This window comes from Pseudomonas sp. GM_Psu_1 (assembly GCF_026544185.1).
Lineage (GTDB): Bacteria > Pseudomonadota > Gammaproteobacteria > Pseudomonadales > Pseudomonadaceae > Chryseomonas > Chryseomonas oryzihabitans.
Genome location: NZ_JALNUX010000002.1, coordinates 168,085 through 280,233, shown reverse-complemented (window position 1 = coordinate 280,233; position 112,149 = coordinate 168,085). Strand labels below are relative to the sequence as shown.

The following is a 112,149-nucleotide window of genomic DNA, read 5'->3' as shown; positions in this document are numbered from 1 at the left end:
CCGGCGGCTGCTCGAACGGGGTAGCCAGGCCAAGCGCCAGCATCAGCGCTATTTCCTCAACTTCCTGACCCTGCGTCAGGAGGCCTCACTCCTCAGCCAGCAGTCCTATCGTCTGAGTTGCTCGCTGGACGCCTTTTCCACCCAGCGCTCACGCCAGTTGCCCCCGGTGCTGACCCTGGTAAAGGCAGACCGGGACGAATGCCAGTAAGGCCAAAGGCGTAGCCGTAGGTATTCGTGGAGCTTTTCCGCTGACCCCGGGGTCAAAACCTCGAATGCAGAGGAGAAACACCCCCATGATCAAGCAATCGCTGCTCTCTCTGGCCCTGGGTACCGTCGTCCTGACCGGCGCCCTGCAGGCCCAGGCCGCGCCCGAGGCCATGACCCCGGTCAAGCCCGCTGCCGACAAGGCGGCTTCGGAGCCCACCAGCTCGCAGTACCAGAACAAGGTCAACAAAAAGGATGCCAATCAGAGCGATGATGCCGTCACTCATGACCCTGATCATCCTACCTTTGAACTCGAAGAGGGTGGCCGGGCGCCGCGCAAGTACATCCGCGACGAGTACGTGATCAAGGACTTCAAGAAGCACGGCCTGGAGCAGCCGGGCGAAGACAGCCAATGGGTCAAGATCGGCTCCGACTATGTGCTGATCAAGCGCAGCAATGCGGTGATCGACAAGATCGTCAAAGCCAAGCAGTAATCCACCATGGCCGGGGCCGATTCTCGACCCCGGTGGTATTCGGGGTGTCCAGGCGGCATGCTGAGGCACCCTTTTCGGAGTTTTTTGCATGACCAGTGAAATTCGCGTCGTCGCCATCCTGCAGGCCAAGCCCGGCCAGGCCGCAGCCGTCGAGAACGCCCTACGCGCCATCGTCGCCCCTTCCCGCGCCGAGGCCGCCTGCCATTTCTATACCCCGCACCGCGATCCGAGCCACGAGGGTCGCTATGTCTTCATCGAGCGCTGGGCCAGCCGCGAGGCCCTGGCCGAGCACGAGGAGACCGCGCACTTCAAGCAGCTGCTGAGCGATCTCGACGGCCTGCTCACCGAGGCGCCCCAGGTGATGATCCTGGAAGAATTGCCGCTGGCCTGAGCCGGGCGACATAGCGCTGTCATTTGCCTGAGTCACCCTGGCCTCTTTTCGTGGAGGCCTGGATGAACCCCTCTCGACGTCAAGCGCTGGGTCTGCTCGGTCTGGGTCTGAGCGCGCCCTGGTTCGCCGGGTGCAGCGCGCGTGAACCGCAACTGGATCCCTTCACCCTGGGCGTCGCCAGTGGCGATCCCGCTGCCGATGGCTTCGTCATCTGGACCCGTCTGGCGCCGGATCCCCTGGCCGAGGATGGCCTGGGCGGTCTGCGTACCCCTGTCGAGGTGCAATGGGAGGTCGCCTCGGATCCGGGGCTGCGCCAGGTGGTGCAGAGCGGTACGGTCCAGGCGCAGCCCCGGGCGGCCTTCAGCGTGTCCATCACCCTGGTGGGTCTGCTACCGGGGCGACCCTATTGGTACCGCTTCACCGCCCTGGGGCATCAGAGTCGCATCGGTCGCGCCCTCACGCTGCCGCCGCCGGCCAGCGCGCCGCAGCGACTCAAGCTGGTGGCTGCCTCCTGCTCCCACTATGAGAAGGGCTTCTTCAGTGCCTATCGGCACATGGCCGAGGAGCAGCCGGACCTGGCGCTGTTCCTCGGCGACTACATCTATGAGTCCAATGTGCCGCTGCTGCTGCCAGCGATCCGCCGCCACGGCCTGCCGGAAGCCCGCGACCTGGCCAGCTATCGGCGGCGCCATGCCCTGTACCGCACCGATCCCGATCTGCAGTACCTGCATGCCAATGTCACCAGCCTGCTGACCTGGGATGACCACGAGGTGCAGAACGACTATTCCGGTCCCTGGTCGGCGGATCCCCGGGTCAGTCTGGCGGCCTTCGCCGCGCGACGGCGGGCGGCCTACCAGGCCTTTCGCGAACACGCCCCGCTGCGCGCCTGGCGGACCCAGGGCAACACGCTGCGCCTCTATGACCGGTGGCGCTTTGGCGACCTGGCGGAGATCCACCTGCTCGATGGCCGGCAATACCGCAGCGAACCGGCCTGCGCGACGACCAGGACCCGCGGTGGCCATCTGGTCGCGCCGGATTGCCCGGGCCTGCGTGATACCACGCGCAGCATGTTGGGGCGGGCGCAGGAGGATTGGCTGCTGGACGGCTTTCGTCATAACGGTACGCAGTGGAACCTCATTGCCCAGGACCTGCTGCTGGCACCCCTGCGGCAGCGCCTGCCGGATGGCGATCCGGCGCGCTGGACCGATGGCTGGGACGGCTATCCGGCCACCCGCGAGCGCCTGCTGGCGGCCATGGCCGCGAGTCGCCTGGCCAATCCGGTGACCCTGGGCGGGGACATCCATTCCTTCTGGGTGACGGATCTGCACCGCGATCCGGAGGACGAGCGGAGCCCGGTGGTGGCGAGCGAGTTCGTCGGCACTTCCATCACCTCGGACGGACCGGATTACCGACGCTTCCAGGCGCTGTTGCCGGAGAATCCCCAGGTGCGTTTCTTCGACAGCCGGGAGCGTGGCTATCTGGTCCTGGAGCTGACGCGGGAGCGGCTGCAGGTGGATCTGCGCACCATTAGTGACCGAACGCGCCCGGATGCCAGGCGCGGCACCCGGGCGAGCTTCGTGGTGGAGGCGGGACGGCCAGGGGCCGTCCCGGTCTAGCGGATCAGACGAACAGCGACAGCAGCATGATGAAGGCCAGGGCCACCACCGAGAGGATGGTTTCCATCATCGACCAGGTCTTGAAGGTCTCGGCCACGGTCATGTTGAAGTACTGCTTCACCAGCCAGAAGCCGGCGTCGTTGACGTGGGAGAGGATCACCGAACCGGCGCCGGCGGCCAGCACCAGCAACTCCTTGTTCACCCCGGGGATCAGCGCCACCACGGGGGCGACGATGCCGGCGCCGGTGATGGTCGCCACGGTGGCGGAACCGGTGGCCACGCGGATCACCGCTGCCACCAGCCAGGTCAGCAGGATCGGCGAGATCTGCGTCTGCACCGCCAGGTTGCCGATCACCTCACCCACGCCGCTGGCCACCAGCATCTGCTTGAAGCCACCGCCAGCGCCAACGATCAGCACGATGGCCGCCACCGGCGCCAGGCTCTGGTCGAGCAGCTTGACGATCTTCTCGCGGGAGAAGCCGCAGGCGGTGCCGAAGCTGTAGAAGCTCAGCAGCAGGGCGGCGAGCAGGGCGGTGATGGGGTGGCCGATGAAGTCCATCCAGATGCGGAAATGGTTGTCGGCGGCAAAGAAGATATCGGCGAAGGCCTTGAGCAACATCAGGATCACCGGCAGCAGCACGGTGAAGACGGTGATGCCGAAGCCCGGCAGGTTGCGGTTGTCGGTTTCCTGGGCGATCTGGGCGACCAGCTCGGGATTGGCCGAGCCGGGGATGCGCTTGGAGATCCAGGCGCCGAAGATGGGACCGGCGATCATGGCGGTGGGCAGGCCGACGATCAGGCCGTAGAAGATGGTCTTGCCGATGTCGGCACCGAACACCCCGACCGCCAGCAGCGGACCCGGGTGCGGCGGCACCAGGCCGTGCACGGCGGACAGGCCGGCCAGCAGCGGGATGCCCAGCTTGACCAGCGACAAGCCGGTACGGCGGGCGACGATGAACACCAGGGGCGCCAGCAGCACGAAGCCGATCTCGAAGAACAGCGGGATGCCCACCAGGAAGGCGGCGAACATCATCGCCCAGTGCACGCGCTTGATGCCGAAGGCGCGGATCAGCGTCTGGGCGATCTGGTCGGCGCCGCCGGAATCGGCCATCAGCTTGCCGAGCATGGTGCCGAGGCCCAGCAGGATGCCGACGAAGCCGAGCACGCCGCCGAAGCCGTCCTGGAAAGATTTCATGACCTTTTCCACCGGCATGCCGGAGGTCAGGCCGAGAAAGCCCGAGGCGATGGTCAGGGCGATGAAGGGATGGACCTTGAACTTGGTGATCAGGAGCACCAGGCCGACGATGGTGACCGCGGCGTCGAGCAGAAGGAAGCTGTTGTGGTCCATGCCGAACATGGCGCCTCTCCTATTGTTGTTGTGGGCGTTGCGGGTGGTTGGATTGGGTAGCGCTGTCTCGTCAGGCCGGCTGGGCCAGGCGAATCGAGGTGTTCCACCAGGCCGACACCTGGGTGCCGATGGCGGGCAGGCTGTCGCGTGCGTCCACTACCAGCGTAGCCGGTTCACCGTGGGGTGCTTCGAGGGCGGCGAACTGGCTGTCGATCAGGCTGGCGGGCATGAAGTGCCCCGGGCGATTGGCCACGCGCTGGGCGGCGGTCTCGCGGGTCAGTTCGAGAAAGACGAAGCCGAGACCGGGCACGGCCTGGCGCAGCTGGTCGCGATAGCGGCGCTTGAGTGCGGAACAGGTGAGTACCGGGCGTTCGCCCGCGGCCACGGCAGCGGCCAGTTCTTCACCGAGGCGGGTCAGCCAGCCGGCGCGATCCCCGTCGTCGAGGGGGATGCCGGCACTCATCTTGGCGATGTTGGCGGCGGGGTGGAAGGCGTCGCCTTCGATCAGGCGGCCACCGTCCTGCTCGGCGATGGCCGCGCCGACGCTGCTCTTGCCGCAGCCTGCGACGCCCATGACCACCAGCGCGGGAATGGGAGTGTTCATCGTCACCTCCGGTCTGGAGACAGCGCTACCCCGAAAAGCGGAAAAGGCAGCGGCTTCCAGTTCTTGTCGATCTTGTTAGGCCGAATGCCGACGCGGTGCGGAAGGCCACGTCAGGCTTGTAGTGTCTGCTGAGACAGCGCTACCTTAGGCGCGTTCTCCGTCTCTGACAAGCCTGAAACCATAACAATGAATCGAACGGGTTCTCGTAGTTCCGGTCGGCCCACCCTCACCGAGGTGGCGCTGCAGGCCGGTGTTTCCCCCATCACGGCCTCGCGTGCCCTGCGCGGTGTCGCTACCGTGGCGCCCGAACTGGTCACCCGCGTGCAGGAGGCCGCCGCGCGCCTTGGCTATGTCACCAATCCGGCCGCCCGTGCCCTGGCCTCGGCCCAGGGGCATTCGGTGGTGGTGCTGGTGCCCTCGCTGTCCAACCACCTGTTCATCGAGCCCCTCGAGGCCATCCACGAGGTCCTGCGTCCCCGTGGCCTGGAGGTGCTGATCGGCAACTACCACTACGATCCCGAGGAAGAGGAAAAGCTGATCCGCAACTACCTGGCCTATCAGCCCCGGGGACTGCTGCTGACCGGCTTCGACCGCACCGACGCCGCGCGCCAGCTGCTGGCGGCCAGCGGGGTGCCGCGGGTGCACATGATGGAGCTGGATCCGGCGGGGACGGTGCCCAGCGTCGGCTTTTCCCAGCGCGCCGCCGGGGCCGCCGCGGCGCGGCATCTGCTGGCGGCCGGACGCACCTGCCTGGGCTATGTGGCCGCCCAGCTCGACCCGCGGGCGCTGGCCCGAGGGGAGGGCTTTCGCGAGGTGCTGCGCGAGGCGGGCTGCTATGACCCGAGTCTGGATGTGCTGGATCCGCAGCCGTCGTCCGTGGGCCTGGGCGCCCGACAGTTTCGCGAACTGCTGGCCCGCCGCCCGGATGTCGACGGCCTGTTCTTTTGCAACGACGACCTGGCCCAGGGCGCGCTGTTCGAAGCCCAGCGGCTGGGCATCGCCATCCCCGAACGGATCTCGGTGCTGGGCTTCAACGACCTGCCCGGCTCGGCGCACACGGTCCCCCGACTGACCTCCATCCAGACCCCCCGCGCCGCGGTAGGGCGCCAGGCCGCGACCCTCCTGCTGGGGCTGCTGGACGGCCGCAGCCAACCGACCTGCGTGGATCTGGGATTCGAGTTGGTGAGCAGGGAGAGTGTGTAGGGCTTTGGCTTGGGTCGATCGTGACCACGGCGGTCCGTCGATGCAGCCAGAACGGTATGACTTTGCTTATCGCGGCCATGGGCCGCTCCTACGAGGATTGACGCTTCTGTAGGAGCGGCCCATGGCCGCGATAAGGTTTTGCTCCGACAACGAATAATCCATCTTCTGGCATCCATCAGCTCCGCGGACCGTCATAACCGCGATCGCGGTGCAGCAGGTCTTACCGCAACGCCTTGGCCAATATCCGCGACTGCCCCCGGAAATCCTGGCGGGCATAGAAGGCCTGGGCGTCCTCGTTGAATTCCATGACCTCCAGGCGCAATTCGTCGACGTCGTTGTCCCGCGCCCAGGCTTCCACGGCGTCCAACAGCCGGGCACCCACGCCCAGCCGTCGGTGGCAGGCCGACACTACCAGGGTGCCGATCCGGCAGAGGATCAGCGGCTGCAGAAAGGAAATCGAGCGGGTGTCGGACAGGCGCGCGGTAACGAAGCCGACCAGTTCGTCACCGGCTTCGGCGACGAACAGCACCCCGTCTTCCGGCTCCAGCTGGGCGGCCCAGTAGTCCTGGTCGCGCCAGCCGCCGGAGGGTTCGGCGAAGGTCGCCGGGGCCTGCCGGTGATGCTGCTCGGCGAGTTGCTCGGCCAGCCGGCAGACGGCGGCGAGATCGGTGACGAAGGCGGGACGGATGCGCAAGAGCGGTGCTCGCAAGAGGAGTCGGCCGTTCACCTTACGCCGCACGGAGCGGGTCAGGAAGCCTCGGCATCCAGCTGCCGGTACCAGTCGGCATAGGGGGTGTTCCTGGCCATCCGCCGGTTGTAGTCGGGCGCGCCATCGGTCCACCAGACCGGTCCGCGCTCGCCCAGGGCGTGCTTGGCGGCGTCCACCGCGGCGCGTGCGCTGCGCAGGGCGGCTTCGTCACCCTGACGCTTGGCCACGCCCACCTGGCGGCGGGCATCCATCAATTCACGGGTCAGCAGGTCGCGGCGGTCGGCGGGCAGGCTGGGGTCGGTGCAGCGCCAGAGTCGGCCCCTGACCACGAAGTAGCGTCCGTCCGGGGTGGTGGGATAGCGCATGGCAGGGGCCCCTTGGTCAGTCGTCGATGTCGAGCAGGCCGCGGCAATCCGGATAGTTCGAGCAGGCCCAGAATTCCCGGCCCTGGTGGCGACCGCTGCGCGCGCGGCGGCGGACCATGGGCGCCTGGCATTCCGGGCATTCCGGCGCCAGGGGCTGGCTGGGCGCTGCGGTTCGCTGGCGCGGACGGCGCCCGCCGAACACGGCGTCGCGTACGGCATTGGCGGAATAGCGCGCCGCCGCCGGGATCTCTACCAGGCGCAACTGGGCGGCCTCGCACACCGCGCGGACGAAGCGGTCGCGCTGCTGGCGATGGCGCTGCAGGTGCGACCTGTCGTTGAGTTCGACCACGGCGTGCACGGCGAGGTCATCGCGGCGGCAGATGGCGAAGTCGAAGTGCTTGCAGTTGATGCGATTCTGCGCGATCAGATAGCGGCGGCGATCGCGCAGCGGCAGGGTCTGGACCACATCGGCGATGCGCACCTTGCCGAACACCCGGTAGTCGTCGCCCACGGCTTCGTCGAGCACCGCGAGAAAGGCCTGTTCGGCGGGGGTGAAGAGGGCTTCGACCTGGCGATAGGGAAAGGCGGCCTGGCGCCGGCGCTGCCACCACCACAAGGCCCCCAGAAGCAGCAGTCCGGCCGGGACCAGCAGGGGCAGGTAACGCTCGTACATCTCGAACTCCAACAGCGGGGCGCCATGATAGTGAGTTCCGGCGCCGGACAGCAGCGGTGGCGACGAAGCGTCAGTCGCGCCGCGGGAGTTGCCGTTGCAGATCGTCCAGCCGCAGCAGGGTCACCGACTTCAGACAACTCAGATACTGCAGCTGCTGCATGGCGCCCTGGAATCCGCGCGTCGCGTCAGCGCAGCGGGGGGCGCGGTCGCTTTGCCAGAGCTGCTGCAGACGTTCGAAGGCGGGTCGTTGCGCAGCGGAGAGCGCGGCCAGGCGGCGGCCGTAGATGTCGGCCAGCCGGGCTTCGGCCAGGGCCAGATCCCCGGCGGCGCAGGCCGCCAGCTGCGCCTCGCTGCCCTGGCGATCGCAGTCGGCCGGGGGCTGCTCGGCGGCCAGGGCGGCGGTCGAGAGCAGCAGGGCGAGCAGGGCGGACAGGCGACAGGTGTTCATGCAGGCTGACTATTGCAGGGGCGGACCGCCTAGACTGCCGTAAAAGCGCGGCTCTCACCAGGCGCCGCCGGTCTCCTGCGGCTCGCCCTGGGTCTCGCGGAATTGGCGGATCTGCACCAGCAGCCAGTCGATCCAGCGCTGTACCGGCGCGTCCACCGGGCCCTTGGGCAACACCAGGAAGTAGGCCTGGGTCGACAGCTGGTTGAACCGATCCGGCAGCGGGCGGACCAGGGCGCCGCTGGCCAGCAGGCGCTGGGCCAGCACGCAGCCGCCGAGGGCCACGCCCTTGCCGGCCGCGGCCTGTTGCAGGGCCATGCCACTCAGCGAATAGCGCGGACCGCGCAGACTCTCGCCCAGGGGTACCTGCTGGCTGGCGAACCAGTCCTGCCAGGCGTTGAAACGGCTGCTGGGCCGGCCCGAACGCCAGCCGCCGGGCCATTCGGCATGCAGCAGCGGATAGGCCAGCAAGGCGGCGGGTTCTGCCAGTGGCGCCGGGATCAGCGTCGGGCTGCACACCGGAAAGATCCATTCGCGCAGCAGCAGGCGCGTCTCGCCGTCCTGCCAGTCGCCCCGGCCATAGCGGATCGCCGCCTGGGCACCGCCCTCGGTACCCAGCGGCACGATGGCGGAGGAGGCATCGAGAAAGACCTCGATATCCGGATGCTGGCGCTGGAAGTCTTCCAGGCGCGGCAGCAGCCATTCCTGGCCAAAGGTGGGCGGCGCACTGACGGTCAGGACGCTGCTCTTGACCCGCGCCCGGGCGACGGCGCGGGTCAGGCCGTCGAGGTGTGGCGCGATCTCCGCCGCCAGGGCGCGCCCCTGGACGGTGAGGCGCACCCCTTGGGCCAGGCGCTCGAACAGCGGCTGCCCCAGCTCTTCCTCGAGCAGGCGGATCTGCCGGCTGATGGCGCCCGCGGTGACGTGCAGCTCGTCCGCGGCCTTGGCGAAGTGCTGGTGTCGCGCGGCGGCGGCAAAGGCACGCAGGGCATTGAGGGGGAGGGCGGTGGTCACACTGAGCCTTACTTTTCCTGAGCCTGACGCCCATTAAACATCGTTTGTCTGACCTGTTCAGCCACCTTCACCATGCAGGCTCACTTTTTCCTGGAGCGACGCTCATGCGCAAGGAGCTGGATCTCCCCGCCGTGCTGGTCATGCTGGTGCTCTGCCTGGTCTGGGGCCTGCAGCAGACGGCGATCAAGGCCATCGCCGAGCAGGTGGATCCGCTGCTGCAGATCGGCTGGCGCTCGCTGCTGGCGGCCGGGCTGCTCTATGGCCTGGCGCGCTGGCGCGGCATCCGCTGCCTGGGCCGCGACCAGACGCTGCTTCCCGGGCTGCTCGCCGGGTCGCTGTTCGCCCTGGAATTCCTCTGCATGGCGGTCGGCCTGAAATACACCAGCGCCGCGCACATGGTGGTGTTCATCTACACGGCGCCGCTGTTCGCCGCCTGCGGTCTGCACTGGCTGGTGCCCGGGGAGCGGCTGTCGGGGCGGCAGTGGCTGGGCATGCTGCTGGCGGCCAGCGGGGTGGTCTGCGCCTTCCTGATCGGCAAGCCGAGCGGCGGCACCAGCTGGCTGGGCGATCTGATCGGCCTGGCCGGCGGCGCCGCCTGGGGCGCCACCACGGTGCTGATCCGCCGCAGCGCCCTGGCCGAGGCGCCGCCGCTGCGCACCCTGTTCTATCAACTCGGGGTGACCGGCGTGGTGCTGCTGGCGCTGGCCCTGCCGCTCGGCAAGCGCCTGGATCTAGCCGGGCTGGATTCCCTGGCCTGGTCGAGCCTGGCCTTCCAGGTGTTCATCGTCGCCGGCATCAGCCTGCTGGGCTGGTTCGTGCTGCTCAGTCGCTATCGCGCGGCGCCCCTGGGCGTGCTGACCCTGCTGACGCCGCTGTTCGGTGTGCTGATGGGCGTCTGGCTGCTGGGCGAGACCCCGGGACCGGGATTTCTCGCCGGCGCGGCCCTGGTGCTCAGCGGTCTGCTGATCGTCAGCTATCCTTCCCGCTCGCGAGTCGCGTCCCGCTGACTCGCTTGGCCTTGAGCATCCGATGTCGTCCACCTCGCTGAATCCCTGGTTGCTGCGCCTCATCCCCCTGGTGTTCCTGTCCCTGTGGTCCGCCGGCTTCGCCGTGTCCAAGGTGGGTCTGGCCTATGCGCCGCCCTTCACCCTGCTGGCGATGCGCTATGCGCTGGCCTTCAGCGTGCTGCTGGTGGCTTTCCTGATCCTGCGTCCGCCGCTGCCACGCACCCGGCGGGAATGGGCGAATCTGGCCGTGGTGGGCTTTCTGATCCAGGGCGTCTATTTCGGCATGAGCTATGGCGCCCTGGTGCTGGGCGCCTCGGCCAACGTGGTGGCCATGGTCGCCTCGCTGCAGCCGATCCTGGTGGCCCTGGGCGCACCCCTGCTGGTGGGCGAGCGGGTAGCGCCGCTGCAGTGGCTGGGACTGGCCCTGGGGCTGCTCGGCGCCATCGGGGTGATCCTGGCGCGGGCCAGCGTGGCCGTGGAGTCCGTCCCGGGCATCTGCCTGGCGGTCGGCGCGCTGCTGGGCATGACCAGCGCCGTGCTCTACGAAAAGCGCCTGGGCGTGGCCCAGCATCCGGTCACCAACAACCTGGTGCAGTACAGCGTTGGCCTGGTGTGTTGCGCCCCCCTGGCGCTGCTGTTCGAGCACAGCCCGGTGCACTGGGCACCGGCCTTCATCGGTGCCCTGGCCTATCTGGTGCTGGCCAACTCGCTCTTGGCCATCAGCCTGCTGGTGTGGATGATCCGCGCCGGCGAGGCGGCGCGGGTCAGTGCGCTGTTCTTCTGCGTGCCGCCGGGCGCCGCCCTGAGCGCCTGGCTGCTGCTGGGCGAGACCCTGCCGCCACTGGCCTGGGTGGCCATGGTGATCGCCATCGGTGGGGTGCTGCTGGCGACCCGGGCAGGGGACAAGGCGGCGCGCTGAACCGCGCCGCCCGCCGTCAGGCCGTCTTCAGGCCCGCCAGCACCTTGTCCACCGTCAGCGGATAGTCGCGAATGCGCACCCCGCAGGCGTTATAGACGGCGTTGGTGAGCGCGGCCCCGGCGCCGCAGATCCCCAGTTCGCCGACGCCCTTGATCTTCAGCGGATTGGCCTTGTCGTCCACTTCCGGCAGGAAATGGGCTTCGATGGCGGGAATGTCCAGGTGGCAGGGGTAGTGGTAGTCGGCCAGGTCATGGTTGACGAAGTGCCCGTGGCGAACGTCGATCACCCCGTCTTCGTGCAGGGCGCTGCCCACGCCCCAGATCATCCCGCCAAGCATCTGCGAATGGGCGGTCTTCTCGTTGAGGATACGCCCGGCGGCGAACACCCCGAGCATGCGTCTAAGGCGGATCTCGCCGGTGAGGGCGTGCACCCCCACCTCGGCGAAGAAGGCGCCATAGCCCTGCTGGGAATAGTCCTTGAGCGTCTGGCCCGGCTTGATCTCGCCGATGGCCTGGAGATCGTGCTGGCGCGCCAGTTCGGCGAGGTCGCGACTGCCGTTGTCGGCGATCAGCCGGCCGCCGACGAAACGGGCACTGGCCGGATCCAGACCTGCCGCCTCTGCTGCCTTCAGCCGCAGATTCTCGCAGGCGACATAGACCGAGGAACCGGAACTGGCGGCGCCAAAGGAACCGCCGGAGCCGGCCCCGGCCGGGTCGTCGCTGTCGCCCAGCAGCACCTTGACCCGCTCCACCGGCAAGCCGAGCGACTCGCCGGCGATCTGCGCCAGGATGGTGTAGGTCCCGGTGCCGATGTCGGTCATGGAGGTCTTGACCGTGGCCGAGCCATCGGCTTCCAGACGCACCCCGGCCTGGGACGGCCTGAGCATGTTGGCGCGACTGGCTGCCGCCATACCCATGCCGATCAGCCAGTCGCCCTCGCGCACCTGGCCGGGCGTGGCCTTGCGCTGGCTCCAGCCAAAGCGGCGGGCGCCGTCCTGCATGCACTCCACCAGTTTGCGGGAAGAGAAGGGGATGTGCTTTTCCGGATCCTGGCTGGGCTCGTTGCGGATGCGCAGCTCGATGGGATCGAGACCGAGCATGACCGCCAGCTCGTCCATGGCGCTTTCGCTGGCGAGCATGCCCACGGCTTCGCCGGGCGCCCGGCAGGAGCCGGACTCGGGCAGATCCAGCTCGACCATGCGGTGCGCCACCAGGCGGTCGTCGCCAGCATAGAGGGTGCGCGAAGACAGGCCGGTGGGTTCGTAGTAGGTGAGGCCGCGGGCGGAATGGGACCAGCCTTCATGGGCCATCGCCTGGATACGGCCCTCGCGGTCGGCGCCCAGGCGGATGCGCTGGATGGTGGCCGAGCGATGGTCGGTGATCTGGAACATCTGCTGGCGGGTAAGGGTGACCTTGACCGGCCGGCCGATGGCGCGAGCGGCCATGGCGCCGATCAGGGCGTCGGCATAGATCGGCAACTTGCCACCGAAGCCACCACCGATATAGCGCGCCACGATGCGCACGTTTTCCTTGGGCAGCTGCAGGGTATTGGCCACGCAACTCTGCGCCTGCTCGACGAACTGGGTGGAGCAATAGATGGTCACCCGGTCGCCGTCCCACTGGGCGAGGCTGGCGTGGGGCTCCATCTGCGCATGGATGTGGTAGGGCGTGATATAGCGCTCGTCGAGCTTGATCGGCGCCCGGGCGAAGGCGGCGTCGACATCGCCCGAGGCGGTATCGGTGGGCTGATCGGCATCCGGCGGCTTGACCGCCTGGCCGAGGTTGGCGGCGAGATCGAAGACGCCCGGTTCGGCCGCGTAGTCGATCTCCACCAGAGCCGCCGCCAGGCGCGCCTCCTCGAAGGTCTCGGCCACCACGAAGGCCACCGGCTCGCCGAAATAGCGCACCTGGTCGCTGTCGAGGTAGGGCTTGGGCCGGGTGAAGCGACCGCTGTTGTCCGGCTCGCGGGCGGCCTGGCGCGGCGCGTTGCGATAGGTCAGCACGCTAAGCACGCCCGGCGCGCCCTCCGCGGCCGAGGTGTCCAGCCGGCTGATGCGGCCCTTGGCGATGGTGGCCCCGACGATGAAGCCGTAGGCCACGCGATCGTTGCGGAATTCGAAGCTGTAGGGCGCCTGGCCGGTGACCTTGAGCAGGCCGTCGACGCGGTCGATGGGCTTGCCGATCAGGCCGCCGCGATTCTCGTCGATCAGGTTGCGGCCGGCGGGTTCATTCATTTCCATGCTGCTGTCCTCAGGCCTGTTGGCGAGCGTCGGCCACTCCGGCGCGCAGGATGCGGCGGGTCAGCTCGAGCTTGAAGTCGTTGTGGCCATAGCCACGGGCACCGGCGAGCAGGGCATCGCCCACGGCCGCCAGATCGCTGTCCACGGCCTGGCCGGCAAAGGCCTGGTCGGCCGCCGCCACCCGCCAGGGCTTGTGCGCCAGGCCGCCGAAGGCCGCCCGACCGCTGCGGATGCGCGGGCCGTCCAGCTCGACGATGGCGGCCATGGACACCAGGGCGAAGGCATAGGAGGCACGGTCACGCACCTTGCGATAGACCTGGATGCCGGGCGGTGGTGGCGGCAGGGTCACGGCGGTGATGAGTTCGCCGGGTTGCAGCACCGTCTCGATCTGTGGGGTGTCCCCGGGCAGGCGATGGAAATCGGCAAGGGGGATGCGCCGGGTGCGGCCATTGGCTTCGCGGGTCTCCACCGTGGCGTCCAGCACCCGCATGGCCACCGCCATGTCGGAGGGATGCACGGCGATGCACTGGTCGCTGGCGCCGATGACGGCGTTCATCCGATTGAAGCCGCCCAGGGCCGCGCAACCACTGCCGGGCTGGCGTTTGTTGCAGGGCATGGCGGTGTTGTAGAAGTAGGAGCAGCGGGTGCGCTGCAGGAGATTGCCGCCGGTGGTGGCCTTGTTGCGCAACTGCGCCGAGGCACCGGCCAGCAGCGCGCGGGAGAGCACCGGATAGCGCTCGCGCACCCGGGCGTCGGCTGCCAGGGTGGAGTTGCGCACCAGGGTACCGATGCGCAGGCCGCCGTCCGCGGTGGCGCTGATCTGGTCCAGCTGCAGGCGATTGATGTCCAGCACCTGGCTGGGGGTCTCGATCTCCAGCTTCATCAGGTCCAGCAGATTGGTGCCGCCGGCGATGAAGCGACTGCCGGCCCGCGCACCCTGGCGACTGGCATCGGCTTCGGTCTGCACGCGCTGATAGTCGAAGACTCTCATGCCTGGCCCCCCGCCATCTGGATGGCCGCGACGATGTTGGGATAGGCACTGCAGCGACAGAGATTGCCGCTCATGCGCTCGCGGATCTCTTCCTCGCTCAGTCGCATCGGTCCGTCGAGGCGCTTCGAGACGTGACTGGGCATGCCGGCCTTGACCTCGTCCAGCAGGGCCACCGCCGAGCAGATCTGCCCCGGGGTGCAATAGCCGCACTGGAAACCGTCCTTGGCCAGGAAGGCCGCCTGCATGGGATGCAGGCGCTCGGCGTTGCCCAGGCCCTCGATGGTGGTGATGGTGTCGCCTTCGTGCATGGCCGCCAGGCTCAGGCAGCTGTTGATGCGCTGGCCGTTCACCAGCACCGTGCAGGCGCCGCACTGGCCATGGTCGCAGCCTTTCTTGGTGCCGGTGAGGTGCAGGTTCTCGCGCAGCGCATCGAGCAGGGTGGTGCGGCTGTCGACCCGGAGCCGGCGCGCCTCGCCATTGATCTGCAGGGTCAGCGGCAGCAGTTGCGGCAGGCGGGCGGCGATGGCCTGGGGCGTCAGGGGCGCGCCACCGCTGGCCTGGGCGAAGCCATAGCCGGGTATGGCGCTGGTCGCTACCAGCACCGCGGAGGTGCCGAGGAACTGACGCCGGGACAGGCGCCAGCGTGCATCGGAGTCGGAAGCCATGGTCGGATTCTCTTCGTTGGGGGCACATCACGGGAGTTCTGATGACTGCCCCAGAACCTATGGGGTTCAGGCCACTGGGCCGCTGGCGTAGCGAAGCGCCATACCAGATGTGTCCTGACCGGGGCGAAGCCCTCTGGAACGGGCTTTCCAACGCTTCGCTGAACAGCCTTCAACGTGACGTTGAATACCGCTGGGCAGGGGTGCTGAACCGCTTCCGGTCGGGCGCAGTCCCTTACCTGAGGTGGCCTTTCGCTGTCACCGCCTGATTCCGACCACGGGGGCAATCTGCACCCCGCGGCTTTAACCGTGAGGTCCGCCATGAACGCCACCCCCGCGCGCCAGTTCCAGCCCCTGGCCGAACCCGAGTCCCACACCATCGCCCTGACCCTCAACGGCAAGCAGCTGCAGCTGGCCGTGGAGCCCTGGACCACGCTGCTCGATCTCTTGCGCGACCACCTCGATCTGACCGGTACCAAGAAGGGCTGCGATCACGGGCAGTGCGGCGCCTGCACCGTGCTGGTCAACGGTACCCGCATCAACAGCTGCCTGGCCCTGGCGGTCATGCAGGACGGCGCCGAGGTCACCACCGTCGAGGGCCTGGCCCAGGGCGACCAGTTGCACCCCATGCAGGCCGCCTTCGTCGCCGAAGACGCCTTCCAGTGCGGCTATTGCACCCCGGGGCAGATCTGCTCGGCGATCGGCATGCTCAAGGAGGGCCATGCCCACAGCGAGGCCGAGGTGGCCGAGCAGATGAGCGGCAACCTCTGCCGCTGCGGCGCCTATCGCAACATCCGCGCCGCCATCGAGCGGGCGCGTCCGGATTGCCAGCAAGGGGAGGGCCGCGAATGAACCGCTTCGGCTATGCCAAGCCCAACGCCGTGCCCGACGCCATCCGCCAGCATGGCCCCCAGACCCATTTCATCGCCGGTGGCACCAACCTGCTGGATCTGATGAAGGAAAACGTCGAGCGCCCCGAGCAGCTGATCGACGTCAACGGCCTACCCCTGCGCGAGGTCGAGACCACCGCCGAAGGCGGTCTGCGCATCGGTGCCCTGGTCAAGAACGCCGAGGTCGCCTATCACCCCGAGGTACAGCGGCGCTATCCGCTGCTGGCCAAGGCCATCCTCGCCGGCGCCTCGCCGCAACTGCGCAACATGGCCTCCACCGGCGGCAACCTGCTGCAGCGTACCCGCTGCTACTACTTCTACGACGTGGGCACGCCCTGCAACAAGCGTGAGCCCGGCTCCGGCTGCGGCGCGCGCGAAGGGCAGAATCGCATCCACGCCATCCTCGGCCACAGCGAGCAGTGCATCGCCACCCATCCCTCGGACATGTGCGTGGCCCTGGCCGCGCTGGAAGCCCGGGTCGAGGTGAGCGGTCCGAACGGCGAGCGCGTCATCGACTTCGCCGACTTCCATCGCCTGCCCGGCGACACCCCCGAGCGCGATACCAACCTCGCCGCCGATGAACTCATCACCGCCGTGACCCTGCCGGCCGACAGCCTGGCGGCCAACAGCGCCTACCTGAAGATCCGCGACCGCGCCTCCTATGCCTTCGCCCTGGTCTCGGTGGCAGCCGCGCTGGAACTGGACGGCGAGCGCATCAAGCAGGTCCGCGTCGCCCTGGGCGGCGTGGCCCACAAACCCTGGCGCCTGCCAGAAGCCGAGCAGGCGCTGATCGGGCAGGTGGCGGACAAGGCGGCCTTTGGCCAGTTGGCCGATCGCCTGCTGCAAGGCGCCCAGGGCTTCGCCCACAACGCCTTCAAGATCGAACTGGCCCGGCGCGCCATCGTGCGTGCCCTCACCGAAGCCGCCGGAGGTACCCTGCAATGACCGTCGTCCATCTGCAAAAAGCCGTTCCCCGCGTCGACGGTCCGCTCAAGGTCACCGGTCAGGCGCTCTATGCCGGCGAATTCAGCGTCCCTGATCTGGCCTTCGGCTTCGTGGTCAACGCCACCATCACCAAGGGTCGCCTGCTCGACCTGGACGTCAGCGAGGCCCTGGCCCAGCCGGGTGTGCTCGAGGTGCTCAGCCATCTCAACCGACCCAAGATGGCCAGCTACGACGAGAGCTACACCGACATGGACGCGGCCGACGGCAAGCCCTTCCGGCCGCTGTACAACGATCGCATCCTCTACAGCGGCCAGCCCATCGCCCTGGTGGTGGCCGAGACCTTCGAGGCCGCGCGCCACGCCGCCTCGCTGATCCGTGCCCAGTACAGCGAGGAAGACCACGCCACCGACCTGGCCCAGGCCCGCGACCAGGCCCACGAAGCGCCCATGGAATTGCCGGACAACCGCGGCGACGCCCCGGCGGCCTGGGCCGCGGCGCCCGTCCGTATCGAGGCCGAGTACCACTCCGCGGCGGAATTCCACAATCCCATGGAGATGCATGCCTCCACCGTCATCTACCACAAGGACGGCAAGCTGACGGTGCACGACAAGACCCAGGGCGTGCAGAACAGCGCCCAGTTCGTCAGCAACATCTTCGGCCTGGGCGAGGGCGACGTGAAGGTCATCTCGCCCTTCGTTGGTGGGGCCTTCGGCTCCGGTCTGCGTCCCCAGTACCAGCTGGTGCTGGCGACCATGGCCGCGCTGCAGCTCAAGCGCTCGGTGCGAGTGACCCTGACGCGCCAGCAGATGTTCACCTTCGGCTATCGCCCCGAGACCTACCAGCAGCTCAAGCTGGCCTGCGACAGCGACGGCAAGCTGCAGGCCATCGATCACAGCGCCCTGGGCATCACCTCGCGCTTCGAGGACTTCACCGAGATGGTGCTGGTCTGGTCGGCGTCGCTCTATGCCTGCCCCAACGTCAAGCTGGCCTATCAACTGGCCGCGCTGGACGTCTACACACCGTTGGACATGCGCGCCCCGGGCGCGGTGCTGGGTGTCTATGCGCTGGAAAGCGCCATGGACGAACTGGCCTATGCTGCCGACATCGATCCGCTGGAATTGCGCATCCGCAATTTCACCGACACCGATCCGGCCAAGGGCAAGCCCTATTCCAGCAAGGAACTGCTGGCGTGCTATCACCAGGCCGCCGAGCGGTTCGGCTGGGAGCGGCGCAGCATGGCGCCACGCTCCATGCGCGACGGCAACCAGCTGGTGGGCTGGGGCATGGCCACCGGGGTCTGGGAAGCCATGCAGCAACCCGCCACCGCCAAGGCGGTGATGAACATCGACGGCAGCCTGGTGGTGGCCAGTGCCACCTCCGACATCGGCACCGGCACCTACACGGTGATGACCCAGATCGCCGCCGAAAACCTCGGCCTGCCGCTGGACAAGGTCACCTTCAAGCTGGGCGATTCCACCCTGCCCAAAGCGCCGCTGGAAGGTGGTTCCTTCACCGTCTCCTCGGTGGGCACCGCGGTGAAACTGGCCTGCGACCAGCTGCGCCAGCAACTGCTGGATGCGGCCAAGGAGATGGACGACTCGCCGCTGGCCAAGGCCGAACTGGACCAGGTGGTGTTCGCCGATGGCGGCATCAGCCTCAAGACCGACCCGGCCCAGCGCGTCGACTTCACCGCCATCCTCAAGGCCTCGGGTTCGCCGTCCATGGAAACCCTGGCCAGCGCCGAACCGGCGGAGGGGCGCGACGACTACGCCACCGGTACCCACTCGGCGGTGTTCGTCGAGGTCAAGGTCGACGAAGACTTCGGCAGCGTCCAAGTCAGTCGCGTGGTCACCGCGGTGGCCGCGGGTCGCATCCTCAACCTCAAGACCGGCGAGAACCAGGTGGCCGGCGGCATCGTCTGGGGTATCGGCATGGGCCTGCAGGAAGAGGGGATGATGGACACTTCCGAAGGTCGCTGGATGAACCACAGCCTGGCGGAATACCATTTCCCGGTGCAGGCCGACATCCAGCAGCTGGAGGTGATCTTCGTCGAGGAACACGACGAGATCGTCAATCCGCTCGGCGCCAAGGGCATCGGCGAAATCGGCATCGTCGGGGTGGCGGCAGCCGTTGCCAACGCCATCTTCCACGCCACCGGCAAGCGCGTACGCGATCTGCCCATCACCCTGGACAAGGTATTCGCCGACGAGTTGGTGCACTGACCGGAGATTGTAGGGCTTCGACGATGGAGCCGCCTCAGCCCAACATCCACGCCAGACCACCCCCTCTCCCTCTGGGAGAGGGCTGGGGTGAGGGATAGCAAGCACACCGTTGAGCCCGGTGACGCTGGACTTCACTCCGCTCAACCCAACCTACCGCACCCCCTCGCTCCTCCCTGAAACGAAAAAGGCCCGCCTCCAAGAGGCGGGCCTTTTTCAGGCAGTCGGTAAAAAGATCCTTCGACTCACTCGGCGTGCGACGCGCCTTCGTGTTCGATCTGCTCCTTGTATTCCAGGGCAGCGGCTTCGCTCTGGTAGACGCCGACCAGTTCCCCTTCCTGCTTCACGTCCCACAGATGCATGCCCAGGCCACGGGCTTCGCGGGACATATGGTCTTCGTCACGTTCGGTTACGGTAATGGTCATGCTGAATCTCCTTGGTCGAGCCCGCGCTACGGCAGGGCTTGAGAACCCATACTAGAGCGTTTCGCTTCCGGACCAAGGCGTATCTCGGCAACAAGTCGTTACAACTTCTGCGACAATCTGTCGCGCTTGCGGTTGTCGTCTCGCGGCGTTGGTATCGCGGCCATGGGCCGCTCCTACACCTTTACGGAATTTGTAGGAGCGGCCCATGGCCGCGATAGGAGAAGAGGCACACTGCCTGAAGAAGGCTGCTGGATACCCACTCGCCTGTCACCAGGGGCAGCCATCACACCTGCGTGGGCGCATAAAAGAAAACGCCCTCCGAGGAGGGCGTTTTTTGCCCGCAGACCAGATCAGTTGGCGCCCTTCACCGTGCGCCCATTGACCGTGCCTTCCTTGAGGCTGGTCTGGTATTCCTTGCCGTCGCTCTCCTGCTGGTAGAGACGCACCAGCAGATAGTCCCAGTCCTTGGCGAACCACAGCTCGGTCTTGCGGCTGCTCTTGGTGGGGTCGCGCACGCGCTCGACCTTGATGGTGTCGAGCAGGCCCAGCGGGGTGCGGATGCGCTCCGGGCCGATGACGCGGAAGTCATAGGTGTCGATGCTGTCGCCGTCGACGATCTGGTAGTTCATGCTCTTCTTGCCGTCGGCCACGTCCTGCTGCAGCTTGAGCTGGTAGGTGGACTTGTCCAGCAGACCGCGATCCAGGGTCAGGCTGACCGGATCATCCTTGTCCTTGCCGGTGACCTTCTTGCCGGCCCAGTCGAAGGTCAGCTCGCTCTCGCGGCTCTTGCCCAGGCCGCTGCGCTTGTACTGGTAGGTATCCGGCAGAAAGGCCTCGCCTTCGCGGCGGAAGGTGCTGGATTCGTTGAGGCCGGCGACCAGCATGGAGGCTTCGAACTTCAGCTCCCAGCGGCCATCGGCTTCCTTCTGCAACGAGCGCTCGGCCGAGCCGCTGACCGGCATCTGCTTCCAGTCGGCGGTGTAGCTGGCCGTGAACGGCTGCAGGTCGAAGGCGAAGGCCGAGGCGCTGCAGAGGGTGGCCAATAGGAACAACAGACGTCGCATCAGTTTCTCCTTGGATCAGGAAGGGGAGGCCGTGGCCGTCAGCGACGGCAACTCGGCCCCGGTAGGCGGCAGCGCCTCGCCGTCGAGCTCGGCACCCAGGGTACCCAGCCGCAGACGGCCTTCGGCGAACAACCGCACGGCCACAGGATAAAGGAGGTGCTCGGCGGCGTGTACCCGTGTCGCGAGGCTCTCCGCCGTATCTTCGGAACGTACCGGCACCCGCGACTGCAGCACGACCGGACCGCCATCCAGCTCTTCGGTGACGAAGTGCACGCTGCACCCGTGCCAGGCATCGCCGGCATCGAGGGCGCGCTGGTGGGTGTGCAAGCCCTTGTAGAGGGGCAGCAGCGAAGGATGGATATTGAGCAGGCGACCCTGGTAGCGCCGCACGAAGGCGGGCGTGAGGATGCGCATGAAGCCGGCCAGCACCACCAGATCGGCGCCCCGGGCGTCGATGGCGGCCGCCAGGGCCGCATCGAAGCCTTCGCGATCGGCATGCTCGCGGTGATCGATCACCTGGGTGGCGATCCCGGCCTGCCGGGCCCGCTCCAGGCCATAGGCCTCGGCGCGGTTGGCGATCACCGCCGCGATCCGCACGGGCGGCGTCGCGGCGTCGATCAGGGCTTGCAGGTTGCTGCCGTGGCCGGAGATGAGCACCACCACGGCGCAGTCGGCTTGACTCATCCGTGCTGTTTCAGATTGTTCAGCACGACCTGGTCGGCGCCGGCGGCGGCCTGTTCGATGCGGCCGATGACCCAGGGTTGCTCACCCTCGGCACGCAGCACCTGCAGGGCGGCTTCGACCTGCTCCTGGGCCACGCAGATGACCATGCCCACGCCGCAGTTCAGCACGCGGTGCATCTCGGTCTCGTCGACGTTGCCCTGCTGCTGCAGCCAGTCGAACACCGCCGGACGCTGCCAGCTGGCCACGTCGAGCACCGCCTGGGCGCCTTCGGGCAGCACGCGCGGGATGTTGTCCAGCAGACCGCCGCCGGTGATGTGGGCCATGGCCTTGACCGCGCCGGTGTCCTTGATCAGCTTGAGCAGCGGCTTGACGTAGATGCGGGTGGGCGCCATCAGCAGCTCGGTCAGCGGCTGGCCGTCGAGCTGGATGTTCTCGATGTCGGCACCGGCCACCTCGATGATCTTGCGGATCAGCGAATAGCCGTTGGAGTGCGGACCGGAGGAGGGCAGGGCGATCAGGGCGTCGCCGGTGGCCACCTTGGAGCCGTCGATGATCTCGGACTTCTCCACCACGCCGACGCAGAAGCCGGCCAGGTCGTAGTCTTCGCCTTCGTACATGCCGGGCATCTCGGCGGTCTCGCCGCCCACCAGGGAGCAGCCGGCCTGTTCGCAGCCGGTGCCGATGCCGGTCACCACCTGGGCGGCGACGTCGACGTTGAGCTTGCCGGTGGCGTAGTAGTCGAGGAAGAACAGCGGCTCGGCGCCGCAGACCACCAGGTCGTTGACGCACATGGCGACCAGGTCGATGCCGATGCTGTCGTGCTTGGCCAGGTTCATGGCCAGGCGCAGCTTGGTGCCGACACCGTCGGTGCCGGAGACCAGTACCGGCTGGCGATAGCCTGCCGGGATCTCGCACAGGGCACCGAAGCCCCCCAGGCCGCCCATGACCTCCGGGCGGGCGGTGCGCTTGGCGACGCCCTTGATGCGTTCTACCAGAGCCTCACCGGCGTCGATGTCTACACCGGCGTCCTTGTAGCTCAGCTGGGGTTGTTTGCTCATGAATCCTGGCCTTTGGCTAATGGCGAAACGAGCCGGCTGGCGCCAGCCGGCAATGAGGCGGGCGATTTTACCAGAAGCCGTGCCAAAGCACGCGGCCCGCCGCGGCCTCCGGTCCGGGCGGCGATGGCACCCGGCCAGCCTGCCGTGGTCTGAGCCAGATCGCCTGCCCGTTCGCCGGGCTGGCAGTCTCCACCGCTACCTTCTGCGCGGCCCGCGACCCAGTGCCCTTGCTCGCGGGTCAGGCGGCTTTTAAGGTATGCCCCTTGCCCCTTCTATGGAATCGCCATGCGCCGTCTCGTCCTTCCGTTGCTCGCTTCGCTGCTGGTCCTGAGTCCGCTCGCCCGCGCCGAGGTGGTGGACAACCTCTACCAGGTCCGCGAGCCGGTGACCTCGCAACAGCCGGACGAGCGCAATGCCGCCCTCAAGCGCGCCCTGCAGGTCCTGGCCGGGCGCCTGACCGGCAACCCCCAGGCCGGTCAGACCCCGGCGCTGGCCAGCGCCCTGGCGGCGCCCGAATCCCTGATCAGCCAGTACGGCTACGACGCCGGTCCGCCGGAGGTGCTGGTTGTCAACTTCGATCCGGCCGCCACCGAGCGGGCCCTGGGTCAGGCGGGTCTCTCGGTATGGGGCGCCAATCGTCCGGTGGTGATGATCTGGTGGCTCAACGACGCCGACAGCGGGGCGACCCTGGTCGGTGACGGCCAGCCCGCCAGCACCGGGGTCCAGCGCGGCGCCCAGCGCGCCGGTCTGCCGATCCGTCTGCCGCTGGCCGACCTCAACGAACAACTCGCCGGCACCGCCGCCAATATCGACGCCAGCGATCCGACCGCCCTGCGCCAGGCCTCCGAGCGCTACGGCGCCAATGCCCTGCTGGCCGTCCACGCCAAACCCCAGGGCAATGGCTGGCAGGCCCAGTGGCGCCTGTGGAACAGCGGTGCCGCCGAACAGGGCAGCAGCCAGGCCGCCGATCAGGATGCCCTGGCCGCTGCGGTGCTGCAGGATGTCGCCGCGCGCCTGTCGAAGAAATTCGTCTCCCGCCCGGGCACGACCCAGCCGCTGACCTTGGTGGCCGACAATTCCAACTTCGAACGCTATGCCCAGCTGCAGAAGGTGCTGGAGCCCCTGTCGAGCCGGCTGGTCAAGGTCGACGGCACCCAGCTGACCTACGACCTCACCGCCAATCCGGACCAGTTGCAGGCGCAACTCGGTCTTGCCGGTCTGCAGCCCGCTACGGCGCCGGCCGCTCCGGCACCGGCGACCCCGGCTGCACCCGTGGATGCAACGGCTGCTCCGACCCCGCCCGCGGCCCAGCCGGCGCCGGCCGCGCAACCGGCGCGGACCACCCTGTATTTCCGCTGGCCGTGAGGGCTGGCACCCAAGACTGAAGCGGCTGCTGCGAGGGGCCCGGGATTTGGTTAGACTTGGCGCCCTCGCGAAACTGCCAAGAGCCGTTCGAGCCGGCATGATGCCTTTACAGCTGCCCCTGGGCATTCGTCTGCGTGACGACGCCACCTTCGTCAACTACTACCCTGGCGCCAATGCCGCGGCGCTCGGCTATGTCGAGCGTCTCTGCGATGCCGATGCCGGCTGGACGGAAAGCCTGATCTATCTCTGGGGCGGCGCGGGTGCCGGTCGCAGCCACCTGATGCAGGCCGCCTGTCACCGCCTGGAAGAACTGGGCGAGCGCGCCATCTACCTGCCCATGGGCGAACTGGCCGACTACGGCGTCGAGCTGTTCGACAACCTCGAACAGTGCGAGCTGGTCTGCCTCGACGATCTCGACGCCCTGGCCGGGCAGCGGCGCTGGGAAGAGGCGCTCTTCCATCTGTTCAATCGCCTGCGCGATGCCGGCAAGCGACTGCTGATCTCCAGTACCGCCTCGCCGCGGCAATTGCCGGTGCAGCTGGCCGATCTCAAGTCGCGCCTGACCCTGGCGCTGGTCTTCCAGTTGCGCCCGCTGTCCGACGAAGACAAGCTGCGCGCCCTGCAACTGCGTGCCTCCCGCCGCGGCCTGCACCTGACCGACGAGGTCGGTCGCTTCATCCTCTCGCGCAACACCCGCAGCATGGACGCCCTGTTCGACATGCTCGAACGCCTGGATCAGGCGTCGCTGCAGGCGCGACGCAAGCTCACCATTCCCTTCGTCAAGGAAATCATGGGCTGGTAGCCGCGCCGGCTCCCGCTATTGCTGCAGGCGACCCGCCAGGGTCGCCAGGCGCTTGCCCAGGGCCCGGCACAGCGCCGTCTCCTGCTCGTCCAGCGCGCGCTTGCCATCCGCCCCGGCGAAATGACTCGGCCCATAGGGCGTACCGCCCCCCTTGGTTTCCAGCAGGGCGCTCTCGCTGTAGGGCAGGCCGGTGATGAGCATGCCGTGGTGCAGCAGCGGCAGGGCCATGGACAGCAGGGTGCTCTCCTGGCCGCCATGCAGACTGGCGGTGGAGGTGAAGACGCCAGCGGGCTTGTCCACCAGGGCGCCGGTCAGCCAGAGGCTGTTGGTGCCGTCGAGAAAGTACTTCATGGCGGCGGCCATGTTGCCGTAGCGCGTCGGACTGCCCAGGGCCAGGGCCGCGCAATCGCGCAGGTCGTCGAGGGTGGCGTAGACCGCGCCCTGCTCGGGTACCGCCGGGGCGACGGCGGCGCACTCGGCGGAGACCGCCGGCACGGTGCGCAGGCGCGCGGCCATGCCGCCCATCTCCACCCCGCGGGCAACCTGGCGGGCCATCTCGGCGGTGGCGCCATGGCGGCTGTAGTAGAGCACCAGGACATAGGCTTCGGGGGTCACTGCAGGATCTCCAGGACACGCTCGGGGGGACGACCGACGACGGCGCGTTCGCCGTGCACGGCGATGGGTCTTTCGATCAGCTTGGGATGGGCGGCCATGGCCGCGATCAGGGCTGCGTCGTCCAGCGCCGGATCGGCGAGGTTCAATTCGCGATAGGCGTCCTCGCCGGTGCGCAGCAACTGGCGCGCCTCCAGGCCCAGCTTGGCGAGCAGCGCGCGCAGGGTGGCGGCATCCGGCGGCGTTTCCAGGTAGGGCACGACGGACACGGCTAGCTCGCGGCTTTGCAGCAGCGCAAGGGCCGCCCGCGATTTCGAGCAGCGCGGATTGTGATAGAGGACGATTTCACTCATGGGCTGATCCATAGAAGGTAAGATGCCCATTGTAGCGGGTTGGCGAGGACTGCCGCGCCAGCCCTTGACCGTGCCTTTCGAGGAACCGCCAATGCCGGCCCGCTTGCGTGAACTGCTGTCCTTCGTTCGCTACCTCGCCGACCGCTTCATCGAAGACCGCGCCCCCAACAATGCCGCGGCCCTCACCTATACCACCCTGTTCGCGGTGGTCCCGGTGATGACCGTGACCTTCGCCATGCTCTCGGCGATACCCGCCTTCCAGGGCACGGAAGTGCAGATCCAGGCCTTCATCTTCCGCAATTTCGTGCCCTCCACCGGGGCGACCCTGGAAGAGTACCTGCGCAACTTCATCGAGCAGGCGCGGCACCTGACCTGGCTGGGCGTGGCGCTCCTGGCGGTGACCTCCTTCTTCATGCTGGTGACGGTGGAAAAGACCTTCAACGACATCTGGCGGGTACGCATTCCGCGGCGCGGGGTCTCCAGCTTCCTGCTCTACTGGGCGGTGCTCAGCCTGGGGCCACTGCTGCTGGGCGCCGGCTTCGCCATGAGCACCTACCTGGCCTCGGTGGCCCTGGTGTTCGGTTCCTACGGCATGTCGGGCGCCCAGGCGCTGCTCAAGGTCACGCCGCTGCTGTTCAGCATCGCCGCCTTCACCCTGATGTACGCCGCCGTGCCCAACACCCGGGTCCCGCTGCGCCACGCGCTGATCGGCGGAGCCCTGACCGGGGTGCTGTTCGAGGCGGCCAAGAGTCTGTTCGGCCTCTATGTCTTCTATTTCCCCGGCTACCAGCTGATCTATGGCGCCTTTGCCACGGTGCCGCTGTTCCTGGTGTGGATCTACGTCTGCTGGCTGATCGTGCTGCTCGGCGCGGAAGTGGTCTGCAGCCTGTCCACCACCCATCACTGGCGCCGCGCGCCGCTGCCGGCCTTCTTCATCCTGCTCGCCGTGTTGCGAGCTTTCCTGGAACGGCAGCAGAGCGGCTCCAGTCTGCACCTGGGGCGGCTGCACCAGGCGGGCTGGAAGCTGCCGGAGCATGAATGGCATGCGGTACTGGCGTTCCTGCAGCAGGAACGCCTGGTGTGCCAGAACGACAGCGGCCACTGGGTGCTCTGCCGCGACCTGCATGGCTATGCGCTGCTGGATCTGCTGGATCGGGCGCCCTGGGCACCGCCGGCGCCGGATTGCTGGCCGCCTGCCGAGCGCTTTCCCGGTGACTGGTATCCGCAGTTACAGGAGGCCTTCGCGCGGCTGCAGGCACAGCGTCATGAACTGCTAGCCGGGAGCGTGGCCCAGTGGCTCAAGGTTACGCCGGCGCTGGAAGAACGAGGAGCCCAACGATGATGGCAAAATCGGCACGTCATGGCCTGATCAGTGGCCGCGTCCAGGGCGTCTACTATCGCGAGAGCACGCGGCAGGAGGCGCAGCGACTGGGCGTCACCGGCTGGGTGCGGAATCTGGCGGATGGCCGGGTGGAATGCCACCTGGAAGGTTCGGTCGAGGCGCTCGCCCAAATGGAGCTCTGGCTCTGGCAGGGACCGGCAGCGGCCGAGGTGACCGGGATGGAGCTGGAGGAAGTGGCCTGCGCAGGCCTGACCGACTTCCAGGTCAGGCGCACGGACGCCTGACCTGGAGCGGTAGCCCTCAGCGGGCCTTGAGAAAGCCTACGATCTCGGCCAGGGCGACGTTCTGGCTGTCGCTGTCGGTACGGCCCTTGTATTCGACCAGGCCTTCGTTGAGACCGCGCTCACCCACCACCAGGCGATGGGGGATGCCGATCAGCTCCATGTCGGCGAACTTCACGCCAGGGCTGGTCTTCTTGTCACGGTCGTCCAGCAGCACATCGAAGCCGGCGGCCTTCAGCTCGCCGTAGAGGCGATCGGTCGCTTCCTTCACCGCGGCGTTCTCGTACTTCATCGGCACCAGAGCGATCTGGAAGGGCGCCAGGGCAGCCGGCCAGCGAATGCCGCGCTCGTCATGGTTCTGCTCGATGGCGGCGGCGACCACACGGGACACCCCGATGCCGTAGCAGCCCATGGTCAGGGTGGTGGGTTTGCCTTCCTCGCCCAGTACCGACAGCTTCATCGCCTCGCTGTACTTGGTGCCCAGCTGGAAGATATGGCCCACTTCGATGCCGCGCTTGATCACCAGGGTGCCCTGGCCATCGGGGCTCGGATCGCCGGCCACCACGTTGCGCAGATCGGCGACCTGGGGCAGCGGCAGATCACGCTCCCAGTTCACGCCGAAGTAGTGCTTGTCTTCCTGGTTGGCGCCGATGCCGAAATCGCTCATCAGGGCGACCGAGCGATCGACGATGCAGGGGATCGACAGATTCATCGGGCCCAGGGAACCGGGGCTGGCGCCGATGGCCGCGCGGATCTCCGGCTCGGTGGCGAACACCAGGGGGCTGGCGACTTCCGGCAGGTTGGCCGCCTTGATCTCGTTGAGTTCGTGATCGCCACGCACCACCAGCGCGACCAGGGTGCCTTCCTCGGCGCCACGCACGACCAGGGTCTTCACGGTCTTTTCGATGGCCAGACCGAATTTCTCCACCAGATCGGCGATGGTCTTGGTGTCGGGGGTATCGACCAGACGCAATTCCTCGGTGGCGGCGCCGCGCGCGGTTTCCCGCGGCAGGGCCTCGGCCTTCTCGATGTTGGCCGCGTAGTCGGAGCTGTCGCTGAAGGCGATGTCGTCTTCACCGGAGCCGGCCAGCACATGGAATTCGTGGGAACCGCTGCCGCCGATGGAGCCGTTGTCGGCCTGCACCGGACGGAAATTCAGACCCAGGCGACTGAAGACGTTGCAGTACGCCTGGTACATGGCGTCGTAGGTTTCCTGCAGCGACGCCTGGTTCAGGTGGAAGGAATAGGCATCCTTCATCACGAACTCGCGACCGCGCATCAGACCGAAACGCGGGCGGATCTCGTCGCGGAACTTGGTCTGGATCTGGTACAGGTTGATCGGCAGCTGCTTGTAGCTGTTCAACTCGTTGCGCATCAGGTCGGTGATGACTTCCTCATGGGTCGGGCCCACGCAGAAATCGCGCTGATGACGGTCCTTCAGGCGCAGCAGCTCGGGGCCGTACTGCTCCCAGCGACCGGATTCCTGCCACAGCTCGGCGGGCTGGATCGCCGGCATCAGCACCTCCAGGGCGCCGGTGGCGTTCATTTCCTCACGCACCACGGCTTCCACCTTGCGCAGCACGCGCAGGCCCAGCGGCAGCCAGGTATAGAGACCCGAGGCCAGCTTGCGGATCATGCCGGCACGCAGCAGCAGCTGGTGGCTGATCACCACGGCATCGGAAGGGGTTTCTTTGAGGGTGGACAGCAGGAACTGGCTGGTACGCATGGCTAGGCGGTCTGTCGGCATCGAGACGGGACCGGCATTGTACGGCGGGGTGGGGCAGGGCGTACAGGGACGCGGGTGGCGCCGACCGGAGGCCGGAAAAGAACAGCCCGGCGTATGCCGGGCTGCTGGATCGTGCGAGTGACGCTGGCCTCTATTAGAGGATGTTCAGCGGGTACTCGGTGATCAGACGGAACTCGTTGACGGTGCCGCCGGTGCTGGCGTCGCCACGGTGCCAGGCTTGACGGACGCGGAAGGACAGGTCCTTGGCCGGGCCGCTCTGCAGGACGTACTTGGCTTCGACGTTGGTCTCGCGCTCTTTGTCGCCATCCTGATACAGGCCGGCGTAGGCGGTGCTGCCCTTGGGCGCGTCGATGTCGTGACCGTAGATGTAGCGGGCCATGAAGCTCAGGCCGGGTACGCCCAGGGTCGCCATGTTCAGGTCGTAGCGCGCCTGCCAGGACTTCTCGCCGGAGGCGTTGAAGTCGGAGTACTGGATGGAGTTGGCCAGGAAGATACTGTCGCCACCGTTGCCGGTGGTAGCACCTTTGCCACCGACGCCGACGTAGTCGAACGGCGAGTCGCTGCTCACGCCCTGGTAGGCCAGGGTGAAGGTGTGGGCATCGATGCTGTAAGCGGCGGCCAGCGAGTAGGCGTTGTTGGTGAAGTCACCCAGCTTGGCGCTGCCAGCGTCCTTGGTGTAGTAGTAGTTGAAGTCGAAGGTCAGCGCCTGGTTGGCTGCCAACGGCTGCACGAAGTTGACGTTGGCGTAGTACTGGTTCCACAGATCTTCCATGCGGCCGTAGTACAGCGACGCATTCAGCTGATCGTTGATCTTGTACTTGCCACCCAGGTAATCGGCGGAGCTGGAGGTGATGCCGGTGTAGGCAGAACCCATGTTGCCGTCGTGGTAGGTGTTGGTGCGGTCACGTGCAGCGGTGATGTGGCCGGCTTCCAGGAACAGGTTCGCGATTTCTTCGCTGGTCAGCATGAAGCCGGTAGCGGTCTGCGGGAACAGACGGCTGCCACCCACGGCGAAGACCGGGGAGGTGGGCTGCACGTTGCCGTACTTCAGGACGGTGTTGGAGACGCGCAGTTTGACGGCGGCGCCAGCAGTGGAGTACTCGTCCTTGTTGCGACCGTCGCTGTCGATCTGCAGGTTGCCGGAACCGACGTGGCCGCGGCCGCCGTCCAGTTTCAGGCCCAGGTAGCCGAAGGCGTCCACACCGACACCCACGGTGCCCTGAGTGAAGCCCGATGCGTAGTTCATCAGGAAGCCATGGCTCCAATCTTTACGATCGTTGGCGCCGTTCTTGAGATCCCGGTTGAAGTAGTAGTTACGGTTCAGCAGGGTCAGCTTGCTGTCTTCGACAAAGCCCTTGGACTCGGACTGCTGGTCGGCGAAAGCCAGTTGAGTGGTCCCTGCGGCTACGGCCAGGGCGAGAATGCTCCACTTCATCGCTTGCATCAGAAATGCTCCTTTGGGTTGAAAGTCAGCCATCGTGTCAGCCGTGGCTGTTTGTTCTAATGGCGGCACATATAGCACCTCTCTCGGAGGGGCGATAGGCTTCATCAAAATTTTGCGTGTGATGAGCGGATTAACCGTGACTCTTAAGAAAGCTCTTTAAGAGTTCCCGTCCGATCGTCGTACCCGGATCGTGATAGCAAAAAGCGTGCACAAACGCTCAATCCCTGAGCCCGCCTGTCTATCGCTGCTCCGCTTCCCGAGCAATGGGCAGTTTCGGAAGGGTTGGTTGCACCTTTGTGACACCAAAGGTTTCACTTGCACAAAGCTGTGCACACTTTTAGTGCCGACAGGTGTTGGCAGGAGATGAGATGTTCCAAATAGACCCACGGCTGGCCGGAGATACCCTGGAAGTGGCGTCCTTGACGCTGTGCCAGGTATTGCTGCTGAACGACAGGCGCTATGACTGGCTGGTGCTGGTACCCCGGCGCGAAAGTGTTACCGAGATCCTCGACCTGTCACCCCAGGATCAGGCACAACTGTGGCGAGAGGTGACACTTGTTGCCCAGGTGTTGCGCCACGCGCAGCCGGATCTAAAATTGAACATCGGTGCTCTGGGCAACGTCGTCAGGCAATTGCACCTGCACGTCCTGTTGCGGCAGGAGGGCGATCCGGCCTGGCCCGGCCCGGTATGGGGGCACTCGCCACGCGAGCCCCATACCGCGGAAGCCGGCCATGCCGCAGCGGAACGCTGGCGGGTGCTGCTCGAAGAGGAGACACAGGCATGACCCTTGAAGACCGTATCGCCGACCTGGAAATGCGCCAGGCCTTCCAGGACGACACCATTCAGACCCTCAACGACATCATCGTCGAGCAGCAGCGGGCGCTGGATCGCTGCGCGGCCCAGATTCGCGTCCTGGCCGAGCGCCAGGCCGAGCTGCAGAGTTCGGGTGGCGGTGGTCTGCCGGACGAGGCGCCGCCACCGCACTATTGAGATCCGTTCCGCAGCTGAATCTTGTTGTCGCCCTGACGTACGTGCATAGCTGTCTTTGTTGGCTACTCTAGCCGCACTGCATCTTTGCACTTTTTTGGTGCAGTCCGGCCTCGTCCCCTGTGGAACTCGCTCCGGGAGAGGCCTGTCCTCTGCGGAGCGAAGCCCACAGCACCTTCAGGACGGAGTACGGTTATGGCGTTTTTCACCGCTGCCAGCCAAGCGGATTTCCAACAACAACTCAAGAATGCCCTCGCGGCCCATGTCGAAGGGGATACCCTCGAACAGCTGGAGCGCTTCACCGCCCAGTTCTTCGGCATCGTCCCGCTGGAAGAACTCACTCAGCGTCGGCTCTCCGATCTGGTCGGCTGCGTACTGTCGGCCTGGCGTCTGCTGGATGTCTTCGATCCGTCGGAGCCGCGGGTCCAGGTCTTCAATCCGGACTACGAACGACACGGCTGGCAATCGAGCCACACCGTGGTGGAGGTGCTGCACGCCGATTCGCCGTTCCTGGTCGACTCGGTGCGCATGGAGCTCAATCGCCAGGGCTACAGTGTCCATACTCTGCAGAACAGCGTCCTCAGCGTGCGCCGGGATGCCCAGGGTCGTCTGCTCGAGTTGCTGCCCAAGGGCCAGCAGGGCGAAGGGGTGACCCGCGAAGCCCTGATGTTCCTCGAGATCGACCGCTGTGCCACAACCAGCGAGTTGCGCACCCTGGAGGCGGCGCTGCAGGAGATCCTCGGCGAGGTGCGCCTGACCGTCGGCGACTATGCCGCCATGAAGACCAAGGTCGCCGACCTGCTGAGCTGGCTGGATCGGCGTCCGGCCGGCGTGGAGGAGGGCGAACTGGCCGAGGTCAAGGCCTTCCTCGACTGGCTGCGCGACGACAGATTCACCTTCCTCGGCTACGAGGAATTCACCGTCGAGGGCGACGGCGAGACCGCGGTGCAACGCTATGTGCCCGACTCCCTGCTCGGCCTGTCGCGGCGCCTGCGCGGTCGCCCCGAGACCGCCGAGATCACCCTGTCCGGTGAGCCGCTGCGCTATCTGCGCGAACCGGTGCTGCTGTCCTTCGCCAAGGCGGCCGACCCGAGCCGGGTGCATCGCCCGGCCTATCCCGATTTCGTTTCCCTGCGCGAAGTGGACGCCAGTGGCCGGGTGGTGCGCGAGCACCGCTTCATGGGTCTCTACACCTCCAGCGTCTACAACGACAGCGTGCGCGAGATTCCCTATATCCGCCGCAAGGTCGACGAGGTGCGTCGCCGCGCCGATTTCGACAGCAGCGCCCACCTGGGCAAGGAACTGGCCCAGGTCCTCGAAGGGTTGCCGCGGGACGATCTGTTCCAGACCCCGGTGGACGATCTGTTCAGCACCGCCATGGCCATCGTGCAGATCCAGGAGCGCAGCAAGGTGCGCGTCTTCCTGCGCCGCGATCCCTATGGCCAGTTCTTCTATTGCCTGGCCTATGTGCCGCGCGACATCTATTCCACCGAAGTGCGCCAGCGCATGCAGCAGATCCTCATGGATCGCCTGCATGGCACCGACTGCGAATTCTGGACCTTCTTCTCCGAGTCCGTGCTGGCGCGGGTGCAGTTCATCCTGCGCGTCGATCCCCTACAGCCGCAGGATGTCGATCCGGCGCGCCTGGAACAGGAAATGGTGCAGGCCTGCCGCAGCTGGAAGGACGACTTCGCCAGCCTGATGGTGGACAGCTTCGGCGAAGCCCAGGGCACCTCCATCCTCGCCGACTATCCGCTGGGCTTCCCGGCCGGCTATCGCGAGCGCTTCGCGCCGCACCTGGCCGTGGTAGACATGCGCCACCTGCTGGCGCTCAGCGACGAGCGCCGCCTGGCCATGGGCTTCTACCAGCCGCTGACCCAGACCGGCGACAACATCCTGCACTGCAAGCTCTATCACGCCGATACGCCCCTGGCGCTGTCGGACGTCCTGCCGATCCTGGAAAACCTCGGGCTGCGCGTGCTCGGCGAATTTCCCTACGAGCTGCGCCATCGCAATGGCCGCCGCTACTGGATCCATGACTTCGCCTTCACCACCGTGGCCGGCCTGGAGCTGGATCTGCAGCAACTCAATGACACCTTCCAGGACGCCTTCGTCCAGGTGGTGGATGGGCAGGCGGAAAACGACAGCTTCAACCGCCTGGTGCTGACCGCCGGGCTGCCCTGGCGGGACGTCGCGGTGCTGCGCGCCTATGCGCGCTACCTCAAGCAGATCCGCATCGGCTTCGACATCGGCTACATCGCCGCCACCCTCAACGCCCACGTCGACATCGCCCGGGAACTGGTGCGGCTGTTCCGCATGAAGTTCTACCTGGCGCGGCGCATGACCAGCGAAGACCTGGACGACAAGCAGCAGCGCCTGGAGCAGGCCATCCTCAGTGCCCTCGACGATGTCGCGGTGCTCAACGAGGACCGCATCCTGCGGCGCTACCTGGACCTGATCAAGGCGACCCTGAGAACCAACGTCTTCCAGACCGACGCCGCTGGCAAGCCCAAGGCCTATTTCAGCTTCAAGCTCGATCCCAAGGCCATTCCCGAGCTGCCGCGCCCGGTGCCGCGCTATGAGATCTTCGTCTACAGCCCGCGCGTGGAGGGTGTGCACCTGAGATTCGGCAATGTCGCCCGCGGCGGCCTGCGCTGGTCGGATCGCGAGGAAGACTACCGCACCGAGGTGCTGGGCCTGGTCAAGGCGCAGCAGGTCAAGAACTCGGTGATCGTCCCCGTGGGCGCCAAGGGCGGCTTCGTGCCACGGCGTCTGCCCACCGGCGGCTCCCGCGACGACATCCAGGCCGAGGCCATCGCCTGCTACCGCATCTTCATCAGCGGTCTGCTGGACATCACCGACAACCTGAAAGACGGTGAAGTGGTCCCGCCGGCTGCCGTGGTGCGCTACGACGGCGACGACCCCTATCTGGTGGTGGCCGCCGACAAGGGCACCGCGACCTTCTCCGACATCGCCAACGGCATCGCCCAGGACTATGGCTTCTGGCTCGACGACGCCTTCGCCTCCGGTGGTTCGGCGGGTTACGACCACAAGAAGATGGGCATCACCTCGCGGGGCGCCTGGGTCAGCGTGCAGCGCCACTTCCGGGAGCGCGGCATCGACGTCCAGACCGATCCGGTCACCGTGGTGGGCATCGGCGACATGGCCGGCGACGTCTTCGGCAACGGCCTGCTGCGTTCGCGCAGCCTGGAGCTGGTGGCAGCCTTCAACCACCTGCACATCTTCATCGATCCCAATCCGGACGCCGAGCGCAGCTATGTCGAGCGCGAACGGCTGTTCAACCTGCCGCGGTCGAGCTGGACCGACTATGACGCCAGCCTGATCTCCCAGGGTGGTGGCATCTTCCCGCGCAGTGCCAAGCGCATCGCCATCAGTCCCGAGATGAAGGCGCGCTTCGATCTGCAGGCCGATTACCTGACGCCCAACGAGCTGATCAACGCCCTGCTCAAGGCGCCGGTGGATCTGATCTGGAACGGCGGCATCGGCACCTACGTCAAGGCCAGCTTCGAAAGCCATGCCGACATCGGCGACAAGGCCAACGACGCGCTGCGCGTGGACGGCTGCGACCTGCGCGCCAAGGTCATTGGCGAGGGTGGCAACCTGGGCATGAGTCAGCTGGCGCGGGTGGAGTTCGGCCTGCACGGCGGCGCCTGCAACACCGACTTCATCGACAACGCCGGCGGCGTGGACTGCTCCGACCACGAGGTCAACATCAAGATCCTCCTGGGCGACGTGGTCTCCGCCGGCGACATGACCGTCAAGCAGCGCAACACGCTGATGGGCGAGATGACCGACGAGGTCGGCGAACTGGTGGTCGCCAACAACTACATGCAGACCGGTGCCCTGTCGCTGGCGGAATACCGGGCGCGGACGCACCTGGCCGAATACCAGCGGCTGATCGTCGACCTCGAAGGGCGTGGCAAGCTGGATCGCACCCTCGAATTCCTGCCCAGCGACGAGGTGCTCGCCGAGCGCGCGGCCAAGGAACAGGGACTGACCCGGGCCGAGCTGTCGGTGCTGATCTCCTACAGCAAGATCGACCTCAAGGAGCAATTGCTGGCCTCTTCGGTGCCGGACGACGAATACCTCGCCCGGGACATGCAGGGTGCCTTCCCGCAGCGCCTGACCGAGCAGTTCCCCGAGGCCATGGCGCGCCATCGCCTGAAACGCGAGATCGTCGCCAACCAGATCGCCAACGACCTGATCAACCACATGGGCATCACCTTTGTGCAGCGCCTGTGCGAATCCACCGGCATGAGCGCGGCCGATGTCGCCCGCGCCTATGTGGTGATGCGCGACGTCCTGCATCTGCCGCACTGGTGGCGTCAGGTGGAAGCCCTGGATCATCAGGTGCCGGCGGAGTTGCAGCTGCGCCTGATGAGCGAGTTGATGCGACTGGGCCGGCGGGCGACCCGCTGGTTCCTGCGCAGCCATCGCAGCGGCCTGGATGCCGGCGCCGTGGCGGCCTTCTTCGGGCCGCGCATCGCCGCCCTGGGGGTGCGTCTGGACGAACTGCTGCAGGGCGAGCCGCGCCAGGACTGGGAAGAGCGCTTCCGCGCCTATACCGAGGCGGGCGTGCCCGAGCTGCTGGCGCGGGTCGTCGCCGGGACCAACCACATCTATACCCTGCTGCCGGTGATCCAGGCGGCGGAGGTCACCGCCCAGGATCCGCTGGAAGTGGCGGCTACCTGGTTCGCCGCGGGCGATGTGCTGGACCTGGCCTGGTACCAGCAGCAGCTCAACCAGCTGCCGGTGGCCAATGCCTGGCAGGCCCTGGCGCGCGAAGCCTTCCGCGACGAGGTGGATGTGCAGCAGCGCACCATCACCATCGCCATGCTCAACCTGAGCGAGGCGCCGAGCGATCCGGAAGCGCGGCTCTCGCTATGGCTGGAGCGCCATCGGTCAGCCGTGGAGCGCTGGCGGGGTCTGCTGGTGGATCTGCGCAATGCCAGCGGTCAGGACTATGCGATGTACAGCGTCGCCAGTCGTGAACTGGCGGATCTGGCCAGCAGCAGCGCCTGAAGCAGGCGCTGCCCACGAATGGCGTTCGTGGGCAGCGTCGTCTGACAGGGCATGAAAAAAGGCGGCGTACTCGAGGGTGCGCCGCCTTTTTTTCATCGTCCGGATTCGATCAGGGCTGGGGCTGCGTCGAGGGTGCCTTGAGGGCGCTCAGCCCCTGCAGCAGGGCCTGGTGAAAGCGCTCCGGCGCCTGCATCTGGGGCGCGTGGCCCAGGTCCTCGAATTCCACCAGGGTCGCCCGGGGGATGCGTCGCGCCGCCGCCTTGCCCAGTTCGGGATAATGACCCAGCTGCGCCTTGATGGCGGCCGGCGCGGCGTCCTTGCCGATGGCGGTGGTATCTCGCTGGCCGATCATGAGCAGGGTGGGCATGCGCAGTCGGGCGAATTCGTAGACCACCGGTTGGCTGTAGATCATGTCGTAGATCAGGGCCGAGTTCCAGGCGACCCTTTCCTTGCCGGGGCCGTTGTTGAGACCGGCGAGCATCGTCACCCAGCGTTCGTAGGCCGGGGACCACTGGCCGGCGTAGTAGGTGCTGCGCTCGTAGTCGCGGATGCCGTCGGCGGAGGTCTTAAGCTCCCGGGCGTACCACTGGTCGACGCTGCGATAGGGTACGCCCAGGGCCTTCCAGTCCTCGAGGCCAATGGGGTTGACCAGCACCAGCTGTTCGGTGGCCTCGGGATAGAGCAGGGCGTAGCGGGTCGCGAGCATGCCGCCGGTCGAATGGCCGATCAGGGTCGCCCGGGCGATGCCCAGGTGGTCGAGCAGCGCCCGGGTATTGGCGGCCAGTTGCTGGAAGCTGTACTGATAGTGGGCTGGCTTGCTGGATTTGCAGAAACCGATCTGGTCCGGGGCCACGATCCGATAGCCGGCAGCGCTCAGCACCTGGATGCTCTGCGCCCAGGTGCCGGCGCAGAAGTTCTTGCCGTGCAACAGCACCAGGGTCCGGCCGTTCGGTTTTCCGCTCGGCGCGACGTCGAGATAGGCCATTTCCAGCGGTTGGCGCTGGGAGTCGAAGCTGAAGGTCTTGACCGGATAGTCGTAGTCGAAGCCTTCGAGACGTTCGCCGTAGAGGGGCTCGGCCTGACTGAGCGGACTCAGCAGCAGGGCGGCCAGGGGGAGGGCGCGGCGCAAGGACATGGGCAGGATCCTGAGGCTAAACCAGCTCCGACCGAAGGCCGGCGGAGAAGATTCCAACCCGCGGCGAGACAGTGTCGCCGCGCATGTCGCTCTCCAGGCTGCGCGCCGTTTCGCTTCGCCTCCTGCCCAGGGTCTGATAGTCTGAATGACCTTTGTTTCCGTTTCGGCGCACCGCTTTCCCTGCGCTTCTTTCCGATCACATGAGGTTCCCGGTTTGGCGCTCGAGTCACCCTCCAAGACGCAGCCCGACGCTCTGGCCGATTGCGCCAACGAGCCGATCCATATTCCCGGCAGTATCCAGGAACATGGCTTCCTGTTCGCCGTGGAAGAGCCGGCTCTGCGCATCGTCCAGGCCAGTGCCAACGTCCGCGAGTACCTCGGGGTCGCCGTGGAGGAGGTGCTGGGTCGCACCCTCGGCGAATTGCTGCCGGAACGGGATCTGCCGGCCATGCTTGGTGCCCTGACCCAGGAAGAGCAGAACCCCATCTATCAGGGTGATGTGACCCTGGGGCCGCGGCAGCAGACCTTCGCGCTGTTCATGCACCGTTTCGGCGGGGTGCTGATCGTCGAATTCGAGGCGCCGGTGGACAGCCGCCTTGGCCTCAATACCCTCTACCCCATGGTGCGGGTGTTCATCGAACAGCTGCACCAGGCCGAAACCGTCGACGCCATCGCCAAGCTCGCGGTGCGCGAAGCCAAGCGTATTTCCGGTTTCGACCACACCATGATCTATCGCTTCGACGAGGACGGTCATGGGCAGGTGCTGGCCGAGGAGTGCGATCCCGGGGTACCCAGCTATCTGGGCCTGAGATTTCCCGCTTCGGACATTCCCGCCCAGGCGCGTCGCCTGTACCTGGCCAACCGCATCCGGGTGATCGGCAACGCCTACTACCAGCCCTCGCCGTTGCAGCCGCAGACCAATCCGCTGACCGGGCAGCCGCTGGATCTCAGCTTCGCGCAGCTGCGCAGCGTGTCGCCGGTGCACCTGCAGTACATGAGGAACATGGGCACCCTGGCGTCCATGTCCATCTCCATCGTGGTCGGTGATCGCCTCTGGGGCCTGGTGCTCTGCCACGACCGTCAACCCCAGCGGGTGTCCTTCCAGACGCGTACCGCCTGCGAGCTGTTCGGCCGGGTGCTGTCGCTGCAGATCGATGCCGCCGAGACCCATGCGGAATCCGATCGCCGGCTGGCGCTGCGCCAATCCATGGTGCAGATGCTCTCGACCATGGCCGACCGCGACAGCGTCTGCCAGGGACTATTGGAGCTGCCGCAGGTCTTCCTGGATTTCGCCCGGGCGCAGGGCGCCGCCATCATCTCCTCCGACGGGACCGAGCTGATCGGCCAGGTACCACCGCGCGAGGTGGTGGACAGCCTGGTCGAGTGGCTGTCGGTCAACGTCAAGGACCACTTCGTCACCGACAACCTGGCCAAGGACATCGCCGAGCTCCCCCAACTGGCCCAGCATGCGGCCGGGGTGCTCGCCGTCCCCATTTCCGAATTGCATTCCCACTACCTGATCTGGTTCCGCAGCGAACTGGTGCAGGTGGTCAACTGGGCCGGCCGGCCGACCAAGCAGGAAGGCAGCGACGGGCGTCTGTCGCCCCGACAGAGCTTCGTGCTCTGGCAGGAGACGGTACGGGGACTGTCGCTACCCTGGTCGCCGCTGGAGCTGGAAAGCGCCATCGAATTGCGCAACGCGGTGCGCGGGATCGTCCTGCGCAAGGCCGAGGAGATGGCCGAGCTGGCCGAGGAGCTGCAGCGCAGCAACAAGGAACTGGCGGCCTTTTCCTACAGCGTGTCCCACGACCTGCGGGCGCCGCTGCGCCACATCGCCGGCTATGCCGAGCTGCTGGGCGACATCGAGGGTGGCAAGCTGTCGGACCGGGGGCGGCGTTTCCTGGAGAACATCGGTTCGTCGGCGCGCTTCGCCGGCAGCCTGGTGGACAACCTGCTGAGCTTCTCGCAGATGGGGCGGGCCGCGATCCGCTATTCCGACGTCAATCTCACCGCCCTGGTGGAAGCCATCCGCGAAGAGATGGCGCCGGACTATGCCGAGCGGCAGGTGGAGTGGCACATCGGCCCCCTGCCTGTCGTCATCGCCGATGCCGCCTTCGTCCATCTCGCCTTGCGTAATCTGCTGGCCAATGCCATCAAATACAGTCGCTACGAAGAGCCGGCGGTGATCGAGATCGGCACCTTGCCGAGCGATTCCGAGGACATCATCTTTGTCCGGGACAACGGCGTCGGTTTCAACATGGATTATGTGGGCAAGCTGTTTGGCGTCTTCCAGCGCCTGCACCATGCCGATGAGTTCGAAGGGGTCGGCATCGGTCTGGCCAGTGTCAGACGTATCATCGAGCGCCATGACGGTCGCGTCTGGGCCGAGGGTGCCATCGGCGAGGGCGCGACCTTCTATTTCGCCCTTCCCAAACAACGACCGTCGCCGGTACACAAAAGGTAGTTCTATTCATGCTCAAACCCATTGTGCTGGTCGAAGACAATCCGCACGATCTGGAGCTTACCCTGGTGGCTCTGGAGCGCAGCCAGTTGGCCAACGATGTCGTGGTCCTGCGTGACGGCGCCGAAGCGGTTGATTACCTGTTGCGCCGCGAGCCCTATGCCGATCGCGAGCCGGGCAATCCCGCCGTGATGCTGCTGGATCTCAAGCTGCCCAAGGTCGATGGCCTCGAGGTGCTGGACCTGGTGCGTGGTACCCCGGAGCTGTGCAGCATCCCCGTGGTCATGCTGACGTCGTCGCGGGAGGAGCCCGATCTGGAAAAGGCCTACGAACTGGGCGTGAACGCCTACGTGGTCAAGCCGGTCGAATTCCGTGATTTCGTTGCCGCGATCAGTGACCTCGGCGTGTTCTGGGCCGTACTCAACGAGCCGCCGCCAGGATCTCGCCGTGTCGCCAGGCGCATTGGCCGTTAGCGAGTGAAAATAAGTGCATCCGTATCCAGTCATCCGCGACCGGCAGATATGCGCGACCCGGCTCCCCTGAGCGAACAGATCCAAGGCCGACGTCCGTTTATGCCCCTCTCGAAACAGATCAAGATCCTCCTGGTAGAGGACAGCAAGCTCGACGCCGAGCTGATCCTGATCGAGCTGGAAAGGCACGGCTTCGAGCTGCAATCCAAGATCGTCTACGAGCGTACCGGTCTCACCCTGGCCCTGAGCCAGCAGACCTACGACATCATCCTTTCCGACATCATCCTGCCGGGCTTCTCCGGCGCCGAGGCGCTGCGCGTGGCGCGGGCGCTGGCACCGGAAACGCCCTTCATCTTCGTCTCGGGCATCTTCGGTGAGGTGCACGCCGTGGAGATGATGCGCCTGGGTGCCAACGACTATGTGCTCAAGCAGAGCATGGAGCTCCTGGCCAAGGCCGTCGAGCGGGCGCTGCTGGTGGTGCACGAGCGCCGCGAGCGGCGCCGCGCCGAAGAAGCCCTGCACAGCCTGGAGGTCAGGTCCCGCCTGGCGATGGACGCCTCCCGCCTGGGCATGTGGGAGTATTTGCCGGCCAGTCGTACCCTGGTCTGGGATGAGCGCTGCAAGGCCATGTTCGGGCTGCCGGCCGATGCGGTGGTCGATCTCGAGGTCTTCGAACGGCTGTGCGGCAGCGATGGCCTCGAGCGCTTTCTGCATACGGTCCGCCAGGCGAGCGCCGATGAGCGCGACGACGACTATCGCAGCGAATACCGCATTCGCCTGGACAACGGCGCCCAGCGCTGGGTCGAGACCCGCGGCCAGCCCTTCTTCGACGCCGGCGTCTGCACCCGCTTTCTGGGCGTGATGCTCGACATCACCCAGCAGCGCGATGCCGCGGAAAAGCTCGAGCGGCTCAACGTCAGTCTCGGCGAGCGCGTCGAAGAACGTACCCGGGAGCGCGATCGGACCTGGGACCTCACCCGCGATCTGCTGCTGGTGTGCAAGCCCGATGGCACCCTGGTGGCGCTCAACCCGGCCTGGGAAGAAAATCTGGGCTGGTCCCGAGTGGAGCTGCTGGATTCCTCGCTGCTGGCGCTGGTGCATCCCGACGAGCGCTTCATCACCGACAACGAACTCAAGCAGCTGGCCACCGGCGCGACCAGCCAGCGCTTCGTCAACCGCATCCGCCATCGTGACGGCAGCTATCGCTGGATTTCCTGGACGGCGGTACCGGATGCCGGCATGACCTATTGCTCCGGGCGCGACATCTCCTCGGAAGTCCTGGCGATGGAAGAGCTGGCGGCAGCGAACCGCCAGCTGCGCGAGCAGATCGACGAGCGCGAGCGGGTCGAGGCGACCCTGCAGCAGATGCAGCGGCTGGAAGCCGTGGGCCAGCTCACGGCGGGCGTGGCCCATGACTTCAACAACCTGCTCACCGTGGTGCTCAGCAGCGCCAGCTTCCTCGAGCGCGACCTGACGCGCCTGGCGGCCAGCGACAAGACCCAGGGGCGGGTGCAGAACATCCGCGAAGCGGGCGAGCGGGGCGCCAAGCTCACCGCCCAGCTGCTGGCCTTTTCCCGTCGCCAGCGACTGGCGCCCAAGCCGGTCAAGCTCAACGAAACCGTCGAGGGCATGCTGGAGCTGCTGCGCAGTACCATGGGCGGCAGCGTCTGGATCGAGACCCACCTGCGCGCCGATTGCTGGCACGCCCTGGTCGACCCGACCCAGATCGAACTCATCATCCTCAACCTGGCGATCAATGCTCGGGATGCCATGGCGGTCGGCGGCACCCTGCGCCTGAGTACCTCCAACCAGACCATCAGCGAGCCGCCCCAGCGTCCGGAAGAGCCCGAGCCGGGCGAATACGTGCTGCTGGCGGTGCAGGATTCCGGCACCGGGATGAGCGAAGAGGTGCTGGCCAAGGCCTTCGAACCCTTCTTCACCACCAAGGAGGTGGGCAAGGGCTCTGGTCTGGGCCTGGCCCAGGTGTTCGGCTTCGCCAAGCAGTCCGGTGGCGGGGTCCGCATCGAGACGCAGATGGGCAGTGGCACCACGGTGCTGGTCTATCTGCCGCGTACCGAGGCGGAGGATGCCCAGGATCCGATCGGGCTACCGGCCCTGGGTCGCGACGAGCAGGCCGCCGAGCGCCGCATCCTGCTGGTCGACGACGACCACGCGGTACGCAACGTGACCGCTGCCCTGCTGGCCGATCTCGGCTATCAGGTGGTGGAGGCCAGCAATGGCTTCGCCGCCCTGAGTGCGCTGGAGCGCGATCCGCAGATCGATCTGCTGCTGGCGGATTTCGCCATGCCCGGCATGAACGGTGCCGAGCTGGCCCGCCAGGTGCGCAAGCGGCTGCCGCAGTTGCCGGTGGTCTTCATCACCGGCTATGCCGAACTGGGCGAACTCGATCCCGAACAATCCTTCATCGTTCCCAAGCCCTTTCGCGAGGCCGACCTGGCAGCCCGGCTGCAGGCCGCCCTGCGCGGCGAGAAGCCCCAGCCTTCGCCGCTCTGAAGGCCGGCGCCAACTTGAGGTATTTGCGTGTCCTCCATCCGTGAAATGTTGCGCGCCGAGGGCGGTGCCCTGCACGAGCAGGTCGATGCGACCTTTGGCCGCTATGCGCTGCAGACCCGGCTGCATTACACCGCCTTTCTACAGGCCCATGCCCAGGCCCTGATCGGTCTGGAAGACCTGCTGGAGCGATCCGGCATCCAGCGCCTGCTGCCCGACTGGGCGGAGCGCCGCCGCACCGGGGTGCTGGCAGAGGATCTGCAGCGCCTGGCCGCCGAGCAGCCCGAACCCGTCGTCCTCGAGCGCCTGCTCGACGAAGGCGAGTGCTGGGGGGTGGCCTATGTCCTCGAAGGGTCTCGGCTGGGGTCGCGAATGCTGGATCGCCATGCCGGCGAGAGTCCCGACGAGGCGGTGCGCGACGCCCGGGCCTATCTGGGCCACGTGCCGCCCAAGGGCGCCTGGCCAGGCTTTCTGCAGCGTCTGGACGAGGCGGGCAGCGATGCGCGCCTGCATCCGGCGATGCTGGCCGGCCAGCGGCTGGCCTTCGAGGTCTTTCTGGCGGCGGGGCAGCGACATGCGCCGGCGGTAGCCGCCCCCTGAGCGGTCTCTAGAGCGCCTGCAGGTAGCCGATCACCTCGGCAGCGCCCAGGCGTTCGAGAATCTCGCTGAGGACCCGGGTGCTCGCCACCTCGCTGGGCAGCAGCAGCCACTCCAGATCCTGGCCCGGGGCGGGCAGTGGCAGGCGCGCATAGTCGAGCTTCAGGCCCAGCAGCACCTGAATGAAGTCGGGGTGGTTCCAGACCGCATTGGGCAGGGCATAGACTGCGAAAGCCTCCTGCAGGCGGTCGATGGCCGCCGGATCCAGGCGCAGGCACTGGATCTGCGCCGGCACCTCCACGGCGATCCCGCGGATGCGGGCGTAGGCGATGATGCTGGCGAAGGCGAGGGTGGTGGCCGTATCGTTTTCCAGGAACAGTCGGGTACCTCGCCAGCTGGCCTGGCGCAGACGCAGGGGCTGTTCCGCAGACAGATTCGGCAAGGTGCGATAGAGCGCCGCCTGGAAATCCCGATAGCCGATGATCCGCACCTGCTCGCGCGCCGCGGGCAGGGCGGCCAGTTCCTCCAGCTGTATCGCCGTATCGAGCGTGCTGTCGCCGAGGCGCTGGCAGAGGCCATCGATGGCGCGCAGGTCGAGGGCGGCGGCTTGCAGCGTATCGGCGACCACCAACTGACTGAGCAGGGCATGGGCGTGGCCCTTGATCTCCTGGGTCGGTCCGGACAGGGCGGCGCGGGGCAAGCCGAGCAACAGGTGCAGCGGATGGCCTTCATCCCACCAAAGGCTGTCGGTAGGCGCGGGCAAGGGGACGAAGGCGTCGGCCAGGCGTTCCAGGCAACGCTGGATCCGGCGGCTGGCCAGGGAGGGATGCAGATGCAAGGCCAGCGAAGACCAGGGGCTGCCCAGGAGGTTGGCACTGTTGCTCATGAGGTCTCCAGGGCGGATAGGAACTGCACGACCGAGTCTAGCGTGGCAAAGACCGCGCTATCGTCAAATGATTCCCGAAAGGTAGGATCTTTTGTGCGAGTGACCGTTCGCCTCCGGAGCGAGCGACGTATGGCCGGTGGCAAGCCTGTATAATGCGCGCTTTCCGAATCGCCTGTGAGTCCGCCATGTACGACGCGCTCCGTCCTCTGCTCTTCAAAATGTCTCCCGAAGGATCGCACGATCTGGCGCTGGACCTGATCGGTGCCGCGGGTCGTCTGGGCCTGACCGGGCTCGGCCGGCGGCCGGGTCGGCTACCGGTCCAGGTCATGGGCCTGGAGTTTCCCAATCCGGTGGGCCTGGCCGCCGGACTCGACAAGAACGGCGCCGCCATCGACGGCTTCGCCGGCCTGGGTTTCGGCTTCATCGAGATCGGTACCGTGACGCCGCGGCCGCAGCCGGGCAATCCCAAGCCGCGGCTGTTCCGCCTGGAGCAGGCCGACGCCATCATCAATCGCATGGGTTTCAACAATGCGGGCGTGGATGCGCTGATCGAGCGGGTCAAGGCCGCACGCTTCCGGGGCGTACTGGGGATCAACATCGGCAAGAATGCCACTACTCCGGTGGAGCGGGCGGTGGAGGACTACCTGATTGGCCTGGACCGGGTCTATGCCCATGCCAGCTACATCACGGTGAACGTCAGCTCGCCCAATACGCCCGGCCTGCGCAGCCTGCAATTCGGCGACGCGCTCAAGAGCCTGCTGGAAGCCCTGCGCCAGCGCCAGGAAGACCTGGCGGTCCAGCACGGCCGCCGCGTGCCCATCGCCATCAAGATCGCCCCGGACCTGACCGATGAAGAGATCGTGCTGACCGCCCAGGCGATTCGCGATGCCGGGATGGACGCCATCATCGCCACCAACACCACCCTGGGCCGGGAAGGGGTGGAGAATCTGCCCTATGCCGCCGAGGCCGGCGGCCTGTCGGGCGCCCCGGTACGCGAGAAGAGCACCCATGTGGTGCGGGTGCTGGCTGGTGAGCTGGGTGGTCGGCTGCCGATCATCGCGGCGGGCGGGATCCTGTCGGGCGAGGATGCGGCGGAGAAGATCGCGGCGGGTGCCAGTCTGGTGCAGCTCTACAGCGGCTTCATCTATCGCGGACCGGCCTTGATCCGCGAAGCCGTGGATGCCATTGCAGCAGCGCGCCCCTGAGGGGGAGGGGGCTCGCTGGGAGCCCCCGTGGGACCGGGTCCCTGATCCTGGGAGAGGATCTGACTGGAAAACAACCAGAACGCTATGGGAAGCCCTGGGCTTCCGCTAGTGAAATCGAATTAGCCTACGGCTTGAAGTTGATTCATGCGTTGAAGACCGGCGGTGCCTACGTAGCCGTCCCATTGGTCGCTACGGCCCTCACGCCAGCCATTGAGCCAGGCCTGCCGGACGGCGTCCTGGGTGAAGGGGCAGAGGTCCCGCGATTTGCCCACGATGCCGTGCTGATAACCACGCTGGAAAGCTCGTTCCATTGGATCACGCTTGAGTCTTCTCATAGGGTAGTGCCCTCGTAGGTTGACTTGCAGATTGTCCATGGCCCGTTGCAGGCCTGGATGCCAGAGCCGGCGTCCTGACATCCGCCCCGCACCTTCGCGCTGCGGGTGGTCAATTACTAACCAATGGCGCTTTGGCTGGGAACGACCTTTTAGCTATAAGCCGTAATCAAATCGAAATGAAATGGCGATAAACCGCCGCTGGAATGCCGTCACTGCGGCTTGTTGAGACGCAGTCAAACTTTCACGCAAGGGGCTGTCCTCATCGGTCAATCCGACCAAAGGCAGAAAGTTCCTTGCGCTAACCTATGGATTCAACGATGTCCGCGATGCAACAACTCATCCTCACCTGTCCCAAGGGACTCGAGACCCTGCTGCTGGAAGAGGCCCAGGGCCTCGGCTTGCAGGAGGCCCGCAGCCAGACCGCGGCGGTGCGCGGCGAGGCCAGTCTCGCGGATGCCTACCGCCTGTGCCTCTGGTCGCGCCTGGCCAACCGGGTGCTGCTGGTGCTGGCGCGCTTCCCGGTGGAAGACCCCCAGGGGCTGTACCTGGGCGTGCACGGGGTGGAATGGGAAGAACACCTGGCGCCCACCGGCACCCTGGCGGTGGGCTTCAGCGGCCAGGGCGCGGGCATCGACAACACCCATTTCGGTGCCCTCAAGGTCAAGGACGCCATCGTCGACCGCCTGCGCGAGCGCACCGGGCAGCGGCCCACGGTGGACAAGGTTGCTCCGGATCTGCGCGTCCACCTGCACCTGGAGCGCGGCCAGGCCATCCTCTCGCTGGATCTCTCCGGTCAGAGCCTGCACCAGCGCGGTTATCGCCTGCAGCAGGGCGCGGCGCCGCTCAAGGAAAACCTGGCGGCCGCGGTGCTGATCCGTGCGGGCTGGCCGGCCCTGGCCGCGGCCGGTGGCGCCCTGGCCGACCCCATGTGCGGGGTGGGCACCTTCCTGGTCGAAGCCGGCTTGATGGCGGCGGACATCGCCCCCAACCTGCGTCGCGAGCGCTGGGGCTTTTCCGGCTGGCTGGGCCATGTGCCCGCCCTCTGGCAGCAACTGCACCAGGAGGCTGAAGCGCGAGCCACTGCGGGCCTGGCCAGGACGCCGGCCTGGATTCGCGGCTACGAAGCCGATCCGCGGCTGATCCAGCCGGCGCGCAACAACATCGAGCGGGCAGGGCTGTCCGAGTGGATCAAGGTCTACCAGGGCGAGGTCGCCAGCTTCGAGCCGCGTCCGGACAAGGGCCAGACCGGCCTGGTGATCTGCAACCCGCCCTATGGCGAGCGCCTGGGCGACGAAGCCAGCCTGCTGTACCTCTACCAGAATCTTGGCGAGCGCCTGCGCCAGGCCTGCCTGGGCTGGCGCGCAGGGGTCTTTACCGGCGCGCCCGAGCTGGGCAAGCGCATGGGCATCCGCAGTCACAAGCAATACGCCTTCTGGAATGGCGCCTTGCCCTGCAAGCTGCTGATGTTCGAGGTGGAGACCCGCCAGTTCGTCACCGGCAGTCGCAGTGGCGAACGCCCGGCCAATGCCCAGGCGGCGGAGCCGGCCAAGCTCAGCGAAGGCGGGCAGATGTTCGCCAATCGGCTGCAGAAGAATCTCAAGCAGCTCGGCAAGTGGGCCCGCAGCCAGGGCGTGCAGTGCTATCGCCTGTATGACGCCGACATGCCCGAGTACGCGGTGGCGGTGGATCTCTATGGCGATCGCGTGCACGTGCAGGAATACGCACCGCCGCGCTCCATCGACCCGGACAAGGCCCAGGCGCGCCTGCTCGACGCCCTGGCCGCCATTCCCCAGGCGTTGAACATCGATCCGTCACTGGTGGTGGTCAAGCGCCGTGAGCGGCAGAGCGGCACCAAGCAGTACGAACGCCAGGCCGCCCAGGGTGAATTCCTGCAGGTGGAGGAAGCGGGCGCCAAGCTGCTGGTCAACCTCACCGACTACCTGGATACCGGGCTGTTCCTGGATCACCGTCCGCTGCGTCTGCGGCTGCGCCAGGAAGCCCAAGGCAAGCGTTTCCTCAATCTGTTCTGCTACACCGGCGCCGCCACGGTGCAGGCGGCAGTGGGCGGGGCACGCAGCACCACCAGCGTCGACCTCTCGCGCACCTACCTGGACTGGGCCCGGCGCAACCTGGCGCTCAACGGCTTTTCCGAGCGGCACCGCCTGGAACAGGGCGATGTCCTGCACTGGCTGGAAAACGATCGCGGCGAATACGATCTGATCTTCGTCGACCCGCCGACCTTCTCCAACTCCAAGCGCCTGGAAGGGGTGTTCGACGTCCAGCGCGATCACGTCGCCCTGCTCGACTCGGCCATGGCCCACCTGAGTCGCAACGGCGTGCTGTATTTCTCCAACAACTTCCGCAAGTTCGAACTGGATGCGAGTCTCGCCGAGCGCTATCGCGTCGAAGAGATCAGCGCCAGCACCCTGGATCCGGATTTCGCGCGCAATCCCAAGATCCATCGCGCCTGGCGGTTCAGCCTGCAATGAGGTCAGCCGCCTGAACTGCCGCTGAACGGGTCGGGCATCGAGCCGTTCAGCCTGTGAACCGGCGCAATCCAGCCTTTTCCCACGAACGCCCCAGCAGCCCGTGCCGTCCACAATGACGGCGCAGCGCTGGGTCTTGCCTGGCGGGACGAGGAGGGAAAGGTTCTACGATGCTGGTTTCACTGCAGGCTCTCAGGGCCCTGGCCGCCTGGCTGGTGGTCTTTCATCACTTCATGCAGGTGTTCTTCGATTTCCACGCCGACAGCCTCGGTGGCCATCTGCTCTCCACCCGGGGACAGGTCGGGGTCGATATCTTCTTCGTGCTCAGCGGCTTCGTGATCCACCTGTCCACCGCGGGCCGACCGCTCAGGCGCAGTACCTTCCTCTGGCATCGCATCGCCCGCATCGTCCCGGCCTACTGGCTGTACACCGCGGTGACGGCGCTGATCCTCTATCTCGCCAGCGACGTGATGCCCATCTATGGCGTCGCCGCGCGCGAACTGCTGCTTTCGCTGTTCTTCATTCCCAGCGAGAATCCGGCGGGCTTCGGCCACTATCCGATCCTGCCGGTGGGCTGGACGCTCAACTTCGAGATGCTGTTCTACCTGCTGTTCGCCCTGTCCTTCGGCGTGGCCGAGCGCTGGCGCATCGGGATGGTCAGCCTGCTGGTGATCCTGGTCAGCCTGGTGCTGGCCCGCGAGTCCTTTGTCAGCAGCTTCTATCGCAATCCGATCATCTTCGAATTCCTGCTGGGCGTGAGCCTGGCGGCGCTCTATCGCCGTGGCGCCCTGCGCGGCCCCAAACCCCTGGCCCTGGTGACGGCCCTGGCGGCACTGACCTGCCTGGTGGCTTTTCCCGCCGATCATCCCTGGCGCCTGCTGACCTGGGGCGTGCCCAGTGCGGTACTGGTCGGCGCCTGCGTGATCCTCGAACCCTGGTTCGCCGGCTCGCGGCTGTGCAAGGCGCTGGGGGACTGGTCCTATTCGGTCTATCTGGTGCACGTGATCGTGCTCTGGCTGGGCGACTACTGGCTGCACCAGCAGTGGGGATTCAGTCCCTACCAGACCCTGATGGTCTGCCTGCCGGTGATCCTGCTGCTGGCCTGGGCCAGCTACGAGTGGATCGAGCGCCGCCTGTCGCGCACCCTGCGCCAGCTGGGCGAGCGCCTGGCCGGACGGCGCCCGCAGTGGGTGGCCGGTCAGTAGGCCGCGCGTTCCGCCGCGCTGAGTTCGGGCATCAGCGCCCGACCTTCCGCCGAGGAACGCTGCGCCGCCTCCAGCAGGGCCATGAGGGCGCAAGCCTGGGCCGGGCTGACGGGATTGCCGGCGCGACCGGCGAGGGCTTCGACCAGGGCGAGGTAGTAGCGACGGTGATCGCCCGCCGGCGTCGGCAGGGCCTGGCGCTCGCCGCTGGCGTCGATCAGCCAGCCCGGATCCGGATCCTGGCCCCAGTCGGAACCACCGGGGCGCACGCCGGCCTTGAGCGCGTCCTCCTGACGATCCGCGCCTTGCTTGATCCAGCTGGCCGCGGTGCCCTGGGCAAGAAAGCGTGGCACACCGCCGGCAGCCAGCATCCCGGCTCTCAGGGTCACCTGGCGAGCGCCGTAGTCCAGCTGCACCTGGAACCAGTCGTCAGTGAGGGCGCCGGGTCGTTGCCGCACCAGCTGCGCCTGCAGGCGCTCGGGCAGGCCGAACAGGCAGAGCGCCTGATCCAGCAGATGGGGACCGAGATCGAACCAGAGGCCACTGCCGGGCAGCGCGGCTTCGCGCCAGCGCGTCCGCACCTCGGGACGAAAGCGCTCGATACGGGATTCCAGGCTGGTCAATTCACCCAGGGCGCCGCTGGCCAGGACTGCCTGCAAGCCGAGGAAATCGCTGTCCCAGCGACGATTCTGGAACACCGACAGCAACCGGCCGGCCTGTTCGGCTTCCGCGGCCAGTTGCCGGGCTTCGGCCAGGGTCACGGTAAAGGGCTTGTCGACCACCACGTGCTTGCCGGCGGCCAGGGCGGCGCTGGCGAGAGGCGCATGGGTCTGGTTGGGTGAGGCGATCACCACCAGGTGGATGGCCGGATCCCTCACGGCCGCCAGGTAATCCGCGGTGACGCGCACCCCGGGCAGATCGGCCTGCACACGTGCGGCATCCCGTGAGGCCACCAGATCCAGGGAGAGCCCGGGGATGGAGCTCAGCAGGGGGCCATGAAAGGTCTGACCGACGAAGCCGTAACCGATCAGGGCGACGCGAAAGGGGGAGGGCATGGGGCTTCCTTGTGCCGGGGTGGAAAACAGCGAGGCCGCTCAGGGAGCGGCCTCGGTTGAACGCTAGCGTCTAACGGCGCATCACTTCAACTGGTGATCGTGAGCCAGTTGCTCCCGTTCGAGGAATTCGTCCTGCCGCAGCGAGTCCTGGAATTCTTCGGAATCTTCCAGGGCCAGGGGGTCGTTGAGTTCACCGCCCGACAGCCGCTTCTTTTCCAGCTTGCCGGAGAGGTTGCTGATGGCCCGGTGCAGCTTGTCGGCTGCGCCATCCACCGCCTGTTCCAGGGATTCGGCCTTGTGCGTCACCGAAAGCGGCTGATGGCCCTTGATGCGGGCCTCCATCTGGCACCGCTTGTCCTGGGCGCCCGATTTGCCGGCGTTCTCGTCGTTGAGGTGCACCTCGACGCGAGTCAGGAGTTCGTCGAAGCGATCCAGGCGGTCTTCCACCACGGACGCCACCCAATTCTGCAAACCGGCGCTGCCTTCGATGTTGTGGTCACTGTTGACTTGGACTTGCATGCGGCTTCCTCTTTTTGACGGGCCTGACCATTGGATGAGGCCGGTCAGGCCGAGGTTCAAGGCTGTTCGTCCGGTGTGCGTGTCACCCGATGTTTCCTTCTGGCAGTGTCTAGGGGCGTCGTAAGGTTCGGAACACGACGTTCAGGTCGCGGTCGCTGGCGTTTTGCCCTTGTCCACTGATAATGCGCGACCTTTCATCGTCCGTCGCAGTGGGGATCGTCAATGCCAGATGTGCTCACCCGTGGCCGCAATTTTGCCCGGCGGCTCTGGCTACCCCGTGCGATTGGTCTGTTGCTCAGCCTGAGTTGCATCGTCTCGGTGCAGCTCACCCAGCCGGTGTCCATCGGACTGTGGATCCTGCTGCTGGCCAATGCGCTGCTCTGGTCGCCGCTGGCCTATTGGCGCGCCGTCCGTGCGCGCGATCCCTATCGCACCGAACTGGGCAATCTGCTACTGGACTGCGGCTCGGCCGGCTTCTGGGCGGCGAGCATGGGCTTCAACCTCCTGCCCAGCGCGACGCTGCTCGCCATGACCGGTCTCAACATGCTCGGCGCCGGTGGCCTGGCGTTCTGGCGCCGAGGGCTGGTCGCGCAATTGGCGGGCATCCTGGTCGGCCTCGTGGTGCTGCGCCATCCGGTCGCCATCGAGACCTCCACCGCACAGATCTATGCCTGCCTACCGATGATCGTCGCCTATCCCTGGGCGCTGGGCCTGGTGAGCTTTCGCCTGGCGCAGCAGTTGTCGCGGCGCCAGCAGGAGCTGGAGCTGATCAGCAAGCAGGATGGCATGACCGGGCTGCACAACAGAACCCACTGGGATCAGTTGGTGCAGCGAGAATTCGCCCGCTGCAAACGCAGCGGCGCCGCGGCCAGCCTGGTGATGATCGATCTGGACAACTTCAAGCTCATCAACGACCGCTTCGGCCATCAGGCCGGCGACGAGATGCTGCGCCAGTTTTCCGGTCTGCTGGCGCGCACCATCCGCACCAGCGATCTCGCCGGTCGTTTTGGCGGCGATGAATTCGGTATCCTCTTGCCCGATACCTCGCCCGAGCGGGCCCTGGACCTGATCCGGCGGCTGCAGGAGCGTCTGCACGACATGCAGGCAGGCGGCCCCGGCGATCGCCAGAATGTGCGCGTCGGCCTGAGCTGCGGCATCGCCGGTTTCGACCGCGCCTACGATGATGTCGCCCACTGGCTGCAGGCGGCCGACTTCGCCCTTTACCGGGCCAAGGCGCAGGGCCGCGGGCGGGCGGAGGTGGCCGATCCCCAAGGAGTGCTGGCATGACCCCGGCGATAGAACTGCTCAAGAAGAGCCAGGTGCCCCACGAGGTGCTGAGCTACCACCATGACCCCAAGGCCGCCTCCTACGGCCTGGAAGCCGCCGAGAAACTCGGTCTGGCAGCGGAGACGGTGTTCAAGACCCTGCTGGCGGCAAGCGAGAAACAGGAGTTGCTGGTGGCCATCGTGCCCGTCGCCGGCACCCTGGATCTCAAGGCCCTGGCCCAGGCGGCCGGGGTGAAGAAACTGGAGATGGCCAAACCCGACCAGGCCCAGCGCAGCACCGGCTACCTGGTGGGCGGCATCAGCCCCCTGGGGCAGAAGAAGCGGCTGCGCACCTTCATCGACGACTCCGCGGCGGCGTTGCCGAGCATCCATGTCAGTGCCGGGCGCCGGGGGCTGGAAGTGGCCCTGGCCCCGGCGGACCTCGCCCGCTTGCTGGACGCGCCCTTCGTGCCTATCGGCAAGGGCTGAGCGCCTGCCTATCGGGTAGGGTGGAAAGCCGCGTAGCGTTTTCCACGCGCCATCAGGCTAGTGGTGGACAAGGCTGCGCCGGCGTCCACCCTACGACGGGTTGGTTGCCAAATTTCAGCAGGTTGGAAAACCGCCTGGCGTTTTCCACCCCCTCTATCCGCTAGGCGATCCCGTAGCTCTCGCGCAGTTGCTGCCGATAGCGCTGGTAGGCCGCCTCGTACTCGGCGACCCGCGCCGGGTCCGGTTCGGCGCGGCTGGCCGGGTCCAGGTGCACGCAGCGCTCGGTGAGGCTGTCGAGCGACTCCGGGCGGCCCTGCTCGCGACTCCAGCACCAGGCGGCCTGCAAGGCGCCCCCCAGGGCCGCGGCTTCGCCGTGGACCGGGCAGACCACCGGGGTGTTCATCAGATCGGCGATCAGCTGCCGCCACACCGGGCTCCTGGCGCCGCCGCCGATGAGTCTGAGGGTGTCGCCGGGCATGCCCAGGTCGCGCAGCAGATCGAAGCCATATCTCAGGGCGAAGCTCACCCCCTCGACCACCGCCCGGCACAGATTGGCGCGGGTCAGGTTGGTGGCGGTAAGGCCATGCAGGCTGGCGGTGGCGGTCGGCAGCGCCGGTACCCGTTCGCCATTGAGGAAGGGCAGCATCAGTACCCCTTCCGCGCCGATGGGCGACTCCGCCACCAGACGGGTGAATTCCGCCAGGTCCAGGCCGAGCAACTCGCGGATCTGGCCGCTGGCATTGGTCAGGTTCATGGTACAGATCAGCGGCAGCCAGCCGCCGTTGGACGAGCAGAAGCCCGCCACGGCGGGATGGTCGCTGATGCGAGGTTCGTCGGAATACCCATAGAGGGTGCCCGAGGTGCCCAGGCTCAGGGTGATCTGGCCGGCGCGGCTGTTGCCGGTGCCCAGGGCGCCCATCATGTTGTCGCCGCCGCCGCTGGAGACCAGCGCCTGGGGATTGATGCCCAGTTGGCTGGCGACCTCCGGCCGCAGCCGTCCGACCGGCTGGTCGGCTTCGATCAGCACCGGCAGGGCGCGCTCCAGGCGCCCACTGGGGTCGATGTGGCGCAGCAACTCCAGATCGTACTGGCGCGTCCGCACATTGAAATAGCCGGTGCCCGAGGCGTCGCCGTATTCGGCCACGGCGCGTCCGGTCAGCCAGAAGTTCAGGTAATCGTGGGGCAGCAGCACCTGGGCGATCTGGTCGAACACCTCCGGGTGCTGTTCCTTGGTCCAGAGCAGCTTGGAGACGGTGTAGCCCGGCGCGATGGCCAGGCCCAGGCGCTCGATGGAGCCTTCCACGCCACCCAGGTGTTCCAGCAGGCGCTGGTTTTCCGGGGTGGATTCGGTGTCGCACCAGAGCTTGGCCGGCCGCAGGACCTTGCCGCTGTCGTCGAGCAATACCAGACCATGTTGCTGGCCGGAGACGCCGACGCCGAGGATGTCCTGGCCATCGCTGCCGGCCTGCGCCAGGGCGGCGCGGGTGGCCGCCACCAGGGCCCGGATCCAGTCTGCCGGATTCTGCTCGCGGCGGCCATTGGCGCCCTCGGTCAGGGGGTGAGGCGCACTGCCTTCACCCAGTACCACCCCGCGCTCGACATCCAGGATCACCGCCTTGGTGCCCTGGGTGCCGCAGTCTATCCCGAGAAACTTCATGCCTGGCCGCTCCTTGTTGTTGTTTGGGCTCGTATTGATCATCGACGCTGCCCAGGCAGCTTTTTGCCAAGGCTAGTCGCCGAGCAGGGTCTGCAAGGTGGCGCTGACCCCATGGGTACGCAAGTTGTACAGCTGCCGCTCGAAGGCGGCAACGAAGGCCGCGGATTTCGGGATGTGCTTACCGAAGATTTCCTCGGCGCCCAGCAGGCGCTCGGTGAGATTCTTCTGATCCTGCACCAGCTCTTCGCAGTAGTTGGCGCGCGGATCGGGAATGCGATAGGTCGCCCCGGTCTCGTCCACGCCCCGCAGATAGACCGCCCAGGCGGCCACCACCAGGGCGGCGCGATCCAGGTCCTTGCCGTCCTCGATCAGCCGGTTGATGGTCGGCACGGTGAATTTGGGAAACTTCGACGAACCGTCCGAGCAGACCCGCTCCAGCTGGTCGGCGATGGCGCGATTGGAGAAGCGCTCGATCAGGGTGTCCTTGTACTGGTCGAGATCGATGCCGGGCACCGGGGCCAGCTGCGGCGTCACGTCCTTGTCCATGTAGGTACGGATGTAGCGCACGAACAACGGATCGGCCATGGTCTCGTGGACGAAGCGGTAGCCCTTGAGGAAGCCCAGGTAGGTCAGCGCCAGGTGGCTGCCGTTGAGCAGCTTGATCTTCATTTCCTCGTAGGGGGTGACGTCATCGGTGAACTGGACGCCGACGTCCTCCCAGGCCGGACGGCCGGCGACGAACTTGTCTTCCAGCACCCACTGCAGGAAGGGCTCGCAGACCACCGGCCAGGCGTCCTCGACGCCGTGTTCGGCCAGCAGCGCCGCGCGATGGGCGGTGCTGGTCATGGGGGTGATGCGATCGACCATGGCGTTGGGAAAGCTGACGTGCTCGGCGATCCAGCCGTGCAGCTCTTCGTCCACCAAGGCGGCGTAGGCCAGCAGGGCCTTGCGGGTGACCTGGCCATTGTGGGGGAGGTTGTCGCAGGACATCACGGTGAAGGGCCCGGTGCCCTCGGCGCGGCGCTTGGCCAGGGCCGCCAGCAGGAAGCCGAAGACGCTGCGCGGATCGCCCGGATGCTGCAGGTCGTGCTGGATCAGCGGCAGCTTGAAGTTGAATTCGCCGGTGCTGTCGTCCATGCAGTAGCCGCCCTCGGTGATGGTGAGGGAGACGATGCGGGTGCTGGGATGGGCCAGCTTGTCGATCAGCGTCTGGGTGCCGTCCTCGGCCAGCAGCATGCCGCTGATGGCACCGACGACGCGCACCTCGGTGTCCGGTTCGTCGGCCAGCACCACCTGGGTATAGAGATAGTCCTGGCCGGCCAGGGCATCACGCATGGCGCGGTCCTCGGCGCGCAGGCCGACGCCGCAGATGCTCCAGTCCAGGTCGCGCCCCTGGTTCAGCAGGGCCTCGGTGTAGATGGCCTGGTGCGCGCGGTGGAAGCCGCCGACGCCGATGTGGACGATACCGTGGCGCAACTGGCAGGCGGCGTAGCCGGGCTTGGCGATGTAGTCGGGCAGTTGTTCGAGGTGCTGGCGATTGAGTTTCACGATGGCGATCCTGCAAGGCGGTGCCCCGGGCGCGCGTAGGGCGCCGACGGGGCAGGAAAGGGGAGAGGGGTCAGGCGGCTTTGCGCAGCAGCGGCGCCACGGCGCGGCCCTGCTCGTCGAACAGGTGGCAGAAGTCGACGTCCAGGGCCAGGCGCTGGCGTTCGCCGTAGGCCACGGCGCAATCGCCGGGGACGCGCACGGTCAGCGGCTCTTCGGCCTCGGTGACCATGTGGCAATAGGTGTCACTGCCCAGGCGCTCGGCCACATCGCTGATCACCGGCAACTGGCCGTCGGCGGCAAGGCGCAGGTGTTCCGGACGAATGCCCAGGGTCACCGGGCTGCCGACCGCCAGGTCGTCGCCGCGGCGCGGCAGGTGCAGGCGCGGACCGGCCGCCAGCTCCACCTCGACGCCCTGGGCGTCGGTGGCCGCCACCTTGCCCTTGAGGAAGGCCATCTTCGGCGTACCCAGGAAGCCGGCGACGAAGAGGTTGGCCGGATGGTGATAGAGCTCCAGGGGCGAGCCGACCTGCTCGACGCGGCCGCCGTTGAGCACCACCACCTTGGTCGCCAGGGTCATGGCTTCCACTTGGTCGTGGGTCACGTAGATCATGGTGGCCTGCAATTCCTGGTGCAGGCGCGCCAGTTCCAGGCGCATCTGCACGCGCAGGGCGGCGTCCAGGTTGGACAGGGGTTCGTCGAACAGGAATATCTTCGGCTGGCGGACGATGGCGCGGCCGATGGCCACCCGCTGGCGCTGACCACCGGAGAGTTGGCGCGGCTTGCGCTCCAGCAGCGGCGTCAGCTCGAGGATGCGGGCGGCATCGGTGACCTTGCGCTCCACTTCCTGCTTGTCGATCTTGGCCAGGTCCAGGGCGAAGGAGAGATTCTTGCGCACGCTCATGTGCGGATAGAGGGCATAGGTCTGGAACACCATGGCCAAGTCGCGCTTGGCCGGCGACACCTCGGTGATGTCGCGACCGTCCAGTTCCAGGGTGCCGCTGGTGACCTCTTCCAGGCCGGCGATGAGCCGCAGCAGGGTGGATTTGCCGCACCCGGACGGGCCGACGAAGACCACGAATTCGCGGTCGTTGATGTCGAGGTCGACGCCCTTGATGATTTCCAGCGAGTCGAAGCCCTTGCGCAGGCTGCGGATTTTCAGATTGGCCATGACAGGAGTCCTCTTGTTCTTATTTCACCGCGCCGAACGACAGGCCGCGGACGAGTTGTTTCTGGCTGATCCAGCCAAAGATCAGGATGGGTGCGCAGGCCAGCGTCGAGACGGCCGACAGCTTGGCCCAGAACAGTCCCTGGGGACTGGAGTAGGAGGCGATCAGCGCGGTCAGCGGGGCGGCGTTGGACGAGGTCAGGTTCAGCGACCAGAAGGCCTCGTTCCAGCAGAGGATCAGCGACAGCAGCATGGTCGAGGCGATGCCGCCCTTGCTGATCGGCAAGAGCACCCGGACGATTTCCTGGTAGGTGGTGGCGCCATCCAGGCGCGCCGCCTCGAGGATGTCCTTGGGGATGTCCTTGAAGTAGGTGTAGACCATCCAGACCACGATCGGCAGGTTGATCAGGGTGTAGACGGCGATCAGCAGCAGTCGGCTATCGAGCAGTTCGAACTGCTTGGCCAGCAGGTAGATGGGCACCAGCACCCCGACCGCCGGCAGCATCTTGGTGGACAGCATCCACAACAGTAGGCGCTGGGTGTTGCGGGTCTCGTGGAAGGCCATGGAGTAGGCCGCCGGCAGCGCCAGCAACAGACTGAGCAGGGTGGCGCCAAAGGAGATCACCACCGAATTCAGCGCGAAGTGGAAGTAGTCGCTGCGCGCCTGGATGGTCAGGTAGTTCTCCAGCGTGGGCATGAAGAAGAATTGCGGCGGGGTGGCGAAGGCGTCGATCTCGGTCTTGAAGCTGGTCAGCACCATCCAGAAGATCGGGAAGAACAGCACCAGGGCCACCAGCCAGGCGAGCAGGCCCAGCAGCAGGTTCTGCAGGCGCCGGGATTGCTTGAGCGTCAGCATGTCAGGGTCCTCACTGTTGGGTCAGGTTCTTGCCAAGCATCCGCACCAGGATGATGGCGGCGATGTTGGCGATGAGCACGGCGATCAGGCCGCCGGCGGAGGCCAGGCCGACGTCGAACTGCAGCAGGGCCTGGTTGTAGATCAGGTAGGCGAGGTTGGTGGAGGCGAAGCCCGGACCGCCACTGGTGGTGGTGTAGATCTCGGCGAACACCGACAGCAGGAAGATCGTCTCGATCATCACCACCACGGCGATGGGCCGCGCCAGGTGCGGCAGGGTCAGGTGCCAGAAGATGGCGACCGGACCGGCGCCGTCCAGGCGGGCCGCTTCCTTCTGCTCCTGATCCAGCGACTGCATGGCGGTCATCAGGATGAGGATGGCGAAGGGCAGCCACTGCCAGGACACGATCAGGATGATCGACAGCAGCGGGTGGGTGGCCAGCCAGTCCACCGGGGTGGCGCCGAACAGTTTCCAGATCGCGGCGAGGATGCCGGAGACCGGATGGAAGATCAGGTTCTTCCAGATCAGGGCGCTGACCGTGGGCATGATGAAGAAGGGCGAGATCAGCAGGACGCGGACGATGCCGCGACCGAAGAACTCGCTGGCCTCCAGCAGCGCCGAGATCAGCACGCCGAAGACCACGCTGATCAGCAGCACGCTGCCCACCAGCAGCAGGGTGTTGGTCATGCCGGGCCAGAAGCCGGCATCGGTGACGAAGTATTCGAAGTTTTCCAGGCCGACGAAGGCGTGCTCGCCGGGGTAGAGCAGGTTGTAGCGGATCAGCGAGAACCAGATGGTCATGCCCAGGGGCACCAGCATCCACACCAGCAGCAGGGCCACCGAAGGACTGATCAGGAACCAGCCGGGACCGGCGCGACGGCGTTGACGACGGGCGGGAGCGGCAGGGGATTCGACGACGGGCGTCTTGAGGGTGGAGGTCTGCATGGCGATGCTCCGCAAGGCAGTGGGCCGTGACGAGGCGCTGGCGTCTCGCGACGCCAGCGACGGATCAGGCAGGGAAAGCCGCTAGGCCGGGGGCCGCGTGGTGCGGACCCCGGGCTCCAGCGCTACTTGGGATAGCCGGCGCGCTTCATTTCCCGGGCGGTGGACTGCTGCGCCGCCTGCAGGGCCTGCTCGACCGACATCTGCCCGGTGAGGGCCGCGGCGAACAGCTTGCCCACCGAGGTGCCGATGGCCTGGAACTCGGGAATGGTCACGTACTGGATGCCCACGTAGGGCACCGGCTTGGCCGAGGGATGGGCCGGGTCGGCGTGCTGCAGCATGTCCAGCGAGACCTTGGCGAAGGGCGCCGCATCCATGTAGGCCTGGCTGTAGGTGGACTTGCGGGTGCCCGGCGGCACGTTGGCGATACCGTCGGTGTCCGCGACCAGCTTGGCGTAGTCCTTGGAGGTGGCCCAGGTCACGAAGGTCTTGGCGGCGTCCTTGTGCTTGGAGGAGGTGGGGATACCCAGCGACCAGGCATACAGCCAGGACGAGCCCTTGTCGGTGACCTCGCGCGGCGAGCCGGCGAAGCCGACGCTGTCGGCGACCTTGCTCTGGCTCTTGTCCATGGTGAAGGAGCCGGCGACGCTGGCATCGACCCAGATGGCGCACTTGCCGCTGTTGAACAGCGCCAGATTTTCGTTGAAGCCGTTGCTGGAGGCGCCGGGCGGGCCGTACTTCTTCATGTTGGTGACGTAGTAGTTGGCCGCCGCGGTCCATTCCGGACCGGTGAATTCCGGTTGCCACTTCTCGTCGAACCAGCGCGCGCCGAAGGCGTTGGCCATGGTGGTGACCAGGGCCATGTTCTCGCCCCAGCCGGCCTTGCCTCTCAGGCACAGACCGTACTGGTCCTTGTCCGGCTGGTGCAGCTTGCCGGCGAATTCGGCGATCTGGGTCCAGGTGGGCTGGGCGGGCATGGTCAGGCCGGCCTGCTGGAACAGATCCTTGCGGTAGTAGGTGATGGAGCTTTCGGCATAGAAGGGCAGCGCATAGAGGGTGCCCTTGACCGACAGGCCTTCGCGAACCGACGGGAAGAGGTCGTCCAGGTCGTAGTTGGCGGGCAGGTCCTTCATGGGCTCCAGCCAGTTCTGGGCGCCCCAGAGGCCGGTCTCGTACATGCCGATGGTGAGGACGTCGAACTGGCCACCCTGGGTGGCGATGTCGGTCGTCAGCCGCTGACGCAGCACGTTTTCTTCGAGCACCACCCAGTTGAGCTTGATGTCGGGATGCTGGTCTTCGAAGGTTTTGGACAGCCGCTGCATGCGGATCATGTCGCTGTTGTTGACGGTGGCGATGGTGACCGTTTCGGCGGCCTGGAGGGCCAGCGAGAAGGTCAGGCCTGCAGAGAGGGTAACAGCGGACAATAAAAGCGCTTTTGGTGTTGTTTTCATCTTGCACTCCGCGTCCTGTGCAACTGCAGCAGACGCTTTTCTTGTTGTTGTAACCCACCACGCGGCCGGCTGTGACGGCCTTTGCAGCGGAAGCCACGGACCGATTACAGCCCGTTGCCGCCCGGGAAACAAATGCTGAAAGACACCAAAATCGGTATTTTTTTGCACATCCCTGCAGGGCTGCGCGGGACCGCCGCCATGGCCAGGGGCTCTGCCTAGAGGCTTTCCGCCTTGACCTTGGTGATGCCGTCTTCGCGATAAAGCTGCAAGGTTCCGGGGGTGGATTCGATCACCCGCTCGTTTTCGATGAGAAAGGAATAGACCGGCGTCGCGCTGCCCGGCGCGCGCAGGTTGCGGTATTCGTAGACCATCAGGCGATCGAGCTGCGCGACCCGCTGGGGTGCGCCGAAACTCTGCCGGAGCTGTTCCTGGGTACGGCCGCCGAATTGCGACGGATCGGCCGGGGGCGGGGTGGGAGCCGAGCTGCAGGCCGATAGGGCGGCGAACAGGAGAAAGGACAGGCGTTTCATGACGGCTCCGCGTGCAGGTTGAAAGGGCAGAGGAGTTGAGCTGCCCGTAGAACCAGACGGACCTGCAAAAAAGCGATTCATTCCCCGCGCGGTATCAAAAAGCATACGAAAGGGAAGCCATCCGTCGACATCAATCCAACGGACTAGAATACCCAGCGTTGCTCTTGAGCAAAGGTCTGATGGTCGTTCAGCCACCGGGCGCTATTGACTGGCTGCCGACTGTCACGCAGCTGGGCGTCAACTTTGGTAGGGATGGCATCGGTACTCAAGAGGGGGACCTGAAGGGTGAGGTCCGCCAGCTTGAGCGGGGGTATCGCGGGGAGGGAGGCTGCTTCGCCATTGAGGGCGGCAAAGGTCACGACGACACTGGCCAGAATACGAATTCCCATTCCTTGGGTCTCCTGGTAGATCCGAAGCGCGAATCTACCATTCCACTGCCTATTTGGTTCCCGGTTAGTCCGACGTTAAAGCGCAGTTGTGATCCTGTTCGTCATTCTGTTTTCGAGCGGATCACACGACTGACAAGGCGATGGCGCGTCACTTAGGCGACGGGTACCGCGTCGCGGTGCTTGGCCGCCAGATAGGCGAACAGCGGCGGGCAATCCGACACCAGGCTGACCAGGGTCTGGCCGGCGGCGGGCTCTTGCCGCAACAGCACCTTTTCACCCCGGGCATTGAGATAGAGGGTGTATTCGGGGGTGCTGGACTGGGCGATGAATCCCTCGCCCATCAGCGCACTGCCCAGGGCCATTCGCTGCGGCAGGTTGCAACTGCCCTGCCACTGGAAGGCGCGGATTCCGAGGTTTTCCAGGGTTTCGGCGACGGCGCAGTCGATGCTCAGCGGCGGATGATCGAACAGCGGAAATTCGCGCGACAGCAACTCGAGGTGGCGTTCCAGACATTCGAAATGCTGTCTAGGTATCAGTCGCCGCAATTGCTGCAGCTGACCATTGCCGTGGAATAGCGAAGTTTGTGCGGTCATGGCGTCCTCCCGGTACAACGAGCTCTCACTAGTTCTGACGGCCGCGCGCGGATTTGGTGCGGTCCGCCGCTGCATTTCGCCGTCCTGACTGCCAATACCCGACAGCCTGCGCTCCCGAGATGACACGGCCATTACCAGGGGCCTCTAGTCGGACCTTTGCCGACATCGGCCAAAAGTGGCCGGGGTGCCGCCGCGGCCTGATAGCGGTCCGCTGCAACCCTGGTGTGCGCCAGGCTCGCGACTATTCTTTTCCTCAGGCGGAACTGGCACCCTGGCGCCTTTTCCCCGTTCCAGGAGTGTCCATGACCGCCATCGCCCCCGCCATCGCTGAACGCTACCGCGCTGTCCAGGACATCGCCCGGGAGGCGGCGCAGCTCGGCCTCGACTTCTATCGTCGGCGCGCGGCGCTGCAGGTGGACCACAAGGGCAGCGACCTGCAGGACGTGGTGAGCATCGCCGACAAGACGCTGGAGGACCTCATCCGCCAACGCCTGAGCGAACGCTTTCCGGAAGATGGCCTGCTGGGCGAGGAGGGCGGTGCCACCGACCTCTCCGCGCCCTACCTCTGGGTCATAGATCCCATCGACGGCACCGCGCCCTTTCTCAACGGCCTGCACAACTGGTGCGTGTCCATCGGCCTGATGCACGAGGGCGATCCCTTGCTCGGCGCCATCATGGATCCGAATCACGACGAACTCTTCCATGGCCTGCGCGGGCACGGCGCCTTCGTCAACGACCAGCCGCTGCGCGTCCATGCGGCCACCGAGATCCGCCAGGGCCTGACCGGACTGGGCACCACCCACAGACGCGGCAAGGAACACTTCCTGCCGTTCGTGACCGGCCTGCTGGCCGAGGGGGGGCAGTTCTTCCGCAATGGCTCGGGCGCGCTGATGACCGCTTACGTCGCCGCCGGCCGGCTGATCGGCTACTACGAGACCCTGATCCATGGTTGGGACTGCCTGGCGGGCCTGGTCCTGATCCGGGAGGCGGGCGGTCGTCACAACGCCTTCCTGCGCAACGACGGCCTGGTCAATGGCAATCCGCTGCTGGTTGCGGCGCCCGGCGTCTACGACCAGCTCGCCGCCCTGGTCGGACCGTCGCTGGACGGTTGAACGGGAAGAGTCAGGCGCTGGCGGATTTCAACGCCCGGAGGAAGACATATGACAAACCGAGCCAAGGCAGTGCTCGTGGCGGCAAGCCTGCTGCTACCTGGCGTGGCAGTTGTAGCCGACGGGGGCTGCGCGGCGAAACGCCTCACGCTGGAACGGCAGATCGCCCAGGCTCAGGCGCAAGGCGATGCCGGACGGCTGACAGGATTGCGGCGAGCACTCGACGCGGTGCAGGCGCACTGCACCGATACCGGCCTGCGCCAGCAGCGGCTGGAAGTCATCCAGGCCCGCAGTCGCGAGGTGGCCGAACGGGAACGGGATCTGCGCGACGCCCAGGCCAAGGGCGACGCCGACAAGATCCGGGTGCGGAGCAGAAAGCTGGCCGAGGCCCGCCGTGAGCTGGAAGAGGCCCGCGCCAAGGCGAGCCGCTGATCGAACTCAACGCCTCTCCTTGCGATAGATACTCGGCTTCCAGTAGTCCTTGAGCAGCAGATGCAGCGGCCCGCGCCAGCCACGCTTGCGCAACTGCCAGGCGATCAGCACGTTCATGATGCCGTGCCCCAGCAGCAGCACCGAACCATGGCGTTCGGCCAGTTCGATGAGGCGATCGGCCGCCTCGCCGGCACGCACCGAGGAGCTGCCGATGGATTCGGTGTGGGCGGCGAAACCCAGGAACCAGGCGGATCTGAAGAGCAGGCGCCAGGCCTTGACCGGCAGCCGCGGCGCATCCAGTTCCAGATAGGGCAGATGGGCTTCGGCATAGCGGTCATCGACCGGGCTGCCGGAACGCCCCATCAGGTACTCCAGCGAGCGCACGCAGCGGCCCAGGGGGCTGCTCACCACATAGCCCGCTTCCTGGGCCAGTCGCCGCGTCTCCGCGGGCTCCAGGCCGGCGGGCACCGGGGCTTTCTGGTAGCGCGCGACCCAGTCCTTCATCTCCCGCGGGGTGCAGCGAGCCTTGCTGGAAAGATCGGGTTTGCCGTGACGCACCAGAATGATCTGCATGAAAAGGTTACCTGGGAAAGATGCTCACTAGACCACTGCCCGTGCCGTTCGTCTCGCTGGGTCGTGATGGCATGGGTAGTGGCCAGGTGCCATTCGTACTACTTTGCGTGCCGCTTGGCTTGTTTATCTGGTAGAAGGTGATTGGGTTCACGAGTCTGGAGCCCTGACCGCTGCGCAGCAGGCCGCTTCAAGATGCCATCCGAGGTCCTGCCGGCAATCCGTCGCCCCAGCGACGGCCACGCCTTTCCATCCAGGGACCAGGAAAGCATGAAGACAACACTGTTCGCATTGGCGCTGCTCGGGCTGCAGCTGCTGGGTTCCCCGCAGGTCACGGCCGCGGAGGAGGAGCACGTGGCCCTGATCAAGAGCGTCTCCGGCAGCGTCAAGGTGCTGCGCCAGACCGCCAGCCTGGACGCCCAGGCCGGTACCACCCTGCAGGTGGCCGATCGCCTGCAGGCCGGCCCGGACGCCACCGCGGCCATCGTCTTTCTCGACGGTACCCTGCTCACCCTGGGCAACGGCGCCGACGTGCAATTGCGTGACTATCTCTTCGAACCCAAGAGCAGTCGTTACGGCTTCTCGCTGTACCTGACCAAGGGCTCCGCCATCTACTCGTCCGGCAAGATCGGCAAGGTCGCGCCCGACACGGTCAAGATCGAGACGCCGACCGCCACCATAGGCGTGCGCGGCACCCGCTTCCTGGTCCAGGCCCAATGACTGCCCTGATCGCTGTCGCGTCCCCTGGTCGTCTGCTGCTGAGCGTGCTGCTGTCCACGCTGCTGCTGGGCGGCTGTGCCAGCCCTCCACCACCGCAGACGCGGGTGATCCTGATGCCCGACGCCGATGGGCATGTCGGCGCCGTCTCGGTGACCAGCCCGGCGGGCCGCCAGGCCATCGACCAGGGGTTCGCCGAGGTCACGGTGGCCGGCCCGGGTCAGGCGCCGACCGCGGCCCAGGCGTTGGCCCAACCCCTCTTCGAACAGCAGCATCGTCAGGTGCTGGCGGCGCAGCCGTCGCCGCCCAAGACCTTCATCCTCAATTTCCTCTCCGACAGCATGGAGCTCACGCCGCAGTCCAAAGCGCTGCTGCCCGAGGTGCTGGAAACGGCACGGCAGCGCATCCCTACCGAGATTTCGGTATTCGGCCATGCGGACGGCTCGGGTGCGCCTTCCTACAACCTCGACCTCTCGGGGCAGCGTGCCCGCAAGGTGGCCGGTCTGCTGCAGCGACTCGATCCCAAGTTGCGCATCAACGTCGAATTCTTCGGCGATACCGTGCCCCTGGTACCGACCCGTCCCGGCAAATCCGAGCCGCGCAATCGGCGTGTCGAAATCCTGATTCTCTAGGGTCGCGGGCATGAATTCCGTTGCGACCCTGCTGCGCCGGCGCGCGCCCTGGATGTTCCTGGTCAGCCTTGGCCTGTCGCTGGCCTTCGGCCTCGCCGCGCTGTTGCAATGGACGCCACTGCAGTACCTGGATCGCCTGGCCTACGACCAGCTCAGCCGCCTGGCGGCCAGCAACGAGGACGCCCGCGACGTCCAGGTGGTCAGCATCGACGAGGCCAGCCTGGCGGCGCTGGGGCAGTGGCCCTGGCCGCGCTATCGGGTTGCCCAGCTGCTCTCACGGATCGCCGAGGCCGAGCCGGCGGCGATCGCCGTGGACGTCCTGTTCAGCGAGCCGGACCGTACCTCGCTCAAGGCCCTGCAACAGAGTTTCCAGGATGACTTCGGCATGCACCTGAGCTTTTCCGGTGTGCCGCCGGAGTTGCAGGACAACGACGGCTATCTCGGTTACGTCATGGGGCAGACGGGCGCCGTCGGCGCCCATTTCTTTTTCCTCGATCTGCAGCAACCCGTCGCTGCCGGGCTAAGGCCAGGGGTGGGCTTCAGCGGCGCCCTCGACGCCCTCAGGCTGCCCAAGGCCAGCGGCGCGCTGGACAGTGTGGCCCCCATCGCCAGCCAGACGCGCTTCAGCGGCTTCATCAACAGCCAGCGGGACAGCGACGGCATCCTGCGGCGCGTGCCCCTGCTGCTCAGCTATCAGGGCATCATCCATCCGAGTCTGGCGCTGGCCGCCACCCTGCGCGCCCTGGGGCTGAACGAGGGCGTGGTGGAGACCGGCCTGGCGGGTCCGGTGCTGCGGCTTGGCGACCGCCGCCTGCCGCTCGACCGCGAAGGCCAGGCGCTGCTGCGGCTGCACGGCGCCGCCGAACACTATCCGGAGGTCTCGGCCCTGGCGGTGCTCAGCGGCGCGGTGGCACCGGCCACGCTCAAGGGCAAGGTGGTCTTCGTCGGCGTCTCGGCTGCAGGCTTCAACGACCTGCACGCCACGGCGCTGGGGCAGACCTTTTCCGGCGTCAGGCTGCAGGCGGCCCTGACCCAGGACCTGCTGGACGACGCCCTGGTCCGAATCCCGCAATTCTCCGGCGTGCTGCAACTGGCGTTGTGTCTGCTTGGCGGTCTGCTGCTGTCCGCCGGCTTCTTCTTCAACCGCAGCCAGCGGCGCTTCGTCCTCCTGGCGGCGGCGTCGATCGTCCTGCCGCAGCTGCTGGGCGCCTGGCTGTTCGTTCGCCACGACGTCTTCCTGCCGCTGGCCGCACCCCTGGTGCTGGTAGGGCTGCTCACGGCCCTGGCGCTGGTCACGCGGATCGTGCTGGCGCGCCAGCACGAAGAGCGCTGGCGCCGGCAACTGGAACGCTCGCGCCAGGTCACCATCGAGTCCATGGCGGCGGTGGCCGAAACCCGGGATCCCGAGACCGGCGCCCATATCAAGCGCACCCAGCACTATGTTCGCGCCATCGCCGAGGAGCTGCGCCGTGCCGGCCAGGCGCCGGAATTGCTCACGCCGGACTACATCAAGCTGCTGTTCCTGTCCGCGCCCCTGCACGACATCGGCAAGGTCGGGGTGCCGGATGCCATCCTGCTCAAGCCCGGGCGGCTGACGCCGGAGGAGATGCAGGTGATGCAGCGGCATGCCGAATTCGGTCGGCAGATCATCCTCAGCACCGCCAGCCACCTGGAGGATGACAACTTCCTCGCCCTGGCCGCCGAGATCGCCAGCACCCACCACGAGAAGTGGGATGGCAGCGGCTATCCCAACGGGCTGTCCGGTACCGGCATCCCGCTGGCGGGGCGGATCATGGCGGTCGCCGATATCTACGACGCCCTGATCAGCCGGCGCTGCTACAAGGAGCCGTTCAGCCACGAAGACTCGCTGCAGATGATGCGCGAGATGCGCGGCAGCACCTTCGATCCCCTGGTGCTCGACGCCTTCCTGGCCATCGAACCGCAGATCTGCGCCATCGCCCAGCGCTTTCACGATGAAGGGGTAGGAGGGACCCGGCGTCTGGTTTGAATCCGTCCCCCTTCCTGCCGCCTCGCTCCTCGATTCCTGGTGCCTTCTCCCTCTCGCCGGCATCCAGCTCGTCATCCGGCTGGTTTGCCTACTGCTGCACAAGGCGGGGAGGGCAGCCGCTCATTTCTTGAAACATTCCCTCGAAAATTGCCGAATCAGAGCGATGGAAGGCTGATGTCTGGAAATCCCCGTCCTTGACCGCTTCGGGCAGTACAGTCATCGACTTGCGGTCGCTTATGATATTAATTTGCATTTACAGATGCATCCAGGTTGCATAGCCTGCGTTCCGCCGCGCAAGACGGCATCGGATACCGGTCCCTGGAAAATCTCCAGCGAGTCCTTACGTGGGGTACGGACGGGTCGGTGTTTCCCTAGAGGACGACCAACGACATGCAGCTCTTCTCCCTTCGCCTCATCGCGCTTTCCGTTTCCCTGGGCGTGGCGACCCTCGCCCAGGCCGCTCCCGTGGCGCTGTCGCAACCGGCGCAGCCGCTGGCCGATGCCTTGCAGAGCTTCGCGCGCGCCAGCGGCCTGCAGGTGAACTACGATCCCGCCGCCCTGGTGGGCAAGCGGGCGCCGGCACTGGCGGGGCGGATGGAGCCGGATGTCGCCCTGCAACGTCTGCTGGCGGGCAGCGGCCTGGCGGCCTCGGTCAGCGGCTCGGTCGCGACCGTTGCCCCGGTGGCCACCCAGGCGGCGGCCGGCAGCGTGGCCCTGGATGCCACCACCATCAGCGCGGACGATGGCTCCCTGACGGGCCGGACGACCACCGAAGGGACCCGCTCCTACACCACCGGCGCCATGAGCACCTCCACCGGCTTGCCGCTGTCCATCCGCGAAACGCCCCAGTCGGTGAGCGTCATCACCCGGCAGCGCATGGAAGACCAGGGCATGACAGATCTCAACGATGTGGTCCGCTACGCCCCGGGCGTGACGCTACGCAAATTCGGGGGTGATCGTCAGGAATTCCTCTCCCGCGGCTTCCGCATCGACAACGTCATGTACGACGGCCTACCCACCACGGCCGGGACCTTCACCCTCGACAGTCTGTCCTCGGCCGACCTGTCCATCTACGACCGGGTGGAAGTGGTGCGTGGCGCCACCGGCCTGATGACCGGCGCCGGCGATCCTTCGGCCACCCTCAATCTGGTTCGCAAGCGCCCGACCGCCTTCCCCCAGGTCAGCGTCACCACCAGCGCCGGCAGCTGGGACCGCTACCGTACCGAGGTCGACGCCTCCAACAAGCTCAACGAAGCCGGCACCCTGCGCGGTCGCGCCGTGGCCGCCTACGAAGACGGCAACAGCTTCCAGGACGTGCGCGAGCGCAAGCGCCAGACCTTCTATGGCGTCCTCGAAGCGGATCTCAGCGACGCCACCACCTGGACCATCGGCGCGTCCAAGCAGCGTGAAGACAAGACCTCCGATTGGGGCAGCCTGCCCAGCGGTCCCAACGGCGAAAACCTGCACCTGTCGCGTTCCACCTTCCTGAGCGGCGACTGGGCCTACTGGGATCAGGACAACTACACCCTGTTCTCCGACATCACCCACACCTTCGACAACGGCTGGAAGGCCAAGCTGGCGGCGCAGCAGGTCTGGGCCAATTCCGATACCTACTCCAACTACCTGACGTCGACGGCCGCGGACTTCAGCTACAGTTCGGTCAGTGACTTTGGTACCGCTTCCGGCGCCTATCGCACCGATTCCGATCAGCTCAACATCGATGCCTCGGTCAGTGGTCCCTTCCAGTTGATGGGTCGCGAGCACGAACTGATGGCCGGGATCAGTCGGCGGCAGGATAAGTTCTATCAGCGTGGCGGCTATTCCGGTGCCACTCCTGTGGACATCTACAACTTCCGTCCCAGCAGCATCCCCAAACCGGCCAAGGACACGCTGACGCCCTATGCCAGCAAGAACACCACGACCGAAGAGGCGATCTACGCGGCGGCGCGCTTCAACCCCATAGATCCGCTGCACGTCATCGTCGGGGGACGAGTCAGCTGGTATGACTTCGACAACCTTTACAGCGACAACGACTACAAGGCCACCCGCGAAGTCACGCCCTATGCCGGCATCATCTACGACCTGAACGACACCTATTCGGTCTATGCCAGCTATACCGAGATCTTCAAGCCGCAAAGCGAGCAGAACTCCGGAGGTTCGGTCCTGGAGCCCATGACTGGCAAAAGCTACGAGATCGGTCTCAAGGGCGCCTATTTCGATGGCGCGCTTAACGCGTCCGTGGCGCTGTTCGACACCATTCAGGAGAATCGTGCCTACCTGCCAGCCAACCAGGCCACCTTCTGCCCTGGCTATCCCGCGCAGAGCTGCTACAGCGCGGCGGGCGAGGTCCGCAGTCGCGGTATCGACGCGGAAATCTCCGGCCAACTGACGCCAAACTGGCAGGCGTCTGCGGCCTATACCCTGGTGCTTAGCCAATACACCAAGGATGTCACCTACGAGGATCGCCGCTTCGCGCCCGAGCAGCCCAAGCACCTGTTCAAGGCCGCCACCAGTTATCAACTCACGGGTAGCCTGAGCAACTGGCGTATCGGTGGCGATCTGCAGGCCCAAAGCGAGACCTTCCAGCGCGTCGGTACCGGCGAAGCCAAGCAGGATAGCTATGCCCTGGTGGGGCTGATGGCCGGCTACCGCTTCAACGAGCATTGGGATGGCCGGGTCAACTTCAACAACATCTTCGATGAGAAATACTGGCAGGGCATCCCGACAGGTACCGGGAGTGGCACCTACGGCGATCCCCGCAATGTCATGCTCAGCCTGAAGTGGACGCTGTGACCGGCGCGTGACGCCTGCGCTTCGCCCTTGTCCGGGCCCCCGGACCTGGGCGAAGCTGCGGACTTCCGCCAAGGAGTGCCGCCCATGTCCAGTTCCACCGTCCACCTGGAACGCTATGCCGACCGCCATGCCGAGGGCCTCGCTGCCCTCTATGGCGATCCGGCCGTGGCGCGGCAGGTGCTGCAGCTACCCTATCAGAGCGCCGAACAATGGCGGCAGCGCCTGAGCGGCGAACGCGAAGGGCGGATAGGACTGGTCGCCCTGCAGCAGGGGCGGGTGGTGGGCAGCGCCAGTCTCGAACAGCAGCAGCGCATTCGCCGCCAGCACTGTGGCGCCCTCGGCATGGGCGTGGCCCGGGATTGCCAGGGGCAGGGCATAGGCACCCGGCTGCTGACGGCCCTGCTTGACCTCGCCGACAACTGGATGAATCTGCAGCGGGTCGAGTTGACCGTCTTCAGCGACAACGAGCCAGCCCTGGCGCTCTATCGCAAGCTGGGGTTCGAAGAGGAAGGGCTGCTGCGTCGCTATGCCCTGCGCGATGGGGTGTTCGTCGACGCCTACAGCATGGCGCGCTTCAAACTCTGATCGAGGTGTATGAGAGAAACTTGAGTTCATTACAAGAAACCTGAGTTTGTTTCATGGTTCATGCGCGACGACAATCTCCACCCTGTCAGGTGGAGGTGTGCAATGGTCAAGATTCATTCCCAGGGTTCCGCGCGGCGCGCGCAACAGGGTGACGCGTCCCTGGCGACGCTGGCGTCTCTCGACGATTGCGACCGGACCGCCCTGATCGCCCAGGGGCGCCAGCAGCGTCAGCAGGCTTGGCGCGCCCAGCAGGCCGCGGGTTGTGAGTGGCTCGCGGTAGGCGACTTCGGCTGGGGCGATCGGGTTCTGGCGCATTCGTATCTAGTCGGCGCCGCCGCTCGCACCGAGGCGGAAGACGATCATCTATTCGCCGGTCCCTGTCAGGTCCCGGTATTCACCTCGGACCAGTCCTTTGCCATCGGCTGGGAGCAGCTGTTCGACGAGGTCGCCGAGGCCCAGGCGCTCGGTCTGGTGGCCAAGCCGGTGATCCTCGGACCCCTGAGCTATCTATGGCTCGGTCGCTCGCTCGATCCGGCCTTCGACCGCCTCGAATTGCTGGAAGCGCTGCTACCGGTCTATGGCGAGATATTCGCGCGGTTGGCCGCCCAGGGCGTGGAATGGGTCCAGCTCGATGAGCCTCTGCTGACGCTGGAACTGCCGCTGGCCTGGCGCACCGCCTTCGAGAGGGCCTACAACCTGCTGCAACGCGAACCGCTGAAGAAGCTGCTGGGTGTGCGTCAGGGCGAGTTGCTCGACAACCTGGGGCTGGCTGCCGGTCTGCCGGTGGAGGGGCTGCATGTCGACTGGCCGCGGTCGGTCCAGGCCCAGCAGGGGCTGCTCGATCGGCTGCCGGCCTACAAGACGCTGTCGCTGGGTCTGGTGGAAGACACCGAAGCCGGGCAGATCGGCCAGCAGCGGCGGCTGCAATTCGCCCGTCAGGTCGGCGAGCGCTTGCAGGAACGCCTCTGGCTGTCGCCCGCGGCCTTTTCCGGAGCTGTCGACACGGCCCAGGCCGCGGCACTGACGGCCGAATTCAACACCCTGGTGCGAACCGCACGCCAGGCCGGGGTGGACACGTCGCTAGCGCCCAGGGAACAGCCCTGGTCGGCGATCGAAGCGGCCCTGGCCAAGCTGGGCGCCGCCCAGTCCGGTCTGGTGTCGTCCTGAATCAGCGGTGGGCGGTCAGCAACAGACCGCCTGCGCCGGCAAAGAAGGCCCCGGTGGCCTGATTGAGCCGGCGCACCCCACGGGGTCCGCGGATGAAGCGGCGGATCTGGCGGCCGAACAGGCCATAGATCACGGCCGCGACCAGCTCCGCGAACAGATGGGTGCCACCCAGGTAGACGAACTGCTGGGTCGTCGGCTGAGTGGGATCGATGAACTGCGGAAAGACCGCGGCGAACAGCAGGATCGCCTTGGGATTGCTGATGCCGATGAGGAATTCCTGCAGCATCAGCCGGTGCAGCGCCCGCGGTTGCGCCGCGCCGGTCTCGGCCAGGTCCAGGCCGTCGAAGGCCCGGCTGCGCCAGCTCTTCACGCCCAGGTAGAGCAGGTAGAGCGCGCCGACCCACTTGATGACGGTAAAGGCCGTCTCCGAAGCCAGCAGCATGGCGCCCAGGCCCACCGCCGAAATCACCAGGAAGATCACGAAGGCCACGTCGCGCCCCAGGGCTGCCAGTCCCGCCGTCACCGCGCCATGGCGGATGCCGTTGCCGAGCGAGCAGAAGTTGTTGGGGCCGGGGGTCAGGGCGATGAGCAGGGCGACCGGAAAGAACAGCAGGGCATCGACGAGGTTCATGGCGGTCGCCTGGTGCGCCGCACGGGCGCCGAAGAGGAGGGGAGGCCGACTATTTAAACCGTCTTTCCACGCCTTTCTCCACCAGAATCTTCGCCGAGATTTCCTCCACGGAAAAATGCGTGGTGTTGATGAAGGAGATGTTCTCGCGACGGAACAGACTCTCCACCTCGCGCAGTTCGAATTCGCACTGGGCAAAGCTCGCATAGCGACTGTTGGGCCGACGCTCGTGACGGATCGCCGCCAGGCGCTCGGCATCGATGGTCAGGCCGAACAGCTTGTCCTTGTAGGTCTTCAGCGAGGCGGGCAGCTGCAGGCGCTCCATGTCCTCTTCGGTCAGCGGATAGTTCGCCGCGCGGATGCCGTATTGCAGCGCCATATAGAGGCAGGTGGGCGTCTTGCCGCAGCGCGAGACCCCGACCAGGATTAGATCGGCCTGCGCATAGTGGGTCGTGCGGGCGCCGTCGTCGTTTTCGAGTGCGAAATTGACGGCTTCGATCCGCTCCATGTAGTGACTATTGTGCATGATCGAATGTGACTTCCCTACCGAATACGAAGATTCGGCGGAAAGTTCCCTTTCGAGCGGGGATAAAAACGTGGAGAAGATGTCGATCATGAACCCGTTCGACTGGTCCAGAATGGCCCGGATGTCACGGTTGACGATGGTATCGAAGATGATGGGTCGCGCACCGTCCTGGACGGCGGCGGCATTGATCTGCTGTACCATCGCCCTGGCCTTGTCCAGCGTATCCACGTAGGGGCGCGTGACCTTTCTGAAGGTGATGTCCCCGAACTGGGCCAGGAGGCTCTGACCGAGGGTTTCGGCCGTGATGCCGGTACCGTCGGAAATGAAAAAGGCGGTTCGTTGCATGGAGGGACGTCCTGGTGGCGTACGGGGCAGGGATCGCTGCACTGTAACCTACCGCCGTCCACTGTCCATGGGGCGAGCGCCGAGGCGTACTGCTTTCCCACAAAGACACAATATGGAGAGAAGACCTTGGACGAGTATGTAATTTCACTGGAACAGCTTGGCGTGCACGACGTCGAGCGCGTGGGCGGCAAGAACGCATCCCTCGGCGAGATGATCGCCAACCTGGCCGGCGCGGGCGTCTCCGTACCCGGCGGGTTCGCCACCACGGCCCAGGCCTATCGCGACTTCCTCGAGCAGAGCGGCCTGAACGATCGCATTCACGCGGCCCTCGACGCGCTGGATGTCGACGACGTCGTCGCCCTGGCCAAGACCGGCGCCCAGATCCGCCAGTGGGTCATGGACGCGCCTTTCCCCGAGCGCCTGGACGCCGAGATCCGCCGGGCCTTCGCCGAGATCTCGGCGGGCAACCCCAATCTCGCCGTGGCCGTGCGCTCCTCGGCGACCGCCGAAGACCTGCCGGATGCCTCCTTTGCCGGCCAGCAGGAAACCTTCCTCAACATCCGCGGCGTCGACAACGTCATTCGCGCGGCCAAGGAAGTCTTCGCCTCCCTCTTCAATGACCGCGCCATCGCCTACCGCGTCCACCAGGGCTTCGATCACAAGCTGGTCGCCCTGTCCGCCGGCGTGCAGCGCATGGTGCGTTCCGAAACCGGCGCCGCCGGCGTGCTCTTTACCCTGGACACCGAATCCGGCTTCCGCGACGCGGTCTTCGTCACCGCCGCCTACGGTCTCGGCGAGACCGTGGTGCAGGGCGCGGTCAACCCGGACGAATTCTATGTTCACAAGCCCACCCTGGAAGCCGGTCGCCCGGCCATCCTCAGGCGCAATCTGGGCAGCAAGGCCATCAAGATGGTCTATGGCGAAGAAGCCAAGGCCGGTCGCTCCGTGCGCACCGTCGATGTCGAGCCGGCGGATCGCGCGCGTTTCTCCATCACCGACGCCGAGGTCACCGAACTGGCCAAGCAGGCGCTGATCATCGAGCGCCACTATGGTCGCCCGATGGACATCGAGTGGGCCAAGGACGGTGACGACGGCAAGCTCTACATCGTCCAGGCCCGTCCCGAGACCGTGAAGAGCCGCGCCAGCGCCACCGTCATGGAGCGCTACCTGCTCAAGGACAAGGGCCAGGTGCTGGTGGAAGGCCGCGCCATCGGCCAGCGCATCGGCGCCGGCAAGGTCAAGATCATCCGCGACGTCAGCGAGATGGATCGCGTCCAGCCCGGTGACGTCCTGGTCTCCGACATGACCGATCCCGACTGGGAGCCGGTGATGAAGCGCGCCAGCGCCATCGTCACCAACCGCGGCGGTCGTACCTGCCACGCCGCCATCATCGCCCGCGAGCTGGGCATTCCGGCGGTGGTCGGCTGCGGCAACGCCACCAGCCTGCTCAAGGATGGCCAGACCGTCACCGTCTCCTGCGCCGAGGGCGACACCGGCCTGATCTACGAAGGCGAGCTGGACTTCGACATCCGCCAGAGCTCGGTGGATGCCATGCCCGAGCTGCCGTTCAAGATCATGATGAACGTCGGCAACCCCGACCGTGCCTTCGACTTCGCCCAGCTGCCCAACGCCGGCGTGGGTCTGGCGCGCCTGGAATTCATCATCAACCGCATGATCGGCGTGCACCCCAAGGCGCTGCTCAACTACGACAGCCTGCCCTTCGAGGTTAAGGAGAGCGTCGACAAGCGCATCGCCGGCTACTCGGATCCGGTCGGCTTCTATGTCGAGAAGCTGGTGGAGGGGGTCTCCACCCTGGCCGCCGCCTTCTGGCCGAAAAAGGTCATCGTGCGCCTGTCGGACTTCAAGTCCAACGAATACGCCAACCTCATCGGCGGCAAGCTTTACGAACCCGAGGAAGAGAACCCCATGCTGGGCTTCCGCGGCGCTTCCCGCTACATCAGCGAGAACTTCCGCGACTGCTTCGAGCTGGAATGCCGCGCCATGAAAAAGGTGCGCGAGGAGATGGGCCTGACCAACGTCGAGCTCATGGTGCCCTTCGTGCGCACCCTGGACGAGGCGGCGCGGGTGGTCGAGCTGCTTGGCGAGAACGGTCTCAAGCGCGGCGAGAACGACCTGCGCGTGATCATGATGTGCGAACTGCCCTCCAACGCCCTGCTGGCGGACGAATTCCTCGAGCACTTCGACGGCTTCTCCATCGGCTCCAACGACCTGACCCAGCTCACCCTGGGCCTGGATCGCGACTCCGGCATCATCGCCCACCTGTTCGACGAGCGTAATCCGGCGGTCAAGAAGCTGCTGGCCAATGCCATCGCCGCCTGCAACCGGGCCGGCAAGTACATCGGCATCTGCGGCCAGGGTCCTTCGGATCATCCGGATCTGGCCAAGTGGCTGATGGAACAGGGCATCGAGAGCGTCTCGCTCAACCCCGACTCCGTGCTCGACACCTGGTTCTTCCTGGCCGAAGGCAACGCCTGAGGCCAGGGATCGCCCCGCCGGCCAGCGGCGGGGTGATCCTTTCCAGGATTAATCCCTCTCATTCCCCACGAAGGTAGCGCCTGCGCCCTGTCTCGGGCCACCTTCGCCGGATCGCCTGGCCACCGTGGTCGCGATCCCTGCAAGAGACCCCAGATGCAGCAGTACGACAGCGATGTGGAACAAGGCCTCATCTATGGCTATCTCCTCGATGGTCGCGGTGGCGGACGACGCCTGAGTCGTCGCGAGCTGGCGGAGGTGGAGCCGAGCCCGAGCGAGGTGCTCTGGCTGCACTGGGACCGTAGCGTCCCCGAAGCTCAGGCCTGGCTCCGCCAATCCAGCGGCCTGAGCGAATTCGCCTGTGACCTGCTGCTGGAAGAGGCGACCCGCCCGCGCCTGGTCAATCAGCCCGACGACAGCCTGCTGCTGTTCCTGCGCGGGGTGAATCTGAATCCCGGCGCCGTGCCCGAGGACATGGTGTCGCTGCGGGTCTTCGTCGACAAACGCCGGGTGATCTCCCTGCGCATGAGACCCATGAAGGCCGCTGCCGAGGTCCAGGAAGACCTGGAGGCGGGCATCGGTGCCCAGAGTGCCGAAGACCTGGTGCTCTACCTCGCCAGCTACATGACCAGTCGGGTCGACGACCTGGTACGTGGTCTCTCCGATCAGCTCGACGGCCTCGAGGAACAGGTCGACCAGGACGAGGGCAGCCTGCCCGATCACGCCCAGGTGCTGACCCTCCGGCGCCGCGCGACCGGGCTGCGCCGGTACCTGGCTCCGCAGCGCGACATCTATGGCGATCTCGCCCGCGGCAAGCCCGCCTGGTTCGTCGAGGCGGCCAGCCAGGGCTACTGGAGCGAATTGCACAACAGCCTGGTGCGCAACCTGGAAGAACTCGAGGTGATGCGCGAGCGGGTCGCGCTGCTGCAGGACGCCGAGCAGCGGGCGACCACCGACAAGACCAATCGCACCCTCTATCTGTTGGCCATCATCACCGGCTTCTTCCTGCCCATCAGCTTCATCACCGGTCTGCTCGGGATGAACATGGGCGGCATGCCGGGTTCGTCATCCGCCTTCGGCTTCGTGGCCGCCTGCCTGGTGATCGGCGCGGTGGCGGTCTTCCAGGTCTGGCTGTTCCGTCGACTGCGCTGGCTGTGACCCGTCCCCACCTCGCTGCGTCAAGAGGAAACGACCAGCGAGGTGCTTATGCACGATCCCTTCGAAGCGTCCCTCAAGGCGCTCCTCAATACCCCGGCCAATGCTCAGGACGAGGAGGGCGACGACCAGGCCCGCTTGCATCGCGTGCTCAAGACCGCCAACCGTCAGGTTGGCGCAGGTGCACTGTTCGATCTGATCGGGCGGCACTGGGCCTCGGCGCTGCTGCTGGCACTGGGCAACGGTGCCCCTCACCTGAAGCCGCGCACGCGCCGTACCGCGCGTCGCGAATCTCTCCCGGAGATCCTGAAGTAGATGGAATTCGATATCTGGACCCAGAGTCTGCTGTCCGCCATGACCACCCTGTGGAGCAAGGTGGCCGGCTTCATTCCCAACGTCTTCGGCGCCCTGGTGGTGATCCTCGCCGGCTTCGCCGTCGCCAAGATTCTCGACACCGTGCTGTCGAAGGTACTCGCCAAGCTCGGCCTGGATCGCGTCCTCGCCGGAGCCGGGGTGACCAAGCAACTGGCCAAGATCGGCATCCGCATGCCGGTCACCACCCTGATCGGCCGGATCGTCTATTGGTTCGTCCTGCTGGTGTTCCTGGTCTCGGCCGCCGAGTCCCTGGGTCTGCAGCGCGTGTCCTCGACCCTGGACGTCATGGCGCTCTATGTGCCCAAGATCTTTGGCGCCGCCCTGGTGCTCATCGTTGGCGTGCTGCTGGCGCAACTGGTCAGCGGTCTGGTGCATGGCGCCGCCGAAGGCGTCGGCCTGGATTACGCGGCCGGCCTGGGGCGCCTGGCCCAGGGACTGGTCATCATCATTTCGATCTCGGTCGCGGTCGGTCAGCTGGAGATCAAGACCGAACTGCTGAACCTGGTCATCGCCATCGTGCTCACCGCCTTCGCCCTGGCGGCGGCCCTGGCCCTGGGGCTCGGCAGCCGTGGGCTGGTGTCGCAGATCCTGGCCGGCATCTATGTGCGCGAACTCTATGAAGTCGGCCAGTGGGTGACCCTGGCGGACGTCGAAGGCGAGATCGAGGAGATCGGCACCGCCAAGACTCTCATCATGACCGAAGAGGGCGATATCGTTTCGGTTCCGAACCGTCTATTGCTGGAGGCCCAGGTGCGCAGCCGCTGACAGGCGACGCGGAGATGGCTATCATGCCCGCCACTTTTTGGTAGCCAACTCCGTCTTGAACAAGCCCGCCCCTCATGCCTACGACCCGACCACGCTCAGTGACGAAGAGCTGGTCCAGCGCGCGCATGGTGAACTCTTCCACGTGACGCGAGCCTACGAAGAACTGATGCGCCGTTACCAGCGCACCCTGTTCAACGTCTGTGCCCGCTACCTGGGGAACGACCGGGACGCAGACGATGTCTGCCAGGAGATCATGCTGAAGGTGCTTTACGGTTTGAAGAATTTCGAGGGGAAATCGAAATTCAAGACCTGGCTGTACAGCATCACCTACAACGAGTGCATCACTCAGTACCGCAAGGAACGCCGCAAGCGGCGGCTAGTGGAGGCATTAAGTCTGGATCCGATGGAGGAAGCCTCCGAGGAAAGGGCGCCGAAGCTGGAAGAAAAGGGAGGGATGGATCGCTGGCTGGTCCATGTGGGTCAGGTCGATCGGGAGATCCTGGTGCTGCGCTTCGTCGCAGAGCTGGAGTTCCAGGAGATCGCCGACATCATGCACATGGGCCTCAGCGCCACCAAGATGCGGTACAAGCGGGCACTCGACAAACTGCGTGACAAGTTCGCAGCTGAAGTTGAGGGCTGACCGGATGTGTCAGCCGTAAGTTTTTGAACTTCACGAAAACTTGTTGTCGAAGCCTCCGGAGATTGCCGGAATTAGTACCACTAAAATGGGGATACAAAGGATGAAACTGAAGAGCACCTTGGGCGTCGTGATCGGCTCCCTGCTGGCAAGCGCCTCGCTGAGCGCCCTGGCACAAGGTCAAGGCGCCGTCGAGACCGAGCTGTTCGGCAGCCGTCTGTTCACCGACAGCCAGCGCAACATGACCAACGCTGACCTGTACGGCGGTTCCGTTGGCTACTTCCTGACCGACGACGTTGAGCTGGCGTTGTCCTACGGCGAGTACCACAACGCCCGTGGCGACCACGACCTGGGCCACAAGAACATCAAGGGCAGCCTGGCCGCTCTGGACGCCTACTACCACTTCGGTCAGCCCGGCGTCGGCCTGCGTCCGTACGTATCCGGTGGCTTCGCTCACCAGTCCATCAGCAACCGCGACATCAACGAAGGTGGTCGTGATCACTCCACCTACGCCAACCTGGGTGCCGGCCTGAAGTATTACTTCACTGAGAACCTGTATGCCCGTACCGGCGTACAAGCCAACTACAACATCGACTACGGCGACACCGAGTGGAGCGCTGCTGTAGGTGTTGGTCTGAACTTCGGTGGTTCCACCAAGAAAGAAGTCGCTCCGGCTCCGGCTCCGGCCCCCGTTGCTGACGTCTGCACCGATTCCGACAACGACGGCGTTTGCGACAACGTCGACAAGTGCCCGAACACCCCGGCCAACGTCACCGTTGACGCTACCGGCTGCCCGGCTGCCGCCGAAACCGTTCGCGTCGAGCTGGACGTGAAGTTCGATTTCGACAAGGCTGTAGTCAAGCCCAACAGCTACGCCGACATCAAGAACCTGGCTGACTTCATGCAGCAGTACCCGCAGACCTCGACCACCGTTGAAGGCCACACCGACTCCGTCGGCACCGACGCCTACAACCAGAAGCTGTCCGAGCGTCGTGCCAATGCCGTGCGTAACGTCCTGGTCAACCAGTACGGCGTGCAGGGCAGCCGCGTGAACGCTGTCGGTTACGGTGAGTCCCGCCCGGTTGCTGACAACGCCACCGAAGCCGGTCGCGCCGTCAACCGTCGCGTAGAAGCCGAAGTCGAAGCTCAGGCCAAGTAATCCGCCTGATCCAGACTCCAAAAAAGCCCGCCTAGTGCGGGCTTTTTCATGCTTGGCATTTCTTGTGCCCGACTCCAGCCGGGTGCTGCAGGCATAAAAAAACCCCGCCGAGGCGGGGTTCTTCCTGGCGGATCGATCAGCCGCGATCGTCCGGGATGTCGCGCTGGGCGACGCCGGTGTACAGCTGACGCGGCCGGCCGATCTTGTAGGGACCGGACAGCATTTCCTGCCAGTGCGAGATCCAGCCGACGGTCCGCGCCATGGCGAAGATCACGGTGAACATGCTGGTTGGAATGCCGATCGCCTTGAGGATGATGCCGGAATAGAAGTCCACGTTCGGATAAAGGTTGCGCTCGACGAAGTAGGGGTCCTTGCGGGCCAGTTCTTCCAGGCGCATGGCCAGTTCCAGCTGCGGATCGTTGATGCCCAGCTCGGCCAGGACTTCGTCGCAGGTCTGCTTCATCACCGTGGCGCGCGGATCGAAGTTCTTGTAGACGCGATGGCCGAAGCCCATCAGCTTGAACGGATCGTTCTTGTCCTTGGCCTTGGCCACGAACTTGTCGATGTTGGCGACATCGCCGATCTCGTCCAGCATCTTCAGTACGGCTTCGTTGGCACCCCCGTGCGCCGGACCCCAGAGGGCGGCGATGCCGGCGGCGATACAGGCGAAGGGGTTGGCACCGGAAGAGCCGGCCAGGCGGACGGTGGAGGTGGAGGCGTTCTGCTCATGGTCGGCATGCAGGATGAAGATGCGATCCATGGCGCGGGCCAGCACCGGGCTGATGGGTTTCTCCTCGCACGGGGTGTTGAACATCATGTGCAGGAAGTTTTCCGAGTATCCCAGGTTGTTGCGGGGATACATCATCGGCTGACCCATGGAGTACTTGTGCACCATGGCTGCCAGGGTCGGCATCTTGGCGATCAGGCGCATCGCCGAAATCTCGCGGTGCTGCGGATCGGTGATGTCCAAGGAGTCGTGGTAGAAGGCCGACAGGGCGCCGACCACGCCGCACATGATGGCCATGGGGTGTGCATCGCGACGGAAGCCGTTGAAGAAGTTCTTCAATTGCTCATGAACCATGGTGTGGTTCTTGATGGTGTCCACGAACTGCGCCTTCTCTTGCGCGTTCGGCAATTCACCCTTGAGCAGCAGGTAACAGGTCTCGAGGTAGTCGGATTTCTCCGCCAATTGCTCGATCGGGTAGCCGCGGTGCAGCAGGATGCCCTTGTCACCATCGATATAGGTGATCTTGGACTCGCACGAGGCGGTGGACATGAAGCCCGGGTCGAAGGTGAACACACCAGTGGAGGTGAGGTTGCGAACATCGATCACGTCCGGGCCAAGGGTGCCGGACATAACGGGCAGGTCAACCGGATCCGCTCCCGAGATGATCAACTGCGCTTTCTTGTCAGCCATTAGGCCTCCTTATTTTGCTTTGAAATCATCAATAAACCCTCCACTCAGGGCCTCGCCCACTATAGAGGGATAAATTTGAAAGTCAATTTACGAAAATATCACCCTAAAGGCTCTTTCTGGGCGGATTGTGCGGCGAAAAGACATTAACACGCAGGCTTCTGAATATCAGCTGGCGACGTCGGAATCGGGCATCCGCGTTTGTCATGAGTAGGCTAACTGTCTATAATTCTCGCCCGACCGTACCGGGTCGGCGAGCTGATGCCGAGCGGTCGAGACGCCTCCGACAGGAAGCGTGTAGCAGATGTGGAATCTCCTATAACTAGCCCGACCGCAATTGGGCCCTCAGTGTGAAAGAAGCCGTGAATAGCAAACGACCTGTAAACCTAGATCTCAGGACCATCAAACTACCTATCACAGCTTATACCTCGATTCTTCACCGTATCTCCGGCGTCATCCTGTTCCTCGGCATCGCAGTCATGCTCTATGGCCTGCACCTGTCGCTGGGTAGCCCGGAAGGCTTCGGCCAAGTGAAAGCTTTTCTGGCCTATCCGCTGGTCAAGCTCGTGATCTGGGGTCTGCTGTCTGCATTGCTCTACCACCTGGTCGCCGGCATTCGGCACCTGATCATGGATGGTGGCGCCGGCGAAACCCTGCAGGGCGGCAAGCTGGGTGCGCAGCTCGTGCTGGTCATTTCCGCAGTTCTGATCATTCTGGCAGGGGTTTGGGTATGGTAACCAACGTCACCAATCTTTCGCGTTCCGGTCTCTATGACTGGATGGCTCAACGGGTCTCGGCAGTCGTCCTCGCGGTCTACTTCCTCTTTATCATCGGCTACCTGATCCTTCACCCAGGGCTCACCTTCGAGCAATGGCACGGCCTGTTCTCCCACACCCTGATGCGCATCTTCAGCCTGCTGGCGCTGGTGTCCATCTGCGTTCATGCCTGGGTTGGTATGTGGACCATCTCCACCGACTACCTGACCACCATGGCGATCGGCAAGGGTGCTACCGCCGTGCGTTTCCTCTTCCAGGCGGTATGCGGGTTCGCGATGTTCGCGTTCTTCGTCTGGGGCGTGCAGATCTTCTGGGGTGTTTGATCTATGTCCACAATTCGTCATATTTCGTTTGATGCCATCATCGTAGGTGGCGGCGGCGCCGGTATGCGCGCTGCGCTGCAACTGGCCCAGTCCGGTCACAAGACCGCGGTGATCACCAAGGTCTTCCCGACCCGTTCCCACACCGTGTCCGCCCAGGGCGGCATCACCTGCGCCATCGCCTCGGCCGACCCGAACGACGACTGGCGCTGGCACATGTACGACACCGTCAAGGGGTCGGACTACATCGGTGACCAGGACGCCATCGAATACATGTGCTCCGTAGGCCCGGAAGCGGTCTTCGAGCTCGAGCACATGGGTCTGCCGTTCTCCCGCACCGAGCAGGGCCGCATCTATCAGCGTCCCTTCGGCGGTCAGTCCAAGGACTACGGCAAGGGCGGTCAGGCCGCGCGTACCTGCGCCGCGGCCGACCGGACCGGTCACGCCCTGCTGCACACCCTTTATCAGGGCAACCTGAAGAACAACACGGTATTCCTCAACGAGTGGTACGCCGTGGATCTGGTGAAGAACCAGGACGGCGTCGTGGTCGGCGTCATCGCCATCTGCATCGAGACCGGTGAGACCGTCTACGTCAAGTCCAAGGCCACCGTGCTGGCCACCGGCGGTGCGGGTCGTATCTATGCCTCCACCACCAACGCCCTGATCAACACCGGTGACGGTGTCGGCATGGCGCTGCGCGCCGGCGTGCCGGTGCAGGACATCGAGATGTGGCAGTTCCACCCCACCGGCATCGCCGGCGCCGGGGTACTGGTCACCGAGGGTTGCCGCGGTGAGGGTGGCTATCTGATCAACAAGCACGGCGAACGCTTCATGGAGCGCTATGCGCCCAACGCCAAGGACCTGGCCGGCCGCGACGTGGTCGCCCGTTCCATGGTCAAGGAAGTGCTGGCCGGCAACGGTTGCGGTCCGGACGGCGACCACGTGCTGCTGAAGCTGGACCACCTGGGTGAAGACGTGCTGCACAGCCGTCTGCCCGGCATCTGCGAACTGTCCAAGACCTTCGCCCACGTCGATCCGGTCGTCGCACCGGTGCCCGTGATCCCTACCTGCCACTATATGATGGGCGGCATCGCCACCAACATTCATGGCCAGGCCATCACTCAGGACGCCAACGGCAACGACAAGATCATCGAAGGCCTGTTCGCCGTGGGCGAAGTGGCCTGCGTGTCCGTGCACGGTGCCAACCGTCTGGGTGGCAACTCGCTGCTGGACCTGGTGGTCTTCGGTCGTGCAGCCGGTCTGCACCTTGAGAAGGCGCTCAAGGAAGGCATCGAGCACCGCGGTGCTTCGGAAAGCGACCTGGAAGCCTCGCTGCAGCGCCTGTCCGGCGTCAACGAGCGCACTACCGGTGACGACGTCGCCAGCCTGCGCAAGCAACTGCAGACCTGCATGCAGAACTACTTCGGGGTGTTCCGCACCGGCGAGTACATGCAGAAGGGTATCGCCGAGCTCGCCGACCTGCGCGAGCGCATCGCCAAGGTCAAGATCAACGACAAGAGCCAGGGCTTCAACACCGCCCGTATCGAAGCGCTCGAGTTGCAGAACCTGCTGGAAGTGGCCGAAGCGACCGCCATCGCCGCCGAAAACCGCAAGGAGTCTCGTGGTGCTCACGCCCGTGAAGACTTCGAAGAGCGTGACGACGAGAACTGGCTGTGCCACACCCTCTATTTCCCCGGTGAAAAGCGGGTCAGTAAGCGTGGAGTCAACTTCGCGCCCAAGACCGTACCGATGTTCGAACCCAAGGTTCGGACTTACTAAAGGTGACCACCATGTTGAAAGTCAGCGTTTATCGTTACAACCCGGATCAGGACGGCCTGCCGTCCATGCAGGAGTTCCAGGTCGATACCGGTGGGAAGGACCTCATGGTGCTGGACGTCCTGGCTCTGATCAAAGAGCAGGATGAAGGCTTCTCCTACCGTCGTTCCTGCCGCGAAGGCGTGTGCGGTTCCGACGGCATGAACATCAACGGCAAGAACGGCCTGGCGTGCATCACGCCGCTGTCGGCCGTGGTCAAGAACGACAAGCTGGTCGTGCGTCCGCTGCCCGGCCTGCCGGTCATCCGTGACCTGGTCGTCGACATGAGCATCTTCTACAAGCAGTACGAGAAGGTGAAGCCGTTTCTGCAGAACGAGACCCCGGCCCCGGCCATCGAGCGCCTGCAGAGCCCGGAAGACCGCGAGAAGATCGACGGTCTGTACGAGTGCATCCTCTGCGCCTGCTGCTCGACGTCCTGCCCGTCCTTCTGGTGGAACCCCGACAAGTTCCTCGGCCCCGCTGCGCTGCTGCAGGCCTATCGCTTCCTGGCCGACAGCCGTGACACCAAGACCCAGGAGCGCCTCGCCGCCATGGACGATCCTTTCAGCGTGTTCCGCTGCCGGTCGATCATGAACTGCGTGGCGGTCTGTCCCAAGGGGCTGAACCCGACCAAGGCCATCGGCCATGTGCGGGCGATGCTGCTGCAGAGCGGTACCTGATCCACGTCCCGCCCGGCCTGTTGTGCCGGGCGGGTTCGTTAGCGACCTTGATAGCTTGATTCAACCAATGTCCATTCAGGGATACCCGGAACACGATCCGGGCATTGGCGCAGCCGTAGTGAGGCCAGGTCTCGCGTCGAGACGGGTCATCGGCTGATGCTATCTCTGCCGAAGGGGTGAACTAGATGCACGAAAGTCAGATGCAGCAACTGTGGGACAGCGCTCACCTGTCCGGCAGTAACGCTGCCTATGTGGAAGAGCTCTATGAGCTGTTTCTGCACGATGCCAACGCTGTGCCGGAAGAGTGGCGCACCTACTTTCAGAAGCTGCCTGCGGTCACTGGCAATTCGCCGGACGTCGCGCATTCCGCGATCCGCGACCATTTCGTGCTGTTGGGCAAGAACCAGCGGCGAGCTCAACCGGTCTCGGCCGGTACCGTCAGTTCCGAACACGAGAAGAAGCAGGTCGAAGTCCTGCGTCTGATCCAGGCGTTCCGTCTGCAGGGCCATCAGGCTGCCCAGCTCGACCCCCTAGGTCTGTGGAAGCGTCAGCCACCTGCCGATCTGCTGCTCAACCACTATGGGTTGACCGACGCCGATCTGGATACCACCTTCCGTACCGGTGAATTGTTCATCGGCAAAGAGGAGGCAACTCTCCGCGAAATCAGGGATGCGCTGCAAGAGACATATTGCCGCACGGTCGGTGCAGAGTTCATGCACATCGTCGATTCCGAGGAGCGCCGCTGGTTCCTGCAGCGCCTGGAAAGCGTCCGTGGCCGCCCGCAATATTCGCCGGAAGTTCGCACCCATCTGCTGGAGCGCCTGACCGCCGCCGAGGGCCTGGAAAAGTACCTGGGCACCAAGTACCCGGGCACCAAGCGTTTTGGTCTGGAAGGGGGCGAGAGCCTGATTCCGCTGATCGACGAGATCATCCAGCGTTCCGGTTCGTATGGCGTCAAGGAGCTGGTGATCGGCATGGCCCACCGTGGCCGCCTGAACGTGCTGGTCAACACCCTGGGCAAGAACCCGCGCGATCTGTTCGACGAGTTCGAAGGCAAGAAGCTCGTCGAGCTGGGCTCCGGTGACGTCAAGTACCACCAGGGCTTTTCCTCCAACGTCATGACCCAGGGCGGCGAAGTCCACCTGGCGCTGGCGTTCAACCCCTCGCACCTGGAGATCGTCTCTCCGGTGGTGGAAGGTTCGGTGCGTGCCCGCCAGGATCGCCGCGGCGATCGCACCGGCGACAAGGTCGTACCCGTGGCCATCCACGGCGACGCCGCCTTCGCCGGCCAGGGCGTGGTCATGGAAACCTTCCAGATGTCGCAGACCCGGGCCTACAAGACCGGCGGTACCTTGCACATCGTCATCAACAACCAGGTGGGCTTCACTACCAACCGTCAGGAAGATGCGCGTTCCACCGAGTACGCCACCGACGTCGCCAAGATGATCCAGGCGCCGATCTTCCACGTGAACGGCGACGATCCCGAGGCGGTGCTTTTCGTCACCCAGCTAGCGGTCGACTACCGCATGCAGTTCAAGCGTGACATCGTCATCGACCTGGTGTGCTACCGCCGTCGCGGCCACAACGAGGCCGACGAGCCGAGTGGCACCCAGCCGCTGATGTACCAGCAGATCGCCAAGCAGCGCACCACCCGCGATCTCTATGCGGATGCCCTGACCCAGGCCGGCGTCGTTACCGCCGAGCAGGTCCAGGCGCAGTTCGAAGCCTATCGCGGCGCCCTCGACGAGGGTCGCCACGTGGTGGCCAGCCTGGTCAAGGAACCCAATCGCGACCTGTTCGTCGACTGGAAGCCCTACCTGGGCCATGCCTGGACCGCGCGTCACGACACCGGCTTCGATCTCAAGACCTTGCAGGACCTGGCCAACAAGCTGCTGCAGATTCCGGAAGGGGTCGTGGTCCAGCGTCAGGTCGGCAAGATCCTCGAGGATCGGCAGAAGATGACCGCCGGCGGCCTGCCGCTGAACTGGGGCTTCGCCGAGACCATGGCCTACGCCACCCTGCTGCACGAAGGCCATCCGATCCGCATCACCGGTCAGGACGTCGGTCGTGGCACCTTCTCGCACCGTCACGCGGTGCTGCACAACCAGAAGGACGCCGTTCCCTACGTGCCCCTGCAGCACCTGGCCGAGGATCAGCCGTCGTTCGAGATCTACGATTCCTTCCTTTCTGAGGAAGCGGTGCTGGGCTTCGAATACGGCTATGCCACCACCACGCCCAATGCGCTGGTGGTCTGGGAAGCCCAGTTCGGTGACTTCGCCAACGGTGCCCAGGTCGTCATCGACCAGTTCATCACCAGCGGTGAGATCAAGTGGGGTCGTCTCTGCGGCCTGACCATGCTGCTGCCCCATGGCTACGAAGGCCAGGGTCCGGAGCACTCCTCGGCTCGTCTGGAGCGTTACCTGCAGCTGTGCGCCGAGCAGAACATCCAGGTCTGCGTACCCACCACGCCGGCACAGATCTACCACCTGCTGCGTCGCCAGGTGATCCGCCCGCTGCGCAAGCCGCTGGTGGTGCTCACGCCCAAGTCGCTGCTGCGCCACAAGCTGGCCATTTCGACTCTGGAAGACCTGGCCCATGGCTCCTTCCAGACCGTGATCAACGAACTGGATCAGCTCGATGCCCAGCAGGTGAAGCGCCTGGTGCTGTGTAGCGGCAAGGTCTACTACGACCTGCTGGAAAAGCGCCGCAGCGAGAATCGTCAGGACATCGCCATCGTGCGTCTGGAGCAGCTCTATCCGTTCCCGGAGGACGACCTGGCCGAGGTACTGGCCGGCTATCCGAACCTGGAGCGCGTGGTCTGGTGCCAGGAAGAGCCGATGAACCAGGGCGCCTGGTACTGCAGCCAGCATCACATGCGCCGCGCCGTGTCCGGTTACAAGCAGGGCCTGGGTCTGGAATACGCCGGTCGCGATGCGTCCGCCGCGCCGGCCTGCGGCTATGCCTCCATGCACGCCGAGCAGCAGGAAAAACTGCTGCAAGATGCTTTCTCCGTTTGATTCGCCACGCGACTACTAGAGATCACTAAGGAAATTCATAGAATGGCTATCGAGATCAAAGCCCCTACCTTCCCGGAATCGGTCGCTGACGGCACCGTCGCCACCTGGCACAAGAAGCCCGGCGAAGCGGTCAAGCGTGACGAACTGCTGGTCGACATCGAGACCGACAAGGTCGTGCTGGAAGTCGTGGCACCTGCCGATGGCGTGCTGGCCGAAATCCTGAAGAACGAAGGCGATACCGTCCTGAGCGAAGAAGTCATCGCTCGCGTGGAAGAGGGCGCCGCTGCCGCCGCCGCTCCGGCTGCCCAGCCGGCCGCTGCCAGCGCTCCGGCCGCCGCCCCGGCTGCCGGTGGTGAAGAGGATCCGATCCTGGCCCCCGCCGCGCGCAAGATCGCCGAAGAGAACGGGATCGACCCGGCTACCCTGGTCGGCACCGGCAAGGGCGGTCGCATCACCAAGGAAGACGCCGTTGCCGCCGTCGAGGCCAAGAAGTCCGGCGCCGCCGCTCCGGCTGCCAAGCCCGCTGCCGCTGCCGCTCCGGGGGTGACCGCCGCTGGCGACCGTACCGAGAAGCGCGTGCCCATGACCCGCCTGCGGGCCAAGGTCGCCGAGCGCCTGGTCGAAGCCCAGTCCAGCATGGCCATGCTGACGACCTTCAACGAGGTCAACATGAAGCCGATCATGGACCTGCGCTCCAAGTACAAGGACATGTTCGAGAAGAAGCACAACGGCGTGCGCCTGGGCTTCATGTCCTTCTTCGTCAAGGCTGCCACCGAGGCGCTCAAGCGTCAGCCGGGCGTCAACGCCTCCATCGACGGCAACGACATCGTCTACCACGGCTATCAGGACATCGGCGTGGCCGTATCCAGCGACCGTGGCCTGGTGGTTCCGGTGCTGCGCAACGCCGAGTTCATGAGCCTGGCGGAAGTGGAAGGCACCATCGCCGACTTCGGCAAGAAGGCCAAGGCCGGCAAGCTGACCATGGAAGACATGCAGGGCGGTACCTTCACCATCTCCAACGGTGGTGTCTTCGGTTCGCTGCTGTCCACCCCCATCGTCAACCCGCCGCAGACCGCGATCCTGGGCATGCACAAGATCCAGGAACGCCCCATGGCGGTGAACGGCCAGGTAGTGATCCTGCCGATGATGTATCTTGCGCTGTCCTACGACCATCGCCTGATCGATGGCAAGGAAGCCGTGACCTTCCTGGTCACCATGAAGGACCTGCTGGAAGACCCGGCTCGTCTGCTGCTGGACATCTGATCCGGCTCTCGCGGTGCGGGGCAGGGGCCACGCACCGCTTCAAGTTTTCCTGCCTGAAGCTGCTCCAAGGGGATTAGTGTATGAGCGACAAATTCGACGTAGTGGTGATCGGCGCCGGCCCTGGTGGCTACGTGGCCGCCATCCGCGCCGCGCAGCTCGGTCTGAAGACGGCCTGTGTCGAGCGCTACAAGGGCAAGGAAGGCAAGGTCGCCCTGGGCGGCACCTGCCTGAACGTGGGTTGCATTCCCTCCAAGGCGCTGCTGGACAGCTCCTACAAGTACCATGAGGCCCATGAGGGCTTTAAGGTCCACGGCATCGACGCGCCGAACGTCACCATCGACGTGCCCACCATGATCGGCCGCAAGGACCAGATCGTGAAGAACCTCACCGGCGGCGTGGCCACCCTGTTCAAGGCGAACGGCGTGACCCTGCTGGAAGGCAACGGCAAGCTGCTGTCCGGCAAGAAGGTCGAAGTCACCGGTCTGGACGGCAACGTCCAGGTGGTCGAGGCCGAGAACGTCATCCTGGCGTCCGGCTCGCGTCCCATCGACATCCCGCCGGCTCCGGTGGACCAGAAGGTCATCGTCGATTCCACCGGCGCCTTGGAATTCCAGAGCGTGCCCAAGCGTCTGGGCGTGATCGGTGCCGGCGTCATCGGTCTGGAACTGGGTTCGGTCTGGGCCCGTCTGGGCGCCGAAGTCACCGTGCTGGAAGCCCTGGACAAGTTCCTGGTCGCCGCCGATGAGCAGGTGTCCAAGGAAGCCTACAAGATCCTCTCCAAGCAGGGTCTGAACATCCGCATGGGTGCGCGCGTGACCGGTTCCCAGGTCAACGGCGAAGAAGTCACCGTGCACTACACCGAAGCCGGTGAAGAAAAGCAGATCACCTTCGATCGTCTGATCGTCGCCGTGGGCCGTCGTCCGGTCACCACCGACCTGCTGGCCTCCGACAGCGGCGTGGAAAGCGACGAGCGTGGCTACATCTACGTCGACGACCATTGCGCCACCAGCGTGCCGGGCGTGTTCGCCATCGGTGACTGCGTCCGCGGTCTGATGCTGGCCCACAAGGCCTCGGAAGAGGGCGTGATGGTCGCCGAGCGCATCGCCGGCCACAAGGCCCAGATGAACTACGATCTGGTCCCCTCGGTGATCTACACCCACCCGGAAATCGCGTGGGTCGGCAAGACCGAGCAGGCCCTGAAGGCCGAAGGCGTCGAAGTCAACGTCGGCACCTTCCCCTTCGCGGTCAGCGGTCGTGCCCTGGCGGCCAACGACACCGCCGGCTTCGTCAAGGTCGTGGCCGATGCCAAGACCGATCGCGTCCTGGGCGTCCATGTGGTCGGCCCGAGCGCGGCGGAGCTGGTGCAGCAAGGCGCCATCGCCATGGAATTCGGCACCAGCGCCGAAGACCTGGGCATGATGGTGTTCTCGCACCCGACGCTGTCCGAGGCGCTGCACGAAGCGGCCCTGGCGGTGAACGGTCATGCGATCCACGCAGTGAATCGCAAGAAGCGGTAAGAGATTTACGGAACCACGGGGTCGCCGACCGCCGTGGAGCCCTGAAGGCTCCACCGCAGGAAGGCGCCTCGGACCCTTGCGAGGGCAGGGGTCACAGGTGGCGCGGTGCCCGAGACCGTCCGGAGGACGGCACGGATAACGCACAGCGTCTAATGCGCAATACCCAACGAAGACGGTAGACAAGCATGAATCTCCACGAGTATCAGGGTAAGCAGCTGTTCGCTGAATACGGCCTGCCCGTTTCCAAAGGCTACGCTGTCGACACCCCCCAGGAGGCCTACGAGGCTTGCGGCCGTATCGGCGGCGACGAGTGGGTCGTCAAGGCCCAGGTACATGCCGGTGGCCGTGGCAAGGCCGGTGGCGTGAAGCTGGTCAAGAGCAAGGAAGAAGCCAAGGAATTCGCCGCCAAGTGGCTGGGCCAGCGTCTGGTGACCTACCAGACCGACGCCAACGGTCAGCCGGTCAGCAAGATCCTGGTCGAATCCTGCACCGACATCGACAAGGAGCTCTATCTGGGCGCCGTGGTCGATCGTTCCAGCCGCCGCATCGTGTTCATGGCGTCCACCGAAGGTGGCGTGGACATCGAGAAGGTCGCTCACGACACTCCGGAAAAGATTCTCAAGGCCACCATCGATCCGCTGGTGGGCGCTCAGCCCTACCAGGGTCGCGACCTGGCCTTCCAGCTGGGCCTGAAAGGTGACCAGATCAAGCAGTTCACCCAGATCTTCGTCGGTCTGGCCAAGCTGTTCCAGGACTACGACCTGGCCCTGCTGGAAGTGAACCCGCTGGTGATCAAGAAGGACGGCAACCTGCACTGCCTGGATGCCAAGATCAACATCGACAGCAACGCCATCTACCGTCAGCCCAAGCTGCGCGCCTTCCACGACCCGTCGCAGGACGACGCCCGTGAAGCCCATGCGCAGAAGTGGGAACTGAACTACGTGGCCCTGGAAGGCAGCATCGGCTGCATGGTCAACGGTGCCGGTCTGGCCATGGGTACCATGGACATCGTCAACCTGCACGGCGGCAAGCCGGCCAACTTCCTGGACGTTGGCGGCGGCGCGACCAAAGAGCGCGTGACCGAAGCGTTCAAGATCATCCTGTCCGACAGCAACGTGAAGGCCGTTCTGGTGAACATCTTCGGCGGCATCGTGCGCTGCGACATGATCGCCGAAGGCATCATCGGTGCCGTGAAGGAAGTCGGCGTGAAGGTGCCGGTCGTGGTTCGCCTGGAAGGCAACAACGCCGAACTCGGTGCCAAGGTCCTGGCCGAAAGCGGCCTGAACATCATCGCGGCAACCAGCCTGACCGACGCTGCCCAGCAGGTCGTCAAGGCCGCGGAGGGTAAGTAATGAGCGTCCTGATCAACAAAGACACCAAGGTCATCTGCCAGGGCTTCACCGGTAGCCAGGGTACCTTCCACTCCGAACAGGCCATCGCCTACGGCACCCAGATGGTCGGCGGCGTGACCCCCGGCAAGGGCGGCTCCACCCACCTCGGCCTGCCGGTGTTCAACACCGTCAAGGAAGCCGTGGAAGCCACCGGCGCCGATGCTTCGGTGATCTACGTTCCGGCTCCCTTCTGCAAGGACTCCATCCTGGAAGCGGCCTTCGGCGGCATCAAGCTGATCGTCTGCATCACCGAGGGTATCCCCACCCTCGACATGCTGGATGCCAAGGTGAAGTGCGACGAGCTGGGCGTACGCCTGATCGGCCCGAACTGCCCCGGCGTCATCACCCCCGGCGAGTGCAAGATCGGCATCATGCCCGGTCACATCCACCTGCCGGGCAAGGTCGGTATCGTGTCGCGTTCCGGCACCCTGACCTATGAAGCCGTGAAGCAGACCACCGACGCCGGCTTCGGCCAGTCCACCTGCGTGGGCATCGGCGGCGACCCCATCCCGGGCTCGAACTTCATCGATATCCTGAAGCTGTTCCAGGAAGATCCGCAGACCGAAGCCATCGTGATGATCGGCGAGATCGGCGGTAGCGCTGAAGAAGAGGCCGCGGCCTTCATCAAGGCCAACGTGACCAAGCCGGTGGTGTCCTACATCGCCGGTGTCACCGCACCGCCCGGCAAGCGCATGGGCCACGCCGGCGCCATCATCTCCGGCGGCAAGGGCACTGCGGACGAGAAGTTCGCCGCCCTGCAGGACGCCGGTGTGAAGACCGTGCGTTCCCTGGCCGACATCGGCAAGGCCCTGGCCGAGCTGACCGGTTGGGAAGTCAAGAAGGCCTGAGCCTGACTGACTGTAAAAAGGCCGCCTTCGGGCGGCCTTTTTCATGGGCGCTGCGATGACGCCTCATCAGCTGCCGGCTGCCTTTTCGCCGGTAATTCGTTAGGATGGCAACCTTCCGCTCCAACGGCCACACCGTGGCCCCACCAAGACCTGCTCCCATGAGGGCGGGCTGCCTCGTTTTCCTCATTGCTGGTACTGCCTTCCATGAAAGCTTTGCAAAGCCGGGATATCCTGGCCCTTGGATTCATGACGTTCGCGTTGTTCGTCGGCGCGGGCAACATCATCTTTCCCCCGATCGTCGGCCTGCAGGCGGGCGAGCACGTCTGGAGCGCCGCCCTGGGCTTTCTGCTGACCGCGGTCGGCCTGCCGGTGCTGACGCTGATCGCCCTGGCGCGAGTCGGCGGTGGCATGGACGCCCTGAGCAAGCCGCTCGGCCAGACCGCCGCCCGCACCCTGGCAATCGTCTGCTACCTGTCGGTGGGTCCGCTGTTCGCCACGCCGCGCACCGCCACGGTGTCCTTCGAGGTCGGCGTTGCGCCGCTGCTGGGCAATGGTCCGATCCCGCTGTTCCTCTACAGCCTGGCCTACTTCCTGGTGGTGCTGGTGGTCTCGCTCTATCCGGGACGCCTGCTCGACACCGTGGGGCGCTTTCTCGGTCCGCTGAAGATCCTGGCGCTGGCGGTACTGGGCGGTGCGGCGCTGTTCTGGCCGGCGGGCGGACCTGTCACGGCGGCGCCGGACTACGCCTCGCGGGCGCTGTCCCAGGGCTTCGTCAACGGCTACCTGACCATGGATACCCTGGGCGCCCTGGTGTTCGGCATCGTCATCGTCAACGCCATTCGTGCCCGGGGCGTGACCGCGCCGCAGCTGCTGACGCGCTACACCATCATCGCCGGTCTGATCGCCGGCGTCGGGCTGGTGCTGGTCTACCTGAGTCTGTTCCAGCTCGGCGCCGGCAGCGGGGTGCTGGTGCCCCATGCCAGCAATGGCGCCGAGGTGCTGCATGCCTATGTGCAGCATACCTTCGGCAGCGTCGGCAGCGACTTCCTGGCGGTGCTGATCACCCTGGCCTGTCTGGTCACGGCGGTGGGCCTTACCTGCGCCTGCGCGGAGTTCTTCAGCGAATTCCTGCCGTTCAGCTATCGCAGTCTGGTGGTCCTGCTGGCGGCCTTCTCGCTGCTGGTATCCAACCTGGGGCTGACGCAGCTGATCCAGATCTCGGTGCCGATCCTCACCGCCATCTATCCGCCCTGCATCGCCCTGGTGGTGCTGAGCTTCTTTACCGCCCGCTGGGCGGCGCCCGGGCGCATCCTCGGCCCGGTGCTGCTGGTGGCCCTGGCCTTCGGTATCCTCGATGGCCTGCAGGCCGCGCACCTGACGGTGCCCTATCTGAGTGGTGCCGTGCAGTGGCTGCCGCTGGCCGACTCGGGCCTGGGCTGGCTGTTGCCGGCCGTGGTGGTGGGTCTTGCCGCCCTTGTCCTGGAAAGTCTGAGACGTGGCGGGCGCGCGCCCGAGAGTGAAGCCGAGCCGGATCCTTCGCGCTCCTGAATCGGTCGCCCACAAAAAAGCCCGCAGCAGCGGGCTTTTTTCATATCCGATCGGCTTACGGCTTGGGCTGGGTAGCCGGCGCGGTGCCGTTGGTGGTCCCGGTAGCCGGGCTCACCGAGGTGGCTTCGCCTTTGGATTGCTCCTTGGCAGCTTCGTTGGCAGCTTCGTTGCGCTGCTCGGCAGCCTTGTTGCTCTGCTCAGCGGCTTTGTTCAGGTTTTCCTGGGCTTTCTGTTCGGTCTTGGCAGCATCCTGAGCCTTGTTTTCGGAAGGCTTGTCACAGGCGGCGAGGCCGAAGGCGGCAGTGAAGAGCAGGGCGATGGCGAAGGGCTTTTTCATGTGTTTTCTCCTTATGAACTACACGACAGCCGTTCGAGCGCACCGCTAAAAGTTAAGTTCCGCGTCTAGCTCCAGCATCGCGCAAATTCCTACCTGCATCGCGAACCGAGCGCGCCAAGGTTGAAATGTCACCGCGCGCCCCCATCTCCGCGACATCGCCAGGCATCTGGTGCGTACCTATCGATAGCGGAGTTCGTAGCATGAGTGTGGAGACTCAAAAGGAAACCCTAGGCTTCCAGACCGAAGTGAAGCAGCTGCTTCACCTGATGATTCACTCGCTGTATTCCAACAAGGAAATCTTCCTGCGCGAATTGATTTCCAACGCCTCCGACGCGGCCGACAAGCTCAGATTCGAGGCCCTGTCCAAGCCCGAACTGCTCGAAGGCGGGGATACGCTGAAGATTCGCCTGAGCTTCGACAAGGAAGCCGGCACGGTCACCCTCGAAGACAATGGCATCGGCATGAGCCGCGAAGAGGTGATCGCTCACCTCGGCACCATCGCCAAGTCCGGCACCGCCGATTTCCTGAAGAATCTCAGCGGTGACCAGAAGAAGGATTCCAACCTCATCGGTCAATTCGGCGTGGGCTTCTATTCGGCCTTCATCGTCGCCGACCAGGTGGATGTCTACACCCGTCGCGCCGGCCAGCCGGCCGCCGAGGGCGTGCATTGGTCGTCCAAGGGGGAAGGGGAGTTCGAGGTCGCGACCATCGACAAGCCCGAGCGCGGTACCCGCATCGTGCTGCACCTCAAGCCCGAGGAAACCGAATTCGCCGATGGCTGGCGCCTGCGCAACGTGGTCAAGAAGTACTCCGACCACATCGGCCTGCCCATCGAGCTGCCCAAGGAGCAGCAGGGTGGCGAGGACGAGCAGCCGGCCGCAGCCGAGTGGGAGACCGTCAACCGTGCCAGCGCGCTCTGGACCCGTCCGCGTACCGAACTCAAGGACGAGGACTACCAAGAGTTCTACAAGCACGTCGGCCATGACTTCGAGAATCCCCTGACCTGGAGCCACAACAAGGTCGAGGGCAAGCTCGAATACACCTCGCTGCTGTACGTGCCGGCCCGCGCACCCTTCGATCTTTACCAGCGCGAAGCGCCCAAGGGCCTCAAGCTCTATGTGCAGCGCGTCTTCATCATGGATCAGGCCGACCAGTTCCTGCCGCTGTACCTGAGATTCATCAAGGGTGTGGTGGATTCCAACGACCTGTCGCTCAACGTCTCCCGCGAGATCCTACAGAAGGATCCGGTGATCGACTCCATGAAGTCGGCGCTGACCAAGCGCGTGCTGGACATGCTGGAGAAGCTGGCCAAGAGCGAGCCGGAGAAGTACCAGTCGTTCTGGGGCCACTTCGGCCAGGTGCTCAAGGAAGGTCCGGCGGAAGACTTCGCCAATCGCGAGAAGATCGCCGGCCTGCTGCGTTTCGCCTCGACCCACAACGGCGACGATGCCCAGAACGTGTCCCTGGCCGACTACATCGGCCGGATGAAGGAAGGTCAGGACAAGATCTACTACCTGACCGGCGAGAGCCACGCGCAGATCAAGAACAGCCCGCACCTGGAAGTCTTCCGCAAGAAGGGTGTCGAGGTGCTGCTGCTGACCGATCGCATCGACGAGTGGCTGATGAGCTATCTCACCGAATTCGACGGCAAGCATTTCGTCGACGTCGCCCGTGGCGATCTGGATCTCGGCAAGCTGGACAGCGAAGAAGACAAGCAGGCCCAGGAAGAGGTCGCCAAGACCAAGGAAGGCCTGGTCGAGCGCCTCAAGCAGGCCCTGGAGGCCCAGGTCAGCGAAGTCCGCGTCTCCCATCGCCTGACCGATTCGCCGGCGATCCTGGCCATCGGCGAGCAGGACCTCGGCTTGCAGATGCGCCGGATCCTGGAAGCCAGCGGCCAGAAGGCCCCGGATTCCAAGCCGATCTTCGAGATCAATCCGCAGCACCCGCTGATCGAGAAACTCGATGGCGAGCCTGACGAGGACCGCTTCGCCGACCTGTCGCACATCCTGTTCGATCAGGCAGCGCTGGCCGCGGGCGACAGCCTCAAGGATCCCGCCGCCTATGTCCGCCGGTTAAACAAACTGCTGGTGGAATTGTCCGCTTAACAACGAAGAAGCCCGCCTCGGCGGGCTTCTTTCTATCCACCTTCTGGAGGACCCCATGGTCGAAGTCACTGTAAAACCCGTCGCCTACGAAATCGATGGCCAGCCGTTCGAGAGCCAGCTGGTGTATGCCACCAGCGGCAATCCCACCCGCCCGGGCGTGCTCCTGGCGCCCAACTGGATGGGGGTATCCCATGGCGCCGTCGAGCAGGCCAAGGGCCTGGCCGAGGCCGACGGCCTGGCCTACCTGGTGGTGGATTTCTATGGTCGCAACGTGCGTCCGCAAAACGCCGACGAAGCCCTGGCGGCCATGACGCCGATCCGCGGCGATCGCGCGCTGCTGCGCCAGCGCATGCAGGCGGCCTATGCGGCCCTGGTCGCCCAGGCCGAGACGGCGGCGGTGGATGTCCATCAGATCGCCGCCATCGGCTTCTGCTTTGGTGGCTGCGCGGCGCTTGAACTGGCCCGTGACGGCGCGGCGCTGAGCGCCGTGGTGACCTTCCACGCCAATCTGGATACGCCCAACCCGGCCGATGCCGCCCGGATCACCGGCCCGGTGCTGGTGCTGCACGGCGCCTCCGATCCGCTGGTGCCGGACGAGCAACTCACTGGTTTCCGCCAGGAGATGGATGCCGCCCAGGTGGACTGGCAACTGCTGAGCTATGGTGGCGCGGTGCATTCCTTCACCGATCCCGAAGCCAACAATCCGGGCAAGCAGCAGTACCACCCGGTGGTGGCCAAGCGCGCCTTCCTGGCGATGCACAACCTGTTCGACGAAGTCTTCGCCCAGGGCTGAAGGCTTTCGCTGCCTGCCGGAACCCGGATCGGGGCCGGCAGGATCAGCCGCGGATGACTTCCTGGGTGAAGTCCAGCGGACCGCGGCAGCGCCGGCACAGATAGCGCCGTCCCTTGCGCACCAGCGCGTGACGCTGGGCGGTGAATTCGAAGCGGCCGTCGGGGCAGTTGCAGCGATACAGGTACAGGGTGCGTGCCCGTTGCGGCAACTCGTAGGTATGGCAGCGATCCGGCGGCAGGCCATAGACCCCGCGCATGATCAGCTGCCACTCCTCGCCATGCGGGCGGATGCCGCCACCGAACAGCTGATGCGCCACCAGATGCGCCACCTCGTGGGCGACGGTCTGCTCGAGGAAGTGGGCGCGATTTTCCCGATAGAGCTGCCGGTTGAATCTCAGCCGATTCTCGGTGAGATGGGCGACGCCGGCGCGCTGGCCACGCAGGGCCAGGCTGACCTCGGGGCGAGGGAAGCGGCGTTTGAAGAAGGCCTCGGCCTGCCGATAGCAGTCTTCGACCCGGGCTGTGAGTTGTTCAGGCATGGGCAACCTCTGGCGAGGCGGGTGATTATGCCGAAGCCCGTGCCTGCGCCCTAGCGTCCGCGGTCGGCTGGTGGCCGTAGTGCCGCCTCAGCGTATCCATGGCGGCATTGATGGCCTGCAGTCGGCCGGTGCTGCCACCGTGATCGGGGTGATGACGGCTGGCGAGCTGGCGATAGCGGCGGCGGATCTGGCCATAGTCCGCCGAGCGATCGAGTCCCAGCAGGCGCAAGGCCTCCAGCAGTTCGGACTCACCGTTGACCAGGGCCCAGAAGTGATTGAGCAGGTTGGCCACGTCTTCCGGGGTGGTGGTCTCCAGCTGGGTGACATCGAGGTAGTAGGCGCGTAGCGGATCGGCCACCACCAGCCCGGCACGGGCGCGCAGATAGGGGCGCAATTCGATGCGCAGGGCGCTGATGACCAGTTCGGCGCGTTGCTCGGCGCGGAGTTGATCGCGCAGCCGGTAGAGGGCGTTGAACACGCGAAAGTGCAGGCGGAAGAGTTCGTAGTTGTCGGTCACCGGGCGCGGTGGGATCAGCGGTGATCCCGCCCGGCGCAAGGCCTGCAGCAATTCGTACTCCGACAGGCTGGACTGGGCCCTGAGCAGTTCCTGGTGGAGCGCCGTCATGAGCGCCTGGGCTTCGCTCATGGCTGCCGGTCGCCATGGACTGACGTTTGGGGTAGGGCGGCGGACGCTTTGCGCGTAAAATGCCCGCCTTTCGTTTTTTCCTTTCGCGGATTCATCCATGGGCACCCTTTCGGTCAACCAGAACAAGCTGCAGAAACGCCTGCGCCGTCTTACCGGCGAAGCCATCGCCGACTACAACATGATCGAGGACGGCGACAAGGTCATGGTCTGCCTGTCCGGTGGCAAGGACAGCTACACCCTGCTCGACATGCTGCTCTACTTGCAGAAGGTCGCACCGATTCGCTTCGAGATCGTGGCGGTCAACCTCGACCAGAAGCAGCCGGGCTTTCCTGAACACGTTTTACCTCAGTACCTGAAGGAGCTGGGGGTCGAGTACCACATTCTGGAACGTGATACCTATTCCGTGGTGAAGGAAAAGATTCCCGAGGGCAAGACCACCTGTTCGCTGTGCTCGCGCCTGCGGCGGGGCATCCTCTACACCTTCGCCGACGAGATCGGCGCGACGAAGATGGCGCTCGGCCATCATCGCGACGACATGGTAGAAACCTTCTTCCTCAATTTGTTCCATGGCGGCACGCTCAAGGCCATGCCACCCAAGCTGCGCGCCGACGACGGGCGCAACGTGGTGATCCGTCCGTTGGCCTATTGCAACGAGAAGGACATCGAGGCCTACGCCGTCTTGCGCGAATTTCCCATCATTCCCTGCAACCTCTGCGGCTCCCAGGAGAACCTGCAGCGCAAGGTGGTCAAGGAGATGCTGCTGGAGTGGGAGCGCAAGACGCCAGGGCGTACCGAGATCATGTTCCGCGCCCTGCAGAACGTGGTGCCCTCGCAACTGGCCGATCGCGAGCTGTTCGACTTCGCCAGTCTCAGGGTCGATGACAGCGCCACGCCGCGCTTCGTCCAGGTGATGAATCTCTGATGCGGGACTACGCCTGGCTGCTCGAATACGCCCTCAATCGCTGCGGCTCCCGAGCGGCCCTGGAGGCACGGCTGCCGCAACCGGTCGACGCTGCCACCCTGGCGTCCGTGGGCGATGACCGCTATCTGTCGCTGCTGACCCGGCGCATCTTTCGCGCCGGACTCAAGCACAGCCTGGTGGACGCCAAGTGGCCGGCCTTCGAGGAGGTCTTCTTCGGCTTCGATCCGGAGAAGGTGGTGCTCATGGGCGGCGAGCGTCTGGAGCGGCTGATGCAGGACGCCCGTCTGATCCGCCACCTGGGCAAGTTGCGCAGCGTGCCGATCAACGCCCAGATGGTGCTGGACTTCCAGCGCAGTCACGGCAGCTTCGGCCAGTTGCTGGCCGAATGGCCGACCCAGGACATCGTTGGCCTCTGGGAGCTGCTGACCAAGCGTGGCAATCAGCTGGGTGGCCTGTCAGCGCAGCGCTTCCTGCGCATGGCTGGCAAGGACACCTTTCTGGCGACTGACGACGTGGTGACGGCGCTCAAGGCGCAGAACATCCTCGACAAGGCGCCCACCGCCAAGCGCGATCGGCAGAAGATGCAGGAGGCCTTCAACCTCTGGCAGGAACAGAGCGGCCGCCCGCTCTGCCAGCTGTCGGTGATGCTGGCCCTGACGGTGAATCATTGACCGACGCCCTGGTGCGTGCCCAAGGCCTGCTGCAGCGGGCCGGTCGGGTGCTGTTCATCACCGGGGCGGGGCTGTCCGCCGATTCGGGACTGCCGACCTATCGGGGCCTGGGCGGGCTGTACAACGGCCTCACCGAAGAGGGCATCCCCATCGAGGCGGCGCTCTCGGGCAGCATGCTCCGGCAGCGTCCGGAGCTCTGCTGGCGCTACCTGGCGCAACTCGGCCGGGCTTGCGCTGCGGCCAGGCCCAATGCGGCGCACCAGGCGATCACCGACTTCGGTGTCAGTCACCCCGGCAGCTGGGTGCTGACGCAGAACATCGACGGCTTTCATCGGCAGGCAGGCTTTCCGCCAGAGCGGCTGATCGAGATCCATGGACAACTGGAGCCGCTCGCCTGCATGAGTTGCGCGCAGACGGTCGCGGATGCCCAAGATCACCTGGCCGGTCCGCTGCCGCCGCGCTGTCCCGCATGCGGCGGCATCCTGCGGCCACCGGTGGTGCTGTTCGAGGAAGCCCTGCCGGCCACTGAGCTGCAACGTCTGCAGGAGGCGATGGAGGAGGGCTTCGACCTGGTGATCGCCGTCGGCACCACGGCCGCCTTCGGCTATATTCAGGCGCCGATTGACCAGACCCTGGCGCAGGGTGGTGACCTCATCGAAATCAATCCGGACCGCTCGTCGCTGAGCGGCTTGGCGACCGTTCAGATCAAAAAAAGGGCCGTAGACGTCCTTCCTCGGCTTTTGAGTCACATCGAAGGCTAAAAAAACTTGCCATCTGTGATCCAGGTCGGCAAGGTGTCGAAACTTTGAGAAAACGACACGGTCGTGCCCATGCCAAGGAAACGCTTCGCACCCCTCGTGCCCCTGTCTTTTGTCTGTCTGCTCGCCGCCTGTGCGAGTGCGCCGCAAAGTCCTGACATCGCCGTTGCCCCTGATCAGTCCTCTACCTCCCGGACCTTCCAGACCGCCTCGCTGCATGGTCTGGGTGGTGCTGGCAACGGTTCCGCCGCGGTGGAGAGCGAGAGCGCTCAGCAACGTCCGGTCTTCCCCCATACCCAGTCGCCGCATCAACTGGATTGGGATCGCGAGGTCGGTCCGCGTCAGGCGCTGCCGAATCTGGCGGACCAGATCCTCAATCGTGCCACCCAGCTGGTGGGCACGCCCTATCGCCGCGGCGGCAGCACCCTGGCCGGTTTCGATTGCAGCGGTTTCGTCAATTACGTCTTTCGCGAGCGGGCCGGCATGACCCTGCCGCGCTCCACCCGCGAGATCATCGATCTCGAAGTACCGGTAGTCAGCAAGAACGATCTGGAACCTGGCGATCTGTTGCTGTTCAATAGCAACGGCCGTGGCCGGGTCAGTCACACTGGTATCTACATGGGCGAGGGCAAGTTCATCCATTCTTCCAGTCGCCGCAGCGGCGGGGTGCGGGTGGACAGCCTGGACGACCAGTACTGGAAGGTGAGTTTCCTGGAAGGCAAGCGCGTATTGCGCTGAGGCGTATCGCCGCGATCTTCGCCGGTGCGCTTCGAGGACCCGTCGAGGCTGCGTGGCAGGCCGACGGTGATCGATGGATAACTAAGGATGTCTCCAATGCCGCATGCGGCTCGCCTCGGATTGTATTGCGCCTTCGTGCTGCTGGCCGCCTGTGCCGGCAGGCCGCCCCAGGCACCCGCACCGGTCGCCCCGGTCGTCTCCCGCCCCCTGCTGGAAAGCCAGGCCCAGGCCGCCAACGATGTGCTCTTTCGCGCCATTGGCCTGGTCGGCACTCCCTATCGCTACGGCGGCAATACCCCGGCGGGTGGCTTCGATTGCAGCGGGCTGATCGGCTACGTCTATCGCGATGCGGCCGGGGTGACCCTGCCGCGTTCGACCCGCGAGATGATCACCCTCGGCTCGCCCAATGTGGCGCGCAATGCCCTGCAGCCCGGTGATCTGATCTTCTTCGCCACCGCCGGTGGCCGGCAGGTCAGCCATGCCGGCATCTACGTCGGGGAAGGGCGCTTCGTCCATGCACCGCGCACGGGCGGGACGGTGCGCCTGGACAGCCTGGCCAAGCCCTATTGGCAGAACAGCTATCTGCAGGCCAAGCGCGTGCTGGTCACGCCGAGTCTCGCCGGCGGCTATTGAACCCCGTTCCGCCCGGGCCGCTCGAATAGGCATCCAGCCCGTGCGGAGCCCATCATGCCCCAGGCGATACGTCTGCCGCCCCAGCCGGCTCGTTGCGAGCTGTGTGGTAGGGCGGCGCCGCTCACCCGCCATCACCTGATCCCTCGCTCGCTGCACGACAAGGCCTACGTGCGCAAGAGATTCGACCGCGTCAGCCGGATCACCGCCACCCTCTGGGTCTGCCGACCCTGCCACAACCATATCCACCAGACCTTCGACGAAAAGACCCTGGCGCTGGAATACAACAGCCGCGAGTTGCTGCTCAGCGATGCACGCATTCGCCAGTTCGTCGACTGGCTGGCGGCCAAGCCCGATGGCTTCGTGCCCAAGCGTTGAGTAATACCACCCCTATAGTGCTTGGGCGTGGGAGGTCTTCCTTCCCGTCCTGAGTGCGGGTAATCAGAATCGGTGGTTGCTGGCGACTCACAGCTCTCGCGCAAGAGCGCAGCCGGAGTGGAGCAGGAATGTAAAGGCCGCCGTTGACGTGCGGGCCGAAACTGTCGCCTGCATCTCACCTCCAGGGGCGAACGCCACGGGCGCTTGCCGCTGCGATTAGGATGACGGCAACGCCACGGCGGAATCCGCCCGTCCGGTTCGACCTCAAGAGGAGAGCTGATGAGATCCCTGGCCCTGCCCCTGTTGGCGGGGATGCTGCTCCTGTCCAAGGCCGCGCCGGTGCGCGCCGACGAGGCGACCCTGACGCGGGGCGAATACCTGACCCGGCTGGGCAACTGCCAGGGCTGTCATACCCGTCCCGACGGTGCACCCTTCGCCGGTGGTGTCGCCTTCGATACGCCTTTTGGCCGTCTTTACTCAAGCAATATCACGCCGGATCGCGAGCACGGCCTGGGCGACTGGACGGCGGAGGAGTTTCGCCGCGCCTTGCACGACGGGCTGGGGCGGGAGGGCGAACAGCTCTATCCCGCCTTTCCCTATACGGCCTTTACCCGCTTGAGCGACGAGGACGTCGCCGCCATCTTCGCCTATCTGCAGATCCAGCGACCGGTGCCCTATGCGCCGCCCGCCAACGCCCTGCGCTTTCCCTTCGATCAGCGCGCGCTGATCCGCGGTTGGAAATGGCTCAACTTCACGCCGGGTCCGTTACCGGTTACTGCCGAGGCGCAGGTGGCTCGGGGCGCCTACCTGGCCGAGGCGGTGGGACACTGCCAGGAATGCCATACGCCGCGGACCTGGAGTCAGGGTCTCGACAGCGGCCGGGCCTATGCCGGGGCGACCCAGCAGGGCTGGACCGCCTGGAATCTCACCGCGGACCCGCGCGGCCTCGGCGGCTGGAGCGATGCCAAGCTCGCCAGCTATCTGCGCGAAGGCCATCAGCGCGGCGAGGCTGTGGCGGCGGGCCCCATGGCCGAGGTGGTGAGCGGCGGTACCCGCCATCTGAACGATGCGGATCTCGGTGCCCTGATCGCCTATCTGCGGACCCTACCAGCGCAGCCCGGAGCGGTGCCGGCGCGTGCAGAGGTGCAGCCACCCGGTGAAACCGGGCCGCTCACTGCCGCCGAGGCGGAAAGTGCGGCCTTGCTGCAATCCGCCTGCGCCAGCTGTCATGCGCCGGACGACCAGGGGCCGGCCGGTCCCTATCCGCGCTCCTTCAGCAACTATTCGGCGGTGCGCGATCCGGCAGGGACCAACCTGGTGCGCGTGCTGCTCGACGGGCTCGACCGCCAGGGACGCACCGAGCACGCCTTCATGCCAGCCTATCGGGAGTTGCTCAGTGATCAGCAACTGGCCGATCTGGCCACCTACATCGGCCGCCGCTTTGGTGGTCACGCCGCCGATATTCGTCCCGAGGACGTGGCGGCGGCGCGCGAACGGGAGCACTAGCGGTGGCGGTCCTCGAACTCAAGGTCAATGGCGAGTCGCGACAGCTCGACGTCGATCCACGCATGCCTCTGCTGGACGCCCTGCGCGACGAGCTGGGCCTCAAGGGGCCGAAATTCGGCTGCGGCCTGGGCGAGTGTGGTGCCTGTACGGTGCTGGCGGATGGCAAGCCGGTGCGTGCCTGTCTGCTGCCGGCGGCGTCCTTTGCCGGTCGCGAGCTGCTGACCCTGGAAGGCCTGGGCACGCCAGCGGCGCCGCACGCGCTGCAACGGGCCTTCATCGAAGAGCAGGCAGCGCAGTGCGGCTATTGCATCCCTGGCATGGTGATGACCGCCCGCGCACTGCTCGAACGCGTGCCCGATCCCAGCGATGCGCAGATCCGCCAGGCGCTGGCGGCCAATTTCTGTGGCTGCGGGACCCACTATCGCATCCTGCGCGCGGTCAAGCGGGCGGCGGTGCTCTTGCGCGACGGGCAGGCCCCGGCATGACGCTGTCCCGCCGCACCTTTCTCGGCGGCAGCGCGGTGCTGCTGCTGGGCTTCAGCCTGCAGCGACCGGTCGCCGCCCAGGTATTGCCCGCACCCGCCGACACTGCGAGTCTGGCCAAGACCCTCGATCAGCGCCAACTGGATGCCTGGCTGGCGGTGGATGCCCAGGGCCAGGTCATCGTCTACAGCGGCAAGGTGGAACTGGGTACCGGGGTCAGCACGGCGCTGCGGCAGATCGTGGCCGAGGAACTCTGCGTGGCCTTTGCCGCCACCCGGTTGATCCAGGGCGATACCCGGCTGACGCCCGACCAGGGCATCACCGCTGGCAGCAAGAGCCTGCAGGTGGGCGGCGCCCAATTGCGCAAGGCCGCCGCCAGCGCGCGGCAATTCCTGTTTCTGGAAGGAGCGCGGCGCCTGGAGCTGGATCTGGCGGTGGTGGACACGGTGGATGGCCGGGTGGTCTATCGTGGCGATCCCACCGGGCGTTTCGTCAGCTATGGCGAGCTGGTCGGCGGACGGCCGCTGGGGCGGCTGGTCAATCAGGCGGTGCGTACCCGCGCCGTCAAGGACTATCGCCTGGTCGGGACCTCGGTGCCGCGGGAAGACATCCCGGCCAAGCTGTTCGGCAGCTTCGCTTACGTCCACGACCTGCGCCTTCCCGGCATGCTGCACGGTTGCGTGGTGCGGCCGCCCTGCGTCGGTTCGGCGCGGTTGGCGGGGGTGAGTGTTCGCGGTATCGATGCCAGCGCGCTGCCGGCGGGCGCTCAGCTGGTGTACGAGGGCGCCTTCGTCGCGGTGGTGGCCGAGCAGCCCTGGCTGGCGCGCCAGGGCGCGGCGGCGCTGCGGGTGGACTGGAGCCTGGTGCCGGACCTGCCCCTGCCAGGCGAACTCTATGCCCGGCTGGAAGCCAAGGCCGGACCGGCCGACCTCCAGCAGGAGGCCGGCGATGTCGCGGGGGAGCTGGCCAACGCCGCCCAGCGCCTGGACGCCGAGTATCGCTGGCCCTACCAGAATCACGATTCCATCGGTCCCTCCTGCGCGGTGGCGGATGTGCGTGCCGACGGCGCCACCGTCTGGAGCGGTACTCAGGGCGTCTATCAGCTCCGGGCGGCGCTGGCGGATCTGCTGGCGCTACCGGAAGACAGCATCCATGTCATCTACCAGCAGGCGTCGGGCTGCTATGGCCATAACGGCGCCGATGACGCGGCGGCCGATGCGGCGCTGCTCTCCAAGCTGTGTGGCCGTCCGGTGCGGGTGCAATGGAGTCGCGCCGACGAACACGGCTGGAATCCCAAGGGACCGGCCATGCTGATGCGCCTGGCCGGCGGCCTGAGCGCGGCTGGCGATCTGCTGGCCTGGCGCTTCGCCAACTGGACGCCCACGCATCTGACCCGCCCCAATGGCCAGACCGGCAAGGCGGCGCTGCTCGCCGGGCAACTGGCCTACAACCTGCCGCTCAAGGGTGGGCGGGGCGGTGGCAATCGCAATGCGCCGCTGGACTACGACCTGCTCAATGTCCAGGTAGCGACCCACTGGCTGGAAGCCGGGGATTCGCCGCTGCGACCCTCGGCCCTGCGCGCCCTGGGAGCGGTCGGCAATACCTTCGCCAACGAATCCTTCATGGACGAACTGGCCCTGGCGGCCGGGGTCGATCCCCTGGAATTCCGCCTGCGCTATCTGCAGGACCCCCGCGCCCGGGCGGTGCTGCAGGCCGCCACGGCCAAGGCCGGTTGGCGACCGTCGGCCCGGCAGGAAAAGGCCTGGGACGGCGCCCTGGCGAAAGGGCAGGGCCTGGCCTTCCTGCGCTATGAGAACGAGAACGCCTATGTGGCCGCGGTGGTCGAGGTGGCGGTGAGCGAGGCGGCGGGGATCCGCGTCACCCGGGTGGTGGTGGCCCATGACTGCGGGCTGATCGTCAATCCGGATGGCCTGCGCAACCAGCTGGAAGGCTGCGTGGTACAGGGCATCGCCCGGACCCTCAAGCAGGCGGTGCGCTTCGATCAGCAGGGGGTGACCAGTCTGGAGTGGGGCGCCTATCCGCCGCTGACCTTCAACGAATTGCCCGAGCTGGAACTGGAGCTGATCGATCGGCCGGAAGAGCCGGCGGTGGGGGCCGGGGAGGCCACCACCGCCGCCATCCCAGCGGCCATCGCCAATGCCATGGCGGCGGCGACCGGTCTGCGCCTGCGCGAGGTACCGCTGAATCGCCAGCGTCTGCGCGAGGCGCTGGCCGCCCGCCGCTAGGCGCGTTTCAGCCGCTGCTTGAAGAACAGCGCGGCGCCGGCGCCCAGCACGGCGACCACCGCCGCGCCGATCCACAGCGACTCGTTGCCGGCGAAGCTGAAGTGGTTGGCGCCTTTGGCCGCCAGATAACCCGGGCCCATCATCAGTGGCGCCCAGACGATGGCCGAGAGCACGTTGGCCGACTGGAAGCGCAGCTGGTTCATCGCCATCATCCCGGCCACCAAGGGCACGGTGTTGCGGATCATGGTCAGGAAGCGCCCGCCGAAGACCGCGAAGAAGCCATAGCGGCGGAAGAACAGCCGGGTCCGGGCCACCTGCTTGCGATAGCGGCGAAAGGGCGGGCGGTGGACGATGCTGGGACCGAGCCAGCGGCCGATGACATAGGAGCAGATGTCGCCGAGGATGGCGCCGACGATGGCGGCCAGCACCAGCGGCACCGGCGAGAGCACCCCGGAGCCGGCCAAGCCGCCGACCACCAGCAGCAGCGCCGTGGCCGGAATGAAGACGCCCAGCAGCACCAGGGACTCGCCAAAGGCGAGCAGGCCGACGAGCAGCGGTGCCCAGGCCTGGTGGGTTTCGATAAAGCCAAGCAGCGATTGCGTCAGGGATTCCATGGGAGGCCACTCTTGCCGAAAGTCCTAAGACTACGCGGCGCCCGTGGCCTGCCAGCCGTTTCAACAGCTTGAATCAATTTCCATTGCTGGAAGTGCGCGCGAGCGCGCATAGGCGTCCCGGTCGGACGCCTCAGCCTTCCGCGAGGGCGTCCTGCGCGGCCTGCCAGCGCAGTGCGTGACGCTCGCCGACGACGAAACGATCGCCCTGGAAGTCCCAGCGCTCCACGTCCACGGTCTTCTCCGTTCCTTCGCCGACCAGCAGGCGATTGAAGGAGTTGGGCGAGGTGCCGCGCACGCGCGATGAGAGGGCGGTGCCGGCCTGCACGATCCAGACCTCGCGGGGGAGGGTGGGGTACTGGCGACTCAGCGGCAGCACATAGGGCAGGTGGATATGGCCGCCCATCACCAGATCCAGGCCGGCATCGGCCCAGGTGGCCAGGGCGTGATCGGCATTGTGCTGCAGATTGCTCAGGTCGCTGAGTTCGAGGGCGCCGAAGGGCTGGTGGGCGATGACGATGCGCAACTTGCCCGGGCCTGCGCGGCGCAGGCGTTCGGCGACGCGCTCAATCTGCTCGGTGCTCACCGCGCCATCCTTGTGGCGTCGCGGGGCGGTGGTGTTGAGTCCGACCAGCAGGAGCTCGTCGTTCTCGAAACTGGGCTCGAGGTCCTGGCCGAAATGGCGGCGATAGTTGCCATAGGGCGTCAGGAAACGAGCGAAGACATTGTACAGCGGCAGGTCGTGATTGCCCGGGATCACCAGGGTGCGGGGAATGCCGTAGCTTTCCAGGCGTTCGACGAAGGTCTTGGCGGCGGCGAATTGCTCGCGCCGGGCGCGCTGGGTGATGTCCCCGGAAAGGATGAGGACATCGGCGCCGTGTTCGCGGACATGGGCTTCCAGGGCCGCGACCACGGCGGGTTGCTCGGTGCCGAAGTGGGTATCGGAGATTTGCAGGAGGGTCGTCATGAGGACCTGGTTTCCAACGGATTCCCCTTTACGACCGCAACGGACGCCAAGCTATCCGGCGAAGGCTAGTTAGACTTCGCCGTCGTGGTGCCAGGCGTCATGCAGATCGGAGGCGTTGGCTTCGCCGACTTCGGCGCGGGCCTTGAGCCAGTCCAGCAGCGCGGTACGGTCTTCCGCGGTGGGCGAGGTGTAGCGCTTGTTGGCCATGATGGTGCCTTCGACCCAGGCGTTGTCGAAGCCGCCGATGTAGTCCAGCTTGCGCTCTTCGACGTAGTCGATGAAGTCGCCCAGGAAGGTGTCCAGATCGTCTTCGCTGAGTTCGTTCTTGAAGCTCACCTTGATTTCAAAGGCCAGTTCCTGGAATTCGCCCAGGTACTGCTTCTTGCGCAGGCGACGCTTCATGCGGCTCAAACGGGGATCTTGGTTGGTATCGGTCATGGCGAAGGCCTGGATATCGATGAAAGGGCGGGCATTATCCCTGGCGTCGCCGGGTAATGCCAATGCCGAACGCCCGAGCGGCGGCTTCCTGTGCGGGATTCGGCTGCGACCAGAGCGCGCAGCACGGCAGCCGGCGCTCAGCGGATACGGTTATCGGCAGCCGCCTCAGGCGGCCATGGCCGAGCAGGCGTCGGCGCAGGCTGCGCAGGCCCGGGCGCAGGCCTGGCAGTGTTCGGCCTTGTGCTTGCCGCATTCGGCGGCGCAGGCGCGGCAGGTGGCCAGGCACAGGGCGCAGGCTTCGGCGATGCGGTCGCTGCCGCGCTGCATGAAGGTGGCGGCCAGGCGGCAGGCGTCGGCGCAATCGCGATCCAGACGGACGCAGTCACGCATCATGTCCAGATTGGCTTCGCCCAGGCAGGCGCTGGCGCAGGTTTCGCAGGCGGCGGCGCAATCGAGGCAGGCCTTGATGCAGGCGGCGAGGGTGGCATCGTTCATCCGGTAGCTCCTGGCGGTGGGTGTCTAGGGTGGACCCGTCCGCGCGACGCCGAGTTCGGGCGGCGCCATCGATTGACGCTCTCCCGGCTAGTCCGTACCCTGCGCCCTTGCACGTGGTGCCCCGCCTGGAGCGGGGTGAAACAGGGAAGCCGGTCGAGCCGGCGCTGCCCCCGCAACGGTAGTTGAGCAGTAGCTGCGCGATGCCCACTGGCCCTGGCCGGGAAGGGGCGCAGCGGATGCCCTCAGGGCATCGGCTCACCAGCCCGGAGACCGGCCACGCTTGCGTTCATCTCGGCGATGCGGAGGGCGTCGCGCGGCGTCGCCACCTGCCTTGCGCGGGCGGCGTCTCTGCCCGTTTCTCCGCCGCGCCCGCACCCGGAGAACCATCCATGACCGACACCCCCGATTCGACCAGCCCCGAGCGCGACGAGCGCCACCGCGCGCGCATGGTGCGCAAGAAGGCGGTGATCGACGCCCGCATCGCCGAAGCCCAGGACGAACGCGGCCTGCTGCTGGTGCATACCGGCATCGGCAAGGGCAAGAGCAGCTCCGCCTTCGGCATGGCGGCGCGCGCCCTCGGCCACGGCATGAAGGTGGGGGTGGTGCAGTTCATCAAGGGCCGCCGCGACACCGGCGAGCAACTCTTCTTCAAGCGCTTTCCGGACGAGGTGCGCTACCACGTCATGGGCGAGGGCTTCACCTGGGACACCCAGGACCGCGCCCGCGACCTGCAGTCGGCGGCCGCGGCCTGGGCGGTGGCGGTGGAGCTCCTGCGTGATCCGGCCATCGGCCTGGTGCTGCTGGACGAACTCAACATCGCCTTCAAGCATGGCTATCTGGAGGTCGACCAGGTGCTGGCCGACCTGGCCGGGCGTCCGGCCCATCAGCACGTGGTGGTGACCGGCCGCGGTGCGCCACAGGCATTGGTCGAGGCCGCCGACACCGTGACCGACATGAGTCTGGTCAAGCACGCCTTCCAGGCCGGCGTCCGCGCCCAGCAGGGCATCGAATGGTAGGCGAGACGCGGCATTGCCCGGCGCTGCTGATCGCCGCCCCGGCCTCGGGTCAAGGCAAGACCAGCGTCACCGCCGCCCTGGCCCGGTTGCATGCCCGCCAGGGGCGGCGGGTAAGGGTGTTCAAGTGCGGCCCGGACTTTCTCGATCCGATGATCCTGGCCCGCGCCAGCGGCGCGCCGGTCTATCAGCTCGATCTGTGGATGATCGGCGAGGCCGAGAGCCGGCGCCTGCTGTGGGAAGCGGCGGGGCAGGCGGATCTCATCCTCATCGAAGGCGTCATGGGGCTATTCGACGGCCAGCCCTCGGCCGCCGACCTGGCCGAGCGCTTTGGCGTACCGGTGCTGGGCGTGATCGACGCCGCCGGCCTGGCGCAGACCTTTGGCGCCCTGGCCTATGGCCTCGCCCATTACCGGCCGAGTCTGCCCTTCGCCGGGGTGCTGGCCAACCGCAGCGGCAGTCCGCGGCAGACCCAGCTGATCCGCGGCAGCCTGCCGGCTGGCATGACCTTCTTTGGCAGTCTGCCGCGCGATGCCGGCATCGAGTTGCCTAGTCGTCACCTGGGGCTGATCCAGGCCGACGAGGTCACCGACCTGGATCGCCGTCTGGACATGGCGGCCGATGCCCTGGGCGCCAGTTCCGACATCGAATTGCCGCCGCCGGTGGCCTTCGCCGCGCCGGAGCCGACCGCGGTCGAGCCACTGCTGGCCGGAGTGCGGATCGGTGTGGCCCGGGACGCGGCCCTGGCCTTCATCTACCAGGCCAACCTGGATCTCTTGCGCGCCCTGGGCGCCGAGTTGCAGTTCTTTTCCGTGCTGGCCGACACGACGCTGCCGGCGGTGGACAGCCTTTATCTGCCGGGCGGCTATCCCGAGCTGCACCTGCAGACGCTGTCCAACAACCTGGGCATGCGCGCGGCCATCCGCGCCCATCATGCGGCGGGCAAGCCGATCCTCGCCGAGTGCGGCGGCATGCTCTATCTGCTCGACGAACTGACCGACAAGGCCGGCGAATCCGCCAGCCTGCTCGGACTGCTGCCGGGCAGCGCGCGGATGCAGGCGCGACTCACGGCCCTGGCCCTGCAGTCGGTGGACTTCGCGCAGGGCACCCTGCGCGGCCACACCTATCACCACTCCGCCCTGGAGTCACCCGAGACGCCCTGGGCGCGCGGGCTGTGCCCCAACGGCAAGGCGGTGGCCGAGGCGGTCTACCGAGACGGTCGCCTCACCGCCAGCTATATTCACTTCTACATGCCGTCGGCACCCGCCGCGGCCGCCGCGATGCTCAAGCCGTGACCAC

At 65.8% G+C, this 112,149-nt stretch carries 108 protein-coding genes and 1 riboswitch (2 of these 109 cut by a window edge); of the genes, 64 read left to right on the top strand and 44 right to left on the bottom strand.

The window, feature by feature from the left end; all coding sequences use genetic code 11:
• From OXS31_RS04025 to OXS31_RS04010, 4 genes are all read left to right on the top strand, one after another.
• Nucleotides 1-208, top strand: the 3' portion of a protein-coding gene (locus OXS31_RS04025; protein WP_027597012.1) for a hypothetical protein. The gene continues 44 nt to the left of window position 1, outside the view; the window shows 208 of its 252 coding nt (coding positions 45-252); its start codon lies off the left edge, out of view; its stop codon occupies nt 206-208.
• Nucleotides 209-293: 85 nt separating this feature from the next.
• Complete coding sequence (locus OXS31_RS04020) at nt 294-698, top strand: RcnB family protein (protein ID WP_027597011.1); 405 nt, start codon at nt 294-296, stop codon at nt 696-698.
• Nucleotides 699-786: 88 nt separating this feature from the next.
• The gene (locus OXS31_RS04015) at nt 787-1,089 is read left to right on the top strand and encodes a putative quinol monooxygenase (protein WP_027602631.1); all 303 of its coding nucleotides are present in this window, start codon (nt 787-789) and stop codon (nt 1,087-1,089) included.
• Nucleotides 1,090-1,151: 62 nt separating this feature from the next.
• A complete protein-coding gene (locus OXS31_RS04010) occupies nt 1,152-2,705 on the top strand; it encodes an alkaline phosphatase D family protein (protein ID WP_267398029.1) in 1,554 nt (517 codons plus the stop codon).
• 4 nt (nt 2,706-2,709) lie between these two features.
• Here OXS31_RS04010 and OXS31_RS04005 read toward each other — a convergent pair whose 3' ends face one another.
• Entirely contained in the window at nt 2,710-4,062 is a 1,353-nt protein-coding gene (locus tag OXS31_RS04005) for a GntP family permease (RefSeq protein ID WP_007159329.1), read from the bottom strand.
• A gap of 61 nt (nt 4,063-4,123) precedes the next feature.
• Nucleotides 4,124-4,657, bottom strand: a complete 534-nt coding sequence (locus tag OXS31_RS04000) for a gluconokinase (protein WP_042135957.1) — start codon at nt 4,655-4,657, stop codon at nt 4,124-4,126.
• 186 nt (nt 4,658-4,843) lie between these two features.
• Between OXS31_RS04000 and OXS31_RS03995 the strand changes: the two genes are divergently transcribed.
• Nucleotides 4,844-5,860, top strand: a complete 1,017-nt coding sequence (locus OXS31_RS03995; RefSeq protein WP_267398028.1) for a LacI family DNA-binding transcriptional regulator — start codon at nt 4,844-4,846, stop codon at nt 5,858-5,860.
• A gap of 220 nt (nt 5,861-6,080) precedes the next feature.
• Here OXS31_RS03995 and OXS31_RS03990 read toward each other — a convergent pair whose 3' ends face one another.
• From OXS31_RS03990 to OXS31_RS03970, 5 genes are all read right to left on the bottom strand, one after another.
• Nucleotides 6,081-6,587, bottom strand: a complete 507-nt coding sequence (locus tag OXS31_RS03990; RefSeq protein WP_256203931.1) for a GNAT family N-acetyltransferase — start codon at nt 6,585-6,587, stop codon at nt 6,081-6,083.
• Nucleotides 6,588-6,607: 20 nt separating this feature from the next.
• Entirely contained in the window at nt 6,608-6,934 is a 327-nt protein-coding gene (locus tag OXS31_RS03985) for a hypothetical protein (RefSeq protein WP_144946772.1), read from the bottom strand.
• A 16-nt stretch (nt 6,935-6,950) separates the two neighbouring features.
• The gene (locus tag OXS31_RS03980) at nt 6,951-7,607 is read right to left on the bottom strand and encodes a DUF2726 domain-containing protein (protein ID WP_144946769.1); all 657 of its coding nucleotides are present in this window, start codon (nt 7,605-7,607) and stop codon (nt 6,951-6,953) included.
• A 70-nt stretch (nt 7,608-7,677) separates the two neighbouring features.
• The gene (locus OXS31_RS03975; RefSeq protein WP_074584460.1) at nt 7,678-8,055 is read right to left on the bottom strand and encodes a lysozyme inhibitor LprI family protein; all 378 of its coding nucleotides are present in this window, start codon (nt 8,053-8,055) and stop codon (nt 7,678-7,680) included.
• A gap of 54 nt (nt 8,056-8,109) precedes the next feature.
• Nucleotides 8,110-9,066: a LysR substrate-binding domain-containing protein gene (locus OXS31_RS03970; protein WP_027597002.1), complete on the bottom strand. Its 957-nt coding sequence runs from the start codon at nt 9,064-9,066 to the stop codon at nt 8,110-8,112.
• A gap of 104 nt (nt 9,067-9,170) precedes the next feature.
• Between OXS31_RS03970 and OXS31_RS03965 the strand changes: the two genes are divergently transcribed.
• Together OXS31_RS03965 and OXS31_RS03960 are read left to right on the top strand one after the other, a co-directional pair.
• Complete coding sequence (locus tag OXS31_RS03965; protein ID WP_267398024.1) at nt 9,171-10,073, top strand: DMT family transporter; 903 nt, start codon at nt 9,171-9,173, stop codon at nt 10,071-10,073.
• A 22-nt stretch (nt 10,074-10,095) separates the two neighbouring features.
• A complete protein-coding gene (locus OXS31_RS03960; protein WP_074584457.1) occupies nt 10,096-10,992 on the top strand; it encodes a DMT family transporter in 897 nt (298 codons plus the stop codon).
• A gap of 16 nt (nt 10,993-11,008) precedes the next feature.
• Here OXS31_RS03960 and OXS31_RS03955 read toward each other — a convergent pair whose 3' ends face one another.
• The 3 genes from OXS31_RS03955 to paoA are packed head-to-tail and all read right to left on the bottom strand — an operon-like array spanning nt 11,009 to nt 14,887.
• On the bottom strand, nt 11,009-13,231 hold the full coding sequence (locus tag OXS31_RS03955) for a xanthine dehydrogenase family protein molybdopterin-binding subunit (protein ID WP_267398022.1): 2,223 nt from the start codon (nt 13,229-13,231) through the stop codon (nt 11,009-11,011).
• Nucleotides 13,232-13,241: 10 nt separating this feature from the next.
• A complete protein-coding gene (locus OXS31_RS03950) occupies nt 13,242-14,222 on the bottom strand; it encodes a xanthine dehydrogenase family protein subunit M (RefSeq protein ID WP_027596998.1) in 981 nt (326 codons plus the stop codon).
• Complete coding sequence (gene paoA / locus OXS31_RS03945; RefSeq protein ID WP_027602642.1) at nt 14,219-14,887, bottom strand: aldehyde dehydrogenase iron-sulfur subunit PaoA; 669 nt, start codon at nt 14,885-14,887, stop codon at nt 14,219-14,221. The genes OXS31_RS03950 and paoA overlap by 4 nt, the downstream gene beginning before the upstream one ends.
• Before the next feature lie 318 nt (nt 14,888-15,205).
• Between paoA and OXS31_RS03940 the strand changes: the two genes are divergently transcribed.
• From OXS31_RS03940 to OXS31_RS03930, 3 genes are read left to right on the top strand one after another with little or no spacing between them, the layout of a single operon-like run.
• The gene (locus OXS31_RS03940) at nt 15,206-15,736 is read left to right on the top strand and encodes a (2Fe-2S)-binding protein (protein ID WP_115945958.1); all 531 of its coding nucleotides are present in this window, start codon (nt 15,206-15,208) and stop codon (nt 15,734-15,736) included.
• Nucleotides 15,733-16,719: a xanthine dehydrogenase family protein subunit M gene (locus OXS31_RS03935; protein ID WP_267398019.1), complete on the top strand. Its 987-nt coding sequence runs from the start codon at nt 15,733-15,735 to the stop codon at nt 16,717-16,719. Before OXS31_RS03940 ends, OXS31_RS03935 begins: the two co-directional genes overlap by 4 nt.
• The gene (locus OXS31_RS03930; RefSeq protein ID WP_267398018.1) at nt 16,716-18,941 is read left to right on the top strand and encodes a xanthine dehydrogenase family protein molybdopterin-binding subunit; all 2,226 of its coding nucleotides are present in this window, start codon (nt 16,716-16,718) and stop codon (nt 18,939-18,941) included. Before OXS31_RS03935 ends, OXS31_RS03930 begins: the two co-directional genes overlap by 4 nt.
• Before the next feature lie 242 nt (nt 18,942-19,183).
• Here the strand turns inward: OXS31_RS03930 and OXS31_RS03925 are convergent, their stop codons facing one another.
• The 4 genes from OXS31_RS03925 to purM form a co-directional block, all read right to left on the bottom strand.
• Nucleotides 19,184-19,363, bottom strand: coding sequence for a hypothetical protein (locus OXS31_RS03925; protein ID WP_007159313.1), 180 nt, complete (start codon nt 19,361-19,363; stop codon nt 19,184-19,186).
• Nucleotides 19,364-19,713: 350 nt separating this feature from the next.
• On the bottom strand, nt 19,714-20,427 hold the full coding sequence (locus OXS31_RS03920; protein WP_044342379.1) for a DUF3108 domain-containing protein: 714 nt from the start codon (nt 20,425-20,427) through the stop codon (nt 19,714-19,716).
• Nucleotides 20,428-20,442: 15 nt separating this feature from the next.
• Complete coding sequence (gene purN, locus OXS31_RS03915; protein WP_267398017.1) at nt 20,443-21,111, bottom strand: phosphoribosylglycinamide formyltransferase; 669 nt, start codon at nt 21,109-21,111, stop codon at nt 20,443-20,445.
• Nucleotides 21,108-22,169, bottom strand: coding sequence for a phosphoribosylformylglycinamidine cyclo-ligase (purM, locus tag OXS31_RS03910; RefSeq protein WP_027596992.1), 1,062 nt, complete (start codon nt 22,167-22,169; stop codon nt 21,108-21,110). The genes purN and purM overlap by 4 nt, the downstream gene beginning before the upstream one ends.
• Nucleotides 22,170-22,454: 285 nt before the next feature.
• Between purM and OXS31_RS03905 the strand changes: the two genes are divergently transcribed.
• Together OXS31_RS03905 and hda are read left to right on the top strand one after the other, a co-directional pair.
• Nucleotides 22,455-23,534 (top strand): DUF2066 domain-containing protein, encoded by a 1,080-nt coding sequence (locus tag OXS31_RS03905; protein WP_267398016.1) that lies wholly within the window; start codon nt 22,455-22,457, stop codon nt 23,532-23,534.
• Between the two features lie 97 nt (nt 23,535-23,631).
• Nucleotides 23,632-24,336 carry a DnaA regulatory inactivator Hda gene (hda, locus tag OXS31_RS03900; protein ID WP_017638945.1) on the top strand — a complete coding sequence of 235 codons (705 nt, stop codon included), beginning with the start codon at nt 23,632-23,634 and terminating at the stop codon, nt 24,334-24,336.
• A 15-nt stretch (nt 24,337-24,351) separates the two neighbouring features.
• Here the strand turns inward: hda and wrbA are convergent, their stop codons facing one another.
• A complete protein-coding gene (wrbA, locus tag OXS31_RS03895) occupies nt 24,352-24,951 on the bottom strand; it encodes an NAD(P)H:quinone oxidoreductase (protein WP_007159307.1) in 600 nt (199 codons plus the stop codon).
• Nucleotides 24,948-25,301 (bottom strand): arsenate reductase (glutaredoxin), encoded by a 354-nt coding sequence (gene arsC / locus OXS31_RS03890; RefSeq protein WP_042135924.1) that lies wholly within the window; start codon nt 25,299-25,301, stop codon nt 24,948-24,950. The genes wrbA and arsC overlap by 4 nt, the downstream gene beginning before the upstream one ends.
• A 91-nt stretch (nt 25,302-25,392) precedes the next feature.
• Here arsC and OXS31_RS03885 point away from each other — a divergent pair, with 91 nt between their 5' ends.
• Nucleotides 25,393-26,643: a YihY family inner membrane protein gene (locus tag OXS31_RS03885; protein ID WP_267398012.1), complete on the top strand. Its 1,251-nt coding sequence runs from the start codon at nt 25,393-25,395 to the stop codon at nt 26,641-26,643.
• A complete protein-coding gene (locus tag OXS31_RS03880) occupies nt 26,640-26,927 on the top strand; it encodes an acylphosphatase (protein WP_244898800.1) in 288 nt (95 codons plus the stop codon). Before OXS31_RS03885 ends, OXS31_RS03880 begins: the two co-directional genes overlap by 4 nt.
• A 16-nt stretch (nt 26,928-26,943) precedes the next feature.
• Here OXS31_RS03880 and OXS31_RS03875 read toward each other — a convergent pair whose 3' ends face one another.
• Nucleotides 26,944-28,650, bottom strand: a complete 1,707-nt coding sequence (locus OXS31_RS03875; RefSeq protein WP_027602653.1) for a proline--tRNA ligase — start codon at nt 28,648-28,650, stop codon at nt 26,944-26,946.
• A 154-nt stretch (nt 28,651-28,804) separates the two neighbouring features.
• On the bottom strand, nt 28,805-30,115 hold the full coding sequence (locus tag OXS31_RS03870) for an OprD family porin (RefSeq protein WP_027602654.1): 1,311 nt from the start codon (nt 30,113-30,115) through the stop codon (nt 28,805-28,807).
• A gap of 368 nt (nt 30,116-30,483) precedes the next feature.
• Between OXS31_RS03870 and OXS31_RS03865 the strand changes: the two genes are divergently transcribed.
• The 3 genes from OXS31_RS03865 (at nt 30,484) to OXS31_RS03855 (ending at nt 36,146) form a co-directional block, all read left to right on the top strand.
• A complete protein-coding gene (locus OXS31_RS03865) occupies nt 30,484-30,900 on the top strand; it encodes an HIT family protein (RefSeq protein ID WP_027602655.1) in 417 nt (138 codons plus the stop codon).
• The gene (locus OXS31_RS03860; RefSeq protein ID WP_007159300.1) at nt 30,897-31,106 is read left to right on the top strand and encodes a SlyX family protein; all 210 of its coding nucleotides are present in this window, start codon (nt 30,897-30,899) and stop codon (nt 31,104-31,106) included. The genes OXS31_RS03865 and OXS31_RS03860 overlap by 4 nt, the downstream gene beginning before the upstream one ends.
• A gap of 192 nt (nt 31,107-31,298) precedes the next feature.
• A complete protein-coding gene (locus OXS31_RS03855; RefSeq protein ID WP_267398008.1) occupies nt 31,299-36,146 on the top strand; it encodes an NAD-glutamate dehydrogenase in 4,848 nt (1,615 codons plus the stop codon).
• Between the two features lie 109 nt (nt 36,147-36,255).
• Here the strand turns inward: OXS31_RS03855 and OXS31_RS03850 are convergent, their stop codons facing one another.
• On the bottom strand, nt 36,256-37,281 hold the full coding sequence (locus tag OXS31_RS03850) for an alpha/beta hydrolase (protein WP_267398007.1): 1,026 nt from the start codon (nt 37,279-37,281) through the stop codon (nt 36,256-36,258).
• A gap of 214 nt (nt 37,282-37,495) precedes the next feature.
• Between OXS31_RS03850 and OXS31_RS03845 the strand changes: the two genes are divergently transcribed.
• The 4 genes from OXS31_RS03845 to OXS31_RS03830 all read left to right on the top strand — a co-directional run bounded on the left by OXS31_RS03845 (nt 37,496) and on the right by OXS31_RS03830 (nt 43,323).
• Entirely contained in the window at nt 37,496-39,745 is a 2,250-nt protein-coding gene (locus OXS31_RS03845) for an ATP-binding protein (protein WP_042135911.1), read from the top strand.
• An 8-nt stretch (nt 39,746-39,753) separates the two neighbouring features.
• Nucleotides 39,754-40,215, top strand: a complete 462-nt coding sequence (locus OXS31_RS03840) for a response regulator (protein WP_007159296.1) — start codon at nt 39,754-39,756, stop codon at nt 40,213-40,215.
• Between the two features lie 99 nt (nt 40,216-40,314).
• A complete protein-coding gene (locus OXS31_RS03835; RefSeq protein WP_027602659.1) occupies nt 40,315-42,726 on the top strand; it encodes a response regulator in 2,412 nt (803 codons plus the stop codon).
• A gap of 27 nt (nt 42,727-42,753) precedes the next feature.
• Nucleotides 42,754-43,323, top strand: coding sequence for a biliverdin-producing heme oxygenase (locus tag OXS31_RS03830; RefSeq protein WP_169854106.1), 570 nt, complete (start codon nt 42,754-42,756; stop codon nt 43,321-43,323).
• 7 nt (nt 43,324-43,330) lie between these two features.
• Here OXS31_RS03830 and OXS31_RS03825 read toward each other — a convergent pair whose 3' ends face one another.
• On the bottom strand, nt 43,331-44,206 hold the full coding sequence (locus OXS31_RS03825; RefSeq protein WP_267398002.1) for a hypothetical protein: 876 nt from the start codon (nt 44,204-44,206) through the stop codon (nt 43,331-43,333).
• A 185-nt stretch (nt 44,207-44,391) separates the two neighbouring features.
• On the opposite strand from OXS31_RS03825, the gene OXS31_RS03820 reads away from it, so the two are divergent.
• Nucleotides 44,392-45,411, top strand: a complete 1,020-nt coding sequence (locus OXS31_RS03820; protein ID WP_115945975.1) for a quinone-dependent dihydroorotate dehydrogenase — start codon at nt 44,392-44,394, stop codon at nt 45,409-45,411.
• A gap of 119 nt (nt 45,412-45,530) precedes the next feature.
• Here OXS31_RS03820 and rmf read toward each other — a convergent pair whose 3' ends face one another.
• Complete coding sequence (gene rmf, locus OXS31_RS03815) at nt 45,531-45,746, bottom strand: ribosome modulation factor (protein WP_007159291.1); 216 nt, start codon at nt 45,744-45,746, stop codon at nt 45,531-45,533.
• Between the two features lie 317 nt (nt 45,747-46,063).
• Between rmf and rlmKL the strand changes: the two genes are divergently transcribed.
• The gene (gene rlmKL / locus OXS31_RS03810) at nt 46,064-48,235 is read left to right on the top strand and encodes a bifunctional 23S rRNA (guanine(2069)-N(7))-methyltransferase RlmK/23S rRNA (guanine(2445)-N(2))-methyltransferase RlmL (protein ID WP_044342384.1); all 2,172 of its coding nucleotides are present in this window, start codon (nt 46,064-46,066) and stop codon (nt 48,233-48,235) included.
• A 167-nt stretch (nt 48,236-48,402) separates the two neighbouring features.
• Entirely contained in the window at nt 48,403-49,437 is a 1,035-nt protein-coding gene (locus OXS31_RS03805) for an acyltransferase (protein ID WP_267397998.1), read from the top strand.
• Here the strand turns inward: OXS31_RS03805 and OXS31_RS03800 are convergent.
• A complete protein-coding gene (locus OXS31_RS03800) occupies nt 49,431-50,489 on the bottom strand; it encodes an oxidoreductase (RefSeq protein WP_267397996.1) in 1,059 nt (352 codons plus the stop codon). The genes OXS31_RS03805 and OXS31_RS03800 overlap by 7 nt on opposite strands.
• An 81-nt stretch (nt 50,490-50,570) precedes the next feature.
• Nucleotides 50,571-51,008 (bottom strand): HPF/RaiA family ribosome-associated protein, encoded by a 438-nt coding sequence (locus OXS31_RS03795; RefSeq protein ID WP_007159287.1) that lies wholly within the window; start codon nt 51,006-51,008, stop codon nt 50,571-50,573.
• A gap of 222 nt (nt 51,009-51,230) precedes the next feature.
• On the opposite strand from OXS31_RS03795, the gene OXS31_RS03790 reads away from it, so the two are divergent.
• Nucleotides 51,231-52,295, top strand: coding sequence for a diguanylate cyclase (locus tag OXS31_RS03790; RefSeq protein ID WP_267397994.1), 1,065 nt, complete (start codon nt 51,231-51,233; stop codon nt 52,293-52,295).
• Nucleotides 52,292-52,762: a Cys-tRNA(Pro) deacylase gene (gene ybaK / locus OXS31_RS03785; protein WP_027596974.1), complete on the top strand. Its 471-nt coding sequence runs from the start codon at nt 52,292-52,294 to the stop codon at nt 52,760-52,762. Before OXS31_RS03790 ends, ybaK begins: the two co-directional genes overlap by 4 nt.
• 160 nt (nt 52,763-52,922) lie before the next feature.
• Here the strand turns inward: ybaK and xylB are convergent, their stop codons facing one another.
• The 9 genes from xylB to OXS31_RS03740 form a co-directional block, all read right to left on the bottom strand.
• A complete protein-coding gene (xylB, locus tag OXS31_RS03780) occupies nt 52,923-54,419 on the bottom strand; it encodes a xylulokinase (RefSeq protein ID WP_042135897.1) in 1,497 nt (498 codons plus the stop codon).
• Between the two features lie 72 nt (nt 54,420-54,491).
• Nucleotides 54,492-55,967, bottom strand: coding sequence for a mannitol dehydrogenase family protein (locus OXS31_RS03775; protein ID WP_267397990.1), 1,476 nt, complete (start codon nt 55,965-55,967; stop codon nt 54,492-54,494).
• Between the two features lie 70 nt (nt 55,968-56,037).
• On the bottom strand, nt 56,038-57,135 hold the full coding sequence (gene ugpC / locus OXS31_RS03770; protein ID WP_007159282.1) for a sn-glycerol-3-phosphate ABC transporter ATP-binding protein UgpC: 1,098 nt from the start codon (nt 57,133-57,135) through the stop codon (nt 56,038-56,040).
• A 19-nt stretch (nt 57,136-57,154) separates the two neighbouring features.
• Complete coding sequence (locus OXS31_RS03765; protein ID WP_267397988.1) at nt 57,155-57,988, bottom strand: carbohydrate ABC transporter permease; 834 nt, start codon at nt 57,986-57,988, stop codon at nt 57,155-57,157.
• 10 nt (nt 57,989-57,998) lie between these two features.
• Nucleotides 57,999-58,931, bottom strand: a complete 933-nt coding sequence (locus tag OXS31_RS03760; RefSeq protein ID WP_007159280.1) for a sugar ABC transporter permease — start codon at nt 58,929-58,931, stop codon at nt 57,999-58,001.
• 122 nt (nt 58,932-59,053) lie between these two features.
• Entirely contained in the window at nt 59,054-60,379 is a 1,326-nt protein-coding gene (locus tag OXS31_RS03755) for a sugar ABC transporter substrate-binding protein (RefSeq protein ID WP_027602667.1), read from the bottom strand.
• 215 nt (nt 60,380-60,594) lie between these two features.
• Nucleotides 60,595-60,909 carry a hypothetical protein gene (locus tag OXS31_RS03750; protein ID WP_027602668.1) on the bottom strand — a complete coding sequence of 105 codons (315 nt, stop codon included), beginning with the start codon at nt 60,907-60,909 and terminating at the stop codon, nt 60,595-60,597.
• 143 nt (nt 60,910-61,052) lie between these two features.
• The gene (locus OXS31_RS03745; RefSeq protein WP_027596969.1) at nt 61,053-61,298 is read right to left on the bottom strand and encodes a hypothetical protein; all 246 of its coding nucleotides are present in this window, start codon (nt 61,296-61,298) and stop codon (nt 61,053-61,055) included.
• Nucleotides 61,299-61,450: 152 nt separating this feature from the next.
• A complete protein-coding gene (locus tag OXS31_RS03740) occupies nt 61,451-61,891 on the bottom strand; it encodes a hypothetical protein (RefSeq protein WP_027596968.1) in 441 nt (146 codons plus the stop codon).
• 302 nt (nt 61,892-62,193) lie between these two features.
• On the opposite strand from OXS31_RS03740, the gene OXS31_RS03735 reads away from it, so the two are divergent.
• Together OXS31_RS03735 and OXS31_RS03730 are read left to right on the top strand one after the other, a co-directional pair.
• On the top strand, nt 62,194-63,003 hold the full coding sequence (locus tag OXS31_RS03735; protein WP_115946015.1) for an inositol monophosphatase: 810 nt from the start codon (nt 62,194-62,196) through the stop codon (nt 63,001-63,003).
• A 48-nt stretch (nt 63,004-63,051) separates the two neighbouring features.
• Nucleotides 63,052-63,432 (top strand): DUF1090 domain-containing protein, encoded by a 381-nt coding sequence (locus OXS31_RS03730; protein WP_115946017.1) that lies wholly within the window; start codon nt 63,052-63,054, stop codon nt 63,430-63,432.
• Nucleotides 63,433-63,438: 6 nt separating this feature from the next.
• On the opposite strand, the gene OXS31_RS03725 is transcribed toward OXS31_RS03730, so the two are convergent.
• Nucleotides 63,439-64,005: a histidine phosphatase family protein gene (locus tag OXS31_RS03725; RefSeq protein WP_267397986.1), complete on the bottom strand. Its 567-nt coding sequence runs from the start codon at nt 64,003-64,005 to the stop codon at nt 63,439-63,441.
• A gap of 267 nt (nt 64,006-64,272) precedes the next feature.
• On the opposite strand from OXS31_RS03725, the gene OXS31_RS03720 reads away from it, so the two are divergent.
• Genes OXS31_RS03720 through OXS31_RS03710 form a run of 3 tightly spaced genes read left to right on the top strand, consistent with a single transcriptional unit; the run spans nt 64,273 to nt 67,359 of the window.
• Nucleotides 64,273-64,722 (top strand): FecR domain-containing protein, encoded by a 450-nt coding sequence (locus OXS31_RS03720; RefSeq protein ID WP_007159271.1) that lies wholly within the window; start codon nt 64,273-64,275, stop codon nt 64,720-64,722.
• Nucleotides 64,719-65,351, top strand: coding sequence for an OmpA family protein (locus OXS31_RS03715; protein WP_267397985.1), 633 nt, complete (start codon nt 64,719-64,721; stop codon nt 65,349-65,351). Before OXS31_RS03720 ends, OXS31_RS03715 begins: the two co-directional genes overlap by 4 nt.
• A 10-nt stretch (nt 65,352-65,361) precedes the next feature.
• A complete protein-coding gene (locus OXS31_RS03710) occupies nt 65,362-67,359 on the top strand; it encodes a CHASE2 domain-containing protein (RefSeq protein ID WP_267397984.1) in 1,998 nt (665 codons plus the stop codon).
• A gap of 88 nt (nt 67,360-67,447) precedes the next feature.
• Here the strand turns inward: OXS31_RS03710 and OXS31_RS03705 are convergent, their stop codons facing one another.
• Nucleotides 67,448-67,612, bottom strand: coding sequence for a hypothetical protein (locus OXS31_RS03705; RefSeq protein ID WP_267397983.1), 165 nt, complete (start codon nt 67,610-67,612; stop codon nt 67,448-67,450).
• Between the two features lie 137 nt (nt 67,613-67,749).
• On the opposite strand from OXS31_RS03705, the gene OXS31_RS03700 reads away from it, so the two are divergent.
• The 3 genes from OXS31_RS03700 (at nt 67,750) to OXS31_RS03690 (ending at nt 71,904) form a co-directional block, all read left to right on the top strand.
• Nucleotides 67,750-70,152, top strand: a complete 2,403-nt coding sequence (locus OXS31_RS03700; RefSeq protein ID WP_042135887.1) for a TonB-dependent siderophore receptor — start codon at nt 67,750-67,752, stop codon at nt 70,150-70,152.
• 84 nt (nt 70,153-70,236) lie between these two features.
• A complete protein-coding gene (locus tag OXS31_RS03695) occupies nt 70,237-70,737 on the top strand; it encodes a GNAT family N-acetyltransferase (protein ID WP_077172161.1) in 501 nt (166 codons plus the stop codon).
• Between the two features lie 102 nt (nt 70,738-70,839).
• Nucleotides 70,840-71,904 carry a 5-methyltetrahydropteroyltriglutamate--homocysteine methyltransferase gene (locus OXS31_RS03690; protein ID WP_027596960.1) on the top strand — a complete coding sequence of 355 codons (1,065 nt, stop codon included), beginning with the start codon at nt 70,840-70,842 and terminating at the stop codon, nt 71,902-71,904.
• A gap of 1 nt (nt 71,905) precedes the next feature.
• On the opposite strand, the gene OXS31_RS03685 is transcribed toward OXS31_RS03690, so the two are convergent.
• The gene (locus tag OXS31_RS03685) at nt 71,906-72,535 is read right to left on the bottom strand and encodes a LysE family transporter (RefSeq protein WP_027596959.1); all 630 of its coding nucleotides are present in this window, start codon (nt 72,533-72,535) and stop codon (nt 71,906-71,908) included.
• 49 nt (nt 72,536-72,584) lie between these two features.
• Complete coding sequence (locus OXS31_RS03680) at nt 72,585-73,403, bottom strand: pyruvate, water dikinase regulatory protein (protein ID WP_007159264.1); 819 nt, start codon at nt 73,401-73,403, stop codon at nt 72,585-72,587.
• A gap of 126 nt (nt 73,404-73,529) precedes the next feature.
• Between OXS31_RS03680 and ppsA the strand changes: the two genes are divergently transcribed.
• The 6 genes from ppsA (at nt 73,530) to OXS31_RS03650 (ending at nt 79,987) form a co-directional block, all read left to right on the top strand.
• Nucleotides 73,530-75,899 (top strand): phosphoenolpyruvate synthase, encoded by a 2,370-nt coding sequence (ppsA, locus tag OXS31_RS03675; RefSeq protein ID WP_007159263.1) that lies wholly within the window; start codon nt 73,530-73,532, stop codon nt 75,897-75,899.
• A 153-nt stretch (nt 75,900-76,052) separates the two neighbouring features.
• Nucleotides 76,053-77,054, top strand: coding sequence for a zinc transporter ZntB (locus tag OXS31_RS03670; RefSeq protein WP_027602678.1), 1,002 nt, complete (start codon nt 76,053-76,055; stop codon nt 77,052-77,054).
• A 48-nt stretch (nt 77,055-77,102) separates the two neighbouring features.
• Nucleotides 77,103-77,366: a hypothetical protein gene (locus OXS31_RS03665; RefSeq protein WP_007159261.1), complete on the top strand. Its 264-nt coding sequence runs from the start codon at nt 77,103-77,105 to the stop codon at nt 77,364-77,366.
• Entirely contained in the window at nt 77,367-78,191 is an 825-nt protein-coding gene (locus OXS31_RS03660; protein ID WP_027596957.1) for a mechanosensitive ion channel domain-containing protein, read from the top strand. It abuts the gene before it with no gap.
• A gap of 55 nt (nt 78,192-78,246) precedes the next feature.
• Nucleotides 78,247-78,831, top strand: coding sequence for an RNA polymerase sigma factor SigX (gene sigX, locus OXS31_RS03655; RefSeq protein ID WP_007159259.1), 585 nt, complete (start codon nt 78,247-78,249; stop codon nt 78,829-78,831).
• 100 nt (nt 78,832-78,931) lie between these two features.
• Nucleotides 78,932-79,987: an OmpA family protein gene (locus OXS31_RS03650; protein WP_007159258.1), complete on the top strand. Its 1,056-nt coding sequence runs from the start codon at nt 78,932-78,934 to the stop codon at nt 79,985-79,987.
• A gap of 136 nt (nt 79,988-80,123) precedes the next feature.
• Here the strand turns inward: OXS31_RS03650 and gltA are convergent, their stop codons facing one another.
• A complete protein-coding gene (gltA, locus tag OXS31_RS03645) occupies nt 80,124-81,404 on the bottom strand; it encodes a citrate synthase (RefSeq protein ID WP_027596956.1) in 1,281 nt (426 codons plus the stop codon).
• Nucleotides 81,405-81,751: 347 nt separating this feature from the next.
• On the opposite strand from gltA, the gene sdhC reads away from it, so the two are divergent.
• From sdhC to brnQ, 10 genes are all read left to right on the top strand, one after another.
• Nucleotides 81,752-82,138, top strand: a complete 387-nt coding sequence (sdhC, locus tag OXS31_RS03640) for a succinate dehydrogenase, cytochrome b556 subunit (protein WP_026083585.1) — start codon at nt 81,752-81,754, stop codon at nt 82,136-82,138.
• The gene (gene sdhD / locus OXS31_RS03635; protein ID WP_027596955.1) at nt 82,132-82,500 is read left to right on the top strand and encodes a succinate dehydrogenase, hydrophobic membrane anchor protein; all 369 of its coding nucleotides are present in this window, start codon (nt 82,132-82,134) and stop codon (nt 82,498-82,500) included. Before sdhC ends, sdhD begins: the two co-directional genes overlap by 7 nt.
• 3 nt (nt 82,501-82,503) lie before the next feature.
• Complete coding sequence (sdhA, locus tag OXS31_RS03630) at nt 82,504-84,276, top strand: succinate dehydrogenase flavoprotein subunit (RefSeq protein ID WP_027602679.1); 1,773 nt, start codon at nt 82,504-82,506, stop codon at nt 84,274-84,276.
• 11 nt (nt 84,277-84,287) lie between these two features.
• The gene (locus OXS31_RS03625) at nt 84,288-84,992 is read left to right on the top strand and encodes a succinate dehydrogenase iron-sulfur subunit (protein WP_007159253.1); all 705 of its coding nucleotides are present in this window, start codon (nt 84,288-84,290) and stop codon (nt 84,990-84,992) included.
• A gap of 185 nt (nt 84,993-85,177) precedes the next feature.
• Nucleotides 85,178-88,009 carry a 2-oxoglutarate dehydrogenase E1 component gene (locus tag OXS31_RS03620; protein ID WP_027596953.1) on the top strand — a complete coding sequence of 944 codons (2,832 nt, stop codon included), beginning with the start codon at nt 85,178-85,180 and terminating at the stop codon, nt 88,007-88,009.
• A 42-nt stretch (nt 88,010-88,051) separates the two neighbouring features.
• The gene (odhB, locus tag OXS31_RS03615) at nt 88,052-89,272 is read left to right on the top strand and encodes a 2-oxoglutarate dehydrogenase complex dihydrolipoyllysine-residue succinyltransferase (RefSeq protein WP_267397978.1); all 1,221 of its coding nucleotides are present in this window, start codon (nt 88,052-88,054) and stop codon (nt 89,270-89,272) included.
• Nucleotides 89,273-89,352: 80 nt separating this feature from the next.
• On the top strand, nt 89,353-90,789 hold the full coding sequence (lpdA, locus tag OXS31_RS03610; protein ID WP_007159250.1) for a dihydrolipoyl dehydrogenase: 1,437 nt from the start codon (nt 89,353-89,355) through the stop codon (nt 90,787-90,789).
• A 185-nt stretch (nt 90,790-90,974) separates the two neighbouring features.
• Nucleotides 90,975-92,141, top strand: coding sequence for an ADP-forming succinate--CoA ligase subunit beta (gene sucC / locus OXS31_RS03605; protein WP_007159249.1), 1,167 nt, complete (start codon nt 90,975-90,977; stop codon nt 92,139-92,141).
• Complete coding sequence (sucD, locus tag OXS31_RS03600; RefSeq protein ID WP_027596951.1) at nt 92,141-93,028, top strand: succinate--CoA ligase subunit alpha; 888 nt, start codon at nt 92,141-92,143, stop codon at nt 93,026-93,028. Before sucC ends, sucD begins: the two co-directional genes overlap by 1 nt.
• A gap of 204 nt (nt 93,029-93,232) precedes the next feature.
• A complete protein-coding gene (gene brnQ / locus OXS31_RS03595; protein WP_108581352.1) occupies nt 93,233-94,576 on the top strand; it encodes a branched-chain amino acid transport system II carrier protein in 1,344 nt (447 codons plus the stop codon).
• A gap of 55 nt (nt 94,577-94,631) precedes the next feature.
• Here the strand turns inward: brnQ and OXS31_RS03590 are convergent, their stop codons facing one another.
• Entirely contained in the window at nt 94,632-94,913 is a 282-nt protein-coding gene (locus OXS31_RS03590; protein WP_027596949.1) for a hypothetical protein, read from the bottom strand.
• A 200-nt stretch (nt 94,914-95,113) separates the two neighbouring features.
• On the opposite strand from OXS31_RS03590, the gene htpG reads away from it, so the two are divergent.
• Together htpG and OXS31_RS03580 are read left to right on the top strand one after the other, a co-directional pair.
• Entirely contained in the window at nt 95,114-97,018 is a 1,905-nt protein-coding gene (gene htpG / locus OXS31_RS03585) for a molecular chaperone HtpG (protein WP_145249425.1), read from the top strand.
• A gap of 55 nt (nt 97,019-97,073) precedes the next feature.
• Entirely contained in the window at nt 97,074-97,811 is a 738-nt protein-coding gene (locus OXS31_RS03580; protein WP_027596947.1) for a dienelactone hydrolase family protein, read from the top strand.
• Nucleotides 97,812-97,854: 43 nt separating this feature from the next.
• On the opposite strand, the gene OXS31_RS03575 is transcribed toward OXS31_RS03580, so the two are convergent.
• Nucleotides 97,855-98,355, bottom strand: coding sequence for a SprT family zinc-dependent metalloprotease (locus tag OXS31_RS03575; protein ID WP_267397976.1), 501 nt, complete (start codon nt 98,353-98,355; stop codon nt 97,855-97,857).
• Nucleotides 98,356-98,374: 19 nt separating this feature from the next.
• Nucleotides 98,375-98,995 carry a DNA-J related domain-containing protein gene (locus OXS31_RS03570; RefSeq protein ID WP_027596945.1) on the bottom strand — a complete coding sequence of 207 codons (621 nt, stop codon included), beginning with the start codon at nt 98,993-98,995 and terminating at the stop codon, nt 98,375-98,377.
• 97 nt (nt 98,996-99,092) lie between these two features.
• On the opposite strand from OXS31_RS03570, the gene ttcA reads away from it, so the two are divergent.
• The 9 genes from ttcA (at nt 99,093) to OXS31_RS03525 (ending at nt 107,326) form a co-directional block, all read left to right on the top strand.
• A complete protein-coding gene (ttcA, locus tag OXS31_RS03565) occupies nt 99,093-99,917 on the top strand; it encodes a tRNA 2-thiocytidine(32) synthetase TtcA (protein ID WP_027596944.1) in 825 nt (274 codons plus the stop codon).
• Nucleotides 99,917-100,588, top strand: coding sequence for a DNA-3-methyladenine glycosylase I (locus OXS31_RS03560; RefSeq protein ID WP_027596943.1), 672 nt, complete (start codon nt 99,917-99,919; stop codon nt 100,586-100,588). Before ttcA ends, OXS31_RS03560 begins: the two co-directional genes overlap by 1 nt.
• Nucleotides 100,585-101,349, top strand: coding sequence for an NAD-dependent protein deacylase (locus OXS31_RS03555; protein ID WP_241808123.1), 765 nt, complete (start codon nt 100,585-100,587; stop codon nt 101,347-101,349). The genes OXS31_RS03560 and OXS31_RS03555 overlap by 4 nt, the downstream gene beginning before the upstream one ends.
• A gap of 63 nt (nt 101,350-101,412) precedes the next feature.
• Nucleotides 101,413-102,084 carry an NlpC/P60 family protein gene (locus OXS31_RS03550; protein ID WP_267397972.1) on the top strand — a complete coding sequence of 224 codons (672 nt, stop codon included), beginning with the start codon at nt 101,413-101,415 and terminating at the stop codon, nt 102,082-102,084.
• A gap of 96 nt (nt 102,085-102,180) precedes the next feature.
• Nucleotides 102,181-102,717 carry a C40 family peptidase gene (locus tag OXS31_RS03545; protein ID WP_017638877.1) on the top strand — a complete coding sequence of 179 codons (537 nt, stop codon included), beginning with the start codon at nt 102,181-102,183 and terminating at the stop codon, nt 102,715-102,717.
• 54 nt (nt 102,718-102,771) lie between these two features.
• Nucleotides 102,772-103,092 carry a hypothetical protein gene (locus OXS31_RS03540; RefSeq protein ID WP_007159236.1) on the top strand — a complete coding sequence of 107 codons (321 nt, stop codon included), beginning with the start codon at nt 102,772-102,774 and terminating at the stop codon, nt 103,090-103,092.
• 279 nt (nt 103,093-103,371) lie between these two features.
• Nucleotides 103,372-104,598: a cytochrome c gene (locus tag OXS31_RS03535; protein ID WP_267397969.1), complete on the top strand. Its 1,227-nt coding sequence runs from the start codon at nt 103,372-103,374 to the stop codon at nt 104,596-104,598.
• A gap of 2 nt (nt 104,599-104,600) precedes the next feature.
• Nucleotides 104,601-105,083, top strand: coding sequence for a (2Fe-2S)-binding protein (locus tag OXS31_RS03530; RefSeq protein WP_027596939.1), 483 nt, complete (start codon nt 104,601-104,603; stop codon nt 105,081-105,083).
• On the top strand, nt 105,080-107,326 hold the full coding sequence (locus OXS31_RS03525; RefSeq protein WP_267397967.1) for a molybdopterin cofactor-binding domain-containing protein: 2,247 nt from the start codon (nt 105,080-105,082) through the stop codon (nt 107,324-107,326). The genes OXS31_RS03530 and OXS31_RS03525 overlap by 4 nt, the downstream gene beginning before the upstream one ends.
• Here the strand turns inward: OXS31_RS03525 and OXS31_RS03520 are convergent.
• The 4 genes from OXS31_RS03520 to OXS31_RS03505 all read right to left on the bottom strand — a co-directional run bounded on the left by OXS31_RS03520 (nt 107,323) and on the right by OXS31_RS03505 (nt 109,837).
• Nucleotides 107,323-107,940: a DedA family protein gene (locus OXS31_RS03520; protein WP_027596937.1), complete on the bottom strand. Its 618-nt coding sequence runs from the start codon at nt 107,938-107,940 to the stop codon at nt 107,323-107,325. The two genes, OXS31_RS03525 and OXS31_RS03520, sit on opposite strands and share 4 nt — an antisense overlap.
• A 130-nt stretch (nt 107,941-108,070) precedes the next feature.
• Nucleotides 108,071-108,904: a metallophosphoesterase gene (locus OXS31_RS03515; RefSeq protein ID WP_027596936.1), complete on the bottom strand. Its 834-nt coding sequence runs from the start codon at nt 108,902-108,904 to the stop codon at nt 108,071-108,073.
• Nucleotides 108,905-108,973: 69 nt separating this feature from the next.
• The gene (locus OXS31_RS03510) at nt 108,974-109,342 is read right to left on the bottom strand and encodes a YggL family protein (protein ID WP_037007217.1); all 369 of its coding nucleotides are present in this window, start codon (nt 109,340-109,342) and stop codon (nt 108,974-108,976) included.
• Between the two features lie 165 nt (nt 109,343-109,507).
• Complete coding sequence (locus OXS31_RS03505; RefSeq protein ID WP_267397966.1) at nt 109,508-109,837, bottom strand: four-helix bundle copper-binding protein; 330 nt, start codon at nt 109,835-109,837, stop codon at nt 109,508-109,510.
• Nucleotides 109,838-109,934: 97 nt separating this feature from the next.
• A riboswitch (cobalamin riboswitch) is annotated at nt 109,935-110,131 on the top strand.
• Nucleotides 110,132-110,226: 95 nt separating this feature from the next.
• Here OXS31_RS03505 and cobO point away from each other — a divergent pair.
• The 3 genes in view from cobO to bluB are tightly spaced (each overlapping or abutting the next) and all read left to right on the top strand, a layout consistent with a single transcriptional unit that may run on beyond the window.
• The gene (cobO, locus tag OXS31_RS03500) at nt 110,227-110,853 is read left to right on the top strand and encodes a cob(I)yrinic acid a,c-diamide adenosyltransferase (RefSeq protein ID WP_027596933.1); all 627 of its coding nucleotides are present in this window, start codon (nt 110,227-110,229) and stop codon (nt 110,851-110,853) included.
• Nucleotides 110,847-112,145: a cobyrinate a,c-diamide synthase gene (locus tag OXS31_RS03495; RefSeq protein WP_074584415.1), complete on the top strand. Its 1,299-nt coding sequence runs from the start codon at nt 110,847-110,849 to the stop codon at nt 112,143-112,145. The genes cobO and OXS31_RS03495 overlap by 7 nt, the downstream gene beginning before the upstream one ends.
• Nucleotides 112,142-112,149, top strand: the 5' end (the start) of a protein-coding gene (bluB, locus tag OXS31_RS03490; RefSeq protein ID WP_144960271.1) for a 5,6-dimethylbenzimidazole synthase. 643 nt of this gene lie beyond the right edge of the window; 8 of the gene's 651 nt are visible here — the first part of the coding sequence; its start codon is at nt 112,142-112,144; its stop codon lies beyond the right edge, outside the window. The genes OXS31_RS03495 and bluB overlap by 4 nt, the downstream gene beginning before the upstream one ends.

Coding starts and splice junctions, on each gene's coding strand:
- OXS31_RS03570 (WP_027596945.1), bottom strand. CDS start 98,995: ATGAGCGAAGCCCAGGCGCTCATGACGGCGCTCCACCAGGAACTGCTC.
- OXS31_RS03795 (WP_007159287.1), bottom strand. CDS start 51,008: ATGCAAGTCCAAGTCAACAGTGACCACAACATCGAAGGCAGCGCCGGT.
- OXS31_RS03985 (WP_144946772.1), bottom strand. CDS start 6,934: ATGCGCTATCCCACCACCCCGGACGGACGCTACTTCGTGGTCAGGGGC.
- OXS31_RS03710 (WP_267397984.1), top strand. CDS start 65,362: ATGAATTCCGTTGCGACCCTGCTGCGCCGGCGCGCGCCCTGGATGTTC.
- OXS31_RS03935 (WP_267398019.1), top strand. CDS start 15,733: ATGAACCGCTTCGGCTATGCCAAGCCCAACGCCGTGCCCGACGCCATC.
- sdhD (WP_027596955.1), top strand. CDS start 82,132: ATGGTAACCAACGTCACCAATCTTTCGCGTTCCGGTCTCTATGACTGG.
- OXS31_RS03735 (WP_115946015.1), top strand. CDS start 62,194: ATGACCGCCATCGCCCCCGCCATCGCTGAACGCTACCGCGCTGTCCAG.
- xylB (WP_042135897.1), bottom strand. CDS start 54,419: ATGAAGTTTCTCGGGATAGACTGCGGCACCCAGGGCACCAAGGCGGTG.
- OXS31_RS03940 (WP_115945958.1), top strand. CDS start 15,206: ATGAACGCCACCCCCGCGCGCCAGTTCCAGCCCCTGGCCGAACCCGAG.
- OXS31_RS03660 (WP_027596957.1), top strand. CDS start 77,367: ATGGAATTCGATATCTGGACCCAGAGTCTGCTGTCCGCCATGACCACC.
- OXS31_RS03805 (WP_267397998.1), top strand. CDS start 48,403: ATGCTGGTTTCACTGCAGGCTCTCAGGGCCCTGGCCGCCTGGCTGGTG.
- OXS31_RS03790 (WP_267397994.1), top strand. CDS start 51,231: ATGCCAGATGTGCTCACCCGTGGCCGCAATTTTGCCCGGCGGCTCTGG.
- sucC (WP_007159249.1), top strand. CDS start 90,975: ATGAATCTCCACGAGTATCAGGGTAAGCAGCTGTTCGCTGAATACGGC.
- OXS31_RS03930 (WP_267398018.1), top strand. CDS start 16,716: ATGACCGTCGTCCATCTGCAAAAAGCCGTTCCCCGCGTCGACGGTCCG.
- OXS31_RS03670 (WP_027602678.1), top strand. CDS start 76,053: ATGCAGCAGTACGACAGCGATGTGGAACAAGGCCTCATCTATGGCTAT.
- OXS31_RS03685 (WP_027596959.1), bottom strand. CDS start 72,535: ATGAACCTCGTCGATGCCCTGCTGTTCTTTCCGGTCGCCCTGCTCATC.
- OXS31_RS03955 (WP_267398022.1), bottom strand. CDS start 13,231: ATGGAAATGAATGAACCCGCCGGCCGCAACCTGATCGACGAGAATCGC.
- OXS31_RS03720 (WP_007159271.1), top strand. CDS start 64,273: ATGAAGACAACACTGTTCGCATTGGCGCTGCTCGGGCTGCAGCTGCTG.
- sdhA (WP_027602679.1), top strand. CDS start 82,504: ATGTCCACAATTCGTCATATTTCGTTTGATGCCATCATCGTAGGTGGC.
- OXS31_RS04005 (WP_007159329.1), bottom strand. CDS start 4,062: ATGTTCGGCATGGACCACAACAGCTTCCTTCTGCTCGACGCCGCGGTC.
- OXS31_RS03680 (WP_007159264.1), bottom strand. CDS start 73,403: ATGCAACGAACCGCCTTTTTCATTTCCGACGGTACCGGCATCACGGCC.
- OXS31_RS03950 (WP_027596998.1), bottom strand. CDS start 14,222: ATGAGAGTCTTCGACTATCAGCGCGTGCAGACCGAAGCCGATGCCAGT.
- OXS31_RS03980 (WP_144946769.1), bottom strand. CDS start 7,607: ATGTACGAGCGTTACCTGCCCCTGCTGGTCCCGGCCGGACTGCTGCTT.
- OXS31_RS03880 (WP_244898800.1), top strand. CDS start 26,640: ATGATGGCAAAATCGGCACGTCATGGCCTGATCAGTGGCCGCGTCCAG.
- OXS31_RS03965 (WP_267398024.1), top strand. CDS start 9,171: ATGCGCAAGGAGCTGGATCTCCCCGCCGTGCTGGTCATGCTGGTGCTC.
- OXS31_RS03755 (WP_027602667.1), bottom strand. CDS start 60,379: ATGAAAACAACACCAAAAGCGCTTTTATTGTCCGCTGTTACCCTCTCT.
- OXS31_RS03995 (WP_267398028.1), top strand. CDS start 4,844: ATGAATCGAACGGGTTCTCGTAGTTCCGGTCGGCCCACCCTCACCGAG.
- paoA (WP_027602642.1), bottom strand. CDS start 14,887: ATGGCTTCCGACTCCGATGCACGCTGGCGCCTGTCCCGGCGTCAGTTC.
- OXS31_RS03515 (WP_027596936.1), bottom strand. CDS start 108,904: ATGACGACCCTCCTGCAAATCTCCGATACCCACTTCGGCACCGAGCAA.
- rlmKL (WP_044342384.1), top strand. CDS start 46,064: ATGTCCGCGATGCAACAACTCATCCTCACCTGTCCCAAGGGACTCGAG.
- OXS31_RS03520 (WP_027596937.1), bottom strand. CDS start 107,940: ATGGAATCCCTGACGCAATCGCTGCTTGGCTTTATCGAAACCCACCAG.
- OXS31_RS03730 (WP_115946017.1), top strand. CDS start 63,052: ATGACAAACCGAGCCAAGGCAGTGCTCGTGGCGGCAAGCCTGCTGCTA.
- OXS31_RS03820 (WP_115945975.1), top strand. CDS start 44,392: ATGTACGACGCGCTCCGTCCTCTGCTCTTCAAAATGTCTCCCGAAGGA.
- OXS31_RS03690 (WP_027596960.1), top strand. CDS start 70,840: ATGGTCAAGATTCATTCCCAGGGTTCCGCGCGGCGCGCGCAACAGGGT.
- OXS31_RS03865 (WP_027602655.1), top strand. CDS start 30,484: ATGTTCCAAATAGACCCACGGCTGGCCGGAGATACCCTGGAAGTGGCG.
- OXS31_RS03750 (WP_027602668.1), bottom strand. CDS start 60,909: ATGAAACGCCTGTCCTTTCTCCTGTTCGCCGCCCTATCGGCCTGCAGC.
- OXS31_RS03855 (WP_267398008.1), top strand. CDS start 31,299: ATGGCGTTTTTCACCGCTGCCAGCCAAGCGGATTTCCAACAACAACTC.
- OXS31_RS03960 (WP_074584457.1), top strand. CDS start 10,096: ATGTCGTCCACCTCGCTGAATCCCTGGTTGCTGCGCCTCATCCCCCTG.
- OXS31_RS04010 (WP_267398029.1), top strand. CDS start 1,152: ATGAACCCCTCTCGACGTCAAGCGCTGGGTCTGCTCGGTCTGGGTCTG.
- brnQ (WP_108581352.1), top strand. CDS start 93,233: ATGAAAGCTTTGCAAAGCCGGGATATCCTGGCCCTTGGATTCATGACG.
- OXS31_RS04015 (WP_027602631.1), top strand. CDS start 787: ATGACCAGTGAAATTCGCGTCGTCGCCATCCTGCAGGCCAAGCCCGGC.
- OXS31_RS04000 (WP_042135957.1), bottom strand. CDS start 4,657: ATGAACACTCCCATTCCCGCGCTGGTGGTCATGGGCGTCGCAGGCTGC.
- htpG (WP_145249425.1), top strand. CDS start 95,114: ATGAGTGTGGAGACTCAAAAGGAAACCCTAGGCTTCCAGACCGAAGTG.
- OXS31_RS03700 (WP_042135887.1), top strand. CDS start 67,750: ATGCAGCTCTTCTCCCTTCGCCTCATCGCGCTTTCCGTTTCCCTGGGC.
- OXS31_RS03545 (WP_017638877.1), top strand. CDS start 102,181: ATGCCGCATGCGGCTCGCCTCGGATTGTATTGCGCCTTCGTGCTGCTG.
- OXS31_RS03525 (WP_267397967.1), top strand. CDS start 105,080: ATGACGCTGTCCCGCCGCACCTTTCTCGGCGGCAGCGCGGTGCTGCTG.
- rmf (WP_007159291.1), bottom strand. CDS start 45,746: ATGAGAAGACTCAAGCGTGATCCAATGGAACGAGCTTTCCAGCGTGGT.
- arsC (WP_042135924.1), bottom strand. CDS start 25,301: ATGAGTGAAATCGTCCTCTATCACAATCCGCGCTGCTCGAAATCGCGG.
- OXS31_RS03975 (WP_074584460.1), bottom strand. CDS start 8,055: ATGAACACCTGTCGCCTGTCCGCCCTGCTCGCCCTGCTGCTCTCGACC.
- OXS31_RS03535 (WP_267397969.1), top strand. CDS start 103,372: ATGAGATCCCTGGCCCTGCCCCTGTTGGCGGGGATGCTGCTCCTGTCC.
- ybaK (WP_027596974.1), top strand. CDS start 52,292: ATGACCCCGGCGATAGAACTGCTCAAGAAGAGCCAGGTGCCCCACGAG.
- OXS31_RS03560 (WP_027596943.1), top strand. CDS start 99,917: ATGCGGGACTACGCCTGGCTGCTCGAATACGCCCTCAATCGCTGCGGC.
- OXS31_RS03745 (WP_027596969.1), bottom strand. CDS start 61,298: ATGGGAATTCGTATTCTGGCCAGTGTCGTCGTGACCTTTGCCGCCCTC.
- OXS31_RS03740 (WP_027596968.1), bottom strand. CDS start 61,891: ATGACCGCACAAACTTCGCTATTCCACGGCAATGGTCAGCTGCAGCAA.
- OXS31_RS03850 (WP_267398007.1), bottom strand. CDS start 37,281: ATGTCCTTGCGCCGCGCCCTCCCCCTGGCCGCCCTGCTGCTGAGTCCG.
- OXS31_RS03495 (WP_074584415.1), top strand. CDS start 110,847: ATGGTAGGCGAGACGCGGCATTGCCCGGCGCTGCTGATCGCCGCCCCG.
- OXS31_RS03620 (WP_027596953.1), top strand. CDS start 85,178: ATGCACGAAAGTCAGATGCAGCAACTGTGGGACAGCGCTCACCTGTCC.
- OXS31_RS03920 (WP_044342379.1), bottom strand. CDS start 20,427: ATGCGACGTCTGTTGTTCCTATTGGCCACCCTCTGCAGCGCCTCGGCC.
- OXS31_RS03705 (WP_267397983.1), bottom strand. CDS start 67,612: ATGCAAATTAATATCATAAGCGACCGCAAGTCGATGACTGTACTGCCC.
- OXS31_RS03590 (WP_027596949.1), bottom strand. CDS start 94,913: ATGAAAAAGCCCTTCGCCATCGCCCTGCTCTTCACTGCCGCCTTCGGC.
- hda (WP_017638945.1), top strand. CDS start 23,632: ATGATGCCTTTACAGCTGCCCCTGGGCATTCGTCTGCGTGACGACGCC.
- OXS31_RS03715 (WP_267397985.1), top strand. CDS start 64,719: ATGACTGCCCTGATCGCTGTCGCGTCCCCTGGTCGTCTGCTGCTGAGC.
- OXS31_RS03650 (WP_007159258.1), top strand. CDS start 78,932: ATGAAACTGAAGAGCACCTTGGGCGTCGTGATCGGCTCCCTGCTGGCA.
- OXS31_RS03875 (WP_027602653.1), bottom strand. CDS start 28,650: ATGCGTACCAGCCAGTTCCTGCTGTCCACCCTCAAAGAAACCCCTTCC.
- OXS31_RS03580 (WP_027596947.1), top strand. CDS start 97,074: ATGGTCGAAGTCACTGTAAAACCCGTCGCCTACGAAATCGATGGCCAG.
- OXS31_RS03540 (WP_007159236.1), top strand. CDS start 102,772: ATGCCCCAGGCGATACGTCTGCCGCCCCAGCCGGCTCGTTGCGAGCTG.
- OXS31_RS03510 (WP_037007217.1), bottom strand. CDS start 109,342: ATGACCGATACCAACCAAGATCCCCGTTTGAGCCGCATGAAGCGTCGC.
- lpdA (WP_007159250.1), top strand. CDS start 89,353: ATGAGCGACAAATTCGACGTAGTGGTGATCGGCGCCGGCCCTGGTGGC.
- gltA (WP_027596956.1), bottom strand. CDS start 81,404: ATGGCTGACAAGAAAGCGCAGTTGATCATCTCGGGAGCGGATCCGGTT.
- sucD (WP_027596951.1), top strand. CDS start 92,141: ATGAGCGTCCTGATCAACAAAGACACCAAGGTCATCTGCCAGGGCTTC.
- OXS31_RS03665 (WP_007159261.1), top strand. CDS start 77,103: ATGCACGATCCCTTCGAAGCGTCCCTCAAGGCGCTCCTCAATACCCCG.
- purN (WP_267398017.1), bottom strand. CDS start 21,111: ATGAGTCAAGCCGACTGCGCCGTGGTGGTGCTCATCTCCGGCCACGGC.
- cobO (WP_027596933.1), top strand. CDS start 110,227: ATGACCGACACCCCCGATTCGACCAGCCCCGAGCGCGACGAGCGCCAC.
- OXS31_RS04020 (WP_027597011.1), top strand. CDS start 294: ATGATCAAGCAATCGCTGCTCTCTCTGGCCCTGGGTACCGTCGTCCTG.
- OXS31_RS03800 (WP_267397996.1), bottom strand. CDS start 50,489: ATGCCCTCCCCCTTTCGCGTCGCCCTGATCGGTTACGGCTTCGTCGGT.
- purM (WP_027596992.1), bottom strand. CDS start 22,169: ATGAGCAAACAACCCCAGCTGAGCTACAAGGACGCCGGTGTAGACATC.
- OXS31_RS03835 (WP_027602659.1), top strand. CDS start 40,315: ATGCCCCTCTCGAAACAGATCAAGATCCTCCTGGTAGAGGACAGCAAG.
- ugpC (WP_007159282.1), bottom strand. CDS start 57,135: ATGGCCAATCTGAAAATCCGCAGCCTGCGCAAGGGCTTCGACTCGCTG.
- OXS31_RS03860 (WP_007159300.1), top strand. CDS start 30,897: ATGACCCTTGAAGACCGTATCGCCGACCTGGAAATGCGCCAGGCCTTC.
- OXS31_RS03725 (WP_267397986.1), bottom strand. CDS start 64,005: ATGCAGATCATTCTGGTGCGTCACGGCAAACCCGATCTTTCCAGCAAG.
- OXS31_RS03905 (WP_267398016.1), top strand. CDS start 22,455: ATGCGCCGTCTCGTCCTTCCGTTGCTCGCTTCGCTGCTGGTCCTGAGT.
- ttcA (WP_027596944.1), top strand. CDS start 99,093: ATGGGCACCCTTTCGGTCAACCAGAACAAGCTGCAGAAACGCCTGCGC.
- OXS31_RS03870 (WP_027602654.1), bottom strand. CDS start 30,115: ATGCAAGCGATGAAGTGGAGCATTCTCGCCCTGGCCGTAGCCGCAGGG.
- OXS31_RS03885 (WP_267398012.1), top strand. CDS start 25,393: ATGCCGGCCCGCTTGCGTGAACTGCTGTCCTTCGTTCGCTACCTCGCC.
- OXS31_RS03825 (WP_267398002.1), bottom strand. CDS start 44,206: ATGAGCAACAGTGCCAACCTCCTGGGCAGCCCCTGGTCTTCGCTGGCC.
- OXS31_RS03840 (WP_007159296.1), top strand. CDS start 39,754: ATGCTCAAACCCATTGTGCTGGTCGAAGACAATCCGCACGATCTGGAG.
- OXS31_RS03760 (WP_007159280.1), bottom strand. CDS start 58,931: ATGCAGACCTCCACCCTCAAGACGCCCGTCGTCGAATCCCCTGCCGCT.
- OXS31_RS03505 (WP_267397966.1), bottom strand. CDS start 109,837: ATGAACGATGCCACCCTCGCCGCCTGCATCAAGGCCTGCCTCGATTGC.
- OXS31_RS03925 (WP_007159313.1), bottom strand. CDS start 19,363: ATGACCATTACCGTAACCGAACGTGACGAAGACCATATGTCCCGCGAA.
- OXS31_RS03695 (WP_077172161.1), top strand. CDS start 70,237: ATGTCCAGTTCCACCGTCCACCTGGAACGCTATGCCGACCGCCATGCC.
- OXS31_RS03765 (WP_267397988.1), bottom strand. CDS start 57,988: ATGCTGACGCTCAAGCAATCCCGGCGCCTGCAGAACCTGCTGCTGGGC.
- odhB (WP_267397978.1), top strand. CDS start 88,052: ATGGCTATCGAGATCAAAGCCCCTACCTTCCCGGAATCGGTCGCTGAC.
- OXS31_RS03625 (WP_007159253.1), top strand. CDS start 84,288: ATGTTGAAAGTCAGCGTTTATCGTTACAACCCGGATCAGGACGGCCTG.